Here is an 86,445-nt window from a genome sequence, read left to right on the forward strand (position 1 = left end):
CCTCCCCGCCCCCCCCCCACTCCCCCTCCCCCCCCCCCCCCTCCCCCCCCCCCCCCCCCCCCCCCCCCCCCCCCCCCCCCCCGCCGGGGGTTATTCGTTGGGGTAGACGAGGCCGATCTGGCGGCGGATCTCGTCCATGGTCCGCATGATCGAGAGCGTTTCGCTCAGCGGCAGCAGCGGCGACTCGGTGGCGCCGGCCGTCAGCAGCTCCGCGAAGTGCGCCGCCTGGTGCACCAGGCCCTCGTGGCCGGTGATGGTGGTGGGTGGCACGGACTCGCGGGTGGTGCCGGCGAGGTCGGTGAAGCGCACGGCCTGCGGCTGGTAGAACGGGCCGCCGAGCTCGATCCGCCCGGCGGTGCCGGAGATGCTGGCCGTGGTCGGTGACGCCGCCGTCTGGGTCGTGGAGATGATGCCGTGCGCGCTGCCGGTGCGCAGCACCGCGGAGACCTGGGCGTCGACGCCGGTCGTCGTCATGGTGCCGGTCGCCTGGATCGCGTCCGGCGCGCCGAGGACGAACGACGTGAACGAGATCGGGTAGATGCCGAGGTCCAGCAGGGCGCCGCCGGCCAGTGCCGGGTTGAGCAGCCGGTGGGTGGGCTCGATGTCGAAGTGCTGGCCGTGGTCGCTGATCACCGTCTGGACGGCACCGAGCGTGCCGTCGGCGATGAGCTGCCGCACGACGTCGTAGTGCGGCAGGAAGCGGCTCCACATGGCTTCCATCAGCAGCAGGCCCGAGCCGCGGGCGAGCTCGATGAGCTGGGCCGCCTGTGCGGCGTTCTGGGTGAAGGCCTTCTCGACGAGGACCGGCTTGCCGGCCTCCAGCGCCAGGCGGGTCTGCGCGAAGTGGTGGCTGTGCGGTGACGCCACGTAGACGGCGTCGATGCCGTCGTCGGCGACGAGCGCCTCGTAGGAGCCGTACGCGCGGGCGGCGCCGTGCTGCGCGGCGAACGCCTCGGCCCGCTCGACGGAGCTCGAGCCGACCGCGGTCACCGTGGACTTCGAGTGCCGGTGCAGCGCGCCGGCGAACTGGCCCGCGATCCAGCCGGGCGCGATGATGCCCCACCTGATCGGCGGTGCCGCCATGGGGTCGATGGTCCGGGCGCTGGGCAGTGAGGTGCTCACGTTCGTCCTTCGGTTCGGCTGTACAGAGTGCTCACCGCGAAGCTACACCGCCCCCGGGTGGCGTCGCCCGGTGTCCGCCATGCCTGCCCACCTGCCCGCTCTCCCCGGCCGGCGCCGCGATCATCAACCATCGTCTCCCATGAATATTTGATCGCCGCTTGACTGAAGGTCATGGATGTGTCTACCGTCACAGGAACCAATTAACAAAGTTTCCTAACTGTTAGGTGAGGTGAACGTGAAACGATCCCTTCGCCAGGTCCTCCTGGTCGGGGCCGTCGTCGCCGCCGTGGCCGGAGCGACCGCTGTCGTGCCACTGGTCCAGGCCAACGCCGCCGCTGCCTGTGCCCCGGCATGGAGCGCCTCGGCCGTCTACGTCAAGGACAATGTCGCCTCCTACCAGGGCCACAACTACACCGCCAAGTGGTGGACCACCAACGAGGTGCCGACCGCCAGCGGCCAGTGGGGCGTCTGGGCCGACAACGGCGTCTGCGGTGGCGGCACCAACCCCACCACCCCGCCGGTGACGAGCAACCCGCCCACGTCGCAGCCGCCGACCTCGCAGCCGCCGACCCAGCCGGGCGGCAAGGCCCTCGTCGGCTACTTCGCCGAGTGGGGCATCTACGGCCGCAACTACCACGTCAAGAACATCGTCACCAGCGGCTCCGCGTCGAAGCTGACGCACATCCTGTACGCGTTCGGCAACACCACCGGCGGCCAGTGCTCCATCGGTGACAGCTACGCCGACTACGACAAGGCGTACACCGCGGCCGACTCGGTCGACGGCGTCGCCGACACGTGGGACGCCGGCGCGCTGCGCGGCAACTTCAACCAGCTGCGCAAGCTCAAGCGGCTCTACCCGAACATCAAGGTGATCTGGTCGTTCGGCGGCTGGACCTGGTCCGGCGGCTTCACGCAGGCGGCGGCGAACCCGACGGGCTTCGCGAACTCCTGCTACAACCTGGTCAAGGACTCCCGCTGGGCCGACGTCTTCGACGGCATCGACATCGACTGGGAGTACCCGAACGCCTGTGGCCTCAGCTGCGACTCCAGCGGCCCGGCCAGCTACAACAACGTCATCTCGGCGCTGCGCAACAAGTTCGGCCAGAGCTTCCTGATCACGTCCGCGATCTCGGCCGACGGCTCCAACGGTGGCAAGCTCGACGCCGCCGACTACGCCTCCGGCATCTCCAAGCTCAACCTCGTGTTCCCGATGACCTACGACTACTTCGGCGCGTTCTCCCCGCAGGGCCCGACGGCCCCGCACTCGCCGCTCAACTCCTACACGGGCATCCCGCAGCAGGGCTTCTGGTCCGACGCGGCGATCCAGAAGTTGAAGAGCAAGGGCGTTCCCGCCAGCAAGATGCTGCTCGGCATCGGCTTCTACGGCCGCGGCTGGACCGGCGTCACGCAGACCGCGCCCGGCGGCACCGCCACCGGTGCGGCCCCCGGCACGTACGAGGCGGGCATCGAGGACTACAAGGTCCTCAAGAACAGCTGCCCGCCCACCGGCACCGTCGGCGGCACGTCGTACTCCAAGTGCGGCAGCAACTGGTGGAGCTACGACACCCCGTCCACCATCGCCGGCAAGATGACCTACGCCAAGAACCAGGGTCTCGGCGGAGCCTTCTTCTGGGAGTTCTCCGGCGACACCAGCAACGGCGAGCTCATCACCGCCATGCGCAACGGCCTCGGCTGATCATCGGCTGACCGGACCGCCGCAGTCCTTCGGGGCTGCGGCGGTTCTGCGTCTCAGCCGCCGGTCGGTTTCTCCAGGCGGCGGATCTCGATCCACAGCTCCCGCAGCCGCTCGACGTCCCGGTCGCTGCGCCCGAACACCTCGAGCATGTTGTCGATGTGATGCCACTTCGGCGACCGCTCCCCGACCCCGTTGAGCAGCCGGCCCACGGTGGCCTTGGAGACCCCGACCTGGTCCGCGATCACACTGTACGAGGGTTCCCCGGCCGCCCGGTGCGCCTCCATCAGCCGCTCGGTCAGCTGCCCGCGCAACGCACGCAGCCGCTCGGCTTCCGACCCCGGCACATCCCCCATCGACCCCGTCGCGATGACATTCGTCACCATTCAAGCATGCCTATGTACTGCGTCACAGTAAAGGCCACCGGGACCACGACTTGCCGCCGACAGCGCGGAGTCGACCCACGCCGATGATCGTCGACAACAGCCGGCCAACACGGCACTCACGCACCGTCGACTGGTCGGATGACGAGTTGAAGTTCGTCGAATGCGCTGCGCTGCATGTCGACTTGGCAAGCATGCCTTTGGGGGCTGCTCGGCAGCGCAGTCGCCGAAGCGCTCAACCTGTCGGCCTCAATGCGCCCGGTCGACCATCGTAGACGCTGGCGTTGGCCATGGGGACGATCCGCCGATCGGCCGATAGTCATCTTTGCCGTCACACTGCGGCTCTTTGTGGGCAGTGGATTGACCGCTGCACTCGGCGCTTCCAGCCAGCTGCCGACTCCTATCGTCGCCTTCCTCGCCGGATTCGCTGCTCCGCTGATGGTGGCCAGACTTTTCGCAACCATTCCGGTCGCCGCCGCGGCCGCTCCGGATGCAGGTGCGGTGCCGGCCGTCGAGCATTCCCTTCCCCCGCCGGTGCAGCCGCCGTCCACCAGCGGACAGTCCTGTTCCGAGCCACCCGCTGTCGAGTCGATTGCTGAGGTGCATGATGCTGCGAGCTGACTCGCGCCTCGGCCGGTTCGTACGCGCGATGGCGGCAGCCCCTGCGGAGCCGGCACGGCGGGACGGCGCGTCCTATGGACTCATCGCCGCGCTGGCGGCTGAACCACCGCCCGCGAGCAGCCGACAGGCAGACGACGGCGAGGCGGCACATGACGCGCCAGGCAGACGCCAAAGGCCGCCGGCCGGCGTATTTGGAGTGACCCGTGACCCGGTCTCGCGTGCCGATCCAGAGCAGTCTGCGCGCTCGGCAACCGCGAGGGCAACGCTGACCGACCCTGAATACCTGGCGGTGTTCACAGCGAGTTCGTTGTCGTGGTTCGGCGCCAGCGCGGCCAGGGCGGCGGTGATCGCACTGGTATACCTGCGCACCGAGTCTCCGATCGCGTCAGCGGCGGCGTTCGCGATCAGCTACCTGCCATGGCTCGGCATCGGCACGGTCCTGACGGCGGTCGCAGCGCGGCAACCCCATCAAAGGACCATGGTGCTGTCGGACCTGATCCGGACGGTCATCATGACCGCCCTCGCCATCTTCGTCAGCATGCCCGTCAGCACGCTGATGCTGCTGCTGTTCGTCATTGCCTTGCTCAGTCCGCCCGTCGACGCCGCCCGCTCCGGCCTGCTACCGCACATCGCGCAGGGCGAGCGGTACACGACCGCCTTGACACTGCAGCGCACCGCCGGCCAGTTCGCCCTCATCGCCGGCTATGCCGTGGGAGCCGCACTGACGATCGTCGACGCCAGGTATGCATTGGTGCTCAACGCCGGCTGCTTCGCCGTCTCGGCCATACTTGTCGCCTGGCGAGTCAAGGAACGCACGCCGACGCCGACTGCACTCCAGCGCTCCAACCCGATACGCGAGACCGTCGAAGGCTTCGCGGTGGTGTTCCATTCGCCGGTCATGCGCTCGATCGCACTCGTCGTATTCCCTGGCGTCTGCTTCGGCGTCGTCTCAGAAGGTCTCGCTGCTGCCTGGTCCGCCGATCTCGCCGGGAAGCTCGACGCGGTCTATCTCGGCGCGATCATGGTCTCGGCCGCGATCGGGTTTGTCGGCGGCAGCGCGGCGATGACCCGGCTGGTCGAACCCCGCCGCCGAGTCGCCCTGATCCGGCCGTTCGCCCTCCTTACGCCGCTGGCGCTCGTCCCCGCACTGTTCGACCTCAACATTTACGGCGTCGCAGCAATGACGCTGATCTCCGGCGCCACCCTGTCGGGAATCCTGCCTGCCACGAACGGGCTCTTCGTTCAGGTGTTGCCTGCCGAGTACCGGGCACGTGCTTTCGGGACGATGCAAGCTGGCGTACATCTCGTCCAGGGCGGTTCCATCATCTTCGTCGGCTGGCTTGCTGACCATTTTCGGCTGTCAGACGTGGTGGGATACTTCGCCATCGCCGGGGTGGCCGCCATGGCGCTGATCGTCGCCTGGTGGCCGCAGCCGACGGTAATTGCCAGTGCGATCGCCGCGAACAGCTTGCGCGCCGCCCGGGAACAGCACATCAGCTCGCCCACCGAAGCCGCCGGGGAAACGAACAGCCCTGATCTGGGACCGCGGCGGACGCATGGACAGGTCAGGTCGACGTCGTGGTGGTACCGCAACGAGGTGCCGTTCGATCTTCGTTCCGCCGCAACACAGTCGCACGATCAGGTACCACGCGAGTTCGCTTCGGCGCATGCCGCGCCGAGCGATGACGGAGGCCGATGGTGACCCGGGACGCCGGCAGGTTCCACCGCGTGATCCTTTCCTTGCCCGGTTGGCGATCTGGTCCTTCGGCTGCGGGATGACCGCGACAAGCCCACGAGCCCGCAGCGCCGCCCGGTTCGCCCTGGACGAGTACGCCTTGTCGGCGGTCACCGAGTCCGGGCGCTTCCGCGGCCGGCCCACTCCACCAGGCCGCGCCACCGAGATCTGCTCCAGCAACGCAATCAACTGTTTGTTGTCGGCAGCCTGACCGGGCGTGATCCGCGTGGCGAGTGACCGCCCGCGCCCGTCGGTCATAGTGTGGACCTTCGTGGTCAGTCCCCGCGGGAACGACCCAGGCCCTGCCGCGCCTGCGAATCAGCCGGATCGAGCCCCCTTTGCGAGCCCCAGCGGCGTGTTGATGAGCACGGACAAAGGTCGAGTCGGCCTGGGCGTCCCAGTCGATGTCGCCCTCCGCTTCGCCCAGAGCGATGACCTGCTGCTTGAGGCGGGCCCAGGTGCCGTCCTCGGCCCACCGCCGGAACCGCAGATGCGCCGTGCGCCACGGCCCGTACCGCTCCGGCATGTCCCGCCACGGCGAGCCCGTCCGTTTCACCCAGCAGATCCCGTTGATCACCTACCGGTGATCACGCCACCTGCCGCCACGTCCGCCCTGCTCAGGCAGCAAGGCCTCTAGAATCACCCACTCACGATCAGTCAGATCGAAACGCGCCACACCGGTACAACGACCCAACCCCAAGATCCGCTAGTCACGGCCTAGGCGGAGGCGTGGACGAGGAGTTCCTCGACATGGCGGAGCATGTCGCCGGCGGCGGGGGCCCAGGCGGTGTCGGTGTGGCAGGCGATCGTCATCAGCGCCGCCGCGGGGCGGTGCTGGACGGACAGGATGTAGCGGGAGCCGCCCGGGCGGTCCGGTTGCCCGGTGACGCGGTCCTGCACGGCGGGGTCGGTGAAGGGGATCGCCTCGGCGCCGAGGGAGCGGCTGTTCGCGGCGCTGCCGACGATGGACGCGTCGATGTAGTTGAAGCGGGCGACCGCCGCGCCGGTGCCGGCCAGCGGGCCCAGGAGCTCGGTGCTGACCGCGGCGGCGGTGGCCGGGTCGAGGTTGGCGAAGCGGTGGCCGTGCAGCTGGTTCGTGGCCGTGACCGCCAGGCGGGGTTCGAGGGCGCCGGTGCCGGGCACGAGGACGGGGACGGGCATGACGGCCTTGCGGACCGACGCCTGGGTGCCCGCCGACAGCCGGTTCGCGGCCAGGACCCGGACGCCGACGCAGGGTGCGTCCTCGACCCGGGCGATCGCCGTGCCGAAGGCGGTCAGGTAGACCGCTGAGACCGGCACGCCGTTGCGGTCGGCGACGGCCTGCGCGGCCCGGGCGGCGTGCGCCGAGGCGAGCCACCGGGACTGCAGCACCGGCTCGGCGGGCGCGGGTCCGCTGTCGGGGTGCCAGCCGGCCAGGCCGTCGCGCAGCGCGCCGAGCTGGCGCCGCCAGTACGCCTCGGCGCGCCCGGCGTGGGCCCGGCCCGGTCCGGACGCCTCCCACTCGGCCGTCTCCAGGGGCTGCTCCGGCGCCGGCTGTCCGTCGAACGCGCCGCGGCCGCTGATCCGGCTGCGCACGGCGTGCAAGAAGTCGGTGCGCAGCACCCGCACGCCCCAGCCGTCGATCGCGGCGTGGTCGACGACGATGCCGACCTGGCGCACGGCTCCGGCGTCGACCGCGAGCACGAACAGTGCCGGCTGCTGCTCCCCGAGCCGGAACGCCGTGGCCGCGGCCGCGGCGATCGCCCGGTCCGCCTCGGCGCCGGCCGGCGCGACCCGCACGACTTCACCCAGCCGCTCCTGTGCCGGGAGGACCTGCTGCTCGCGCTGGCCGGGGGCGGTCACGGGCATGAGTGTCCGCAGGCCTTCGTGCCGGTCGAGCAGGTCGCCGATCGCCGCCAGCACGGCACCCACCGGTGCGCCGGAGCCCTGGACCACGGTCGTGAAGTTGGCGGCGGAGGACCGTTCCGAGTCCGCGTCGACGCCGACGTCCATGAACCACTCACGTTGCGCGCAGGTAAGCGGGCCACGTCGAGTCGAGTTCATTCCCGTTCCTGTCCAGTTTCTAAAGTCGAGTTCGTGAAATATTGCAGGAGATCCATGGGTCATGCAACCCTGTTGCCGTGGTTTTGCAAGCGGCCCCGACAACGGTTCCCCGCCTCCTCGCCGACCGGTCCACATCGGAGCCGGACCGCGAGGCGCTGGTCGTTGACGGCGTCGGCGCGCTGACGTTCGGCGCCTGGCAGCGGCGGGCGGCCGGCCTCGCCGAGCGGCTGCGGCAGGACGTCGCGCCGGGCGACCGGGTCGGCCTGCGGTTCGGTGCCGCGGACTGGCTCGACTACGCCGTCGCGTATGTGGCGGTGCAACGCCTGGGCGCGGCCGCCGTGCCGATCGCCGGCGACGCGGCGCCCGCCGAGGTCGCGCACATGCTCGCCGACTGCGGCGCCGCCGGGCTGGTGCACGCGGGCGGCCCGCCCGGCTGGTCCGCCGGCTGGACCCATGCGATCGGCCCCGGCGACGCCTACGACGATGAGGGCGGCGACGACCTCTCCACCCCGCACGGGCTCGCGCAGATCCTGTACACGTCCGGCACGACGGCACGGCCCAAGGGCGTCGCCGCGAGCCACGCCAACGTCACGTACGGATCGGGCGCCCGGCACCGGCCGTTCCGGCACTCGCGCCACCTGCTGCACGCGTTCGCGATCGGCACGAACGCGGGCCAGGTCATGCTGATGAACGCGCTGCTCGCCCACCCCGCCGTGGTCACGCTGCCGCGGTTCACGCCGCTGCGGTTCGCGCGCGCCATCGCCCGCTGGTCCGCCGGCACGGTGTTTGTCGTGCCCGCCATGGCCATGGAGCTGCTCACCGTGGCCGACGGTCACGATCTCAGCAGCGTGCGGCTGCTCGGGTCGGCCGCCGCGCCGCTGCCGGGGCCGGTCGCCGCCCGCCTCGTGGCCGCGTTCCCGAACGCGACGATCGTCAACTACTACACCTCGACCGAGGCCGCCCCGGCGCAGACGGCGATGACGTACGACCCGGAGCGCCCGGACAGCGTCGGCCGGCCGATCGCCGGCGGTGGCGTCCGGGTCACCCGCGAAGACGGGCGGCCCTGCGCGCCCGGCGAGACCGGCGCCGTCTGGATGCGTTCGCCCGCCCCGGCCCGCGCGTACTTCGGTGACGTGGCGACCAGCGCCGCCGCGTTCCAGGACGGCTGGGTCCGGATGGGCGACGTCGGTCGCCTGGACGCCGACGGCTTCCTGTACCTCGTCGAGCGGGACAGCGACGTGGTCAAGACCGGCGCGCACCGGGTGTCGACGCTCGCGATCGAGGCGGCCATCCACGAGCATCCGGCGGTCGCCGACGCCGCCGTCGTCGCGCTCCCCCACGACGTGCTCGGCGTCGAGCTGGCCGCCGTGATCGTGGTCGGCGACACGGCACTGACCGCGCAGGCGCTGCGGGCGTTCCTCGCCGGCCGCCTCGCGCCGCACGAGGTCCCTTCCCTCGTCCACGTCGTGGACAAGCTTCCGCGCAACCGCGGCGGCAAGGTCGACAAACGATCCCTGCAGAGGAGCCTGTCATGATCCAGGCATCCGCGGTCCAGCACGGCATGTGGGTCGCCGGGTCCGGCGCCGCCCCCACCGCCTACCACATGCCGCTGGTCGTCACGTTCGCCCACGACCCGGACGCGGGGCTGCTGGCCAAGGCGTGCGCGGCGGTGGTCGAGCGGCACGCGCTGCTGTCCAGCGCGATCGCCGACCGCGACGGCATCGCCTACCTCACCCGGGCCGCCACGGTCCCCGTCCTGCGCGTCGCCGGGCCGGGCGAGCCGCTCGACGAGGAGGCCACGCGACCGTTCGACCTCGGCGAGGGGCCGCTGGTCCGGTTCACGCTGTCCGGCCGGACGCTGCTGATCACGGCCCACCACCTGGTCTTCGACGGGCAGTCCAAGGAGGTGCTGCTGCGCGACCTGGCCGCCTTCTACGCCGGTGAGATCCCCGTGCCGTTACCCCGCACCGCCGCGGACGAGCTCGCCGCCGAGGCGGCGCGGCTGGCCGTCGACCGGGCCGCGGCGGCCGAGTTCTGGTCCAGCCGGTGGGCCGAGCCGTTACCCGTCGTCGTCGTCGGCGACCACGTCCTCACCGGACGCGACCACGGCCCGGGGCAGGTCCACCCGTTCGCGCCGCCCGTGCCCGACCTGCCGGGGCTGACCCGCTTCGAGACGCTGCTGGCCGCGATCCACGCGACGCTCGGCGGGTACGGCAACCCCCGCGTCACGACCGGCGTCGATCTGTCCACCCGGGAACCCGGATCGCCCGTCGCCATCGGCTCCTACGCGACCGAGCTGCCCGCCGACTCCCGGCCCGACCCGGACGCCACCTTCGCGGAGTTCGCCGCCGGACTGCGCGCCGCGCTCCGCGACATGTACCCCCACCGGTCGGTGCCCCTCGCGCGGGCCGTACGCCGGCTGCGGCCGCACGCCGCTCTCGCGCCCGTCTCCGTCAGCTACCGCCGCATCGGCCCCGCACCCGTGTTCGACGGCGCCCCGGCCGGCGTCGACTGGCTCGCCTTCGCCGGAAGCGTCCGCGGCGACCTGCAACTGCAGGCGGTCGACGACGGCACGACGGTCACCGCGAACCTGCGCTCCTCGGCCGACGCCGCACCGGTCGCCGCACGGTTCGCCGAGGACCTGTGCGGGGTGCTCACCCGGATCGCCGCCGCCCCGCAGACGAGACTCCGCGACCTGTCCGCCCCGGCCGCGGCCGCACCGGCCGTCACCGCCGGGACGCCGGCCGCCGCGACGGTCCCGGCGCACGGCGGCGAGCTCGTCGAACCGGTCCTGGCCATCTGGCGCGACGTGCTCGGCGACCAGGGCATCGGCCCCGACGACGACCTGTTCGACCTCGGCGGCGACTCCCTGACCGCGACGCAGATCATCGCGCGGATGCGCAAGACGCTCGGCATCGACGTCGACATCGACACGTTCTTCGACCACCCGACGGTCAACGGAGTCGTGAATGCTGTCAGCGCCAACTGAAGCGGCGACCGAAGCGCCCACCGAAGCACCCACCGAAGCGACCGCCGACCTGGCGGCGATGCTGCTCATCCGGCACTTCGAGACGGCGCTGCTCGACCTGTTCGCGCGCGGCGAGCTGTCCGGGACCACACACACCTGCCTCGGCCAGGAATACGTGCCCGTCGCCGTCAGCGGCCTGCTCGGACCCGACGACCACGTGCTGAGCAACCACCGCGGTCACGGCCACTACCTCGCCCGGTTCGACGACCCCGAAGGGCTCCTCGCCGAGATCATGGGCCGGGAGGGCGCCGTGTGCCACGGCGTCGGCGGCAGCCAGCACATCCACCGGCACGGCTACCTGTCCACCGGCGTGCAGGGCGAGAGCCTGCCGGTCGCGGCCGGTCTCGCGCTGCACCTGCGCCGGCACCGGCCGGGCGCGCTCGCCTGCGCGTACATCGGCGACGGCACCTGGGGCGAGGGCGCGGTCTACGAGGCGCTCAACATCGCCGCGCTGTGGCGCCTGCCGCTGCTGGTCGTGGTCGAGCACAACGGCATCGCCCAGTCCACGCCCACCGAACACGCCATGGCCGGCACCATCGCCGGCCGCGCCGCCGCGTTCGGCCTGGCACACACCCTCATCACCGCGACCGGCCCGGGCACGATCCGGGCCGGGCTCGCGCCGCTCGTCGCCGCGGTCCGCGACGGCGCGCCGCTGATCGCCGAGTTCCGCGCGCCGAGGCTCGGCCCGCACAGCAAGGGCGACGACACCCGGCCCGCCGAGCAGGTCGCGGCACTGGCCGACTGGTACCCGGCAGCGGCCGCCACCGCACCGGACCTCGACCGCGCGCAACGGGACCGCGTCGCCCGCGTCGTCGCCGACGTGTCCGCCCGCCCACCGGCCGAGTGGACCGAGCGGTGAGAGTCGCGGAGAACATCAACGCCGCGCTGCACACCGTCCTGGCGAACGACGACCGGGCGTACCTCGTCGGCGAGGATCTCCTCGACCCGTACGGCGGCGCGTTCAAGGTCGCCCGCGGGCTCTCCACCCGCTTCCCGGAACAGGTGCTGTCCACCCCGATCAGCGAGTCGGCCATCACCGGCATCGCGGCCGGCCTCGCGCTGGCCGGCGACACCGCGATCGTCGAGTACATGTTCGCCGACTTCCTCGCCCTCGGCTTCGACCCGCTGGTGAACTTCGCCGCCAAGTCCGTCACCATGTACGGCGACCGGCTGCCGATGCGGATGATCGTGCGCTGCCCCAGCGGCGGCGGCCGCGGCTACGGGCCGACGCACAGCCAGAACCTGGCCAAGCACCTCATCGGCGTGCCCGGCCTCGCGGTGTTCGAGATGTCGCCGTTCCGCGACGCGGCCGACGTGTTCGCCGAGATGCTGGCCCTCGCGCAGCCGTGCGTGTTCGTCGAGGACAAGATCCTCTACACCCGCCGCATGCATCCCGTGACCGACCCGTTCACCGTCGAGGTGCGTGACGGCGTCGCCTACGCCGGGACCGGGGAACGGCCTGAGCTGGTCCTCGTCGCTCCCGGCGGGATGGCCGAGCGGGCCATGGCCGCGCTGCGCACGCTGCTGATCGAGGACGAGATCGCCGGCCTGCTGGTGGTGCCGTCCCGCCTGTACCCGGTCGACCTCGACCTGCCGCCCGTCGCGCACGTGGTGGTCGCCGAGGACGGCACCGCCGGCGGCACGTGGGGCGCCGAGGTCGCACACCACGTGCACGCCCGGCACTTCGCGGACCTGGCCGCGCCCGTCACGCTCGTCCACGCGGCCGACACCGTCATCCCCAGCGCGCCGCACCTGGAGCGGCGCGTGCTCGTGAGCGCCGAGACCATCTACGACGCGCTGGTGAGGACCGTCCGTGACTGAGATCGCGGTACCGAAGCTCAACACCAACGACGACAGCTACCTGCTGCTCGCCTGGCTCGCCCCCGACGGCGAGGCGGTGACGGCCGGCGCCCCCGTCGCCGAGGTCGAGACGTCGAAGGCGGTCGAGGAGCTGACCGCCGCGGCGAGCGGCGTGCTGCGCCACCGCGCCGCGCCCGGCGCCGACATCGCGCCCGGGCAGGTCATCGCGCTCCTCGACGACCCCGCCGCCGACCAGGCGCCGGTCCCGCAGCCCGCCCGCGCCGGCGGCCCGACGATCACCGCGCCGGCCCGCGCCCGCATGGCCGAGCTCGGCATCGCGGAGGCCCGCGTCGCGGCGCTCGGCCGCCCGATCATCCGCCGCGCCGACATCGACGCCCTGGCCGGCGCCCCGCCGTCCTGCACGACCGACCGGCCCGGCACCACCGACCGGCCCGGCGCGCCGCTGTCCGGCACTACTGACCGGCCCGGCGCGCCGCGGAACGGCACCACCGACCGGTCCGGCAGCCTGTCGCGCAACCAGCGGGCGGTCGCCCGGACGGTCGCGCGGTCCAGCGCCACCATCCCGGCCGCCTACACCGTGATGACGATCGACGTCGGCGCCGCGCTCGGCGAGGCGCCGCGGCTGACCCGCGCGGTACGCCGGCCGGTCGGCCTCGCCGAACTGTTCGTCGCCGCGATCGGGTCGGCGCACGCCGACCTGCCGGTGTGCTTCGCCCGGCTGGACGACGACGGCACCACCCTGCACCCGGCGGACGCCGCGCACGTCGGCGTCACCGTCGACCTCGGCGAGGGCCTCTTCGTCCCGGTCGTCCGCGACGCGGGCACCGCTCCGCTCGCCGACATCGCCCGCGCGCTGACCAGGTTCCGGGTGGCAGCGGCCGGCGGCACGTTCCGCCCGGCCGAGCTCGACGGCGCGAACATCACGCTGACGCTGCACCTGGACGCCCGCATCAGCCTCGCCGTCCCGATCGTGTACCCGGGCCAGACGTGCGCCGTGGCCGTCACCGCCCCGCGCCCTGAGCTGTACCTCGACGACGACGGCCGGCCGGCGACCCGGACCGTGTCACAGGTCGGCCTGGCCTACGACCACCGCGTCGTCAACGGCCGCGAGGCGGCGCTGTTCCTGACCGCGCTGCACCGCGCGCTCAACGAGAACCTCACCCGGACCTTGCAGGACCCACCGCAGGAGGACCCGCGATGACCGCGCTGCTGGCCGCCCAGGAACGGCTGTGGTTCCTGCACCAGCTGGACCCGGCCGACGCGTCGTACCATCTGCCGCTGGTCATGCACGTGCGCGGTCACCTGGACCGGACGGCGGTGGAGCACGCGCTGGCGGCGCTGACCGACCGGCACGAGACGCTGCGCACCCGGATCGACGTGGTCGACGGCCGGCCCGTGCTGGTGCCGGCGGCCGGTGGCGTCCGGCTGGAGACCGCCGTCGCGGACGGCCTCGAGGACGCCCGCGAGCAGGTCGCCGCGTTCGTCACGCGCCCGTTCGACCTCGTCGCCGGCCCGATGGTCCGCTGGCTGCTCATCGACGCCGGGCCCGGCGAGCACGTGCTCGCGATCGCCGCCCACCACGTCGCCGCCGACGGCTGGTCGCTGCAGGTGCTGCGCCGCGACCTCGACGCCCTGTACCGGGCGTACACCACCGGCGTCCCGGCCGACCTGCCGGACCTGCCGGAGCCGCCGCCGGCGCCGGCCGCCGACGGGACCGACCTCGGGTACTGGACCGAACGGCTGGCCGGCGCCCCGGTGCTGGACCTGGCGACCGACCGGCCCCGGCCGCCGGTGCGCCGCGGCCACGGCAGCTCGGTCGTCTTCGACATCCCCGTCGACCTGCTGCGCCGTCTGGAGACCGTCGCCCGGTCCGAGCGCACCACCGTCTACACCGCGCTGGTCGCGGCGTTCTCGCTGCTGCTCGGCGGGATGAGCGGCCAGAACGACGTCTGCCTCGGCACGCCGGTCCTCGGCCGCGACGACCCGGACCTCAACGACCGCGTCGGCTGCTACGCCGAGACCCTCGTCCTGCGCACGGACCTGTCCGGCGACCCGACGTTCCGCGCGCTGCTGCGGACCGCCCGCCGGACCGTGCTCGGCGCGCTGAGCCACCCCGCCCCGTTCGAACGCGTGGTGTCGGCGACCGGCGCGCCCCGCGACCGCAGCCGCACCCCACTGTTCCAGGCCATGATCATGTACCTGCGGCAGGAGCAGGACCGGCCGCGCCTCGGCGACCTCGACGTCGAACTGCTGGACCACCCCTTCGACGTCGCCCGCACGGACGTGTCCCTCGACGTCATCCAGGGCCCCGCGACGGCGGTCGGCGTCCTCACCGCCGACCGCGACCTGTTCGACCCCGGCACCGCGCAGCGGCTGGTCCGCCGCCTGCTCGTCCTGCTCGACGACGCGGCCGAGCGGCCCGACACCGCGATCGGCGACCTGCGCCGGCTCGACGACGAGGAACGGCGCGAGGCGCTGACCCGGTGGAACGACACCGGCGCCGGGCAGCGCACGCCGCTGGTCGCCGAGCTGTTCCGGGCGCAGGCCCGGGCCACGCCGGACGCGGTCGCGGTCACCGGCGACGGCGTCGAGCTCACCTACCGCGACCTCGACGCCGCCGTCGACCGGCTGGCCGCCCGCCTGCACGGGCGTGGGCCGCTGATCGGCGTCGGGCTGTCCCGGTCCCCCGCCATGGTGGTCGCGCTGCTCGCGGTGTGGCGGGCCGGCGCCGCGTACCTGCCGCTCGACCCGGCGTACCCGGCCGACCGGCTCGCGTTCGTCGTCGCCGACGCGGGCGTCGGCACGGTCCTCACCGAGTCCGCGTTCGCCGGCCGGTTCGGTGCGGCCGCGCTGCTGATCGACGCCGACGACCCCGTCGGCGAGCCGGCGCCGGCCGTCGCCACCGGCCCGGACGACCCGGCCTACGTGCTGTACACCTCCGGATCCACCGGACGGCCCAAGGGCGTGGTCGTGCCGCACGGCGCGCTCGCCGCGTTCGTCGCCGCGATGGCCGGCGTCACCGGCCCGCAGGACGGCCGCGCGTGGCTCGCGCTCACCTCGCTGTCGTTCGACATCTCCGGGCTCGAGCTGTTCCTGCCGCTCAGCCGCGGCGGCCGGGTCGTCGTCGCCGGCGACGCGCAGACCGGCGACGGCGCGGCGCTGCGGCGCCTCATCGCCGCGCACGGCGTCACCGACGTGCAGGCCACCCCGTCCGGCTGGCGGATGCTCCTCGCGGCCGGCTTCGACCGCGACGTGCCCGCCGCGCTGGTCGGCGGCGAGGCGCTGCCCGCGGCGCTCGCCGCCGAGCTGCGCGGCAAGGTCGACCGGCTGACCAACGTGTACGGCCCGACCGAGACGACGATCTGGTCGACGTACTGGCCGGTGCCCGAGCACCCGTCGGCGATCTCGATCGGCGGCCCGATCCCCGGCACCCGCGTCTACGTCGTCGACCACCGGATGCGCCCCGTCCCCACCGGCGTCCCCGGCGAGCTCGTCATCGCCGGTGCCGGCGTCGCCCTGGGCTACCTGCGCCGCCCCAGGCTGACCGCCGACCGGTTCGTGCCCGACCCGTGGGGTCCGGCGGGCGCCCGCATGTACCGCACCGGCGACCGCGTCCGCCGCCGGGCCGACGGCACGCTGGAGTTCCTCGGCCGGCTCGACACCCAGGTCAAGGTCCGTGGCCACCGCATCGAGCTCGGCGAGGTCGAGACGGCGCTGGCCGGCTGCCCGGGGGTCGCCGCCGCCGTCGCCGCGGTCCGCGACGACGCGCTCGCCGCCTACGTCACCGCCCGCCCCGGCGCGGGCATCGACCCCGCCGCGATCCGCGACGCGATCCGCGACGCGGTCCGCGCCACGCTGCCCGCCTACGCCGTGCCGGCCACCGTCACGGTGCTCGACGCGCTGCCGCTCACCCCGAACGGCAAGGTCGACCGGGCCGCCCTGCCCGACCCGCGACCGCTCACCGCCGCCGTGCACGTGCCGCCGAGGACCGCCGCCGAGGCCCGCGTCGCCGCCGCGTTCGCCGAGGTGTTCGGCACCGCCGAGGTGGGCGCCCACGACGACTTCTTCGCGCTCGGCGGCCACTCGCTGCTGGGCGTCAAGGTCGCGGCGCGGCTGCCCGGCCTGACCGTCCGCGACCTGTTCGACCACCCGACGGTCGAGGCCCTCGCCGAGCGGATCCCGGCCGCCCCGGAGACCGGCGTCCAGGCGGTGCCAGCCGGCGCGCCGCCGCTGACCGACGCCCAGCGCCGGCTGTGGTTTCTGCAACGGCTGGACCCGCACGACGCGTCGTACAACATGTTCATCGTGCTCCGCCTGCGCGGCCGGCTGGACCGCGAGGCACTGCGGCGGGCCCTGGACGCCCTCGCCGGACGGCACCTCGCGCTGCGGTGCGCCTACCCGGAGGTCGAGGGCGACCCGGCCGTCACGGTCGGACCCGCCACCGTGCCGTTCGACGACCTCGACCTCGGGGCAGAGCCGGACGCCGAGGCGGCGGCCAAGACCGCCGTCGCCGCCCGGACGAACGCGCCGTTCGACCTGCGCGCGGGCGCCCCGGTGCGGGCCTCACTGCTCCGGCTCGGCCCGGACGACCACGTCTTCTGCCTGATCATGCACCACATCGCCGGGGACGGCTGGTCGCTCAACGTCCTGCGGGAGGACCTCGCCGCGCTGTACGCCGGCCGGTCGTTGCCGCCGCTGCCACCGGTACCGGCGGCGACCGGCGACCCGGCGGCGGACCTCGCGTACTGGCGGGACCAGCTCGCCGACCCGCCCGTGCTGGAGCTGCCGGCCGACCGGCCCCGCCCGGCCGAGCCCACGCACCGCGGCGCGTTCCACGGCACCCGCCTGCCGGCCGGCGTCACCGCCCGCCTCGAGGGCCTCGCCGGCCAGGCACGGACCAGCCTCTTCGCCGTGCTGATCGCGGCCTACCAGGCGTTCCTCGCCCGGCACACCGGCCAGTGCGACGTCCTGGTCGGCTCGACCCTGGCGGCCCGGGACCGGGTCGAGGTCGAGCGGGCCGTCGGCTACTTCGCCCGGACCGTCGTGCTGCGCAACCAGGTCGACCCGGCCGAGCCGTTCACCGGCCTGCTCGGCCGGGCCCGCGAGAGCGTGCTGGACGCGCTGACCCACGCCGAGGCGCCGTTCGAGCAGCTCGTCGCGCGGACCAGCCGGGACGCGTCGGCACCGCCGGTGTTCCAGACCATGTGCATCCTGCACACCCAGGACGAGGGCACCGCCGCCGACCGGTTCGCCGACCTGGACGCGTCGTTCTTCGACTCCGGCTACGGCCAGTCCAAGTTCGACCTGATGCTGGAGGCGTGGCGGACCCCCGACGGGCTGACGCTCGTCTTCGGCTACGACACCGACCTGCTCGACGCGGCGACGGTCGAGCGCTGGACGCGCCGGTTCGAGGTGCTGTGCGCGGCGATCGCCGCCGACCCGGCGACCCCGGTGGGCGCGCTGCCGCTGCTGACCGCCGACGACGAGGCCCTGGTCGACGCCCTCGCGGCGCCGGCGACCGGCCCGCCGGCGCCGCCGGTGAGCGGGCTGCCCCGCCTGCCGGCAGCGGACACGGTCGCGGTCCGCTGCGGCTCCGGGTCGCTGACGTACGGCGAGCTCAACCGCCGGGCCGACACCATGGCCGCCGCGCTGCGCGCGTCGTCCGCCGCGGACGCGCCGGTCGTCGCCGTCGCCGCGCACCGGGACATCGACACCGTCGTCGCGCTGCTGGCGATCTGGCGCGCCGGCGGCGCGTACCTGCCGGTCGACCCGGACCAGCCCGCCGGACGGATCGCTGCGCTCGTCGCCGGCGCCGGGGCGGTCCTGGCCGTCGGGGACGCGCCGTGGCCCGACGGCCTGCCCACGTTCCAGGCACCGGCGCCGGCCCCGGACGGCGGCGCCGTCGACCACGCGGCACCGGACGGCGCCGCGTACGTGCTGCACACCTCCGGGTCGACCGGCACACCGAAGGCCGTCGTCGTCGAGCACCGGGCGCTCGCCGCCCGCGTCGACTGGATGCGCCGCGACTACCGGCTCGGCCCGGGCGACACGGTCGTGCAGCTGGCGCCGCTCGCGTTCGACACCCACGCCGAGGAGATCTGGCCCGCCCTCGCCGCCGGGGCCACGCTGCGGCTGCTCCCGGACGGCCCGCTCACCCTGCCCGACGTCCTCGCCGGTACGGCCGGGTCCGACGTCACCGTGCTGGACCTGCCCACCGCGTACTGGCACGACCTGGTCGCCCAGATCGACGCGATCGCCTGGCCGCCCGGGCTGCGGCTGGTCATCCTCGGCGGCGAGGCGGTGCACGCGGCGGCCGTGGCCCGCTGGCGGGCCCGGTTCGGCGACACCGTCCGGCTGGTGAACACGTACGGGCCCACCGAGGCCACGATCATCGCGACGTCGACCGATCTCGGCCCGCACGACACCGACGGCCCACCGGCGATCGGCGTGCCGCTGCCCGGCGTGCGCGTCGCGGTGGTCGACGCCGGCCTGCGCCCGGTGCCGCCCGGCGCGTACGGCGAACTGCTGCTCGGCGGCGACGGCCTCGCCCGCGGCTACCTCGGCCGGGACGACCTCACCCGGGAACGGTTCGTCGCCTGGCGCGGCGGGCGCGTCTACCGCACCGGCGACCGCGTGCGGCTGCGGGCCGACGGCCGCCTCGGCTTCGCCGGCCGGCTCGACGACCAGCTGAAGGTCCGTGGCTTCCGGATCGAACCGGCCGAGGTGGAGAGCCACCTGCTCGCGTGCCCGGGGGTGACCGCGGCGGCGGTCGCGGCCCACGACGGCGCCCTGGTCGCATACGTGGCCGGCCCGGCGCCGCTCGACGAGGTCCGTGCCCGGCTCACCGCCCGGCTCCCCGGCCACCTGGTGCCCAACCGCTGGATCGCCGTCGACGCGATCCCCCGCACCCGCACCGGAAAGATCGACCGGCGGGCGCTTCCGGCGCCCACCGGCGACGGGACCGGCACCTCGACGCCGCCGCGCACCGACGCCGAGCAGCTGATCGCCGACATCTGGGCCGAGGTCCTCGGCCTCGCCGGACCCGGCGTGGACGACGACTTCTTCGCCCTCGGCGGGCACTCCCTGCTCGCCGTCCGCGTCGCCGCGCGGCTGCGCGCGATGACCGACCTCGACCTGCCCATCCGCCTGCTCTTCACGCACCGCCGGCTGGCCGACCTGGCCGCCGCGGTCGAGCAGCGGCTGCTCGACGACCTTGCCGAACTCAGCGACGACGAGGTCGCCGGCCTGCTGGAAGCGGAGGTTCGATGACCGTCGACGAGGCACGCCAGGCGCTGCTGGCCCAACGGCTGCGGCGGCGCACGGCGACCCGGACCGTCCCCACCCGGCCGGCCGGCACGGTGCCGCCGCTGTCGTACGCGCAGGAGCGGCTCTGGTTCATGGAGCAGTACGCGCCCGGCAACCGCGCCTACCTCGTGCCGGTGGCGCGGCGGATCCGGCGCCCGGTCGACGCCGACCGGCTGGCCGCGGCGCTGCACCGGGTCGTCGCCCGCCACGAGGCGCTACGCACCCGGTTCCCGGCCCGCGACGACGGCGTACCGACGCTCGTCATCGACGAGGACCCGGCCGTCGACCTGGCGGTCGTCGACGCCGCCGACGAGGCCGCCGCCCGGGCCGCGGTCGAGGCGCTGCACGCCCGCGGCTTCGACCTCGCCGCCGAGCAGCCGCTGCGCGCCGCGCTGGTCCGGGTCGACGGCGAGGCGATCCTCGCCATGACCGTGCACCACATCGCCATCGACGGCTGGTCCGTGCCGCTGCTGCTGACCGAGCTGATGACCGCGTACGACGGCGGCGACCTGCCCGCCCTGCCCGTCCAGTACGGCGACTACGCGGCCTGGCAGCGGGACCGGCCGGCACCGGACGTCGCCCACTGGACGCGGCGCCTGGGCGGCGTCGAACCCCTCGGGCTGCCGACCGACCGGCCGCGCCCGCCCGAGCTGACCTACGACGGCGCCAGCGTCGAGTTCGAGCTCGACGCCGGCCTCGCCGCCGGGATCCGGGCCCTGGCCGACAACCACGGCGCCTCGCTGTACATGACGATGCTCGCCGCGTACGCGTACCTGCTCGGCCGGCACGCGCACCAGACCCACCTCACGGTCGGCTCGCCGGTCGCCGGCCGGGGCGTCCCCGAGCTCGAGAACGTCATCGGCTGCTTCGTCAACACCCTCGTCATGCCCGTCGACCTGAGCGGCGACCCGACGTTCACCGAGCTGCTGCTGCGGGTACGGGAGACCGCGCTCACCGCGTACGCCGACGCGGACACGCCGTTCGAACGGGTTGTCGCCGACCTCAACCTCCCGCGTGACGTGTCCCGGTCGCCGCTGTTCCAGGCGCTGCTCGCGGTGCAGAACTACGGCTCGGGCGGCGGCGACGGCCTGGACGGATACGAGATCAGGTCGTGGGCGACCCGGTTCGACCTCGAGCTGTACGTCAGCGACACCGCCGGCGGCGGGCTGTGGGGCCAGTTCATCTACAGCACCGCACTGTTCGACGCGGACACCGTGCGGCGGCTGGTCGGCCACCTGACCGCGCTGCTGCGCGGCGTCGTCGCCGACCCGCTGTCGCCGGTGGCCGCGCTCGACCTGCGCGACGACGAGGAACGCGCGGCGCAGGCCGCCTGGAACGCGACGGCCGCCCCGTTCGACGCCGGCGCGACCCTGCCCGGCCTGTTCGCCGCGCAGGTCGCCGCCACGCCGGACGCGCCGGCCGTGACGTTCGAGGGCGCCACGTGGAGCTACGCCGAGCTGGACCGCTACTGCGACCGGGTGGCCGCCGCGCTCCGGTCGGCGGGCGCGGGACCGGGGACCCGGATCGGCGTGTGCGCGCCAAGGTCGGCGCAGCTGCCGGGCGCGCTGCTCGGCGTGCTGCGCACCGGCGCCGCGTACGTGCCGCTCGACCCCGAGTACCCGGTCGAGCGGCTGGCGTTCATGGCCGCCGACGCGGACCTGCGCGCGGTGCTGGTGCTCGACCCGCCGGCCGGGCTCGACGACGCGTTCGCGACCTGCCCGGTGATCCGGCTCGACGCGCTGCCCGCCGCCGGACCGCGGGAGACCACCGCCACCGGCACGGCGACCGCCGGCGACACCGCCTACGTCATCTACACCTCCGGCTCGACCGGACGGCCCAAGGGCGTGCCCAACGGCCACCGCGGCGTGGTCAACCGGCTCACCTGGATGCAGGAACGCTTCCGGCTCACCGCCGGCGACGTGGTGCTGCAGAAGACCCCGGCCGGTTTCGACGTGTCGGTCTGGGAGTTCTTCTGGCCGCTGATCACCGGCGCGCGTCTGGTACTGGCGAAGCCGGGCGGTCACCGGGACGCGGCGTACCTGCGGGCGCTGATGGACCGCGAGGGCGTCACCATGGTCCATTTCGTGCCGTCGATGCTCGCCGCCTTCCTCGCCGACGAGGCGGCGTTCGGCGGCGCGGCGCTGCGGGCCGTCGTCTGCTCCGGGGAGGAGCTCCCGGCCGACCTCGCCCGCCGCTGCCTGGCCGCGCTGCCCGCCGCCGAGCTGCACAACCTGTACGGCCCGACCGAGGCCGCCGTCGACGTCAGCGCCTGGGCCGTCACCGCCGGGGCGCTCGGCGACGCGCACCGGGTGCCGATCGGCGCCCCGGTCGCCAACACCACGCTGCACGTGCTCGACGACCGCTTCCGGCCGCAGCCCACCGGCGTGCCCGGCGAGCTGCACATCGGCGGGGTCCAGGTCGCGGAGGGCTATCTGGGCCGCCCGGGGCTGACCGCCGGACGCTTCGTCCCCGACCCGTACGGCGCACCCGGTGCCCGGCTGTACCGCACCGGCGACCTGGCCCGCTGGCGGCCCGACGGCACGCTGGAGTTCCTCGGCCGCATCGACGGCCAGGTCAAGCTGCGCGGCCTGCGCATCGAGCTCGGCGAGATCGAGGCGGTGCTGCGCGAGCAGGCCGGGGTCCGCGACGCGGCCGTCGTCGTCCGCGAGGACCGCCCCGGCGACCAGCGGCTCGTCGCGTACGTGGTCGGCGCCGCACCGGACCGGGCCGCGCTGAAGCGGCTGCTGCCCGACTACATGATCCCGGCCGCGTTCGTCGAGCTGGACGTGCTGCCGCTGTCGGCGAACGGCAAGCTCGACCGGCGCGCGCTGCCGGCCCCGGTCCGCGCGGCGAGCGGCACCGGTCCGGGCTCCGCGCCGGTCACCGCGACTGAGCGGCTCGTCGCCGGCGTCTGGTCGGCCGTGCTCGACGTCGCATCGGTTGGCGCCGAGGACGACTTCTTCGACCTCGGCGGCCACTCGCTGCTGGCGACGCAGGTGGTGGCCCGGCTCCGCAAGGCCGGCGCGTCGGTCGGCGTCGTCGACCTCTTCCAGAACCCGACGGTCCGGGAGCTCGCCGCCCTCGTCGACCGGCCGGACGACGGTCCGCGGGCGCTGATCCGCCGGCTCACGCCGAACCGCCCGCAGGCCGGCATCTCGCTCGTGTGCGTGCCGTTCGGCGGCGGCAGCGCCGTGGTGTACCAGCCCCTCGCCGACGCGCTGCCGGAACGGTACGCGCTGTACTCCGTCGCCATCCCCGGCCACGACGTCGGCGTCATCGAGGACCGGCTCGACTTCGACGCGCTCATCGACCGCTGCGTCGCCGAGATCCTCGAGACGGTCACCGGACCGATCAGCCTGTACGGCCACTGCGCGGTCGGGTCGGCGCTCGCCATCGCCCTCGCGCGGCGCCTCGAGGCGGCCGGCCGCGACGTGCACACCGTCTACATCGGCGCGATGTTCCCGTTCGCCGAGCCGCGCGGCCGCCTGGCCCGGACGCTGTCGAAGATCGCCCGGATGGAGGGCCTGCGCGGTGACCGGGTCTACCACAACTGGCTGACGTCGATCGGCGCCGACCTCGGCGACCTCGACCCGGCGGAGGCCCGCCACATCGTGCGCAACCTGCGCCGCGACTCCGTCGACGCCGAGCGGTACTACACCGAGATGTACGAGACCGGCGCCGAGCGGCTGCGGGCCCGCTTCGTCACCGTCGTCGGCACCCGCGACCCCGCCACCGAGTTCTACGAGGAACGCTTCCGCGAGTGGCACTTCCTGTCCGACCACAGCGCCGTCGTGGTCCTGCGGGAGGCCGGCCACTTCTTCCTCAAGTACCGCTCCGCCGAGATCGCCGACATCATCGACACGCCCATGTTCGAGCCGGAGGCGCCGGCCGACGAGCCGGACCGCACCTGGTTCCGGCACGCCGTGTCGCACGGCCGTGAGGTCAGGACCGGCCCACAGCCGAGCCTCGGCCGGTTCGCGGCCGTCTCCGTCGGCCAGCTGGCGTCGATGTTCGGGTCCGCGCTCACCGAGTTCGCCATCCCGGTCTGGATCTACCTGACCACCGGGTCGGTCGCGCAGTTCGCGCTGTTCGCGGTGCTCGGCCTCGTCCCCGGCCTGATCACGCTGCCGATCGCCGGGGCGCTCGTCGACCGGTACGACCGGCGCCGCATCGTGCTCGCCGGCGACCTGGCCGCGGGCGGGGTCCAGGCGGTGCTCGCCGCGCTGCTCTGGGCCGGGCACCTGAGCGTCACCGCGCTCTACCCGGCCACGGTCGCCCTGTCGGTCGCGTTGGCGTTCCAACGCATCGCCTACACCTCGGCGATCCCCCAGCTGGTGCCGAAGCGGCTGCTCGGCCACGCCGCCGGCATCGGCCAGCTCGGCGCGGGCCTGGCCCAGCTGATCGCCCCGCTGCTGGGCGCCGGGCTGCTCGCCACGATCGGGCTGCGCGGCATCCTCACCCTCGACGTGGTGACCTACCTCGTCGCGGTCGTTGTCGTCCTGGCGGTGCGGTTCCCCGCCACCATGCCGTGGCGGCGCCACGAGACGCTGCGCGCGGAGATCGCCGGCGGTTTCCGGTACGTCTGGGGCAACCGAAACTTCCGGCGCATGCTGCTGTGGTTCGCCGTGCTGAACGTGCCGCTGTCCGCGCTCTTCCTGATGATCTCGCCGCTGGTCCTGTCGTTCGCCACGCTGCGGCAGGTCGGCCAGGTGTCGTTCGTGTCAGCGCTCGGCGTGTTCGCCGGCGGCGTCGTGATGGCCGCCTGGGGCGGGCCGCGGCACCGGCGGATGTTCGGTGTCCTCGTCGCGACGCTCGGCCTGGCCGCGTCCGCGTTCGTCACCGGCCTGCGGCAGGACCTCGTCCTGATCGGCGCCGGCGCGCTCGGCATGGCCCTGGCCCTGACCCTGCTCAACGGCGTGTACACCACCATCATCCAGGTCAAGGTGCCGCAGCGGCTGCACGGGCGGGTGTTCTCGCTGAACACGCTGATCGCGTGGTCGACGATGCCGATCGGCTTCGGGATCGTCGCACCGTTCGGCGCCGAACTGTTCCGCCCCCTGCTGCGCGACGGCGGCCCCCTCGCCGGCAGCGCCGGCCAGGTCTTCGGCACCGGCCCGGAACGCGGGCTCGGTCTCATGTTCGCCGTGTTCGCGGTCGCCATCGCCGTCATCGCCGCGGTCGGGCTGCGGGTGCTGCGCCGCTTCGACGACGACGTGCCCGACGGCCTCGCCGACGACCTGGTCGGCCTGGCCGTGCTGGACACCCGCGCCGCCGACATCCGGCACGCCCTGGACGCGGCGGCACACGCCGCCGACCGCCGCACCGACTGAGGAGGACCCCGTGGACCACCACGTCGTGATCAACGCCGACGAGCAGTACTCGGTCTGGGCCGTCGCCGACGGCCTGCCGGCCGGCTGGGTCGCCGAAGGCCACCGCGGCACCCGCGACGAGTGCCTCGAGCACATCGAGCGGGTCTGGACCGATCAGACGCCGGCCCGCACCCGGATCCGCGCCTGGCTGGCCGGCGCCGTCTCCCAGGCGACCGACGACCGGCTCACCCCGGACGACGTCGCCACGGCCGGCTGCTCGCTCGTCGCCATGGGCGTGTCGTCCCTCGCCATCGTCCGTCTCGTCGACGCCATCGACGTGGAGTACGACGTGGCCGTCGACTTCTCCGCGCACGCCCTGGAGGACCTGGACAGCCTGACCGACTTCATCGCCGCCGAACGGCTCCGCCGCCGCTGACGCCTTACCGAAGTCTTACATTCAAACATTGACGCACCTGCATAGAGGGCTTCTATCGTAAGGAACCTTTTCTACTCGGGTGCGGAGGTGGACCACCATGGCTGTCCGGCGGCGACGCTCAACCGGCGCCCTCGTGGCGGGCGCGGTCTGCGGTCTGCTGGCCGCCGGCATGTGGGCGCCGTCCGCGTCGGCCGCCGCGCCCGACGCGGTCGGGATCTGGGCCGCCGCGCCGCAGGAGGGGCCCGCCAACGACGACGCGAACTGTCCCGCGGCCGCCGGCTCTTCACCGGCGGCACGGTCCGCAACGTCGTGCATCCCGCGCGCAACGGCGACACGATCCGGGTCCGGATCAGCAACCAGTGGGGCACCGGCCCGCTGACCGTCGGCGCGGCCACCGTCGGCCTGCAGTCCACCGGCGCCGGGGTCGCCGCCGGCAGCCTGCGGCAGCTCACCTTCGGCGGGCGGCCCGGCATCACCGTCGCGGCCGGCGCCGAGGTCAGCAGCGACTGGACGGCGTTCCCGGTCTCGGCCCAGCGCAACCTCGCGATCAGCGTCCACGTCACCGCCGCCCACGGGCCCATGACCTACCACCGGGTCGCCAAACAGCAGAACTACTTCTCCCGCAACGCCGCGGACCAGACCTCGCAGCTGTCCGGGCTGACCGGGCAGCAGACGAACCAGTGCTGGATGTTCGTCAACGGCGTCGACGCGCAGGCACCCGCCGCCGTCGCGGGGACGGTCGTCGCGTTCGGCGACTCCATCACCGACGGGCAGAACTCGACCAACAACGCCAACGCCCGCTGGCCCGACATCCTCGCGGACCGGCTGGCGGCGCGGCAGGGCACCACGATGTCGGTGGTCAACGCGGGGATCGGCGGCAACCGGCTGCTGACGGCGGGCCCGACCAGCCCGCACGTGCTGTCCGGGCTGTCCCGCTTCAGGGCCGACGCGCTCGGCCAGACCGGGGTCAGGACGGTGATCCTGCTGGAAGGCGTCAACGACATCGGCGCCGCCGCCCTGGGCCGCACGCCACCGATCACCGCCCAGTCGCTCATCGACGGATACCGGCAGATCATCGCCGCCGCGCACGCCCGGCAGGTCCGGGTCATCGGCGGCACGATCACCCCGTTCCAGGGCGCCGCGTACTGGACGGCCGAGGGCGAGCAGATCCGCCAGCAGGTGAACCGCTGGATCCTGACCAGCGGCGCGTTCGACGGCACGGTCGACTTCGCGCAGGCGGTCGCCGACCCGCAGAACCTCCAGCGCCTGGCCGCCCGCTTCGATGTCGGCGGCGGTCATCTGCACCCGAACGACGCCGGCTACGCGGCGATGGCCGCCGCCGTCAACCTCGCGCAACTGCTGCCTCCCGCCACCGTATGACCACGGCCGCTGCCGCCCGCCACCGCGCGACCGCGGCCGCTGCCGCCCGCCACGACATGACCGTGGCTCGGCCGCCCGCCACCGCATGACCGAAGGAGCCGCACGGATGAACCGACGGGATCTGCTCAAGGCCGGCGCGCTCGCCGCGGCGTCCGGCACCGTCCTGGGCGCCACCGCCACCAGGGCCGCCGCGGCGCCGGCCACCGTCTGGCGCCGGCCGCTGCACACGGTGTACGCCGGCAGCGGCGGCAAGTCCCTCGCCCCCGCCGACAGCGCGCTGCTGCGCGCCTGGGAGCAGGTCGCCGGCGGCATCACCGCCATGACGCCGTTCCTGCTCAACGTGAAGAACCCGGCGGCGCACGCGACGATGATCAGAGCGGTGCAGGCCAACGGCACCGTCATCGTGCCCGGCGTCGGCCGGGCCCCCAGCGACGAGGCGATCGACTCCAAGCTGTTCAAGGACATGGCGCGGGCCTACCGGGAGTACACCAGCTACATCCGGCTCGAGAACATGCAGGGGTTCATGGAGCTGCGGGACGGCCAGCAGCACATCCAGGCCATGATCGACTTCCTGACCGGCACGCTCGGCTACGAGCACGTCATGCTCAACCCGTGGCCCACGAACAGCAGCGGGGCCCTCGTCCCCTTCAGGAACCCGGAGCTGGACGCGTCCTTCAACAACGTACGGCTCAACTTCGACCGGACCCCGCCCTGGACCGTCCATCCCGACCCGATGAACTGGCTGGCCAACACGGTCCAGATCGACCGGATCCTGGCATACCGCCCGTCGGTCAAGATCGTGGTCAACTACGAGAGCGCGCCGCAGCACGAGGCGCTGCGGCAGATGGAGCTGAAGAACCCGGGCAGCACGCGGGCCGCCATGAACATCACCGCGAACCAGTGCCAGAACGACACCGCCAACCTGTTCTGGTCCCCGCCGTTCACGCAGATCTACGACCCGATCGAGCTCAACACCTGGACCTGGATCGCCAACCGGCTCGGACAGATGCCGTAGGCGAGCGACCTCGATCACCTGCGCCGGTATGCCGACACAACGGGTGGCGCCGGTCCGGTACCGTGCGATCCTCTATGGTCTGGCCGCGGCGCGAACGGTGCACGCGGAGTGAGGAGCGCCGGTCATGGGTATCGTCGACAAGCTGCGCGGCGAGTTCATCGACATCATCGAGTGGCTCGACGACAGCCGCGACACCATCGTCTGGCGCTTCCCGAGGTACCAGAACGAGATCAAGATGGGCGCCAAGCTGGTCGTGCGCGAGTCGCAGACCGCCGTGTTCGTCAACGAGGGCCAGGTCGCCGACGTCTTCACCCCGGGCACGTACACGCTGCAGACGCAGAACCTGCCGATCCTGACCACGATCAAGGGCTGGAAGTACGGGTTCGACTCGCCGTGGAAGGCCGAGGTCTACTACGTCAACACCCGGCAGTTCACCGACTTCAAGTGGGGCACGCAGAACCCGGTGATGATGCGGGACGCCGAGTTCGGGATGGTCCGGCTGCGGGCGTTCGGCGCGTACTCGCTGCGGGTCGTCGACGCGGCGAAGCTGCTGCGGGAGCTGGTCGGCACCGACCCGCAGTTCCGCACGGAGGAGGTCCAGGAGTTCCTGCGCCAGCTCATCGTCGGCCACCTCGGCAGCGCCCTCGCCACGGCGCAGGTCCCGGCCCTCGACCTGGCCGCGCAGCAGCTGGTCATCGGCCAGAAGCTCGCCGGGGTGCTGACCGAGGAGCTGACCGGCTACGGCGTGCAGATCCCGAAGTTCATCATCGAGAACATCTCCCTGCCCCCGGAGGTCGAGGAGGCCCTCGACAAGCGCACCTCCATGGGCGTGATCGGCAACCTGAACGCCTACACGACGTTCCAGGCCGCGAACGCCATGGAGGACGCCGCCAACAACCCGGGCGGCGGCGCCGGCGAGGGCTTCGGCCTGGGCCTGGGCATGGCCGCCGGGCAGCGGATGGCGAACGCGCTCAACCAGCCGGCGCCCCCCGCGGCACCACCGGCCGGTCCGCCGCCGCTGCCGCAGCAGGACCAGTGGTTCGCCGGCCTCAACGGCCAGCAGGCGGGCCCGTTCGACCTCGACGCCCTCGGCGCGCAGGTCCGGTCGGGTGCGGTGTCCCGCACCACCCTGGTCTGGAAGAACGGCATGGCGCAGTGGACCCAGGCCGGGCAGGTCCCCGAGCTCGGTGCGCTCTTCGCCGCCGTCCCGCCGCCCCTGCCGCCGCAGGGCTGAGCCGTGCTCACCCAGACCCAGTACCCGTGCGCCGGGTGCGGCGCCGCCGTCGAGTTCGCGCCCGGCACCACCGCGCTGCGGTGCCCGTACTGCGGCGCCGAGACCCAGATCCCCACGGCCACCCGCGAGATCACCGAGCACGACTGGGCCCGCTTCGCCGGCCTGCCCCGCAAACCGATCGCGCTGCTGGCCCAGCACGTCTTCACCTGCCAGAACTGCGGCGCGCAGACCGAGTCCGACGCGATCTCCGACCGCTGCCGCTTCTGCGGCGCGGCCGTCGTCGCCGAGGTCAACCCCGACGAGCAGGTCGCACCCGAGGCGGTCCTGCCGTTCGCGCTCACCAGGCAGCAGCTGCGCGAGTCGCTGCGCGCCTGGGCCTCATCGCGCTGGTTCGCGCCCAACGGCCTGAAGAAGGTCGCCGAGGCCGAGTCCGCGAAGAGCACCTACCTGCCGCACTGGACGTACGACTCCCGGACCGTCTCGCACTACCAGGGCCAGCGCGGTGAGCACTACTGGGTGACGGAGACCTACACCGAGAACGGCGAGACGAAGACCCGCCAGGTGCGCAGGACCCGGTGGCACCACGCGAGCGGCACCGTCGAGCGTTCGTTCGACGACGTCCTGGTCACCGGCACCACCAAGGTCACCCCGGCGCACCTGGACGCCCTGGACCCGTGGCCGCTGGGCGACGCCGAGCCGTTCCACGCGCAGTACCTCGCAGGCCACCAGACACTGCGCTACGACGTCGAACCGGAAACCGGCCTGGACCAGGCGAAACGCAAGATCGCCCCGGTCATCGAGCAGGACTGCCGGCACGACATCGGCGGCGACGAGCAGCGCGTGGAGCAGGTCGACACCGAGTACCACGACCTGACCTTCAAGCTGATGCTGCTGCCGGTGTGGATCGCCTGCTACATCTACGCCGGCAAGACCTACAACATCCAGGTCAACGGCCGCACCGGCGAGGTCGCCGGCGAACGCCCGTACAGCGCCGCGAAGATCGCCGCCGCCGTCACCGCCGCGGTGCTGCTGATCGCCGCGATCGTGGCCTTCTTCGTCCTGCGCCGCGACTGAGGGGCGGTGCCGCCGGCCGGGGTCGGCCGGCGGCACCCGCGTCCGCTACGGCACGTGTGGCACGGTGCGGCGCCACTGCAGGCCGTCGGTGGACACGTACACCGCGTCCTCGGTGCTGGCGAGGTAGCCGCCGCCGAGGAACGGGCGGGGCCAGCCGGCCACGACGCTGTTGTCCGGCAGCCCGACGAGGGTCGCCCGCTCGTAGCGGCCTCCCCCGTCGCGGCTGATCCAGAACGACTGGTTGCCGTCGCGGGCCTGGTCGATGATCACGTGCGAGCCGTCGGCGGTGATGAACGACTGGCCGCCGCCGTAGGACCAGGGTGCGGTGCCGCCGGGGTCGACCAGCTGCCAGGTCTGCCCGCCGTCGGTGGTGCGGTGCACCCACACCTTGCCGCCGCCGTCGATCCCGTGGCCGGTCATCGAGACCAGGTACCCGGTGCGGCCGTCGCGGGTCGCCGTCCCCATGCTGTAGGTCGAGCTCGTGGCGACCGGGATGTCGGTGAAGACCCGGGTCGACCAGGTCCGTCCGGCGTCGGTGCTGATGGCGAGCGCCGGCCGGCCGCTCGACGGGTCGGTGCCGGAGATCCAGAGGCTGCCGGTCGCGGTCCGCACCGACGTGCCGGGGAACCTCAGCGCCGGCGGGTCGGCCAGCGGCGCGATCCGGGCGAGCCGCGGGTCGACCGCCCAGAGTCCGTCGGGCTGGTACATCGGCTCGACCCACCCTTCGCTGGTCACCGTCTGCACCGGGGTGTCCTGCTCCTCGGCCGGCTTCCAGGTCCGCCCCCCGTCGACGCTGACGTGGGTGCCGGACTCGGCCAGGGCACCCGAGTTGATCAGCTTCTCGGCCCGCGCCGTCACGACGTCCTTGCCGGCCGCGGTCAGCGTGATCGAGTCGTAGGCGCCGAGGTCGTCGTTGCGCAGCTGCCAGGTCTGGCCCGCGTCGTCGGACCCGAGCAGGTCCGTGCCGCAGGAGTACCAGTCCGCCGGCTCCCCGGTCGAGCAGTCCAGCACGACCGCGTACAGGTGGGTGGCGTCACCGGCCGTGGCGGCGGTGACCACCCCGTCGTACGACCGCGCCGGCTGGCTGGTCTGACCGGTCTGACCGGTCTGGCTGGGCATCGGCGCGGGCCGCGCCGGTTCGCCGCCGGCACGCGTGGTGACCAGAGTGGCACCGGCCGCGAGCGTGATCACGGCCGCGCTCACGGCGGCCACCGCCACGGCGACCGACCGGCTGTGCCGCCGCCGGCCCTTCGCGTACAGGTCCGCGGGCCGCAACCGGGCGGGCGGGGCCGGGGTGCGGGCCAGGTCCTCGAACAGGTCCGACAGGTCCGTCACGGCGTTCCCTCCAGCGCGATCAGCGGCCGCAGCCCGAACTCGGCGAGCGGGTCGTCCAGCAACGTCCGCAGCCGGGCCAGCGCCCGCGCGGTCTGACTCTTGACCGTCCCCGCCGAGCAGCCGAGCGCGTCGGCCGTCTCGGCGACGTCGAGGCCCTGGTAGAAGCGGCAGACGAGGACGGCCCGCTGGCGCGGGGCGAGCTGCCGCAACGCCTCGGCGAACACGACCCGGCGGGTGGTGGTCTCCGCGCTGTCGTCCGCCGCGTCCAGGTCGGGCAGCTCGGCCTGGACGCGTTCGCGGCGCCGCCACACGCGCCGCGTCTCGTCCAGGTAGGCGCGCACGAGGCAGGTCCGGACGAACGCGTCCAGCGCCGCCCGGTCCCGTACCCGATGCCAACCGGACGCCAGCCGCACGAACGCGATCTGGGTGAGGTCGTCCGCCCAGTGCCAGTCGCCGCACAGCAGATACGCGGCGCGGCGGACAGCGTCGTGACGGGCGGCGAAGTACTCCTCGAACTCCCCTGCGCCGGGGACCTCAACACTCGGCATGGCGCCTCCTTCCCCTATAGGTCGGCGCCACCCGAGCGATCGGTTGCGTGCGGCACAGCACAAAAAACGCGGGCGGCCGTTCAGTTACCGACGGACAGCCAGAACGACGAGGGCTGCAGGCGCTCGCCCAGGTCCAGGTCCGCCCACAGGTCGTCGAACACGCCGGCGAGGTCCGGGTCGCCGGCGATGTACGCGTTGGGCAGCTCCACCGTGTACCGCCCCCGGTCGGCGAGCAGGAACGCCGCGAGGAGGTACTGCTCGGAGTAGGCCCGCCACCGCCAGTGCGGCGGGTAGTCGCTCGGCAGCAGGATGTCGTGGATGTGCACCAGCACGCCGGGCCGCAGCCGGGGCAGCACCTCGAAGAAGAACACGGTCACGTCGGAGCCCATGAACGCCCGGTGCGAGCCGTCGAAGAAGACGATGTCGCCGGCCTCCAGCTCGTCGAAGCGGCTGAGGTCGGTGGCTTCAAGGGGCTCGCGGATCACGGTGTCGCACAACGCGTCGACCTCGGCCCGCGGCGACGGGTCGATCGAGGTGATCGTGGTGCGCAGGCCGTGGTCGGTGACGGCCCGGCGGGCGAACTTCGTCGAGTTGCCGGAGCCGATCTCCAGGTACCGGCGCGGGTTCGTCCCGGCCAGGAACCCGGTGAGGGCGAGGGCGTCCAGCGGCGGCAGCCAGCCGTTGCGCCAGTACGGCGTTGGGTCGGTCAGCTCGGCCCGCGACGGGATCGCCCGCAACGCGTCCAGGTGGGCGCGGAAGCCGGTCAGGTGCGCGCGGTAGCGGTCCTCGCCCTCGGCGAACCGGGCGGCGAGCTGCGGGTGGACCGGCCGGCCGTACCCGTACCGGGGCTGCGGGTCGCCGAGGTGGTCGACGAACAGGGGGCGGCGCAGCCCGAACGCGGACAGCACCGCGCCGTGCAGGACCGGGTGGCGGTCCAGGTAGCGCACCGGTGCCCGCAGGACCGGCAGCGCGTTGAGCAGTTCGAGGCCCGACGAGGTGCTGACGGCGGCCCGGATGCGCCGCCCCCAGCGGCGGGCACCGGAGCCGGCGGAAGGACGGGCGGAGGGCATGGGGACGACAGCGGTCATGACAGCTTCCTTTCCAGGGTGAAGGGGGCCCGGACGCGGCCGGGGCGGAGCACGCCGATCCAGGCCAGGACGACCAGCGTGCTGAGGGCGTCGACGACGGTGATGAGAATGCGGCTCAACGCCACCACGATGACCAGCGCCGGGCCGGTGAGCAGGGTGGCCAGGGTGAGCCCGAGCACCAGCTCGCGCACGCCGAGGCCGGACGGGAGCACCAGGGCGACGACCCCGGCGACCACGGAGAGCGCAAAGCCGCCGACGCCGACGGTGAGGGTGTCGATCGGGTCCGCGCCGAGCGCGGCGGCCAGGACCGCGACGTGGGTGCCGCTGATCAGCCAGCCCAGCGCCATCAACGCGGTGGCCTTGCTCAGCGCGACCCGGCCCGGCAGCTGCGGCACGGTGTCGCGGCGCAGCAGCCGGGCGCCGAGGGTCAGCGGCACGCGCAGCGTGCCGGGCGCCACGACGGGGATCACGGCGGCGGCGAGCACCGGCAGCAGCAGCCACCACAGCGGGCTCACCGCGACCAGCGCGGGCAGGGCGAGCAGCCCGACGAGCAGCCCCGCCACCACCGCGAGCCCCTGGCTGGCGAGGAACGCCGCGGCCAGCCGGGCGGGCGGCTCACCGAGCGCGGCGCCCATGCTGGCGTGCGCCACGGCCGGCCAGACCCCGCCGGGGATGTAGCGGGCCAGCCCGGCCAGGAAGTACACCCGCAGCGCGTCCCGGGTCGGCAGCCGGGTGCCCAGGCCGCTGAGCAGCACCCGCCAGCCGAACATGCCGGGCAGGCCACCGACGCCGGCGAGGACCGCCGCGAGCACGGCGTTGCCGAGCCCGACCGTCCGGACGCCGTCGGCCAGCCCGTGCCGGGCCAGCCACAGCTGGCTGCCGAGGAACAGCACGACCAGCACGTACGCGGCGATGCGCAGGCCCGCGAGGATCCGCCGCCTCATCGCGCGCCCCGCACGGTCAGTTCGATGCGCTGCAGGTGGTGGTCGGACATGCCGTGCGGGTCGACGAACTCGTTGCGCCGCACCGTCACCTGGTCCGACGTGAACGCCCAGTCGAGGCGCCACAGCGCGACCGGCCAGTAGGAGCGCCACGACGCCGGGTACAGGGAACGGTTGGCGCCCGCCGCGTCGTTCAGCCGGTCGGTGAGCGGCCGGATGTCGCCCATCGCCGGGCTGGTGTTGAAGTCCCCGGCGACGAGGATCGGGTTGCGGTTGCCGGCGACGTCGTGCTCCAGCGCGGTGAACTGCCGGTCCCGGGCCTGCGCGCGCAGCCGCAGCTGCTCGTGGAAGCGCGCCGACAGCGGGTTGACCAGATCCAGCGGGATCGGCATGTGCACGTTGTAGAGCGACAGCGTCCCGCCCCCCGCCGCCACGTCCACGCGGAGCGACTTGACCTGCTCGTACACCTGCCGCCAGCCGCTGCCGGGGGGCGGCTCGGCCGGCAGTGCCGTCACCCGCCGGACCGGCAGGCGGGTCAGTGTCAGCAGCTCGCCGCGCTCGATCGCGGTGTAGCCGGGGAAGTCGCCGGGCCGCAGGCCGTGCTCCTCGTACTCCTGCAGGAGGTACACGTCGGCGTCCTCGGCGCGCAGGAAGGCGGTGAACCGCGCCGGGTCGTCCCAGGCGTCCCACACCTCCGTGTTCCACGAGACGACCGTGACCGGCGTCCCGGCGACCGGGCCGGGCGCCGGCAGCAGCGCCGCCGGGTTGAGGCCCGCCTGCGCGCCGCCGACCACGAGACCCGCCAGCGCGACCAGCGTCCAACCGCGACCCGGCCGCAGCGCGGCGGCGCAGCCGGTGAGCACGACCGGCACCAGCGCGAACACCAGCGGTGGCAGCAGGTCCGGCACCATCCACGGCCACCAGCGGCCGCTCAGCACCACGTTGAGCGCGGCGAAGACCAGCCAGGCGACGCTCGACGCCGCGACGAGGCGCCGCCGCCTTCCGGCCGGCCGTCCGGCCACGGTGGACGGTTCGGCGAGGGTCGCGGTCACGTCGCGAGCCCGGTGTACAGGCGGCGGAAGCGCGCCGAGCCGGCCCACTGCGCGAGCCCGGCGGCGATCCCGGCGGCGGTGGTCAGGTTCACCAGGTAGTGCAGCGCGACGACGGCGGCGGCGAAGCCGGGACCCCGGTGGCGCAGGGCCGCGCCGAAGAACCTGCGCTCGCCGAGGTACCAGGCGGCGAAGCACACCAGCGGTAGCAGCGCGCCGACCGGACCGAGCAGCGCCGGTGCGGGCGCGGCGGCCAGGGCGAGCGCGGCGGCGAGGCAGCCGCCGGACTGCTGGCTCGTCGCCACCTGGGCGACCCGGCTGCGGTCGAGGAAGAACGGGATGTGCAGCCGGGTGCGGTGGAACACCTTGCGCAGCACCACCCGCAGCGTCGGGTCGTTGTCGTGCTTGCCGCGCACCGCCGGGCTGAGCAGCATCCGGTGCCGGGCGCCGAGCCGCCGGCCGAAGTCGGCGCCCTCGGTCTCCCGCAGGTGCGGCAGGAACCCACCGAGCTCGGCGTACACGACCGCGGGGATGGCCATGATGGCGGTCGGGACGAAGTCGTGCAGCTCACCGGCCGCGGCCTCCAGCCAGTAGAACTGGTGGAAGTTGCGGTACCGCTCGACGACCCCGTTGACGATGAGCGGCTCCGGCTCGTACATGCCGGCGACCACGCCGAGGGTGGGGTCGGCCCGCAGTGCGGCGACCGCGTTGGCCACCGCGTCCGGGTGCATGGCCACGTCCGAGTCGACGAAGACCAGGATCTCGCCGGACGCCTCGGCCGCGCCGAGGTTGCGGGCGACCGCGACGCCGCCGTTGACGCCGGTGGAGACGACCTTCGCGCCCGCCGCCCGGGCGAGGGCGGCCGAGTCGTCGGTGCTGCAGTCGTCGACGACCAGGATCTCGACCGACCGGTAGGTCTGCCGTTGCGCGGCCCGCACGCAGAGTCCGATCGTGGCGGCGTAGTTGTAGTTCGGGATGATCACGGAGACGAGTGGAGTGTTCAAGACGTCGCACCAATCGTGAAGCGGCGGCTCGGGCCGAAGCTCGGGTCGGTGAGGATGCGCAGCATGCCCCGGGCACAGCCGGCCAGCAGCGCGAGGTGCAGGAGCAGGTTGACGGCCGTGAAATACGCCAGGTAGGGCAGGCCCTTGCGACGGGCCACGAACCTGGCGAGGGGCGGGTCGGCCACCGCGAACGCGGCCAGCAGCGCCCCGGGCACGGCCAGCAGCGCCGGGTCGAGCAGGCCCAGCGGCAACGCCGCCACCATGAGCGCGGCAGCGGCCACACCTGTGGCGCGGTTGATGGCCAGGCCGCCGCGGCGCATCCGGTTGCGGGCCGAGAACGGCAGCAGCTGCGCCCGCCGGTACTGCTCGCCGAGCGCGTCCGTGAGCCGGTCCACCTCGTCGTGGTGGCCGACGACCGTGTCGGTGAGCCTGATCTGGTACCGCTCGCGGAGCCGTTCGCTGATCTCGTCGTCCTCCGCGCTGCGCAGCCGCTCGTCGAACCCGCCGATCTCGTCGAGGACCCGGCGCGGCACGGCGGCGAGTGCGAACACCGCCGTCTCGGTCCGCCCGACCTGCCGGGTCAACGCGAAGTGCAGGTGCAGCACCCGGTGGCGCTCGACCGGGCCGTCGTCGATGAGCGGCTCCGGCCCGTACACGCCGAAGACGCAGCCGCAGTCCGGCTCCTCGGCCAGGACCCGCAGCGCCTGCTCGATCGCGTCCGGGGCGAGCGCGACGTCGGAGTCCAGGAAGAACACCACGTCGCCGGTGCTGGCGGCCACGCCGGTGTTGCGGGCGGCCGACACGCCCCGGTTGACCGTGTGCCGCACGACCGTCGCCCCGGCGGCCTCGGCGATCCGGACCGAGTCGTCGGTGCTGCGGTCGTCGACCACGATCACCTCGACCGGCCGCACGGTCTGCCGCTGGACCGAGCGCAGCACCCGGCCGAGGGTCTTGGCGTAGTTGTGGTTGGGGATGACCACCGAGACGTTCATGCCTCTCCTTTCACGACGATCCGGACCTGTTGCGCCCGGTGGTCCGACAGCCCGTCCGAGCCGACGAGCCGGTAGTCGCCGACGGCGAGCCCGGCGGTGGTGAAGGTCCAGTCGATCCGCCACAGCGGCAGGCCGGCCGGCCACGACCCCGGGTACAGCGCCGTGCCGGCGGCGTCGAGGGTCTCGCGCAGCGCCGCCAGGTCGCCCATCGCCGGGCTGGTGTTGAAGTCACCGGCGACGATCGCGGGCTGGTGGTTCGTGGCGAGGTCGGCGCGCAGCCCGGCGAGCTGGCGGCGCCGTCCCTCGTCGCGTTCGCGGATCAGGGCGAAGAACCGCCGGCTCACGGCCAGGTCGACGTGGACCGGCAGGTGCACGTTGTAGGCGGAGATGGTGCGCCCGCCGGCGTCGAGGTCGGTGCGCAGGACCTTGGCCGCGGCGAACACCTCGGCGAATCCGGCCGCACGGCCGGCCAGCTCGCGGTCCGGACCGACCGGTGGCGTGGCCACGATCGGCAGCCGGCTCAGCGTCAGCAGCTCACCGCGGGCGGCGATGGCGTAGCCGGGGAACGCCGCCCGCAGCGCCGGCTCGTCGTCGACCTGCCGGGCGCCGTCCAGCCCGGCCGCCTCGTCCCAGTGCAGGTACTCCTGCAGCAGGTACACGTCGGCGTGCTGGGACCGCAGGAACGTGTAGAACCGGTCCCGCGGGACGTCCTGCCCCCAGTAGGCGGTGTTCCACGCGAACACCCGCAGCCCCGGTCCGGTCCCGGCCGGTCCACTGTGGACGTCGACGCCGTTGTACGGCCAGCCGAGCGCGCCGGCGGCGACGGTGCCCGCCAGGACCAGCCGGGTGGCGGTGGCCGGCACCCGGCGGCCGGACAGCAGCGCGGCCGGCAGCGCGGCGGCGAGCAGCACCGGCACGAGCAGGAACGCCAGCGGCGGCAGCAGGTCGGGCAGCAGCCAGAGCCACCAGCGTCCGGTGAGCAGCCGCTGCAGGCACACGAACGTCAGCCAGCCGCCGGTCGCGGCGACCAGGACCCTGGTGGCCGGGCACCAGTTCCTCATGCCACGTCCAACGGGACCGGCCGGGGCCGCGGCACGGGTGCGTGGTCGTACAGGGTGCGGAACTCCCGCGACGCCAGCCACTGCAGTGCGCCGAAGCCCGCGCCGGCCACGATGGCCACGCTCTGCAGCACCTGGACGCCGGTGAAGAACAGGCCGAAGCCGACGCCCCGGCGGCGGAACACGAACCGGTACATGTCGGCGTCGCAGCCGATCGACACGGCCAGCAGCACCGCCGGGATCACCGCGAGGACCGCACCGGCCAGGACCGCCGGGAGGCTCAGCACCGCGGCGGTGGCGGCGACGCTGCCGAAGATGCGGGCCGAGGTCTCGAAGCCTTCGGCGAACCTGCGCCGCTTCGTGTACAGCGGCACCCGCAGCCGGGTGCGGTGGAACACCTTGCGCAGCAACGGCCAGAGCCGCGGCTCGTCGCGGTGCCGGCCGGACAGCGCGGAGGTGAGCAGCACCTGGTAGCGGGTGGACAGCCGCTGGCCGTATTCGACCTCCTCGGTCTCGCGCAGCCGCTCGTCGAACGGGCCGATCTCGGCGAAGACGCCGGCCCGCATCGCGCAGATCGCGCTGAACAGGAACGACACGACGCCCTCGGAGCTGATCCGCCAGTAGTGCGCCTGCAGGCACCGGCATTCCTGCAGGAGGCTGTCGCGCTGGAGCGGGACGTCGTCGAGCATGCCGCAGACCGCGCCGGCCTCGGGGCAGGCGTCCAGCAGTGCCGTGGCCCGCTCGATCACCGTCGGCGCGAGCTCGACGTCGGAGTCGAGGAAGAGCAGGACGTCGCCGGCCGCGAGCCGGGCGCCGAGGTTGCGCGCGGCCGCCGGTCCGCTGTTGACGGGGGTGCTGACGACCCGGACGCCGGCCGCCGACGCGACCGCCACGGAGTCGTCGGTGCTGCGGTCGTCGACCAGCAGGATCTCGTGCGGCGGCAGGGTCTGCGCACGGACGGCCGCGATGCTGCGGCGCAACGAGTCCGCGTGGTTGTAGTTGGGCATGATGACCGAGACCCGGGGTGCGGACACGGTGTCTCCTTTCCGTTTCAGCCGTTGTGGGAGAGCACGAGCGCGGTGGTGAACAGCAGCCCCCACACCGCGGCGGTGCCGACGATCGCGCGGTCGCGCAGCAGGACCCGGACCGGGTCGCCGGCGCCGTGGAGCAGGATCACCTGGATGTACCGGGCGAGCGCGAAGAGGACCAGCGGCACCGACGCGAGGGTCGCCGGCTCCGCGAACGCGCCGAGCTGCGCCTCGCCCCGCAGGTGCATCAGGAACGCCACGGCGGTCAGGACCGCGGTCAGCTGGATCAGGTGGTCGGTGAGCTCGACCGTGTAGCCGCGCAGGGCCGGCCGGTGCTCGGCGCCGCCGACGGTCAGCTCCTGCCGCCGTTTGCCGAGGACCAGCAGCAGGCACACCGAGAAGACGGCCACGAGCAGCCAGGTGGCGGTGCGGGCGCCGACGGTGAGGTAGCCCTCCAGCACCCGCAGGACGAACCCGGCGGCGACGCAGCCGGCGTCCACCAGCGGCACGTGTTTGAGCACCCGGCTGTACAGGATGTTGAGCGCCAGGTACGCGAGGATCGGGCCGGGTGGCACGGCCGGTACGGCGACGAGCAGCAGGGCGAGCAGGCCCAGGACGCCGGCGGCGACGGTCACGGCGAGGGTGCCGGAGATTCGGCCGGAGGCGATGGGTCGCAGCCGTTTCACCGGGTGCAGCCGGTCGCGGGCACGGTCGGCGAGGTCGTTGCCGAAGTACACGGCGACGGAGGCGAGCGTGAACGCGGCGGTGGCCAGCAGGACGTGACCGGCGGTGGCCGCCGCGACCGAGGGCACGGCGAGCAGGGCCGCCGGGACGACGAGGACGTTCTTGGCCCAGTGGACGGGCCGGGCGACCCGGAGCAGGTCGACCAGGACCGGGGCGGGGGTGGGCAGGGTGGTGGGTGCGGTCGTTTCCAGGGTTGTCATCGCGGTTCCCGTCTCAGAAGAGCACCTTGGCGGCGGCGAGTGCCCCCTGCTTCCATGGCTCGCGGCTGGTGATCCCGTTGCCGTTCCCTGCGCCGGCCGGCGCGCCGAGCTGCTCGCGCCACCAGGCGAAGGTGGCCAGGATCGTGTCCCGGTTGGAGTGGGCGGGCGCGAAGCCCAGCCGGTCCTGGGCCTTGGCGATGCTCACGTAGGAGTCGGCGAGCAGTTTGTGCAGCAGCCGCCCGTACACCGGGGACAGCCGGACGCGTTGCAGCAGCTCCAGGAACGCCACGGCCGGGCGGGCCGGCACCCCGACGACGCGTTTGCCGTGCCCGGCGGCGTCGAGCACCGCCTGGAAGTCCTCGCGGATCGTGCCGAAGTCGGCGGCGGCGATGTTGTAGGTGTCGATCGCGACGTCCGGCGGCGCGGCGAGGGCGGCCCCGATCGCCGCGACGAGGTCCTGGACGGCGAGCATCTGCACCCGCACGTCGCCGCGGCCGAGGACCGGGAAGTTGCGGCCCTCCTCGGCCCACTCGAACAGCATCGCGAACAGCCCCATCCGGCCGGGGCCGAGGAACGTCTTGGGGCGCAGGGTGGTGAGGCACATCCCGTCGGCGCGGGCCTTGTCGGCGACCACCTCGGCGTCGGCCTTCGCCTCGCTGTACGTGTCGACCGGCTCGCGCGGGTGGTCCTCGGTGGTGGGCACGACCTTCGGCAGGCCGTACACCGCGGTCGAGCTGATCTGCACCACGCGCGGCACCTCCGCCGCGCCGGCCGCGTCCAGCACGCTGCGGGTGCCCTCGACGATGACCGACCGGATCACGTCGGCCGGGTAGCTGGGCAGCGCCGAGGCGCAGTGCACGACCGCGGCCGCGCCGGTGAACGCCCGGCCCATCGCGGCGGTGTCGCGGATGTCGGCCTCGACGTGCTCCAGCCGCGGGTGCGGCGGCACGGCGCTGCCGCGCCGGTCGACCCCGCGGACCCGTTCGCCCGTCGAGAGCAGGTGCTCCACCAGGTGCGTGCCGAGCATGCCGGCCGCGCCCGTCACGACGACGGTCATCGCCCGGTCACCTTCTCCCGCACGAACGAGGTGAGCAGGCGGGGCAGTCCCCGGCTGAGCGTGGCGTCGAGGCTGTCCAGGAAGTACTCCACGTCGTCGTCGGAGACGACCAGGCTGGGCGCGACCATGAGCGGGTTCTCGACGTTCGGGCTGTAGTAGGTGATGATCCCGTGCTCGCGGAACAGGTGGGAGATCACCGACAGCGTGATGAGCTTGGTCTTGAACCGCGGGTCGTGCGTGAAGCCGGGCACCAGCTTGCCGGCCAGGTCCAGGATCCGCGGCCCGCCGTCGAGGAAGACGCCCCACAGCGCCCCGACGCCCTTGACCTCGCGGACGATGTCCGGGTGCTGCTTGGCGACGCGCTGCAGCCCGGGGCCGAGCGCCGCTTCCAGTTGCCGGGCGCGGGCCGGGTAGTCGTCCTCGACCACGACGTTGACCGCCTCGATCGCGGTGGCGGTCTCCTCGCCGAAGCCGTAGTACGTGGTGCTGTGCAGGATGACGTCGGACAGCCGGTCGTACGCCTTGCGGAACACCGGCTCCCGCGCCGTGTAGCCGGAGATCGACGCCTTGCCGCCGCCGAGCGACTTCGAGTAGGTGAGGATGTCCGGGACCAGGCCGGCGTGCCGCATGAACGCGAACAGGCTGCCGGTCTTGCCCCAGCCGGTGTAGATCTCGTCGAAGATCAGGATGATGTCGTGCCGGTCGCAGAGCGCGCGGACGGCCCGCAGGTCGGCCTCGGACCACTGCCGGAGGCTGGAGGCGCTGAACGGCTCCAGCATGAGCGCGTAGACGTCGCAGCCGCCGTCGGGGCGGCGGGCCGCCTCGACCGCCGCGGTGAGCCCGGCCAGGTCGCCGTACGGGTACACGCCGATGTTCGGCAGGCCCGGGAAGGCGAACGCGTTCTCCGTCGACCCGGTCAGGCTGCCCGCGCCGAGGGTCTTGCCGTGGAAGCTGATGTCGGCCCGCAGGATCGTCCGGCGGCTGCCGCCGTGGTACTTGTACGCCATCTTGATGGCGCCCTCGTTGGCCTCGGCGCCGGAGTTGGGGAAGTAGGAGATGTTCAGGTCACCGGGCAGCAGCGCGGCCACGTTGCGGCTCAGCACCGCCAGGTACGGCGAGAAGAACGCCTTGTGGACCTCCATGCGGCGCTGCTCGCCGTACCGCTGCCGGGCCCGCAGGATGCGGGGATGGTTGTGGCCGTGGTTGAGCACACCCACGCCGCCGGTGAAGTCGAGGACGCACCGGCCGTCGCGCAGCCAGATGGAGGTGCCCTCGGCCCGCTCGACCAGTTCCCGGCCGAAGCCGAACGTGGTCATCAACGAGACCTGACTGCGGCTGACGTAGCGGCGGTAGAGGTCGTGCACCTCCTCCGTGGACAGCTGCTCCACCTGGTCCAGACTGATCAGTTCCTGCATCGTGTACCGCCTCTTTCGAAGTACCGGTCGGGAAGCTGGCGGCAGCTCAACGCCCCCGCCTATCCGGTGGGCATCCGGCGGCTATCGCTGCCGCTCCCACCGGCCCGCGGGCAGGTCGACGACGATCAGGCGGGTCCGGTCCAGGCGGCTGGCGACGGCGGCGAGCAGCACGGCCCGCGGTTCGGCGGCGGTGAGGAGCACGTCGGCGGCCGTCAGCAGCGGGGTGGGCAGGCGCCGCTCGCCGAGGTGCAGCACGACCGCGCCGGCGGCGAGCCAGTCGGCCCGCAGCCGCTCCGCGTGCACCGCGTCGGCCAGGAGCACGAGATCGGTGCCGCGGACGACGTCCCGGGCGTGCCGCCCGACGCACAGCTGGACGCCGCGGCGGCGCAGCGGCCCGGCCAGCCGGTCCCACAGGTCGTCGGCGGCGCGGTCGTCGGGGTCGAAGAGCGCGACCTGGCTGACCGTGGGCAGCAGATCCGGCAGCAGCGCGAGATATTCACCGGCGAGCGCGCCGGCGCCGAGCAGGCCGGCGGTGAGCACCCCGCGGTTGACGAGCGCGCCGGCGACCGTCAGCCCGAGGCGCGCGGCACGCTGCCGCGGGACGTCGCCGTGAACCACAACCGGGGACTGTGCCGCGCCCGGCTATCGATCCGCTATCCATGACACATCAGTGGTCCCCGGTGGCCGACGGATAGAGCATCGAAAGCCGTCGCTGGTCCCGTGGTTGCCAGCCACCCCGGCAACCTGAAGGGACACCGAGATGACCACGCAGAAGCTCGACACCAACTGGGGCAGCCCGCTCACGCCGGCGGGGTCAGCTCGCTGATCCGCCGCCGGAGCCCGCGCGCCTCCGCGGTGTCGTCGTCACGATCGGCATCGCCCAGCAGGCTTCCGGCACTGACCGCGGCACGCATGGCGCCGTGCGTGTCGCCGCACCGCAACCGCAGCTCCCCCAGCACGACCAGCGCGTTGGCCTGCTGTACCAGCGCGCCGACCGCACCGAACGTCCGCGCCGCGGCGGCGAGCCGCTCTCCGGCCCGGGCCGGCTCTTCCCGCTCGATGTCGAGCATGCCGAGCGCCAGCAGGACCCGCGCCTGCACCAGCTGGTCGCCGAGCTCCCCGGCCAGCTGCAACGCCTGCGCCAGGGCGGTCTCCGCGGCCCCGTGCCGTTGCTCGCGGTGCCGGACCCGGCCGAGGCCCAGCAGCGCGTACGCCTCACCGAGCCGGTCGCCCAGGTCCCGCGTCAGCCGCAGGACCTCGTGGAAGGCCTCCGCGCCCCGATCCAGCTCGTCGCGCAGCAGGTGGACCTCGCCGAGCCGGAACAGGACCTGCCCCTGCACCCGGCGGCTCCCGGCGATCTGCGTGATCACCAGCGCGTCGTCCAGGATCTTCTGCGCCTGGTTGGCGTCGCCCGCCTCCAGCCGGAGCGCGGCCAGGCTGCACAGCACGTGCGCGACGGCGACCTGGTCGCCGGCGTCGCGCAGGATCGGCAGCGCCTCCTCGTAGCCGAGGCGGGCCAGGTCCGGCCGGCCGGTGATCCGGTTGAGGAAGGCCAGGTTGCGCAGCACGAGCCCGCGCCCGTGGTGATCGCCGCAGGCGGTGAAGCCGTCCAGCGCCTGGCGCAGCCGGTCGGCGGCCCCGGCGTAGCGCTGCTCGACGATGTCCAGCGCGCCCAGCGTGTACTGCATCGCGGCCATGCCCCGCCGGTTGTCCACCTGCCGGACCAGCGCGAGCGCCAGCTCCGCCGACTCCCGCCAGTCCACCAGGTAGCTGCGCGCCTCGAACAGCGTGACCAGCGTCAGCGCGAGGTCCCAGGCCAGCTCGTGCCAGCGGTTGCGGACCGCCTGGCGGACCGCGGCGGTGAGCGCCTGCCGCTCGGCCTCCAGCCAGCGGATCGGCTGCTCCAGCAGGGTCCCGACCACACCGCTGCGCAGCGTCCAGCGGGGCTCGGTGCCGTGCAGGATGGTGTACTGCCCGCCGTACTCGCGGCGGTGCGCCTCCTCGGCCAGGTGCAGCCAGCCGGCGAGGGCCCGCCGGACCGCGGCGGTCCGCTGACCGTCCGGCTCCTCGGACTGGGCCCGCTCCCGGGCGAACACCCGCACCAGGTCGTGCAGCCGGAAGCGGCCCTGCCCGTCGGGCGTCTCGGCGAGCACCGCCAGCAGGTGCGCCCCGACCAGGTCGTCGACCAGGTCCTCGGCGTCGTCCAGGGGCACGTCCAGCAGCGCGGCGGCGATCCACGCGCCGAACTCGGGCGTGTCGAGGCAGGCCAGCAGCCGCAGCAACCGCTGGGCGCCGGGCCCGAGACCGGAGTAGCTCACCGCGATGCTCGCCCGGACGCCGAGCGCGCCGTGCTCCAGCTCGTCGAGCCGGCGGGTCTCGTCGCGCATCCGGCCGATCAGCCGGCTGGGCTTCCAGTGCGGCCGGGACGCGAGCCGGGCCCCGGCGATCCGCAGCGCCAGCGGCAGCCCGCCGCAGAGCGCCGCCAGCTCGGACAGGGCCTCGTCGTCGCCGGCACGGACGGACCCGACCACGGCCGCGAGCAGGTCGACCGACGGCTCGGGCGGCAGCACGTCGAGCGACACGTGCGCGGCGCCGGGCAGGGCGGTCAGCCGCTGCCTGCTGGTCACGATGACGGCCGCCGGTTCGTTGCCGGGCAGCAGCGGCAGCACCTGGGTCTCGTCGACGGCGCTGTCGAGCAGGATCAGCATCCGCCGGTCGGAGATCAGGTCGCGGTAGATCTCACCGAGCGAGTCGACGCCGCCGGGGATCGCCAGCCCGTTGACGCCGAGCGCGCGCAGGAACCTGCCCAGGATCTCCGCCGGATGGACCGGCTGGGTGCCGTCGGACAGGTTCGCGTACAGCGTGCCGTCGGGGAACGCGTGGCGCAGGTCGTGCGCGACGTGCAACGCGAGGGCGGACTTGCCGACCCCGCCGGGGCCCGCGATCGCCACGATCGCCGGCTGCCGGGTGGCGCTGCGGCCGGTGACCGCCGAAGCGATCCGGGCCACCTCGGCGGCACGCCCGGTGAAGTCCGCCGTGTCCAGCGGCAACTGGTTCGGCGGCACCGGACGGGGGCGGGTCACCTTCGGCGGCTCCTCGACCGCCGCCTGGGTCCGCTGCCTCTCCGCAGGCTCCTGGGCGGGCACCTGGACGACGTCCACGCCCGGCTCCGGCGCGCCGGCCAGCACCAGCCGTTCGATGCGCCGCAGCTCCGCGCCGGGTTCGATGCCGAGCTCGTCGACCAGGACGGCGCGGGCCTGCCGGTACACCTCCAGGGCCCTGGCCCGCCGGCCGCACCGGTGCAGCGCGGTCATCAACGCGCCGTAGAACCACTCGTGCAGCGGGTGCTGCACGATCAGCTCACCCAGCTCCCCCACCAGGGCGGCGTGCCGGCCGAGCCGCAGGTCGACGTCGATGCGCCGCTCCAGCACGGCGAGCCGCCGCTCGTCCAGGTGACGCGCGCTGGCCTCCAGGATCTCGCCGCGCAGCCCGGCGAGCGGCGGGCCGCGCCACAGCTCCAGCGCGGTGCGGAACAGCCCGGCGGCCTCGTGCAGCGCCCCGTCGGCGGCCAGCTTGCCGGCCCGCGCCGCACGCTCCTCGAACAGCCGCACGTCCAGCCGCGCGCCGGTCAGCGCCAGCGCGTAGCCGGGTGGGCGGGTCTCGATGACCGCCGGCGGGCCGGTCGACGCCGCGGCCGCGAAGACCCGCCGCAGCGTGGACACGCAGATGTGGACCTGGGAACGCGCGGTCGCCGGCGGGTGCTCACCCCAGAGCACCTCGATCAGCCGGCCGGTGGGCACCATCCGCCCCGCCTCGAGGCACAGCGCCGCGAGCACCGCATGGGTCCGGGGCCCGCCGAGCTGGACCGTCCGGCCGTCGACCGAAACTTCGACCGGCCCGAGAATGCCGATGTCCATGCCGCTCCGCTCTCCAGCCGCCTTCTCCGGCAGCAACATTGAGAGCGGAGATCCACGATGGTAAATGGAGCGTAGCAGTGCGGTTACCCCTTGACCATGTGGACCAATCGACCACTGCCGCCCCACTCGGGCCGAACCGGTCACCCCACTGACGCGGTCGGGTCGAGTACACATCCTCTGCGGCGAATTGCTTCCCGGGAAGTGTTGTGCGGCGATGCCGTATCAAGTCGCGCAGCGCCCGGCAAACCCGCCGCGTGAATCCCGATCCGTGTCGCAACAAGCACCCCCGCATCTTCGAAAGTTTCAGGGATGCTGTCGAAACAAAAGTGGCGAATTCACCATCTAACTGTCCAAAAGTTGAGCGGATCGTCGCGCGAACGACGGACCCGACCCCTCCGAGCCGGCCCGAGGCCGTCCAAATCCTCCGAAAGAGTTTCGGAAAGTATTGTCCCCTCGAAATTGCCGTGTGAGCATGTCGATGCATTGAAGCCCACCGTTCAACGGGCCGGGTCGTGCGACCTCACAGACACCCCTTTACGCGCCGCGGCTGCACCTGCCGTGCGTGCGATGGCCGGCGTCCCGGACAGAACCGACAAGGAGACCGCAGTGACAGCAAGGCCTCTGCATGCCGCCGGCACCCCGCGGAAACGATCGCTACGGGTCCGGGTGGCGATCGGCGCCGTCGTCGCAACGGTCGCGGCGACAGGTGCGGTGATGATGATCCCGACCGCCAACGCGGCCGCGAGCACCCTGGGTGCGGCGGCGGCGCAGTCGGGCCGGTACTTCGGCACGGCGATCGCCGCCAACCGGCTCGGTGACTCGACGTACTCCACGATCGCCGGCCGCGAGTTCAACATGATCACGGCCGAGAACGAGATGAAGCCCGACGCGACGGAGCCGCAGCGGGGACAGTTCAACTTCAGTGCGGGCGACCAGATCTACAACTGGGCGACCCAGCGCGGGATGAAGGTCCGCGGGCACACCCTCGCCTGGCATTCGCAGCAGCCGAGCTGGTGGGGCGGAATCAGCGGCGGCACCCTGCGGCAGGCGATGATCGATCACATCAACGGCGTGATGGGCCACTACAAAGGCAAGTTCGCGGCCTGGGACGTGGTCAACGAGGCGTTCAACGAGGACGGCGGCCGGCGTCAGTCCAACCTGCAGGCCACCGGCAACGACTGGATCGAGGCGGCGTTCCGCGCCGCCCGCAACGCCGACCCGTCGGTGAAGCTGTGCTACAACGACTACAACATCGAGAACTGGTCCTACGGTAAGACGCAGGGTGTCTACCGGATGGTCCAGGACTTCAAGTCCCGCGGCGTGCCGATCGACTGCGTCGGCCTGCAGACCCACTTCACCGGCGGCAGCTCGTTGCCCGGCAACTTCCAGACCACCCTGTCCAGCTTCGCCGCACTCGGCGTGGACGTGGCGCTGACCGAGGTCGACGTCACCAACGCCTCGACGTCGCAGTACGCGGGGTTGACCCAGGCGTGCATGAACGTGCCCCGCTGCATCGGGATCACGGTGTGGGGTGTGCGCGACAGCGACTCGTGGCGCTCCGGGGAGAGCCCGCTGCTGTTCGACGGCGGCGGGAACAAGAAGGCCGCCTACACCTCGGTCCTCAACGCCCTCAACGCCGCCGGACCCACCACCTCACCGACCGCGAGCAGCTCGACCCCGCCGGGCGGCGCGAAGCGGATCGTCGGCGCGCAGTCGGGCCGGTGCGTCGACGTACCGAACGCGTCGCGCACCAACGGCACGCGGGTGCAGCTGTACGACTGCCACGGCCAGAGCAACCAGCAGTGGACCGCAACGTCGAGCCGGCAGCTGACGGTCTACGGCAACGTGTGCCTGGACGCCGCCGGCTCCGGCAACGGCGCCGCGGTGCAGATCTACAGCTGCAACGGCCAGGCCAACCAGCAGTGGAACGTCAACAGCAACGGCACCATCACCGGCGTGCAGTCCGGACGCTGCCTGGACGTCTGGGGCACCGGCAACGGCCAGCAGATCCAGCTCTACGACTGCAACGGCCAGGCCAACCAGCGCTTCACCCTGAGCTGACCCCGACCGCGGTGTGACGGCGCCACCTCCCGCCGCCACACCGCGGGCGGCGCCGTTGCACGGGCGGCTCCGCCCTGCAACGGCCGGCATCTCCGGCTTCTGCACCGCCTAGCGTGAGCAGCGGCACCTCCAACCGCGTTGACCGGTCCCGTCGCATCGGCGTCCGGGACCGTCCGCGGGCAGGGTGGGCTGTTGCCGGCTGGAGGGGGCGGCAACAGCCCACCTGACGCGCGGGCGGGTGCCGCCCATCGGACGGGTCAGATCAGGCAGACGTCGGTGCGCATGAGCCATGACGCGGTGGTGCGGGCCGACGGCGGCAGCGCGGGATCGCTCTGCACGGCGGCGAGCAGCGGGCGCTGACCGTCGGTGCCGATGCCGTGCACAATGCCCAGCACGATGCCTTCGGCCAGCTCCGACGGTTGCTGCCGCCAGGCGGCGACCTGGACGTCCAGGACCTTCCGCCAGGCCGCCGGCGACTGCCGACCGGCGCAGAACGGCGTGGCCCATGCCGCGGCGTGCCGTGCCACCGCAGGGAGGCCCGGCCAGATCAGGAGTTCCTGGATCAGCGGCCGGTGGATGTCGACGTTGAGCTGGGTGATGGTGCGCAGCGACGCGGCCAGCGGATAGGTCTGCCCGCGACCGGCGATGTCCGCGGTGATCTCCTCGAGGAGCGTCTGCGCCACGACCCGCTGATACGGGGAGGCCGCCAGCAGCATGCTCGCGACCATCCGCCGGTCCGGATTCGATCCGAACAGCGCCTCGCCGATGAGCTCCGCCAGGACCGCGTCGGCACCGTCGGAACCGGTCTCCAGGCGGCTCTGCGCCCGCGCGGCGATGCGGCGGCCGGCGGTCTGCGCCGGGTGCGGCTCGCCGCCCCCGGCCGGCCAGGTGTGGTGCGTGTCGGCGACCGCGGACAGGCTGCGATGCAGACTCTTGACGTTCGGCAGGCGACGGGCCAGCAGGCGGCCGACGTCGACCGCGAGCGGCGCCAGCGCGGGGTGCAGCGCGGGATCGCTGATCGTCGAGCTGAGACACGCGGCGAGCTGGAGCCACTCGTCGCCGCGGAAGTGGGCGAAGCTGACCTTCCGGATCGCGGCCAGGAGCGCCCCGTGCATGGCCCGGTCGCTGTCCGGGCGGGCTATCTGCCGCAGGACGTAGCGGTTCGCGGCCGCGTCCGCGGTGACGTCGAGCAGCGACAGCGGTTCGATGACCGCCGTCGTCGACGGATCCTCGGCGAACGCGATGCACGCGGCCACGGCGTGCGCGCGGGCGGCCGGGTGCTCCAGCAACCGGCTCATCGCCTCCAAGCGCTGCAGCCAGGCGCTGCTGACCGCGACCACGAGCTCACCGAGCAGGCGGTCCGCGAGATCGCGCCACAGGTGCCGCGGATAGAACTCGAGCTCCTGGCGGGCGGCGATCAACCCGGTCAGCCGTCCCCAGTCCGCGCCGGTCATGGTGCCGCCGCCGAACACCCGGTCGAGCAGCGCGGAGAGCCGCTGCCGATCGTCCTCGGTGGCGGCCCGCCGGCCGGTCTCCGCCAGCATCGACGCGCCTTCGACCCTGCCCACCGCGTCGACGAGCGTCATGAGCGAGTTGTCGGCCAGACCCAGCAGCCGCTCGTAACGCCGGACCGTCGCGCGGGTCACGGCGAGGTCGCCGGTCTCCCAGCGGGTCACCTGTGACGGGGAGAGCGGTCTGGTCGCGTCGGTGCGGAAAGCCCGGGCGAACCGGCGTCCGGAACGCAGCGTCTCGTCGTCGCCGAGCCTGCGGTTGACCCGCAGCAACCAGCCGACACGACGCGCCGCTCCAGCCGCCGCCACCGGTCAAACATGCCGAACGCCACCACCGCCGGTCAACAGCCGAGGTCTGCTGTCAGGCGTGGTCTTCCTCCCGCGCGTCCGCCGCGGCCCCGGCCTCGGCGACATCCGCCGATGTCAATGGCAGCCGGGTCGCGGCGACGGCGCCGGCGACCGCCACGACGGCCAGGACCGCGAACACGACGCCGAAGGCCAGGGTCGGCGACGACGCCAGCCCGGCCAGGACCGCGCCCGTCACCGCGACACCCGTCACCGCCGCCACCTGCCGGACGGCGCTGAACATTCCCGACGCCGCACCGGCCGCCGCCGCGTCCACAGCCGCCATCGCGGCGACCGACAGCGGCGACCAGGCCACGGCATTCGCGACCCCGAGCACCAAGGCCCCGAGCGCCATCCACCACGGGTGGACCTCCGCAACGACGACGAGTCCGATCAGCACCAGACTCGCCGCGAGCAACACCATCCCCACGATCGCCGGACGGCGCGGTCCCGCACGGTCCACCCACCGGCCGGCCGCGGGGGACAACACGGCCGCCACGACCGCGTCCGGGGCCATCACCAGGGCCGCCTCCATCGGCCCGAGGCCCCTGACGTCCTGCAGATACAGCATCGCCGGCAGCGCCATCGCGATGAAGGCCGTGCCAAGCGCCGCCATCGCGACGCTCGCCGCCCGGTACCCGGCCGAGCGGAACAGCCCCAACGGCGCCAGGGCGGCGGGGCCCATCCGCCGCTCGTGGAACGCGAAGACGGTCAGCAGCGCCGCGGCGCCGACGACAGCGGCGGCGATCGCGGGTGCCGGGACGTCCCGCCAGGAGAGCAGCGCCCAGACGAGCACACCGAGCCCGGCCGTGCTCGTGACCGCCCCCAGCGGGTCGAGCCGCGCGGCCCGCCCGGGGCTGCCGGGAATCCAGCGCAGCCCCATGAGCAGCGCGACACCGCACAGCGGGACATTGACCCAGAAGATCCACCGCCAGTCGAGGGTCGCCGTCAGCAGACCACCGAGGACCGGACCGAGGAGGGTGCCGGCCGCCGCGACGGAGCCCCACGCACCGAGCGCCCGCCCGCGCTCGTCGGCGGCGACGAGGCGGCGGATCAGCGTGAGCGGCTGCGGAGCCATCGCGGCCGCCGCGAGACCCTGCACGACCCGGAACAGCACGAGCCAGCCGACCGACGGCGCCAGCCCGCACAACGCCGAGGCCACCGCGAAGCCCGCCATCCCGGCCAGGAACACGCGCTTGGGGTCGTACCGGTCGCCGAGCCGCCCGGCGACGAGCAACGGGACCGAGAACGCCAGCAGATACCCGGCCGTCACCCAGAACAGCCCGGAGACGTCCGGCTGGAGATCGTCCTGGATGCGCGGGCTCGCGACCGCCACGATCGTCGTGTCGAGCAGGATGACGAAGAACCCCGCGAGCAGCGCCGCAAGTCCCGCCCACCTGTTCGCCACAACGATCCACCCGTTTCTGCGCAGCGGCTCCCCGCTTCCACCCCACTCTCAGCCGGGGCAGGCAGGTCCGGGCGACAAAATATCGACAATCCCGCCCGCAAGGCCAGCCGGGACGGCGGCGCGGGCCGGCGCCCGCGCCGCCGCGCCCATGGCGGTCAGGGGGTGAGCTGCAACGCCCGGCGATGGCTCGGCGGCATGGGCGGCGACCACTCGAGCTCCTCGCGCGGCCAGTGCTGCAGCTGCGCCCCGGCCTCGTACGTGCTCTGGGCGAAGTCCAGAATCGCCTGGCGCGGGTCGGCCGAGGCGCGGACGTCGTCGTAGCTGAGAATGAACTCGCCGAGGCCGGTGTCGAAACGCGCCGCCGCCGGCGCGATCGGCTGATCCTGGATCCCCGGCGGCGCCGGGTAGTTGTAGGCGAAGAAGACCGGCTGCTCGACGCGTTCGCCGTTGAGCCAGGTCCCGCCGGGCCAGAAGCCCACCGAGCTCTGCTCGGCGGTGTAGCTGAACCGGGTGATCGTGTCGGCGCCGGGCGGCGGGTCCGCGGGCCGGCCCGAGTACCGCGTGGTCGCCAGATCGAAGGAACCCCAGTAGAACTGGACCGGGCTGGCCTTGCCGGTGAAACGGGCCCGAAACTCGGCGAAGATCGCCTCGACCTGGCACAGCACGTGCCAGTAGCGCGTGGCCTGGGCGCCGTCGTAGGTGGCGTGCCGGTCGTCCTGGTCGAACGGGATCGGGTCCGGCACCTCCACCGGGCGTGGCCAGATCGGGACGTGCAGCTCGAGGTCGTCGAGCGCCGCCATGGTTTCGGCGTAGACGTCGCGGACCGGCCCGCCGAGCGGGACGGCACGCCGCCCCCCGTCGCTGGTCTCGACGCGGAACTGGTGCTCGAGCAGGTCGAGTTCCATCTGGAAGGTACGGGCACCGTACGGGATCGCCGCCGTCCGCAGCCCCCGGGCGGACAGTTCCAGGGCGACCTGCCACCAGTGGTTCGCCATCGGTCGCAACGCCAGCGAGACCTTTCCGGCGATCTGGGCGTACATGTGCAGCGTGTCGTACGTGGGCTCCCATGCATCGACCGGCAGCGCCGGCCAGCGCTGTTCCTGGTTGGTCATCTTCCGCCTCCAAGGTCACCGCCCGGGCAGGACGGTGCGCTCAGCACGTGTCATGTCCGGGGTGTGCTGCCCGGCTCGAATCCGATCATGCCGATCCGGCCGGGACGGCATACCTGCTAGCGGGTATCAACAGGTCCCGCTGGCGCCGAGGTCGTCCCCCAGCCGTACGAGAGACCGTGGTTACAGGAACGCACCACCCCCCTCGAAACCCCCCGCTTGAACAGGTGATCCCGATGACGACTTGCCGAGTTGAGCCGGTGCTGAGCATGGCACTGTTCGTCTCCGACGTCTCCGCGTCCACCGACCTGGACGACGCCACCGTCCGCGAGACCGTGCACCGCACGCTCGACCAGCTCGGACCGGACGAGTGCTACGCCCGGGCCGCGACGGTGTTCGGCGACCACCCCGAGATCGCCGCGAGCCGGATCCAGTGGGCGCGTGAGCTGTGCGCCCGCGCCATGACCCCCGCGCTCGCCGCCGCCTGACGAGCCGGCACCCGGCCCGGCGTTGCGAGGTGTAACGCGAACGGGAGCCGGAACGCCCTTAACAACCGGAGCTCGGAACCGTTCGGGCGTGGTTGGGGTGGATGTGTCAACGCTGTCATCCGGGGTGGCAGGTTTCGGGCGGCCGCGGCCGCGCGCCGGCACCACGGACGGGCCCGGCCGCACCGACGCGGTGGAGGAAGCGACGGCGGCACGTCCGCGATCGGTGTCAGGTGAGCTGGCCGCATCGGTGATCGCGGCGCAGCAGGGTGACGAGACGGCGTTCGCGGCGCTGTACCTGGCGGTCCAGCCCGGTCTGCTGCGGTACCTGCGGGCGCTGGTCGGCGACGACGCCGAGGACGTCGCCTCGGAGGCGTGGCTGCAGATCGCCCGCGACCTGCCCGGCATGCGTGACACCACCGGATTTCGCAGCTGGGCGGCGACCATCGCCCGGCACCGCGCCCTCGACCATCTGCGCCATCACCGCCGCCGGCCGGCCACGGCCACGCCGATCGAGGAGCTGGCCGAACTACCCGCCCGCCAGACCGACCCCGGCGACCAGGCCGTCGAGGCGATCTCCACCGACCAGGCGGTGTGGCGCTGATCGCCACCTTGCCCCGCGACCAGGCCGAAGCCGTCCTGCTCCGGGTGGTCATGGGCCTCGACGCCGAAGGCGCGGCCCGGGTCCTGGGCAAACGCGCCGGCGCGGTCCGGGTCGCGGCCCATCGGGGCCTGCGCCGCCTCGCCGCACTGCTCGACCAATGTCCCGATCATTCTGGCCGGCGGGGTGCGACACCCGGTCCGGCCCCGGCGCCGGAACCGGAACCGATGACATGAGCGTCCACCGCATCACCGCCGCCACCGCCGAGCGCCTGCTCGCCAGCGCCGGCGCCGACCGCGTCGATGACCGGCACCACCCGCTGGCCACCGTCCTCGCCGTCTCGGCCGGCCCGGCCCGGCCGGCCGAGCTCACCGGCCTGCGGCAGGCCGTGGCCGGGTTCCAGGCCGCGCAGCTGCGTCCTGCCGCACCGCCACCGAGTCAGCCGGTGACCAGAACGGCACTGGTCAAGCTGCTCACCGTCAAGGCCGCCGCGGTCGCCGTGCTCGCGGCCGGCGCCGGTGGGGTGGCCCTGGCCGCCGCCACCGGCGCCCTGCCCGACGCGCTGGACACCCACGCCGACCCCGCCGCATCACCCGGCGGCTCCCCCGCGCCGGCCCGCCCATCGGCGGCGGCAGGCCAGACCCCCTCGACAGCCGCCGACCCGTCACCGTCGCTGGCCGGGCTCTGCAACGCCTACACCGCCGGCGCCGATCACGGCAAGGCCCTCGACAATCCCGCCTTCCGCGCCCTGATCACCACCGCCGGCGGCAGGGACAAGGTCGACGCGTACTGCGCCAAGCTCCTCGCGGCCCCGGCCGACGGGACCGCCCGCCCCGGTGGCAGGCCCAGCGAACTCCCGACCGGCCCTTCCACCAGACGCCCGACCGGCGCACCCGGCAACCAGTCGACCGGCGGTCCCGCGAACCGTTCGACCGGCGGTCCCACCAACCGTCCCACCGGCGGTCCCGCCGACCATGCGACCGGCGGCCGCGCCGACCGTCCGACCGGGCGGCCCAGCCACTGAGTCAGAGTTGATCCAGGGGCAGTTGCGCGCACAGGCACGTGCCTTGACCGGGTGGGCTCTCGACGGTCATCTTCCCGCCGAGTGCCTCGACCCGGTCGGTGAGGCCGATGAGACCGGAACCGCGCTCCGGGTCGGCGCCGCCGACGCCGTCGTCGGTCACCGTCACCTGCAGGCACCCGTCGGCGACCGTCGCGCCGACCTGGATGGACGTGGCGTGGGCGTACTTGGCGGCGTTCGTGAGCGCCTCCGCGGCCACGTAGTACGCGGCCACCTCGACCGGCTCGGGAAGGCGGTCCGCCAGGCAGACCTCGAGGTGGACCGCGACCGGGGAGCGTCGGGCCAGGGCGGCGAGCGCCGGTCGCAGCCCGCCCTCGGTGAGGATCGCCGGGTGGACCCCGCGGGACAGCTCGCGCAGGTCGTTCACCGTGCCGGTGAGCCCGTCCACCACTCCGGACAGCTGGGACCGCAGGTCGGGCAGCTCCGCCGGTACGTCCGCCTCGGCCCGGCGGATGTCCAGCGCGAGCGAGATGAGGCGCTGCTGGACGCCGTCGTGCAGGTCCCGCTCGATCCGCCGGCGGGCCTGATCGGTGGCCAGCACGAAGCGGGCCCTCGACGCGACCAGGTCGGCGCGCGTCTGGGTGTTGGCGATGGCCGTGCCGATCAGGTCGGTGTAGTCCGTGAGGCGCGCCTCGGCGTCGGGCGGCGGCGGCGCGCTGCTGATCGTGGTGGCGATCACGACGCCCCAGAGGCGGCCCTCGACGTGGATCGGCGCGCCGACCGCCGCACGCACGCCCTGGTTGCGCAGGTGGACGGCGAGCGGCCCGGGTGCGTTGCCGTAGTCGTCGATCCGGGCGGCCCGGCCGGTGCTGAGCACCAGCGCGGCGACGTTGTGACCCTCCAGCGGGACCCGCCTGCCGACGGGCAGATCCATGTCGGGCCTGCCCCAGGCCGCGATGATGGTCGCGTCGCCCTCGGGCTCGTACCGCACGATGCGGCACGTCTCGGTGCCGGTGAGCCGCGCGATCTCCTCGACCACCGCGCCCAGCACCTCGTCCGGCGTCCTCCCCCGCGCGACGAGGGTGGCGATCCGCCGCAGGGCGGTCTGCGTGTCGACGAACTGCGCCACCTCGCGGTGACTGCGCTCCAGCGACTCGGCCATGATGTTGAACGACCGCTCGAGCTGGCCGATCTCGGCCTTGCCGGTCGCCGGCATCCGTGCGCTGAGGTCGCCGCCGGCGAGCCGGTCGGCCATGACGGCCCCCCGGCGGATGGGCTGGATCATGAGCCGGGACTGGTAGCCGGCCACCAGGGCGACGACGAGCACCGACCCGACCATGCCGGCGACGACCGCCATGATCTCCCGGTCGGCCATCGTGTCCGCCTGCCGGCCGCGTGCCCCGATGACGCCGAGCTCGCTCGTCCTGAGGTCGTCCAGCTCGACCCGGATCTCGTCGAGGCGGCGGTTGCCCTCCTGCAGCGTGGGCGTGTTCACCGCGGACCGGTCACCCCGCCTGGCCGCGTCCACTGCCGGGGCGGAGTAGTCCTGGACGAATGATCCGGTGAGCCGCGTGATCAGCTCCGCCTGGTCGCGCTGCTGCGGGGTCCGGGCGAGCTGCTCCAGACGGACGGTCGTGCCGGGCAGCGCGGCCTGGGATGCCTGCCATCGACCGAGAAAGGCCGGGTCGCCGCTGACCGCGAACTGCGTCTGCGCGGTCAGCGTGTCGGAGGAGAGCCGCTGGACCTGATCGGCGGTGTGGAAGACCTCCTCGGCGTGCCGGGACAGCCGGGCGGTCTCGCGCTGCTCGCTGATCGAGATGAGCAGAATCCCGAAGGCGCCGCCCACGAGGAGCAGCAGCGCGCCGGTAGCGAGGACCATCCGGCGGGTCAGCCCGCCCATCGCGCTGCTCATCGCGCTCCTCAGCGGGTAGCGACTCGGGTGACGACGCAGTGAAAAGCCGGCCACCACTCGACCGGAGATGCCCGGCGAACCCAGGCCCAACGGTACTCCCGGCGCGATGCCCCGACGGCAGCGTCAGCGCAGGCCCGGAGGCCGCCGGATCCCTTGCCGCGGCGGTGGTACGGCGGACGCCGGCGACACCGCCGATGGGGACGTGGCCGTCGCGGACGGCGCCCCTTCAGTCGCCGGCGAGCGCGTCGGCGAAGGCCGCGGCGAAGACGGGCCACGTCACGCGCGGCAGGCCCTGGCCGATGCCGGGCAGGGTGAGCAGGGTGGCGCCCGGGATCTCGCCGGCCAGGGCCACGCCGTTGCCGTGGGGGAAGAACGGGTCCTCGTCGCCGTGCACCACCAGGGTCGGTGCGGTGATCCCGCCGAGCCGCTCCCGCCAGCGCGGTGCGCAGTCGATCGCCGCGAACATGGTGCCGAGGTGGCTGGCCCGCTGCGCCTTCGCGGTGCGCGCCGCCCGGTCGAACACCGTTCCCGCGGCGGCCCGGACGTCCCGCTCGTCGTAGCCTCGCGAGCCCAGCAGCAGCCGCGCGGACCCGGCCATGTAGTCGACGACGCTGTCGCGGTCGGTCCAGTCCGGCGCCGGTCGGCCGAACAGCCGCGCCATCACCTCACCGTCGTGGTCGGGCAGGTCAGGATCGACCGGGCCGGGCGCGACCGGGCGGGTGGAGACCAGCGTCAGCGTCGCGACCCGGCCGGGGTGGTCGAGGGCGAGCAACTGCGCGACGAACCCGCCGGCCCCCGTCCCCACCACGTGCGCCGGGCCCAGGTCCAGGGCCGCCAGCAGCTGCGACGCGTCGGTGACGAGGTCACGCAACGTGTATCCGGGCGCGTCCGGGTCCACGAACGTCGACCGGCCGGTGTCGCGCAGGTCGTACCGCACCACGTGACGCCGCTCGGCCAGCGCCGCGCACAGCTCGTCCGGCCAGGTCAGCATCGAAATGCCGATCAGCAGCACCGGCGGGTCGCCCGCGTCGCCGAACGTCTCCACGCACAGCTCCACCCCGTTTGCCTCGACCATCATGTCCGCTTCCTTTCGTCGTCTCACCGTTGGTACGACGAAGCGCCCCGAAACTCATCGGCGGCGGCGCGCACCGGCACTGAATAGCTGACAGTCAATGAACGGACACACCATGTTCATCTTCGGCTACCCCTAGGCAATCCGGCGCTGTAAGTGTGGGCGCCGAAGTGCTCAATGAGCGACGACCCGGGCGCTTCGCACGAAATGCACGCGAAAGGCTGCGCCCAACGTGACCTCCGGCGATGCCGCCCGCGACCTCGGCGAACAGCGCGCCGCCCTGCACCGCTACGTCACCCGGCTCGTCGCCCCCGACCTGCACCAGGCCGAGGACATCGTCCAGGAGACCCTGCTGCGCGCATGGCAGCACGCCGACCGGCTCGACTGGGCCGAGCGGCCGATCCGGCAGTGGCTGTTCAGGATCGCGCGCAACCTCGTCGTCGACGCCTGGCGCAAGGACCGCAGCGTGCCGATCGGGATCGCGGCCGACCTGTTCCCCGAGCGGGCCGACCGCGGCGACCTGGCCGAGACCGTCGCCGACCGGCACCTGCTGATGCACGGGCTGCGGCAGCTGCCGGCCCAGCACCGCGAGGTCCTGGTGCACGTCCACCTGCTCGGCCGCGGCGGCGACGACACCGCGGCGGCCCTCGGCATCCCCGGCGGCACCGTGAAGTCCCGCACCCACCACGCGCTGCGGGCCATGCGCGTCGCCCTGAGGGAGGCGGCATGATCGCGTTCCTGTCGGCGCACCGCGGGCCGATCAGCGCCCTGCTCGGCGGCCTCGGCCTGCTCGTGCTCGCCCTCGTCCTGCTCCAGCGCGCCGTGCGGCGGGCCGGCGGCTGGCGGGTGGTGCGGCGCCGGTTCGCCCGCGAGGCGCGGCGGACGGCGGCGGCGTTCGGGCGGCCCGTCCGGCGCTGGTGGCGGTACCGGCGACGGCTCAAACTCCTCCGCGGACTGCTCGCCGACCCGCGGACCTGGACGACCGCCGAGGCGGCGCTGCGCGGCATCCCGCTGCCCGGCCGGCGGCAGCCCTACGCCGTGATCCTCGCCGGCGACGCCGTCGGCGTGTACTTCGCCGGGGCGCCCGGCGAGGTCCCCGACGGCTCGCCGTGGACCGCCGACGAGGACGACCCGCTGCTGTGGTGGACCCCTCCGAACGTCGACGCACCCGGCGACGCGACCGCTGTGCTGGTGGCGGCCGGCGTGGAGGACGCCCGCGGCGGCGTGGTGTTCCTCGACCTGGCCGCCGGCCCCGCCACCGTCGCCACGACCGGCGACGAGCGCACCGGCCGCGCGCTCGTGCAGTCGATCGCCGCCCAGCTCGAGGCCCGCCTGCCCGTCGGCGCGGTCACCATCGGCCCCGGCGTGCATCCCAGGTTCGAGGGCGAGCCGATCACGCCGGCCAGCGAGTTCCTCATCTGCGCGGGCGCACCCGCCGGCACGCGCCACGATCTGCGCACCGTCCGCATCGGCGGCGCCCAGGGCCACGCCAGGCTCCTCGCCGCCGACCGAACGGGACTCGTGCGACCGGCCGGCACCCCGCTCGTCCTCGACGTCACCGCGCTGCCGAGATCGGTCGTCCGCACGCTCGCGACGATCCCGCCCGCGCCCCGGCGCCCCGACACGGGCCCGCTCCTCGACGAGGACGCCTTCGTGGCCTCCCTCGACAACCCGTCGCCCCGGCCGCCGGCCCGGGCGACGACGCCGGCAGCGGTGCCGCCGCCAAGGGACGCGGCCGGCGCCGGGGAGCCGCCGGGGGACGCGGCCGGCGCCGGGGAGCCACCGGGGGACTCGGCCGGCGCCGGGGAGCCGCCGCCCATCCGGCCGGTCAGCGCCACCACGCCCGACGAGGACGAGTTCGACGAGCCGGAACGCCCCGCCGCCGGCGTGTCCGCGACAAGGGGGACACCGGCGTGAACCTCACGCTCACCACCGTCGACGGCATCGACGGGACGCGCCGCGACCACCTCGTCGACCTGCCCGGCGCCTGCACCGTGGCCGAGCTCAGCGCCGCCCTCGACCGGCCCGCCGGCGACGGCGGCCCGGCCAGGTTCCTGGCCGGCGCCGGTCCGGCCAGGAAGGTGTACCTCGACGGCGTCGAGGTGCCCCTCTCCGCGCCGGTGCACGGCTCCGGCATCCGGTCGGGAGCGGTGCTGGGTCTGGGCCGGCCCGTCCGGCGGCACCCGGTCCGGCCCGACCCGGCCGACGCCGGGCCGGTGCTCGTCGAGCTGCACGCGGTCTCCGGCCCGGCCGCCGGCCGGACGTGGCGGCTCACCCCGGGCAGCTGGGAGATCGGCACCGCCGGGCACTGCGCGATCAGCGTCGACGGCCCCGACGCGCCCACCGGCGGGCTCTGGGTGACGGTCTGCACCCAGGGGACCGTGACGTGGCACCGCGAGCCGGGCGACGACGGCGAGGTCAGACCGGCGGTCGTGGAGCCGCCGTACGCGTTCGACCCGGACACCGGCATCACCGTCGAGACCGCCGGGCGGCCATCCGTACCGGACGCGCAGAGCGACGACGAGCCCAGCCGGCGCTGGGCGCCCGGCACCGACCTTGCCGTCGGCCCGGTCCTGCTGAGGCTCGTCGCCCCGGTGGCGGCCGACGCCGCGGTCACCGACGCCGCCGACGGGATCAGCCTGGACTACAACCGGCCGCCGCGGATCGCGCCGCATCTGGACGCCGAGCGGGTGCGGCTGCCGAACCCGCCGACCAAGCCGCCGCGCCAACCCTTCCCGATGCTGATGCTCGTCGCCCCGATCGTGCTCGGCCTGGTCCTCGTCGGGGTGTTCCGCTCGTACTTCTACCTGGTCTTCATCCTGTTCACCCCGGTCATGGCGGTCACCAACTGGATGGTCGGCCGGCGCGGCAACCGCAAACAGCACGAGGACCAGTGGCGACGGTACCGGCTGCGGATGGACTCCCTGCAACGCGAGATCCACGGGGCGGTCCGGCAGGAGCGGCACGTGCGCTGCGTGACCGGACCCGATCCGGCGACGCTCGGCCTCGTCGCGACCGGCCCCGGGGTGCGGCTGTGGGAGCGGCGCCGGCGGGACCCCGACCACCTGCTGGTCCGGCTCGGCACCGCCGACCTGCCGTCCGTGAAGGAGATCGACGACCCGGGCCGCGACGAGAACCACCGCACGGTGCGCTGGAACATCCAGGACGTGCCGGTCGGCCTGGAGCTCGCCGAATACGGCGTCGTCGGCGTCGCCGGCCCGACCGCGCCGGTGCAGGCGCTGGCGCGGTGGTTCGTCGCGCAGAGCGCCGTCCTGCACAGCCCCCGGGACCTGCGGGTGGTGGTGCTCACCGAGCCGCAGCGCAGCGACGGCTGGGGCTGGGTCCGGTGGCTGCCGCACCTGCGGCCCGCCGGTGGGGGCGGCCCGATGGTCAGCGTCGGCAACGACCCGGAGAGCGTGGCCAACCGCGTCGCCGAGCTGGTCGCCCAGCTGCAGGCGCGGCAACGGGCACTCGGCTCGTCGCTGGGCAAGGCCATGTTCACCGACCCCGACGTGCTCGTCATCCTCGACGGCGCCCGCCAGCTGCGGGACGTCCCGGGCGTCGTGCAGCTGCTCACCGACGGTCCGCGGGTCCGCCTCTTCAGCATCTGCCTCGACGAGCAGGAGCGGCTCCTGCCGGAGGAGTGCACCGCCGTCGTCGTGGCCGCCGCGACGACCGTCACGCTGCGCCGCACCGGCAACGCCGACCTCACCGGCATCCGCGCCGACCTGGTCGACGCCGGCTGGTGCGAGTGGCTCGCCCGCGGCCTCACCCCGCTGCGCGACGTCAGCCCCGAGCACGACGCCGGGCTGCCCCGCGAGGTGCGGCTGCTGGAGCTGCTGGACCTCGAGCCGCCCGACCCCGCCGAGCTGCTGCGCCGGTGGGAGAAGCGGCCGGCCAGCACCACGTTCGTGCTCGGCCGCGGCTACGACGGGCCGCTCGCGCTGGACCTGGTCCGCGACGGGCCGCACGGGCTCGTCGCCGGCACCACCGGGTCCGGGAAGTCGGAGCTGCTGCAGGCGTTCGTGGCGGCGCTCGCCGCGGCGAACCGCCCAGACGAGCTGACCTTCGTCCTCGTCGACTACAAGGGCGGCAGCGCGTTCCGGGAGTGCGCCGACCTGCCGCACACCCTCGGCATGGTCACCGACCTCGACGCGCACCTCGTGCAGCGGGCGATGGACTCCCTCGGCGCCGAGCTGCGCCGCCGGGAGCGGATCCTCGCCGACGCCGAGTGCAAGGACCTGCCCGCGTACCGGGCGAAACGCGCCGCCGACCCGGCGCTGCCACGGCTGCCGCGGCTGCTGCTGGTGATCGACGAGTTCGCCACCCTCGTGCGCGAGGTGCCGGACTTCGTGCCCGGCCTGATCGGCATCGCGCAGCGCGGCCGGTCCCTCGGCATCCACCTGGTCCTCGCCACGCAACGGCCGGCCGGGGCGGTCACCCCCGACATCAAGGCCAACACCAACCTGCGGATCGCGCTGCGGGTCACCGACACGGTGGAGAGCCAGGACATCATCGACACCGGCGAGGCCGTCACCATCTCGCCCGGCAACCCGGGCCGGGCGCTGGTCCGCGCCGGGCACCGCACGACCGTGCCGTTCCAGGCCGCGTGGGTCGGCGCCGGCCGGCACCCCGAGGACGCCGCGCCGGCCGCCGCGGCGCCGCTGCGCACCGCGGAGCTGTCGTGGCAGCGGCTCGGCCGCCCCGTCGACCTGCCCGTCGCCGACGTCGACCCGCACGCCCCCGCCGCCCTCGTGCCGACGGACCTGCAGGTCTTCGTCGCCGCCGTGAACGAGGCCGCAGCCGGTCTCGCCGACCTGGTGCCGCAGCCGAGCCCATGGCTGCCGGCGCTGCACGAGCGGGCGCTGCTGGCGGAGCTGACCGTCCAGCGGGAGACAGCCGTGCACGAGAGCGTGCCGCCGCTGATCCCGTACGCGCTCGAAGACGTCCCGCAGCTCCAGCAGCGCCGGGTCGCGACCGTCGACCTCGGCACGTTCGGCCATCTCTACGTGATCGGCGCGCCGCGCTCCGGCCGGACCCAGGTGCTGCGGACCATCGCCGGCGCCGCCGCACAACGGACCAAGGTCCGCGACGTGCACCTCTACGGCATCGACGCCGCGGGCGGCGGCCTCACCGCCCTCGAGGCGCTGCCGCACTGCGGCGCGGTGGTGTCGCGGCACGACATGGAACGCCTCGAACGCCTCCTGCGCCGCCTGGCCCGCGAGCTCACCGAGCGGCAGGAGCGCTGCGCCGCGCTCAGCTGCGCCGGGCTCGTCGAGCTGCGCCGGCGGCTGCCCGCCGCGGAACGGCCGCCGCACATCCTGCTCCTCATCGACGGCTGGGACGCCCTCGCACCGGTCCTCGACGAGCACGACCAGGGCCGGCTCCTCGGCGACGTCACCCGGATCGTGCGGGAGGGCGCCGCCGCCGGCATCCACGTCGTCGCCACCTCCGAGCGGGCCCTGCTCGGCGGCCGGCTCGCCGCGCACAACGACCACAAGCTGCTGCTGCGCCAGGCCGACCGCAACGACTACCAGCTCGTCGGCATCCTGCCGAGCAAGGTCCCGGCGACGATCGTGCCCGGCCGCGGCTGGCACGTGCTGTCCCGCACCGAGACGCAGGTCGCGCTCCTGGACCCGGACCACAGCGGCCAGGCCCAGGCCGCCGCGCTGCGCAGGATCGGGGCCGCGGCCGGCACCCCCGGGCAGGACAGGCCGTTCACCGTCGCCGGCCTGCCCACGACCATCGCCTTCACCGACGCCTACGAGCAGGTCCCGGCGCCCCTGCGCCGCCCGATGTGGGGGCTGCTCGGCGTCGGCGGCGACGACGGCACCGCGGTCGGCGTCGACCTCGCCACCACGTCGGCCTTCTACGTCGGCGGCCCGCCCGGCACCGGCCGCAGCAACACCCTGGCCACCCTCGCCGTGTCGCTGCTGGCCGGCGGCACCGGCCTGATCGTGTTCACCCCGCGGGAGTCACCACTGCGCGCCCTCGCCCGGCACGCCCAGGTCCGCCTCTTCACCGACCCCGACCCGGGCAATGACGCCGTGCAGGCGGCGCTGACCGAGCTGCGCGGTCCGGCGGTGGTACTGGTCGACGACGCCGACCTGCTCACCACCCCCGCCGCCGACAAGGTACTCCGGGCCGTCGCCACCTCGGGCCGCGACCACGGCCAGTCCATCGTCTACGCCGGCGCCGCCGACGCCCTCTCGATCGGCCTGGGCGCCTGGCTCACCGCCGCCCGCCGGGCCCGCCGCGGCCTGCTCCTCGCCCCCAGGTCAGTCACCGAGGGCGACGCCATCGGCGCCCGCCTGACCTCCAGCCAGGTCCGCGGCGCCGCCCCGGTCGGCCGCGCGTACACCTCAGGCCCCGCCGGCACGGCGATCGCCGTCCAGGTCCCCCTGACCGTCCTCCGCGACTGAGGAGGTGTCTCGCCGCCGCGAGCCCGCGTCCCGCACCGTAGCAACGGGTCGCTACGGTCGACGACCGGTACTTCCCACGGAGAGGCGCAGACCGCATGAGCGATGGGCATCGAGAGCTGGCCGAACAGCTGAGCCGGGCCGCGCAGACCCGGTCGTGACGTTGCGCGACGTCGGGCTGGAGCCCGACTCGTACGATCTGCTGCGCACCGACACCCGGTTCGCCGACGTGGAGCGGCTCGCGCTGCACCACAACCAGCTCGGCGACAGCGGGACCGCGGCACTGGCGGCCAACCCCGCGTTGACCGCCGTGACGCACCTGGAGCTGGTCGGCAACGCGGTCGGCCACGACGGCATCCGCGCACTCACCAACAGCCCGCTGCGCACCACCGTGACCCGGCTCGACCTCAGCGGCAACCCGGTGACGCCGGAAGGCTTCGATGCACTGGCTGACGCGTCGCTGCCCGCCCTGCGGGAACTGGTACTGCGCAACGTACGCTGCGGCGGGCTGGGCGCACTGTTGCGCGCGGCGGCCCTCGACAGGCTCACCCTGCTCGACCTGTCCGAGAACGACATCGCCGACCACGACCGGGAGTACGCCGACTGGGGCGGCCCGGCGGTCTACACGATCCCGGCCGACGAGGTGTGCGTGGAACTGCGCCTGCGGCTGGGGTACCGCCTGGATCTGTGACGCCGGCGCCTACTCGGCGCAACCGGACGCCTCGGCGAGAACACGCAGCGCGTTGCGGCGCCCCAGGTCGGTGGGTTCGGCGGCGGCCCGCTCCCGCAGGAGGTCCACTGTGGATGGATCGGCGGGCCACCGGCGGACCAGTGCCTCCCACACGCCGACACGCACGGAACAGTCCGGGTCGGCGACGGCCCGCTCGCGCAGCATCGAGCGCACTCGCGGGTCGGCCGTCCAACCGGCGGCGAGGGTCTCCAGGCACGCGCGGCGCACCAGCGGCGACGGATCGTCGAGCGCGCGCTCGCGAACCAGCGCCACCACGCCGGGGCGGTCACGCCACAGGCCGGGACGGTACTCGTACAGCGGCGAATGCGTGGCCGACCCGGCGAGCACGTCGATCGCGCACCGGCGGACCTCCTCGGCCGGGTCCGCGACGGCGCACCGGCGCAGCACCGCTTCGGTGCCGGGCGCGTCGGGCCAGCCGTGGGCCAGCCAGTACGCCGCCTCGTGCCGCACCGCGCCGTGTCCGTCCTCGCGCACCCGCTCGCGCACGTGCGCGCCCGCCCGCGGCTGGCCCGGCCACAGCCGGGCCAGCGAGTTGACCACCTGCCGGCGCACGTTGTGGTCGGGGTCGGCCACGCCGCGCTCCAGCAGCCACGCAACGGTGCCCGGTTCGTCGCGCCAGCCGCTCGCGTACGCGGCGACGGCCTGGCGGCGAACGAAACCATCCGGGTCGTCGACCGCCCGGACCCGCACCAGGGGCCGGACCCGCGGATCAGCGGGACGCAACTGCGCGAGCTGGACGAGCGCGGTTCGCCGTAGCCGCCGCTCATCGGCACCGGTCGCCAGCGCGAACAGCCACTCGACCGTCTCCGGCTCCGCACGACCGCGGTGGGCGATGGTTTCGAGCATCGCGTCCCGGACGTCCCCGTCCGGATCGCCAAGGGCGCACTCGCGCAGCAACTCGCGGACGTCGGGGTCGGCGAGCCAGTCGCGAGCCAGGATGCTCAGCGCCCGGCGGCGATCCCACGGCTCCTCGGCCAGGAACGCCTCCTCGAGCAGGGCATCCCGCCGCGCGTGCGCGGCCTCGTCCGCATCGTCCACGTACATGAGGCTAATGGCCGCGCCACAGCCGCTCCCGGAACAACAACGGTCAGCGCCAGAACCACTTCTGGTTGTCCTGGCCGTTGCACCAGTACAGCTTGACGGGGCTGCCGGTGGTGGTGCGGCGCTCGATGACGTCGGCGCACTTGTCCGCGTTGACGTTGACGAGGTCGTTGGAGGCGTTGAGGCGCCATTGCTGGGCACGGTTGCCGCTGCAGTAGGCGACCTGGACGACGGTGTAGACGTCGGTGCCGGCCCAGGCGGCGTCCATGCAGAGGCTCACGGAGCGGATGGTGCCGTCGGGGAGGGTCTCCCAGTGCTGGGCGGCGGAGCCGTTGCAGGTGGCGATCACCAGGGCGGTGCCGTCCTTGCCCGCGGCGGCGCTGAGGCAGAGCCGGGACTGGACGCCGACGATCGCGCGACCGGGGATCGAGGGCGGCGGGGCGGCGGCCTTGGCGGTGGTCTTCGCCGGGGCAGCCGCGGTCGTGGTGACGCCCGCCTGGGCGCCGGTCGCCGTGCCGCCGGAGCCCGGACCGCCCGCACCCGACCCGCCGGCACCTGACCCGGCGGCACCCGCGCCGGAGCCCGAACCGCCTGAGCCGGCCCCCGGCCCGGCTGAGCCGTTGCCGCCCGAGCCGCCGGGGGGCGTGGGAGAGCTGGAGGCGGCAGGCCCGGCCGTGGGAGCGGGCGGCGTCGCAGAGGTCGAGGTCGCCGCCGCGGGGCGGGGAACAAAGCCCGGGGCGGCGGTGCGGCCGGCGTCAGCCGCGGGACCCGAGGGCAGGATGAACGGCAGGGCCGCCACGGCCAGTACCACACCCGACACCACGAACACGCGGGGCGCCGGGACGAAGCCGCGGCGGGGCACGGTGGGGCGGCGGGTGAAGGCGTCGGCGAACGGGGACATGGCTGCTCCAGTCGGGCTATCGGGCGGGCAGGTCTTCGGGGGCGAGCAGGACGAGGTCGTCGCCGGTGGCGTCGGGGAGCTCGGCGACGCGTTGCGCCTGGCGTTCGGTCATCTCCTGGAAGACCTGGCGGGCCAGGCGGCCGTTGCCGAAGCCCTCACCGCGGGGCAGGGCGGTGAAGTAGTCGCCGAGGCCACCGCGGGCGGCGTCGGTGAGTTCGTACTGGTGGCCGGCGGCCTGGTGTTCGACGATGGCGACCAGCTCGGGGGTGTCGTAGTCGTCGAAGTGCAGGGTGCGGGTGAAGCGTGAGGCCAGGCCCGGGTTCGCGCCGATGAAGCGGTCCATCTCGCCCGGGTAGCCGGCGACAATGACGATGACGTCGTCGCGGTGGTCCTCCATCATCTTGACGAGGGTGGCGATGGCCTCCTGGCCGAAGTCGTTGCCGCCGTAGCGGGGCACGAGCGAGTAGGCCTCGTCGATGAAGAGGACGCCGCCGAGGGCGCTGGTGACGGCGGCGGCGGTCTTCGGGCCGGTGTGACCGACGTATTCGCCGACGAGGGCGCTGCGGTCGACCTCGACGAGGTGGCCGCGGCGCAGCAGGCCGAGGGCCTTGAGCAGCCGGCCGTAGAGGCGGGCGACGGTCGTCTTGCCGGTGCCGGGGTTGCCGGCGAAGACCAGGTGCCGGCTCAGCGGCGGGGCGGGCAGGCCGGCCTCCTCGCGGCGGCGGACGGTCTGCATGAGCTTGACGAGCGTGCCGACGTCGCGTTTGACCCGGTCGAGGCCGACCAGCTCGGCCAGCTCGCCGAGCAGGTCGTCGAGCGACAGCTCGTCCGGGGCGGGGACGGCGGTGACCGCCGGGGACGTGGCCGGCGACGCGACCGCGGTGACGGCGTCGTGGATGCGGCAGTCCTCGAACACCGGGTCGGTGGCGGTGTCGACGTGCAGGCCGGCGAAGCCGGTCGCGGTCACGTCGCACCGGGTGAACTGCCCGCCGGCGCCCTGGGCGACGTAGATGCCGTTCTTCGCGACGCCGTCGACGCGCAGCCCTTCCACCCGCGGGCGGGAGCCGGTCCACGCGACCAGTCCGGAGCCTCCCCCGCCGGTGACGTCGGCGGCGGTGATCAGGACCGGGGCGGCCGTGTCGATCACGATGCCCGCGGCACCCGCGTCGGTGACCCGGCCACCGGTCAGGGTGAGCGCGCCGCCGGCGACGACCTCGAAGCCGACCTCTTTGGGCCGCAGGACGGCGCACTGGCGCAGGTCGGCGGGGGACGAGGAGGCGATCCGCACGCCGGTGGCGACGTCGGAGATCGTGCAGCCGGCCGCGGTGAGGGAGGCGCGGTCGCCGGCGTGCAGGCCGGTCAGGGTGAGGTCGCGCAGGTCGCAGTCGGTGAGCGTGACCCGGGACTGCTCCACGGCGTGCACGCCGTGCTCGGCGCCGTGCCGCACCCGGCAGGCGGTGAGCTGCACGTCGGCGGTGCCGCCGGTGTGCACGGCGCTGAACCCGGCGCTGGTGAGGTGGCAGCCGTCGAGGACGGCGCGGGCGGCGCCGACGGCGAGGAGCGCGTTGGCGGAGGCGTCGCGGACGGTGCAGCCGGCCGCGGTGAGCTCGGCATCGTCGGTGACGACGAGACCGCTGGCGCCCGGCCCGGTGATGCGGCAGTCGGTGAGCCTGACCCGGGCGGCGCCGGACACCTGGACGGCGGCGGCGCCGGGCAGGTCGATGCGGGACTCGTCGGCGACGACGGCCGCGGCGTCCTCGACGAGGAGCCCGTCGCGGCCGGCCCGGTCGATCCGGCAGTCGGTGAGACTGAGCCGGGCGGTGCCGCGGACGCGGATCCCGGATCCGTCGGTGGCGCGGACGAGGAGCCGGACCGCGGCGAACTGGGCGGCGCCGGACAGCACGATCCCGACCCCGGCGACGGTCTCCAGGCGCACGTCGAAGCCCTCGGCCTTGACGTCGCCGGCGAGGTGCAGCGCCGTGCCGGCGGCGCCGTGCACGGCGACGTCGCGCAGGACGACGGCGGCGACGGCGTCGGCCGCGCGGGCCTCGATCCGGCCGCCGTGCACCTCGACGTGGTCCAGGATGACGCCGGCGCCGTCCTGGACCGACACGGCGGGGCGGGACGGGTCGGTCCCGCGCACGACCAGCCCGGTGACGGTGGCGGCCGCGGCGGTGAGGGTCAGGGTGCCGATCTCGACGCTGCCGGTGCCGTGCTCCGGGCGCAGGTGCACGTCGCGGTCGAGGTGGACCGGCTCGGGATAGCGGCCCGGCGCGACCACGACGGTGTCGCCGGGCGCGGCGGCGCGCACGGCCTCGGCGATCGTCCGGTGGGTGCCGCGGCCGCCACGGGCGCCGGAGACGGTCAGGACCCTGGTCATCCGGCGTAGTACCAGGGGTTGTCGTGCATGCGGAACTCCTTGAGGAGCTGCGACGTGACCGTCTTCTCGATGATCTTCCAGGGCAGCTGGAACGCGAACTCGGCGACGCCCTGGCGGTGGAACGCCCGGCCGCCGAGGCCGGAGTTGAAGAGCGTCTTGGCGATGCTGGTGGTGACGGCGCCGGTGACTCCGGCGGCGGCGGACAACAGCCCGTCGTAGACGGCGGCGCCGCCGGTCAGGTAGACGGTGTTGCCGTTGGCGTCGGTGATGCCGAAGACGGCCGCGTTCATGCTGCCGTTGACGAAGCCGGTGAGCCCGGCGACCGGCACGTTGAACGCGAAGTCGTAGGTGCCGCCGCGCCAGCGGGTCGCGGTCTCGTTGCCGGCCCACTCGTTGGACCAGTGCTTGTCGTGGTTGAGCGGCTTGCGGTGCCAGCCCTTGCCGCCGTCGATGTTGGCGAGGCCGGCCTTCCAGTCGCCGGAGCGTTGCATGGCGCCGAACTTGTTGTCGTGCACGAGCGAGCCGACGGCCTGCTTCACGGCCGCGCCGACGGCGGCGTTGGCGAACGCCTTCAGCACGTCCTTGCCGTTGAACTGGGTGCCGGCGATCGCGTCGACGATGCCGTTGACGGCGAGGTTCGCGGCGAACTCGAGCAGGAACTCCTGGGAGAACTCCAGGGCCGCCTTCTGCAGGGCGAGCTTCCAGTACGGCTCGTACAGGGCCTCGGTGTGCGTGCCGAGCCGCAGCTCGCCGCCCCACTCCATGCGGTTGGCCTCGCGGATGCGCCGATTCCAGCCGCGCACCTCGGTGACGCCGCCGCGGTAGTCGAGCTCGCGGCCGACGCGCTCCCAGCCCCCGCCGGCGCCGCGTTCGAAGACGTAGCCGTCGTCGGTGCGGCGGGCGATGGTGAGCCCGGTGTTGTCGTACTCGCGCCACTGCCCGCGCCAGGCGTCGCGCTCCAGGAACCCGGTGCCGAACTGCGCGCGCTCCCGGACGGTGGCGCCCATGTCGAACTCGCGCCACACGCCGGGGGTGCCGACGGTGTACTCGCGGATCCGGCCGATCTCCGCGCCCGCCGGGATCTCCCGGACCACGACCACGGCACCGGCGCCGTCGGTGACCTCGTCGCGGAAGCGGGTCGCGCCGCCGAACCAGTCGGCGACCCAGCCGCCGGCGCCGTTGCCGGCGTTGGTGTCCCACCAGCGGCGCAACGGGTTGGCGCCGGGTGCCGCCGCCACGTTGCCGTACTTGTCGATCTTCCGCCACTGCCATTCGTGCCCGCCGCCGGGCAGGTCGACCCGCCACGAGTCGACGTGGCCGCCACCGTCGAGCATCCGGCGCTCACGGATGAGGACCTGGTGGCCGTCGGCGCCGCGGACCGTGTCGCGGAACGAGTCGTCGTAGGTGGTGTGCGGGCCGTTGAAGCCGCGCCCGTACTCGCGCGTGCCGGTCTGCCCGGCGCCGTCGCGCCACTGCCAGGTGCGGCTGTCGCTGCGCGCGTCGTAGCCGGACCAGCTCCACGCGCCGGCGCGCTCCGGGGCGGCGGCCTCGACCCGGCGGACGCCGCCGGCCGGGTCCGGCCAGTCGTCGCCACGGCCGATGACCACGCCGTGCGGGTCCTTGCGCACCCAGACGCCGGTGCCTTCGTGCGCGGCGCCGCGGCTGGCGAACCCGCCGTCGGCGGCACCGGCGGCGGGCGGGCGGTGGAACTCCTTGACCGAGCCGTCGGCGTACCCGGCGCGGGCGACGAGGTGCTGCTGGCCGCCGAACTCGTACCAGTTGCCCTGCTGCCGCCCCGGGACGAACCGGTCCTCCCAGATCCGGCCGTCGGGGTGCGGGCCGACGTTGACCCGGTGCCCCGACAGGTTGCCGTTGCCCTCGGTCCACGGGATGCGGTTGGCGTCGTGGGCCGCGCCGCCCGGGAGCGGGACGGTGTCGTGGCCGACCTTCAGGGTGTTGCCGTGGTCGAGCTTGGCGGTGGAGCGCACGAACCGGCCGGCGTTGGTGAAGTCGTAGGAGGCGTCGTTCATGCCGACGAACCGGAAGCCCTGCGCCCGCACGTTGCCGTGGACGTCGAGGCGGCGCCACTCGTAGAGCTGGAAGCGGGTGTCGGTGCGCAGGTGCGGGTTGGCGCGGAACACGTCCTCGTCGACGCCGGCGAGGAACCTGCGGGCCCACTGCGGCGGCCGCTGCTCCGACCACCGGCGGGTCTCCAGGCGGTCGCCGCCCGGCAGCGCCTCGAGCTTCCCGGCGTCCTTGCCGTGCGGGGAGTGCGCCTGCCACGTGTCCCGGCGCACGCCACCGGCGCCGAGGTCGAACTGCTGATACACGCCGGCGTTCGCGGGGCCGTGCGCGGTGCCCCACTGGCGCTGCACGACCGGCCCGGGGTTGCCGCCGGCCGGGGGCAGCCGGTCGGTCCAGCCGCCGTCGCGGTCCAGGGTGCGGGGGCCGTGACCGAGCCGGTTGCCGGCGTCGTCGAAGCGGTGCCAGGTCCAGTCGCCGAGGGCGCCGCGCAGCCCCACGACGTCGCCGCCGCCGAGGCCCTGCCGGAACTCGTGCACGAGCCGGCCGCGGTGGTCGACGTCCCGCCAGCCGGCGGCGTTGGTGTCGAACCTGCGCACACCGTGGTCGACGACCCGGCCGTCCGGGGTGAGCTCCACCCACTGCGGGCGCTGCGCGGTGCGGCCGAAGTCGCCGTCGATGCGGCGGAACACGTCGAGGCTGGTGCCGCCCGGGATCGGGCGCCGGTCGAAGACCTCGACGCCGGACCGGTTGAGCAGCCGGACCCGCCCCGAGCCGGCGGCGGCCGCGTCGACGGTCCCGGCGTGGAACGCGCCGGCGGGCAGCTGGACGCCGTTGTCGGCGAGGTGCCAGGTCCGGCCGGTGGCGTTGACGACGAACTGCCGGGTGGTGGGTGCCGCGTCGCGCAGCACGTTGAAGGACTGCTCCAGGAGGTTGCCGGCGGCGTCGTACCGGCGGAACTCCCCGGCGTGCAGGCCCAGCTGGTCGGTGACCCGGTGGCCGGCACCGTCGGCGGCGACCTGGAGGCCCTGGATCCGCACGCCGGCGAGATCCTCGACGTGCCCGGCACCGCCGGCGGCCGGGGTGACCACGACCCGGTCGGCCCGGCCGGCGAGGTTGTGCACCGGCGTGCCGGTCACGAGGTGGGTACCGGCGCCGTCGAAGCGCTGGAACGCGTTGCCGCCGAGCGTGTCCGTGATCTGGGTGCCGCCGCCGTGCGCCGTGACCGTGAACCGGGGGTCGGTGACCTCGACGCGAGCGGCCGCGCCGCCGGTCGGCTGGACGTGGAACCGGTCGCCGAGCACGTTGCCGCCCGCGTCCCGCAGCGGCCGGCCGGTCTCGGTGAGCGCGCCGGTGCCGTCGAAGCGCTGGAAGCCGTGGTGCGCGGCGGTGTCCGTCACCTGGAACCCGCCGCCGTGCGCCGCGACCGTGTACCTGGGATCGGTGACCTCGATCCGGCCGCCGGCGCCGTGCGCGTCCGTCACCCAGAACCGGTGGTCGAGGACCCCGCCGCCCGTGTCGGTGAGCGGGCGGCCCGTCGCGGTCAGGGTGCCGGCCTGGTCGAACCGCTGGAACGCGTGGTGCGCCGCGGTGTCGGTGACCTGGAACCCCGGCCCGTGCCCCGCGACCGTGAACCTGGCGTCGGTGACCTCGATGCGGGCCGGCGCACCGCCGACCGGCTGGACGTGGAAGCGGTCGCCGAGCACGCCGCCGCCCGCGTCCCGCAGCGGCCGGCCGGTCTCGGTGAGCGCGCCGGTGTGGTCGAAGCGCTGGAAACCATTGTGTGCGGCCGTGTCCGTCACCTGGAACCCGCCGCCGTGCACGGCCGTGGTGAACCTGGGGTCGGCGACCTCGACGGTGTGCCCGCCGGGGCCGTGGGTCACGACGAACTGGCCGCCGACGGGGGCGCCGGTCGCGTCCCGCAGCGGGCGGCCGGTGGCCGTCGCGGTGCCCGTGGCGTCGAAGCGGTGGAAGCCGGCGCCGTCGGCGACCTGGAAGCCGTCGCCGTGCTGCGTGATCGCGTGGCCGCCGGTGCTCTCGATCCGCACGCCGCCCATGGCGTACCCGCCGACCGGCTCCACCACGAACCGGCCCTGCAGGTCGTGCCCGTCGAGCCCGCGCAGGACCGTGCCGACCTCGGTGAGGTCGCCGTCGGCGTCGAAGCGGCGGAACCCGGTGCCGCCGCCGATCTGGTACCCGCCGTCGAACTCCGTCACGGTCAGGTGCGGCACCACGGCGCCGTCGTCGTCGATCAGCCGCAGCTGCACCGCACCGGCCGCGTCGACGTGCTCGTCGACCCGCAGCCCGAGCCCGCCACCGTCGGCGCCGCGGAGCACGACGTGCCCGTCGATCGGCGCGCCGGCCCACAGGTCGTCGACGATCCGCGAGAGGTTGCCGCCGCCACCGAGCAGCCGCGGCCGGTCCCGCAGCGAGCTGGCGGTGAGCTCGGAGATCCGGGCGTCCATCGCGGCCGGGTTGACGCCGAGGCCGCGCAGCTCGGTCTCCAGGCGTTCGACGCGCATGAGGGCGGCCTGGTGGGCGTTGCCGGCGTGCACGTGGGCGATGCCCGGGCCGCTGGACGACTGCCCGGGCCGGGCCTGGATGTCGTTCCAGAGTGCCTCGACGCGACCGAGTTCGTTGCGGGCTCCCGTGTACTGGCCCCAGGTCTCCAGGCGTTGCCGGCGCAGCGGATCGTCCATGGCGCCGAACAGCCCGGCGATGCGGTTGCTGTCCCGCTGCCAGGCGGCGTCCAGCTGCGCGCCGGTCGGGCGGGCGTTCGACACCGGCGGGGCCGGGGTGGCGCCGGCGTCCCGGACCGCGGCGCCGCCGGTGTGCGGCGCGCCCCGGCCGATCTGCGTCTGCAGCAGGCCGAGCGCGAGGGTGACGGTGACCGGGTCGACGCCGGCGTCCGCCGCGCCGCCGCCGGGTGGGGTGGCCGGCCCGGGGTCGATGTCGCTGCCGGCCCGTCCGCCCGGACCCAGGTCGACGCCGGTGCCGGCCCGTCCACCCGGACCTGGGTCGATGCCGGTGCCGGCCCGTCCGCCCGGGCCCGGGTCGACGCCGGTGCCGGTGCGGACCGTGTTGTCCACGCCGTTCAGGGCTCGGACGTCGACGGCGAGCTGGGCGACCGGGGGCGGGGGCTGCACACCGGCGAGGTGGGCGGGGCTGCCCGACGCGCCGGTGGGCACGTGGACCGCGGGAGTGCCGGCGGTGTGCGGGCCGTGGACCGCCGGGGCACCGGGGTCGCGCGGGGGCGGGCCGTGCAGGGCGGACGGATCGGCCCTGTGCGGCACCGGGGTGTGCGGGACGACCAGCTCACCGTTGTGCGGCGCCGCGTGCAGCGCGCCGTTCACGTCCGCCGGGGCGCCGGCGACATGGGTCGGGGCGCCGTTCGACCCGGGCGGGCCGCCGGCGAAGTGCGCCGGGGCGCCGATCGAGCCGGGCGGAGCGCCTTCGAGATGGGCCGGAGTCGCGGACAGGCCCGGGACACCGTTCGAACTGGGCGGGCCGCCGGCGAGGTGGGTCGGGACCGTGGCGCCGTTCGGGCCGGGCGGGGCGCCGGCGAGGTGGGCCGGGGTCGTGGCCGGGGCGCCGGGATGGGCGGAGACGCCGTCGAGGCGGGTGACGACGAACTGCGACACCGGCGGGGTGTCGAGGCCCCGGCTCACGGCGCCGAGGTCCTGCGACACGTGCTGGGCGCCGATCGCGAGGCCCGTGTGGTCGCCGATGCGGGCGCCGGCCCCGTTGACCGCGCCACCCGGGGTGCCGATCAGCGTGTGCGCGGTGGGCGCCGCACCCGGGTGCTGGGCGAGCAGGTCCATCGCCCCCGCGTGCGCCGAGGGCGGCGGGCCGAGGTGCAGGCCGTTGTGCACCGACGGGACCGGGGTGGCGTGCGTGAGGGTGCCCGGCGTGATCGCGTCCCCGAGCGCGACCGGCGCGGGACCGCTGTGCGTGAACCCGCCCGGCGCCGGTACGCCGTTCGCGATGACCGCCGGTGGGGGCGCGGCATTTGCCGGTACCGGAGAAACACCGGCATGCGTGAGACCCGCCGGTGGCGGCACGGCCGTCGCGAGGACCGGCGCGGCGCCCGCGTGGGTGAGCCCGGACGGCGGCGGGACGGCGTTGGCGAGGACGCTCGACGGCGGGACGGCGTTGGCGAGGACGGCGCCCGGCGGGGTCAGGTGGACGGCGCCCGCCATGGAGCCGGTCTCACCGAGGTGGACGCCGCCGAGCAGTGCGCTCGGCGGCGGGGCGGTGACCGCGGAGATAGCCGGCAGGTGCAGGTTGCCGCCGACGCCCGCGTGCTGCGCCGGCGACACCGGCTGCAGGTGCACGCCGGCGCTGACGCCCGTGCCGGGGTCGATCGTGTGCAGGGGCGGCATGCCGATGGTCATGCCCTCCAGCCGCACCCGGCTCAGCGTGTCCATCGGCGACAGCATGATGGCGTCGATGCTGCGGACCGCGTCGCCGCTGAAGTGGAAGCCGTCGCCGATCGTGCTGTGCAGCTGCATCGCCGGCGGGGTCGGGGTGATCCTGCCGATGCCCTCGAACGACCCGACGTTGACGGTCTCGATGCGGGGCGGGACGGTGAGGTTGCCGGTGCGCACGTCGTTGAGATCCAGGTGTACGCCGCCGCCCCCGCTCTCCGGGAGGAAGACGTGCGGTCGGGGCAGGCCGTACAGGTGATGCCCCATGACGCCGCGGTCGAAGACGGCGAGCTTCGTCGCCTTCCACACGCCGAGGTGCAGCTCGTCGGCCTCGGCGGGCAGGAAGAGCCGCAGCCAGCGGTTGCCGCCGAACTCGGTCTTCAGGAACGTCCAGGTGCTGGCGCCGAACTTGGCGACCATCGAGGGCACGCCCGTGGCGAAGGCCTGGATCCCGCGGACGCCGTTGACGATGAAGAGCCCCGTCTTCGACAGCGCGATGCCGGTGAGGGCGGGCAGGTCGGTGATGCCGGTCCGCAGCCACAGGGCGCCGTTGCGGATCCAGGTGCCGGCGACGGTCGCGATGTCGTGCAGTCCTGGGAAGATCACGAAGGGGTGGCTGATGATGCCGCGGAACGCGTTGCCGAAGAACTTGAACACCGCGAACGCGCCGGCCTTCAGCCCGTTCCAGGCGAACTTCGCGCCGGCGGCGATGATCTGGAAGATCGGCACGGCCCGGGTGGTCGGGGCGAGAATGCCCAGGGCGGAGAGGAAGAACTCCAGCGCGGTGGCGTTGCCGTGGGCGAAGTCGACCGCGGTCTTGATGAACAGGGCCAGGTTGACGCCGATGGCCACGAGCGCGATCGGGCCGCCGAAGACCAGCGCCGGCAGGATCAGGGCGATCGCGATCCACTTGAAGATCTCCCAGAACTCCTCGCAGCCGGAGACGGGCTGCTTGATGTTCTGGTACGCCTCGACGATCCGGTTCGACGCGGTGTCGGCCGCGGCGCTCTGCTGCTCCCCCGCGGTGCGGGCGGTGTCGGTGAGCGCCGGCCGGCCGGGGTCGTCCTCGGTCATCCCGCGGGCCTGGTTGAGGGCCTGGTCGGCGCGCCACTGCTCGTCGCGCATCACCGCCACGTAGGTGGTGAGCGCCGCCGCCGACCACTCGAACGCCTCGGCGAGGCTCTGCACGAAGCCGCGCAGCCGGCCACTGATCTTCTCCCGCAGCGCCTCGGCGGTCTTGCCGGCGAACGCCTCCGGGCCGGCGGTGTCCAGGACGGCGGCGAGCGCGGTGTCGACCTCGCGGGCGACGGTGCCGAGGCTGCGCAGCGAGGCGATGACCTCGTCGATCCGGGCGGGGTCGCCGGGGGTCGGGTCGCCGCCGAGGCCGACCTTGTCCCAGTCGGTCGGTCGTGGCACGCGGACACCCCCTCGCTCCGGATCTGCATGACCACGTGTGAACCCGCCGGACGGTTCACACGTGGTCGAGGCGGGACCACGAGAGGAGGCCGCGTTGCCCGACTTCGCCATCGACTACGGGCTGTTGCACGAGGCCAAGAAGGACCTGCACGATCTCGCCGACCGGATCGGGCCGAAACTCGGCGACACGGTGTTCTCGCAGGTCGGCAGTATCGAGTACGAGGACTCGGACGCGGTGTTCGGCAACGACGGACTGGCTGGGTCGTTTCGCAGCCTGTACCGGATGGCCCAGCACCCGATGAGCAAGGCCGAGGACGACCTGCGGGAGCTCGGTGACATCTTCGGCGCGGTCGCCGACGGGTACTTCGACGTCGACGCCCAGATCGCCAACGGGATGGGCATGATGGGCGCCAGCCTGGACCTGGACCGCTGGAAGGACTCCAAGGACGCCTGGGACTACCTGCAGGCGCACCGCGGTGACTGCGTGCCCGGCCCGGACGGGTCGATGCCGGGCTTCTGCTCCGCGACCGACCCGGGTCCGCCGCCGACCGACTCGACGATCACGACCGAGACGGGATCGGTGCACACCCACCTGACGCTCGACGAGAACTACAACGTGATCAAGGAGGAGACCACGGTCGTCAACGGCGACCAGCGGTACACCTCGACCACCACGTATTCGGCGGATCGCACGTCGTACACGACGGACACCACCTACAGCGACGGCAGCACGACCCACTCGGTGACGACGACGGGCGAGCACGGCTCCTCGGTGACCGACACCACGGCGGGCGACGGCTCGACCACGCACACCGTCATCGCCCTGAACGAGGGCGGCGGCGGCACGATGACCGTGACCGAGAGCAACGGCACGGTGACCAAGTACACGCGCGGCGATCAGTACGCGCGATGGGACGAGGTCGAGAAGACCACGCCCGAGGACGAGACCGACTACTCCAGCTACCCGATCGGCGTCTGACCGAAGGAGCCCGCCATGCCCAACATCTCACTCGACTACGACAAGATCGAGGCCACCTCGACCCGCCTCGACGGCGCCGTCCGCGACATCCTCCCGATGCTCGAGTCCCTGCGCAGCGACGTGTCCAACCTGCTCGAGGACGGCCTCGTCTTCCAGCAGTCCAGCCCCGCGATGAAGGAGTCCTACGACAAGTTCAACACCAGCCTTCTCGCCGCGATGAAGGGCATCAACGACTTCGCGAAGCAGTTCCGCGACATCCGCACCTCGATGGAGGAGATGGACGTCGACATGGCCGGCAAGATCCGCTCCGCCGGCTCCTGACCCACCCGGCCGCTGCTGGTCCGTTCCCGGGACGGACCAGCAGGGGCAGAGATCAGCCACGCAGGACCCGCCGGGCGACGTCAGCTCCATCGTCGGGTCGCCCGCCTGAGCGGCGGACGAGTCACGCCCGACTAATCCAGGTCGGCCGGGTTGTCCAGCGCCGCCAGGAAGTCGTCCACCAGGTCGGCGGTGTCCTCGATGCCGGTGGAGACGCGGACCAGCCCGTCCCCGATCCCGGTGGCGTCCAGCTGTCCGGCGTCCACGATCCCCGCCCACATCGACCGGGGGTGCACCACCAGGGTGCTGACGCTGCCTAGGCTGGCCGCGCGCTTGGCCAGCCGCAGCCCGGCCAGCAGCGCGGCGACCCCCGCCCGACCCGCCTTCAGGTCGACGCTGAGCACCCCGCCGAAGCCGGTCATCTGCCGTCGGGCCAGCGCCTGCTGGGGATGCGACGGCAGCCCCGGGTAGCGGACCCTGCTCACCGCCGGGTGCCCCTCCAGGGCCCGGGCCAGGGCGAGGGCGTTGGCGTTGTGCCGCTCCACCCGCAGCGGCAGCGTACGGATGCCGCGCAGCAGCAGCCAGGCGTCCACCGGGCCGAGGGTGCTGCCCGTGACGATCGCCGTCTGCCACACCCGGTCGACCAGCTCGGCGGAGCCGACGACCACTCCCGCCGACACGTCGGAGTGGCCGCCGAGGAACTTGGTGCCGCTGTGCCAGACCAGGTCCGCCCCGGCGCTCATCGGACGCTGGTTCACCGGCGTGGCGAAGGTGTTGTCGACCACCATCAGCGCGCCCGCCGCATGGGCCAGCTCGGCCACGGCCGTCAGGTCGGTCAGCTCCAGCAGCGGGTTGCTCGGCGTCTCCACCAGCACCAGGCGGGTCCGCGGACGCAACGCCCGTTCGAACGCCCCGGTGTCGGTCTGGTCGACCTGGGTGCACGAGACCCCGAAGCGTGCCAGCAGGCCGGTGGCGAGCGAGGTGGTGCCGCCGTACGTGCTGCGCTGCACCACCACGTGGTCCCCGGCGGAGAGCAGGGCCAGCGCGACGGTGCTGATCGCGCCCATCCCGGAGGCGGTGACCAGCCCCGTCTCCGCGCCCTCCAGCTCGGCGACCACGGCGGCCACCTGGGCGTGGTTGGGGTTGCCGTACCGGGTGTAGAAGCTGCTGCCCCTGGTCTCGGTGGCGATCGCGGTGAACCGCTCGTCGGACTCGGCGCTGAAGGTCACGCTCTGCACGATCGGTGGCGCCACCGCCCCGCCCGGGATCAGGTCGTCGTCGCCGTGCACGGCGGTGGTGCCGAAGCCGTCAGGCATCGCGGGCGACCCTGTCCAGCAGCGCGGCGTAGCTTCCCAGCGTCACGAACTCGGGCAGCGTGAGGTCGCTGCCGTGGCGCTGCCGCAGCACGGTGACCAGCCGCAGCGCGCGCAGCGAGTCGCCGCCGGCGGTCACGAAGTCGGTGGCCGGGTCGCGCGGCGCGGCCCCGAGCACCTCCTGCCAGGCCGCCGCCACCCGGGGCGCCCACCGGGCCCGCGCGTCGTCGGCGGCCGCCGGTCCGCGGGTGGCCACGGCCGGCAGCGGCGCGGCCGGGTCGGCCGCCAGCAGCCGGCGGAAGCCGTCGGCGAAGGTCTCCACCCGGTCCGCGGTGACGTGCCGGTGGTCGTACTGGACGGTGAGGGCGAGGCGGCCGGTCTCGGCGTCCAGTTCGGCGTCGGCGGCGAGGCTGAACGCCACGTCCACGGTGATGCCCCGGCTGTCGACGATGCGGCTGCCGCCGCCGGCCGGCCCGTTCGGGAAGTGGGTCCAGTTGAAGAAGTGGTCGAAGCGGGGGCCGGCCCCACCGGCGCGGACGATCTCGGCGAGCGGGAAGCGGTGGTGTCCCATCAGCTCCCGCTCGACCCGCCACACCTCGGCGGCCAGCTCGGCCAGGGACCGGGTGCCCAGCTGCACGCTCACCGGCAGGGTGTTGAGGAACAGTCCGAGGGTGGCGTCGCTGCCGTCCCCCTCCGGCCGGCCGCCGACCACCAGGCCGCTGACCACGTCGTCCCGGCCGGAGAGCTCGCCGATCAGCCGCAGGTGGACGGCGAGCAGCCAGGACTTGATCGGCACCCCGGCGGTCCGGGCCGCGTCGGTGACCGTGCCGGTCGTGTGCTCCTGGAGCGGCACCCGCCGGGTGGTGGTGGTCCGTGGGTCGGGCCCGCCGAGCAGCAGCGGCGGCACCGCGCCGGGGCCGTCCAGCCAGAACCGGCGGGTGACCGGGTCGGCGAGGGCGCGCCGCTCGGCCGCCACGTACTCCCGGAACGGCAGGCCGGGGCGGGCCGGGCGGGCCGTGCCGCCCCGCTCCCGGTCGTACGCGGCGAGCAGGTCGGCGAGGAACAGGTGCAGGCTCCAGCCGTCGAGGATGGCGTGGTGCTCGGCGACGATCAGGGTGAACGCGTCGGCGTCCTCGCGGACGGCGTGCAGCCGCAGCAGCGGCGGGCCGGTCCAGTCGAACGGGCGTACCCGCTCCTGCGCCACCAGCTCGTCGACCCGCGCCCGGCGGGCCTGCGGATCGGCGCCGGCCAGGTCCGTCACCGGCACCTCGACCGGCACGTCCGCGTGCACGAGCTGCAACGGCTCGGAGTACGCGCCCAGCGCGAACCCGGTCCGCAGCACCGGGGCGGCGGCCACCAGACCGGCCAGCGCGCGACGCAGCGCCGCGGCGTCCAGCGGCGCGGTGATCCGGTGCGCGGTGACGTTGTGGTACATCGCCGGGTCGCCGGTCAGCTCGCAGTGGTAGAGCATGCCCTGCTGCAGTGCGGTCATCGGGTACGCGTCGGCGAGCCCGGCCGGGAGCAGTGCCCGGTCGGCGGCGGTGACCAGCGCGAAGCGCGCGGCCTGCCCCACCTCGGCGGCCGGGGTGCCATCGACACCCGTGAGGGTGATCTGCCCGTGCGTGACGAGCTCCCGGATCGACTGGTACGTGAAGATGTCGTTGAGCGGGAAGGACAGCCCCCGCTTGTTCGCCGCGACCTGCATCTGGATGCTGCGGATGGAGTCGCCGCCGAGGGTGAAGAAGCTGTCGGTCACGCCGACGGTCGCCGCCCCGAGGACCTCGCGCCACGCCTCGACCAGGATCTCCTCGGCCCGGTTCTCGGGCGTCACCGCCGCGCTGTCGCGGGGCCGGTCGATGCGGGGCGCGGGCAGCGCCGCCCGGTCGAGCTTGCCGTTGCGGGTCAGGGGCAGCTCGTCGAGGAGCACCACCGCGGCCGGGACCAGGTGGGCCGGGAGCCGGTCGGCCAGCCAGCCGGTCAGGCGCTCCTGCAGCGGGCGGGCCGGCGGCTCGGGCGGGACGACCACCGCCGGGCGCGGATCGGCGGCGTACTGCGGGCGCACCGCGTGCAGGGTGTGCCGGTCGGTGCCGGCGAGCAGGTCGTCCTGCCGGGTGACGACGTCGAAGCCGCGCTTCTCGAAGAACGCGATCAGCTCGTCCAGCCGGCCCTCGGTGCCGGTGCCGGCCGCGTCGTGCACCTCCATGGCGACCTGGGCGACCAGCGGCCAGTGCCGGTCCTCCAGCCCGGCGAGCACGTCCGCCTCGGCGCGCTGCACGTCGATCTTCAGCAGGTCGATCCGCTCCAGGGCGAGCTCGTCGAGGACGGCCGACAGCGGCCTGACCGGCACGGTGAGCTCCCGGCCGGCGAAGCGTTCCGCGAGCAGTTCGTCGACCCGGTCGAGCAGGACGTCCCGCTCGTCCGCACCGGCGTCCCGTTCGTTGGCGAGGTACCGCTTGATCACCGCCACCTCGGCGTCCGGGTCGGCGTACACTGCGTGGCCGGACATCATCGAGTAGCCCGGGTAGTAGGTGAAGGACACCTCGCCCGGCGTCCGGGACAGCCCGTACCCGTGCACCGTGGCCGGTGCGCCGAACTCGGCGACGTTGCGTCGCAGCACGTCGACCACCGACGGCACCGGCTCGAACGCGTGGATGGTCGCGTCCGGGCAGACGCTGTGGACGAAGAGCGAGAACATGCCGATGTTCGCGCCCACGTCGAGCACGGTCGCCCCGGGCAGCAGCACGATGCCGTCGCGCAGGTAGACCTGCTGGACGAAGATCTCGTCGTAGAGGTAGCGGGTCTCGTGCGGGTTGATCCCGGCGATCCGTTCCAGGTCGACGGCCGCAGCCCGGCTCCCCGGCCGGACGTAGGCGACGAGCCGGTCGGCGTGCCCGTCGTCGTCGCGGGCCACCACGGCGGCGTCGGCGACCTCCGGGTGCTCGCGCAGGACCGCGGCGACCTCGCCGGGCTCCACCCGGAAGCCGTGGATCTTCACCTGGTCGTCCAGGCGGCCCAGGTACCGCAGCCGGAGGTCGGCGTCGAAGCGGACCCGGTCGCCGGTGCGGTACACCAGTTCGGTGCGGCCGGACGGCAGGGCCACCGGCACGAACCGCCGCGCGGTGGTCTCCGGGTCGCCCAGGTACCCGTCGGCGAGCTGCGGCCCGCTGACGCAGAGTTCCCCGGCCACGCCCGGCGGCACCGGCAGCAGCCGCTCGTCGAGCACCCAGACCGCGACGCCGGGCAGCGGCCGGCCGATGGTCGGGGCGTCCCCGGTGCGCACCCGCGCCGCGCTGGTGTCCACCGTGCATTCGGTCGGGCCGTACAGGTTGACCGCGCGGACGCCGGGCAGCGCCGCCACCGTCTCCCAGAGGTCCGGCGGGATGGCCTCCCCGCCGAGCAGCAGCAGGCCGGGCAGCCGGGTGTCGCCCGCGCCGGCGAGCAGGATGCGCAGGTGGGACGGAGTCAGGTCGAGCACGTCGACGTCGTGGTCGGCCAGCGCGGCGGCCAGCGCCGCCCCGTCCCGGCGGATCTGTTCGGGCACGAGGTAGAGGCTGCGGCCGTGGCCGAGCTGCACGAGCTGCTTCACCGAGGCGTCGAAGGTGAGGGGCGCGTTCACCGCCACCCGCAGCCCCGGGCGGCTGTCCGCGTACACGGTCCGCTCCAGGGCGTCGGCCAGGTGCGCGGCGGCGCGGTGCGACACCTGCACCGGGCGGGGCGTGCCGGTGGAGCCGGAGGTGAAGATCACGTATGCCGGGTCGGCCGGGGCCGGCACCGCGGCGGACGGCCGGTCACCGGCCGCGACCAGCTCGTCGACCGTCACGACGGTCACTGTTGAGGGCCCGCCGGCGCCGACGACGACCTCCGCGCCGACCGCGCGGATCTGGGCGGCGAGGCGTTGCGCCGGGGCGTCCGGGTCCAGCGGGACGAACACCGCCCCGGCCCGCAGCACGCCGAGGAACGCCACGACGGTGTCCCGGGACCGGGTGGCCAGCACCCCGACCGGTACGCCGGCCAGTCCCCGCGCGGCCAGCGCGCCGGCCAAGCGCCCGGCCCGTTCGCGCAGCTCACCGACGGTGTGTTCGCCGTCCGCGGCGACCACCGCCACGGCGTCCTGGTCGGTGCCGGCGAGGCCCGCGTCGAGCAGGTCGACGAGGGTCCGCACCGGCGCGTCGGACGTGGTCCCGGCCGCGCCGGCCAGCCAGCGGGCCTCCCCGTCGCCGAGCACGACCGGCGGGACGCCCTCGGTGAGCGCGGCGGGCAGGGTCCGCAGGATCGTCAGCAGCGTGTCGAGCAGCCACTGCCCGCCGAGCACCCGCAGGGTGACCTGCTCGCCGTCGGTCAGCGCGGTGAGCTGCGGGCCGGCGGCCGGCGGCGGGGCGGCGACCTCCACCGCGACGCCGTCGAGGCCGGCCACGGTGGCCGGGTCCACGGCGGGCAGCACCGCGAAGCCGGCGACGGCCCCGGATTGCTCGCTCACCGGTTCGACCAGGTGGAACGTGTCGTCGGCGGCGACCTCGGCGGCGCGGACGAGGGTCAGCAGGTCGGCGGGGGCGGCGGGCAGCGGCAGGGCCAGCCGGAGCGGGCCGTAGCCGCCCAGCGGGCCGACCACCTCGGCGGTGCCGGCGGCCTGGCGGCCGTCGCTCCACCGGGCCAGCACCAGGTCCGCCTCGTCGGCCCCGTCCGGTGCCTCGGCCCGGCGGGAGACCGCGAGGGCCCAGGCGGCCAGGAGCACGGTGGCCGGCTCGACACCCGCGGGCCGGGCGGCGGCGGCCAGGGCGGCGGCGGGCACGGACGCGGTGACCACCGCGCTCGGGTCGTCCCCGTGCGGGGTGACCAGCCGCGCGGCCGGGGCGGTGGGCGCGGGGGCCGGGGCCTTCTCCCGCTCCTCGAGCTGCCACTCGGCGACGTCGAGGAACTGCAGCGCCTCGGGGTCGTCCGGCAGCGCCTCGCCGGCGTAGGCCCGGGCCAGGTCCGCGAGGACCAGGCGCAGGCCGGCCGGGTCGGCGATCAACGGGATGGCGGCCAGTTCCAGGGCGTCGTCGGTGAGGGTGACGGACAGGTCGCCCTGCGCGCCGACCACCACGGCGCGGCTGTCGTCCACGTCCTGCAACGGCACCCGCAGGCCGGGGTGGTGCACCAGGGTCAGCCGCAGTGCCTCGTGCCGGGCCACCACCGTGTCGACGGCGGCCTGCAACCGCGCCCGGTCCAGCGGCCGGCGCAGCCGGATCCGGGCCCGGACCAGGTCCTGCTTCCCCGACCAGGCCAGCCGCTGGATCGGCGACAGACGGTACCCGTTCACAGCACACTCCGGTTGACGTAGAGGTCGGACATGGCGACGAGGATCTGCCGGTCGCCGCTGAAGGGTTCCCGCCCGTGTGTGGCCAGGAAGTTGTCCACGACCAGCACGTCGCCGCGCTGCCAGGGCACCGAGACGGCGTGCTGCCGGTACAGCTCGCGGATGCCGGTGACCACCTCGTCGGGGATCGGCTCGCCGTCGCCGTAGTACGCGTTGCGGGGCAGCCCTTCCGGGCCGTACTCGCGCAGCAGTGCGCCGGACACCTCCGCCGGCATGTTGGACACGTGGAACAGGTGGGCGTGGTTGAACCAGACCGTCTCCCCGGTCCGCGGGTGGGTGGCGACCGCCTGCCGCCGGGCCCGGGTGCGCAGCCCGTCCCCGTCCAGCCAGGTGAACTCGGTCGCCGAGGCGGCGCAGTACGCCTCCACCTCCGCCCGGCCGGTGGTCTGGAACGCTTCCTGCCAGGGCAGGTCCAGGTGCGGACCGTAGTTGCGCACGTAGCTGACGCCGGAGCGCAGGAACCGCTCCCGCACGTCGGCGGGGATCAGCGGCGTGATGACCCGCTCGCTGGCCAGCGGGGTGGCCCCGCCGCTGCCGGTGGCCGGCTGCGCGCACCAGAAGTAGAGGTAGGTGGGCCAGTTGTGCGAGTAGGACATCTCGTGGTGCAGCGGGATCCAGTGCTCGGCGTTGAACTCGGTGGAGGTGAACACCCGGTCGGCGACCTCGTGGCGGGGCGCGGCCCGCTCCAGGTAGCCGAGCAGGTCCGGGCTGACCGCCCGGGCGGCCTTGCTGAAGTCGTCGGCGGTGCCCACCTCGAAGCCGCGGAAGAGCACCGCGCCGTAGCGGTCCAGCTCCTGCCGCAGTTCCTCGCCCCGGTCGGCGAGCCATCCGGCCAGGTCGAGGTCGGCGACGGTGGCCTCCATGAGCAGCACGAACACGTCGTCCACGAGCACCCGCCGGGACACCGGCGGGGTGACCGTGCCGGTTGCGGGGGGGGGGGGGGGGGGGGGGGGGGGGGAGGGGGAGGGGAGGGGGGGGGGGGGGGGGGGGGGGGGGGGGGGGGGGGGGGGGGGGGGGGGGTA

At 74.0% G+C, this 86,445-nt stretch carries 55 protein-coding genes and 2 pseudogenes (1 of these 57 cut by a window edge); 26 read left to right on the forward strand and 31 right to left on the reverse strand.

Annotated features, from left to right (window positions below; all coding sequences use genetic code 11):
• Positions 1-90: 90 nt before the first annotated feature.
• On the reverse strand, positions 91-1,122 hold the full coding sequence (locus tag ACZ6TV_RS30445) for a Gfo/Idh/MocA family protein (protein WP_465300724.1): 1,032 nt from the start codon (positions 1,120-1,122) through the stop codon (positions 91-93).
• Positions 1,123-1,357: 235 nt separating this feature from the next.
• On the opposite strand from ACZ6TV_RS30445, the gene ACZ6TV_RS30450 reads away from it, so the two are divergent.
• Positions 1,358-2,818, forward strand: a complete 1,461-nt coding sequence (locus tag ACZ6TV_RS30450) for a glycosyl hydrolase family 18 protein (protein WP_465300725.1) — start codon at positions 1,358-1,360, stop codon at positions 2,816-2,818.
• Positions 2,819-2,871: 53 nt separating this feature from the next.
• On the opposite strand, the gene ACZ6TV_RS30455 is transcribed toward ACZ6TV_RS30450, so the two are convergent.
• The gene (locus ACZ6TV_RS30455; protein WP_465300726.1) at positions 2,872-3,198 is read right to left on the reverse strand and encodes a helix-turn-helix domain-containing protein; all 327 of its coding nucleotides are present in this window, start codon (positions 3,196-3,198) and stop codon (positions 2,872-2,874) included.
• A gap of 177 nt (positions 3,199-3,375) precedes the next feature.
• On the opposite strand from ACZ6TV_RS30455, the gene ACZ6TV_RS30460 reads away from it, so the two are divergent.
• Both ACZ6TV_RS30460 and ACZ6TV_RS30465 read left to right on the forward strand, forming a co-directional pair.
• Positions 3,376-3,819, forward strand: a complete 444-nt coding sequence (locus ACZ6TV_RS30460) for a hypothetical protein (protein WP_465300727.1) — start codon at positions 3,376-3,378, stop codon at positions 3,817-3,819.
• Between the two features lie 196 nt (positions 3,820-4,015).
• Positions 4,016-5,521, forward strand: a complete 1,506-nt coding sequence (locus ACZ6TV_RS30465; protein ID WP_465300728.1) for an MFS transporter — start codon at positions 4,016-4,018, stop codon at positions 5,519-5,521.
• 21 nt (positions 5,522-5,542) lie between these two features.
• On the opposite strand, the pseudogene ACZ6TV_RS30470 reads toward ACZ6TV_RS30465, so the two are convergent.
• From ACZ6TV_RS30470 to ACZ6TV_RS30480, 3 genes and pseudogenes are all read right to left on the reverse strand, one after another.
• Positions 5,543-5,833 (reverse strand): annotated as a pseudogene (locus ACZ6TV_RS30470) (transposase); the annotation flags it as partial.
• 178 nt (positions 5,834-6,011) lie between these two features.
• A pseudogene (locus tag ACZ6TV_RS30475) lies at positions 6,012-6,131 on the reverse strand (transposase); the annotation flags it as partial.
• Between the two features lie 140 nt (positions 6,132-6,271).
• Positions 6,272-7,732 carry a condensation domain-containing protein gene (locus tag ACZ6TV_RS30480; protein ID WP_465300729.1) on the reverse strand — a complete coding sequence of 487 codons (1,461 nt, stop codon included), beginning with the start codon at positions 7,730-7,732 and terminating at the stop codon, positions 6,272-6,274.
• Here ACZ6TV_RS30480 and ACZ6TV_RS30485 point away from each other — a divergent pair.
• The 12 genes from ACZ6TV_RS30485 to ACZ6TV_RS30540 all read left to right on the forward strand — a co-directional run bounded on the left by ACZ6TV_RS30485 (position 7,675) and on the right by ACZ6TV_RS30540 (position 30,199).
• Positions 7,675-9,132: a class I adenylate-forming enzyme family protein gene (locus ACZ6TV_RS30485; protein WP_465300730.1), complete on the forward strand. Its 1,458-nt coding sequence runs from the start codon at positions 7,675-7,677 to the stop codon at positions 9,130-9,132. The two genes, ACZ6TV_RS30480 and ACZ6TV_RS30485, sit on opposite strands and share 58 nt — an antisense overlap.
• Complete coding sequence (locus tag ACZ6TV_RS30490) at positions 9,129-10,586, forward strand: condensation domain-containing protein (protein WP_465300731.1); 1,458 nt, start codon at positions 9,129-9,131, stop codon at positions 10,584-10,586. Before ACZ6TV_RS30485 ends, ACZ6TV_RS30490 begins: the two co-directional genes overlap by 4 nt.
• Complete coding sequence (locus tag ACZ6TV_RS30495) at positions 10,567-11,484, forward strand: thiamine pyrophosphate-dependent dehydrogenase E1 component subunit alpha (RefSeq protein ID WP_465300732.1); 918 nt, start codon at positions 10,567-10,569, stop codon at positions 11,482-11,484. The genes ACZ6TV_RS30490 and ACZ6TV_RS30495 overlap by 20 nt, the downstream gene beginning before the upstream one ends.
• Positions 11,481-12,446, forward strand: a complete 966-nt coding sequence (locus tag ACZ6TV_RS30500; protein ID WP_465300733.1) for an alpha-ketoacid dehydrogenase subunit beta — start codon at positions 11,481-11,483, stop codon at positions 12,444-12,446. The genes ACZ6TV_RS30495 and ACZ6TV_RS30500 overlap by 4 nt, the downstream gene beginning before the upstream one ends.
• Positions 12,439-13,647, forward strand: a complete 1,209-nt coding sequence (locus tag ACZ6TV_RS30505; protein ID WP_465300734.1) for a 2-oxo acid dehydrogenase subunit E2 — start codon at positions 12,439-12,441, stop codon at positions 13,645-13,647. The genes ACZ6TV_RS30500 and ACZ6TV_RS30505 overlap by 8 nt, the downstream gene beginning before the upstream one ends.
• Positions 13,644-19,715 (forward strand): amino acid adenylation domain-containing protein, encoded by a 6,072-nt coding sequence (locus ACZ6TV_RS30510; RefSeq protein WP_465300735.1) that lies wholly within the window; start codon positions 13,644-13,646, stop codon positions 19,713-19,715. Before ACZ6TV_RS30505 ends, ACZ6TV_RS30510 begins: the two co-directional genes overlap by 4 nt.
• Positions 19,712-25,081 carry a non-ribosomal peptide synthetase/MFS transporter gene (locus ACZ6TV_RS30515; RefSeq protein ID WP_465300736.1) on the forward strand — a complete coding sequence of 1,790 codons (5,370 nt, stop codon included), beginning with the start codon at positions 19,712-19,714 and terminating at the stop codon, positions 25,079-25,081. Before ACZ6TV_RS30510 ends, ACZ6TV_RS30515 begins: the two co-directional genes overlap by 4 nt.
• A gap of 10 nt (positions 25,082-25,091) precedes the next feature.
• Positions 25,092-25,496 carry an MbtH family NRPS accessory protein gene (locus ACZ6TV_RS30520; protein ID WP_465300737.1) on the forward strand — a complete coding sequence of 135 codons (405 nt, stop codon included), beginning with the start codon at positions 25,092-25,094 and terminating at the stop codon, positions 25,494-25,496.
• Between the two features lie 309 nt (positions 25,497-25,805).
• A complete protein-coding gene (locus ACZ6TV_RS30525; protein WP_465300738.1) occupies positions 25,806-26,876 on the forward strand; it encodes an SGNH/GDSL hydrolase family protein in 1,071 nt (356 codons plus the stop codon).
• Between the two features lie 106 nt (positions 26,877-26,982).
• Positions 26,983-27,891 carry a hypothetical protein gene (locus ACZ6TV_RS30530; RefSeq protein WP_465300739.1) on the forward strand — a complete coding sequence of 303 codons (909 nt, stop codon included), beginning with the start codon at positions 26,983-26,985 and terminating at the stop codon, positions 27,889-27,891.
• A gap of 124 nt (positions 27,892-28,015) precedes the next feature.
• Complete coding sequence (locus ACZ6TV_RS30535) at positions 28,016-29,125, forward strand: SPFH domain-containing protein (protein ID WP_465300740.1); 1,110 nt, start codon at positions 28,016-28,018, stop codon at positions 29,123-29,125.
• Between the two features lie 3 nt (positions 29,126-29,128).
• A complete protein-coding gene (locus ACZ6TV_RS30540; RefSeq protein WP_465300741.1) occupies positions 29,129-30,199 on the forward strand; it encodes a TFIIB-type zinc ribbon-containing protein in 1,071 nt (356 codons plus the stop codon).
• 45 nt (positions 30,200-30,244) lie between these two features.
• Here the strand turns inward: ACZ6TV_RS30540 and ACZ6TV_RS30545 are convergent, their stop codons facing one another.
• The 14 genes from ACZ6TV_RS30545 to ACZ6TV_RS30610 form a co-directional block, all read right to left on the reverse strand.
• Positions 30,245-31,534, reverse strand: a complete 1,290-nt coding sequence (locus ACZ6TV_RS30545; RefSeq protein WP_465300742.1) for a sialidase family protein — start codon at positions 31,532-31,534, stop codon at positions 30,245-30,247.
• Positions 31,531-32,082, reverse strand: a complete 552-nt coding sequence (locus ACZ6TV_RS30550; protein WP_465300743.1) for a SigE family RNA polymerase sigma factor — start codon at positions 32,080-32,082, stop codon at positions 31,531-31,533. Before ACZ6TV_RS30550 ends, ACZ6TV_RS30545 begins: the two co-directional genes overlap by 4 nt.
• A gap of 80 nt (positions 32,083-32,162) precedes the next feature.
• A complete protein-coding gene (locus tag ACZ6TV_RS30555; protein ID WP_465300744.1) occupies positions 32,163-33,170 on the reverse strand; it encodes a class I SAM-dependent methyltransferase in 1,008 nt (335 codons plus the stop codon).
• Positions 33,167-34,114 (reverse strand): hypothetical protein, encoded by a 948-nt coding sequence (locus ACZ6TV_RS30560; RefSeq protein ID WP_465300745.1) that lies wholly within the window; start codon positions 34,112-34,114, stop codon positions 33,167-33,169. Before ACZ6TV_RS30560 ends, ACZ6TV_RS30555 begins: the two co-directional genes overlap by 4 nt.
• Positions 34,111-35,163 (reverse strand): endonuclease/exonuclease/phosphatase family protein, encoded by a 1,053-nt coding sequence (locus ACZ6TV_RS30565; protein WP_465300746.1) that lies wholly within the window; start codon positions 35,161-35,163, stop codon positions 34,111-34,113. Before ACZ6TV_RS30565 ends, ACZ6TV_RS30560 begins: the two co-directional genes overlap by 4 nt.
• Entirely contained in the window at positions 35,160-36,164 is a 1,005-nt protein-coding gene (locus tag ACZ6TV_RS30570; RefSeq protein WP_465300747.1) for a glycosyltransferase, read from the reverse strand. The genes ACZ6TV_RS30565 and ACZ6TV_RS30570 overlap by 4 nt, the downstream gene beginning before the upstream one ends.
• Complete coding sequence (locus ACZ6TV_RS30575; RefSeq protein ID WP_465300748.1) at positions 36,161-37,156, reverse strand: glycosyltransferase family 2 protein; 996 nt, start codon at positions 37,154-37,156, stop codon at positions 36,161-36,163. Before ACZ6TV_RS30575 ends, ACZ6TV_RS30570 begins: the two co-directional genes overlap by 4 nt.
• Complete coding sequence (locus tag ACZ6TV_RS30580) at positions 37,153-38,217, reverse strand: endonuclease/exonuclease/phosphatase family protein (protein ID WP_465300749.1); 1,065 nt, start codon at positions 38,215-38,217, stop codon at positions 37,153-37,155. Before ACZ6TV_RS30580 ends, ACZ6TV_RS30575 begins: the two co-directional genes overlap by 4 nt.
• The gene (locus ACZ6TV_RS30585; protein WP_465300750.1) at positions 38,214-39,248 is read right to left on the reverse strand and encodes a glycosyltransferase family 2 protein; all 1,035 of its coding nucleotides are present in this window, start codon (positions 39,246-39,248) and stop codon (positions 38,214-38,216) included. The genes ACZ6TV_RS30580 and ACZ6TV_RS30585 overlap by 4 nt, the downstream gene beginning before the upstream one ends.
• Before the next feature lie 17 nt (positions 39,249-39,265).
• On the reverse strand, positions 39,266-40,186 hold the full coding sequence (locus ACZ6TV_RS30590) for a UbiA prenyltransferase family protein (RefSeq protein ID WP_465300751.1): 921 nt from the start codon (positions 40,184-40,186) through the stop codon (positions 39,266-39,268).
• Positions 40,187-40,199: 13 nt separating this feature from the next.
• Positions 40,200-41,243 (reverse strand): NAD-dependent epimerase/dehydratase family protein, encoded by a 1,044-nt coding sequence (locus ACZ6TV_RS30595; protein WP_465300752.1) that lies wholly within the window; start codon positions 41,241-41,243, stop codon positions 40,200-40,202.
• The gene (locus ACZ6TV_RS30600) at positions 41,240-42,658 is read right to left on the reverse strand and encodes an aspartate aminotransferase family protein (protein ID WP_465300753.1); all 1,419 of its coding nucleotides are present in this window, start codon (positions 42,656-42,658) and stop codon (positions 41,240-41,242) included. The genes ACZ6TV_RS30595 and ACZ6TV_RS30600 overlap by 4 nt, the downstream gene beginning before the upstream one ends.
• A gap of 81 nt (positions 42,659-42,739) precedes the next feature.
• A complete protein-coding gene (locus ACZ6TV_RS30605) occupies positions 42,740-43,276 on the reverse strand; it encodes a hypothetical protein (RefSeq protein ID WP_465300754.1) in 537 nt (178 codons plus the stop codon).
• 182 nt (positions 43,277-43,458) lie between these two features.
• Positions 43,459-46,575 carry an AfsR/SARP family transcriptional regulator gene (locus tag ACZ6TV_RS30610; RefSeq protein WP_465300755.1) on the reverse strand — a complete coding sequence of 1,039 codons (3,117 nt, stop codon included), beginning with the start codon at positions 46,573-46,575 and terminating at the stop codon, positions 43,459-43,461.
• A 606-nt stretch (positions 46,576-47,181) separates the two neighbouring features.
• Between ACZ6TV_RS30610 and ACZ6TV_RS30615 the strand changes: the two genes are divergently transcribed.
• Entirely contained in the window at positions 47,182-48,636 is a 1,455-nt protein-coding gene (locus tag ACZ6TV_RS30615; protein WP_465300756.1) for an endo-1,4-beta-xylanase, read from the forward strand.
• 257 nt (positions 48,637-48,893) lie between these two features.
• On the opposite strand, the gene ACZ6TV_RS30620 is transcribed toward ACZ6TV_RS30615, so the two are convergent.
• The 3 genes from ACZ6TV_RS30620 to ACZ6TV_RS30630 all read right to left on the reverse strand — a co-directional run bounded on the left by ACZ6TV_RS30620 (position 48,894) and on the right by ACZ6TV_RS30630 (position 53,012).
• On the reverse strand, positions 48,894-50,456 hold the full coding sequence (locus ACZ6TV_RS30620) for a hypothetical protein (RefSeq protein ID WP_465300757.1): 1,563 nt from the start codon (positions 50,454-50,456) through the stop codon (positions 48,894-48,896).
• A 52-nt stretch (positions 50,457-50,508) separates the two neighbouring features.
• Positions 50,509-51,900, reverse strand: coding sequence for an MFS transporter (locus tag ACZ6TV_RS30625; protein ID WP_465300758.1), 1,392 nt, complete (start codon positions 51,898-51,900; stop codon positions 50,509-50,511).
• Between the two features lie 155 nt (positions 51,901-52,055).
• On the reverse strand, positions 52,056-53,012 hold the full coding sequence (locus tag ACZ6TV_RS30630) for a DUF5996 family protein (protein ID WP_465300759.1): 957 nt from the start codon (positions 53,010-53,012) through the stop codon (positions 52,056-52,058).
• A gap of 266 nt (positions 53,013-53,278) precedes the next feature.
• Here ACZ6TV_RS30630 and ACZ6TV_RS30635 point away from each other — a divergent pair, with 266 nt between their 5' ends.
• The 4 genes from ACZ6TV_RS30635 (at position 53,279) to ACZ6TV_RS30650 (ending at position 55,119) form a co-directional block, all read left to right on the forward strand.
• Positions 53,279-53,497 carry a hypothetical protein gene (locus ACZ6TV_RS30635; protein ID WP_465300760.1) on the forward strand — a complete coding sequence of 73 codons (219 nt, stop codon included), beginning with the start codon at positions 53,279-53,281 and terminating at the stop codon, positions 53,495-53,497.
• 223 nt (positions 53,498-53,720) lie between these two features.
• Positions 53,721-54,098, forward strand: a complete 378-nt coding sequence (locus ACZ6TV_RS30640) for an RNA polymerase sigma factor (RefSeq protein WP_465300761.1) — start codon at positions 53,721-53,723, stop codon at positions 54,096-54,098.
• The gene (locus ACZ6TV_RS30645; protein WP_465300762.1) at positions 54,089-54,331 is read left to right on the forward strand and encodes a sigma factor-like helix-turn-helix DNA-binding protein; all 243 of its coding nucleotides are present in this window, start codon (positions 54,089-54,091) and stop codon (positions 54,329-54,331) included. The genes ACZ6TV_RS30640 and ACZ6TV_RS30645 overlap by 10 nt, the downstream gene beginning before the upstream one ends.
• Positions 54,328-55,119, forward strand: coding sequence for a hypothetical protein (locus ACZ6TV_RS30650; RefSeq protein ID WP_465300763.1), 792 nt, complete (start codon positions 54,328-54,330; stop codon positions 55,117-55,119). The genes ACZ6TV_RS30645 and ACZ6TV_RS30650 overlap by 4 nt, the downstream gene beginning before the upstream one ends.
• A gap of 1 nt (position 55,120) precedes the next feature.
• Here ACZ6TV_RS30650 and ACZ6TV_RS30655 read toward each other — a convergent pair whose 3' ends face one another.
• Both ACZ6TV_RS30655 and ACZ6TV_RS30660 read right to left on the reverse strand, forming a co-directional pair.
• Entirely contained in the window at positions 55,121-57,028 is a 1,908-nt protein-coding gene (locus tag ACZ6TV_RS30655) for a GAF domain-containing protein (protein WP_465300764.1), read from the reverse strand.
• Between the two features lie 226 nt (positions 57,029-57,254).
• A complete protein-coding gene (locus tag ACZ6TV_RS30660; RefSeq protein WP_465300765.1) occupies positions 57,255-58,106 on the reverse strand; it encodes an alpha/beta fold hydrolase in 852 nt (283 codons plus the stop codon).
• Positions 58,107-58,332: 226 nt separating this feature from the next.
• Between ACZ6TV_RS30660 and ACZ6TV_RS30665 the strand changes: the two genes are divergently transcribed.
• The 4 genes from ACZ6TV_RS30665 to ACZ6TV_RS30680 all read left to right on the forward strand — a co-directional run bounded on the left by ACZ6TV_RS30665 (position 58,333) and on the right by ACZ6TV_RS30680 (position 65,210).
• Complete coding sequence (locus ACZ6TV_RS30665; protein ID WP_465300766.1) at positions 58,333-58,830, forward strand: sigma-70 family RNA polymerase sigma factor; 498 nt, start codon at positions 58,333-58,335, stop codon at positions 58,828-58,830.
• Positions 58,827-60,017 (forward strand): hypothetical protein, encoded by a 1,191-nt coding sequence (locus tag ACZ6TV_RS30670; protein WP_465300767.1) that lies wholly within the window; start codon positions 58,827-58,829, stop codon positions 60,015-60,017. The genes ACZ6TV_RS30665 and ACZ6TV_RS30670 overlap by 4 nt, the downstream gene beginning before the upstream one ends.
• The gene (locus ACZ6TV_RS30675) at positions 60,014-64,522 is read left to right on the forward strand and encodes an FtsK/SpoIIIE domain-containing protein (protein WP_465300768.1); all 4,509 of its coding nucleotides are present in this window, start codon (positions 60,014-60,016) and stop codon (positions 64,520-64,522) included. Before ACZ6TV_RS30670 ends, ACZ6TV_RS30675 begins: the two co-directional genes overlap by 4 nt.
• A 154-nt stretch (positions 64,523-64,676) precedes the next feature.
• Positions 64,677-65,210, forward strand: a complete 534-nt coding sequence (locus ACZ6TV_RS30680; protein ID WP_465300769.1) for a hypothetical protein — start codon at positions 64,677-64,679, stop codon at positions 65,208-65,210.
• A 9-nt stretch (positions 65,211-65,219) separates the two neighbouring features.
• Here ACZ6TV_RS30680 and ACZ6TV_RS30685 read toward each other — a convergent pair whose 3' ends face one another.
• Genes ACZ6TV_RS30685 through ACZ6TV_RS30700 form a run of 4 tightly spaced genes read right to left on the reverse strand, consistent with a single transcriptional unit; the run spans position 65,220 to position 77,457 of the window.
• Complete coding sequence (locus ACZ6TV_RS30685) at positions 65,220-66,308, reverse strand: HEAT repeat domain-containing protein (protein WP_465300770.1); 1,089 nt, start codon at positions 66,306-66,308, stop codon at positions 65,220-65,222.
• Between the two features lie 49 nt (positions 66,309-66,357).
• A complete protein-coding gene (locus tag ACZ6TV_RS30690) occupies positions 66,358-67,212 on the reverse strand; it encodes a ricin-type beta-trefoil lectin domain protein (RefSeq protein ID WP_465300771.1) in 855 nt (284 codons plus the stop codon).
• Positions 67,213-67,228: 16 nt separating this feature from the next.
• Entirely contained in the window at positions 67,229-69,592 is a 2,364-nt protein-coding gene (locus ACZ6TV_RS30695) for a right-handed parallel beta-helix repeat-containing protein (RefSeq protein ID WP_465300772.1), read from the reverse strand.
• The gene (locus ACZ6TV_RS30700; protein WP_465300773.1) at positions 69,589-77,457 is read right to left on the reverse strand and encodes a hypothetical protein; all 7,869 of its coding nucleotides are present in this window, start codon (positions 77,455-77,457) and stop codon (positions 69,589-69,591) included. The genes ACZ6TV_RS30695 and ACZ6TV_RS30700 overlap by 4 nt, the downstream gene beginning before the upstream one ends.
• Before the next feature lie 94 nt (positions 77,458-77,551).
• Between ACZ6TV_RS30700 and ACZ6TV_RS30705 the strand changes: the two genes are divergently transcribed.
• Positions 77,552-78,436 carry a hypothetical protein gene (locus tag ACZ6TV_RS30705; protein WP_465300774.1) on the forward strand — a complete coding sequence of 295 codons (885 nt, stop codon included), beginning with the start codon at positions 77,552-77,554 and terminating at the stop codon, positions 78,434-78,436.
• A gap of 15 nt (positions 78,437-78,451) precedes the next feature.
• Entirely contained in the window at positions 78,452-78,757 is a 306-nt protein-coding gene (locus ACZ6TV_RS30710; protein WP_203844309.1) for a WXG100 family type VII secretion target, read from the forward strand.
• A 131-nt stretch (positions 78,758-78,888) separates the two neighbouring features.
• Here the strand turns inward: ACZ6TV_RS30710 and ACZ6TV_RS30715 are convergent, their stop codons facing one another.
• The 3 genes in view from ACZ6TV_RS30715 to ACZ6TV_RS30725 are tightly spaced (each overlapping or abutting the next) and all read right to left on the reverse strand, a layout consistent with a single transcriptional unit that may run on beyond the window.
• The gene (locus tag ACZ6TV_RS30715; RefSeq protein WP_465300775.1) at positions 78,889-80,070 is read right to left on the reverse strand and encodes a trans-sulfuration enzyme family protein; all 1,182 of its coding nucleotides are present in this window, start codon (positions 80,068-80,070) and stop codon (positions 78,889-78,891) included.
• Complete coding sequence (locus tag ACZ6TV_RS30720) at positions 80,063-85,366, reverse strand: amino acid adenylation domain-containing protein (RefSeq protein ID WP_465300776.1); 5,304 nt, start codon at positions 85,364-85,366, stop codon at positions 80,063-80,065. The genes ACZ6TV_RS30715 and ACZ6TV_RS30720 overlap by 8 nt, the downstream gene beginning before the upstream one ends.
• On the reverse strand, positions 85,363-86,445 hold the end of the coding sequence (locus tag ACZ6TV_RS30725; RefSeq protein ID WP_465300777.1) for a TauD/TfdA family dioxygenase. It continues 1,104 nt past the right edge of the window; the window shows 1,083 of its 2,187 coding nt (coding positions 1,105-2,187); its start codon lies off the right edge, out of view — the gene reads right to left on this strand; the stop codon is at positions 85,363-85,365. The genes ACZ6TV_RS30720 and ACZ6TV_RS30725 overlap by 4 nt, the downstream gene beginning before the upstream one ends.

The sequence above is a fragment of the Dactylosporangium sp. NPDC051087 genome (assembly GCF_055586325.1).

Coding starts and splice junctions, on each gene's coding strand:
- ACZ6TV_RS30460 (WP_465300727.1), top strand. CDS start 3,376: ATGTCGACTTGGCAAGCATGCCTTTGGGGGCTGCTCGGCAGCGCAGTC.
- ACZ6TV_RS30480 (WP_465300729.1), bottom strand. CDS start 7,732: ATGTGGACCGGTCGGCGAGGAGGCGGGGAACCGTTGTCGGGGCCGCTT.
- ACZ6TV_RS30490 (WP_465300731.1), top strand. CDS start 9,129: ATGATCCAGGCATCCGCGGTCCAGCACGGCATGTGGGTCGCCGGGTCC.
- ACZ6TV_RS30495 (WP_465300732.1), top strand. CDS start 10,567: ATGCTGTCAGCGCCAACTGAAGCGGCGACCGAAGCGCCCACCGAAGCA.
- ACZ6TV_RS30510 (WP_465300735.1), top strand. CDS start 13,644: ATGACCGCGCTGCTGGCCGCCCAGGAACGGCTGTGGTTCCTGCACCAG.
- ACZ6TV_RS30515 (WP_465300736.1), top strand. CDS start 19,712: ATGACCGTCGACGAGGCACGCCAGGCGCTGCTGGCCCAACGGCTGCGG.
- ACZ6TV_RS30530 (WP_465300739.1), top strand. CDS start 26,983: ATGAACCGACGGGATCTGCTCAAGGCCGGCGCGCTCGCCGCGGCGTCC.
- ACZ6TV_RS30535 (WP_465300740.1), top strand. CDS start 28,016: ATGGGTATCGTCGACAAGCTGCGCGGCGAGTTCATCGACATCATCGAG.
- ACZ6TV_RS30550 (WP_465300743.1), bottom strand. CDS start 32,082: ATGCCGAGTGTTGAGGTCCCCGGCGCAGGGGAGTTCGAGGAGTACTTC.
- ACZ6TV_RS30555 (WP_465300744.1), bottom strand. CDS start 33,170: ATGACCGCTGTCGTCCCCATGCCCTCCGCCCGTCCTTCCGCCGGCTCC.
- ACZ6TV_RS30560 (WP_465300745.1), bottom strand. CDS start 34,114: ATGAGGCGGCGGATCCTCGCGGGCCTGCGCATCGCCGCGTACGTGCTG.
- ACZ6TV_RS30575 (WP_465300748.1), bottom strand. CDS start 37,156: ATGAACGTCTCGGTGGTCATCCCCAACCACAACTACGCCAAGACCCTC.
- ACZ6TV_RS30580 (WP_465300749.1), bottom strand. CDS start 38,217: ATGAGGAACTGGTGCCCGGCCACCAGGGTCCTGGTCGCCGCGACCGGC.
- ACZ6TV_RS30590 (WP_465300751.1), bottom strand. CDS start 40,186: ATGACAACCCTGGAAACGACCGCACCCACCACCCTGCCCACCCCCGCC.
- ACZ6TV_RS30595 (WP_465300752.1), bottom strand. CDS start 41,243: ATGACCGTCGTCGTGACGGGCGCGGCCGGCATGCTCGGCACGCACCTG.
- ACZ6TV_RS30600 (WP_465300753.1), bottom strand. CDS start 42,658: ATGCAGGAACTGATCAGTCTGGACCAGGTGGAGCAGCTGTCCACGGAG.
- ACZ6TV_RS30610 (WP_465300755.1), bottom strand. CDS start 46,575: ATGGACATCGGCATTCTCGGGCCGGTCGAAGTTTCGGTCGACGGCCGG.
- ACZ6TV_RS30630 (WP_465300759.1), bottom strand. CDS start 53,012: ATGACCAACCAGGAACAGCGCTGGCCGGCGCTGCCGGTCGATGCATGG.
- ACZ6TV_RS30635 (WP_465300760.1), top strand. CDS start 53,279: ATGGCACTGTTCGTCTCCGACGTCTCCGCGTCCACCGACCTGGACGAC.
- ACZ6TV_RS30650 (WP_465300763.1), top strand. CDS start 54,328: ATGAGCGTCCACCGCATCACCGCCGCCACCGCCGAGCGCCTGCTCGCC.
- ACZ6TV_RS30655 (WP_465300764.1), bottom strand. CDS start 57,028: ATGAGCAGCGCGATGGGCGGGCTGACCCGCCGGATGGTCCTCGCTACC.
- ACZ6TV_RS30660 (WP_465300765.1), bottom strand. CDS start 58,106: ATGATGGTCGAGGCAAACGGGGTGGAGCTGTGCGTGGAGACGTTCGGC.
- ACZ6TV_RS30670 (WP_465300767.1), top strand. CDS start 58,827: ATGATCGCGTTCCTGTCGGCGCACCGCGGGCCGATCAGCGCCCTGCTC.
- ACZ6TV_RS30690 (WP_465300771.1), bottom strand. CDS start 67,212: ATGTCCCCGTTCGCCGACGCCTTCACCCGCCGCCCCACCGTGCCCCGC.
- ACZ6TV_RS30695 (WP_465300772.1), bottom strand. CDS start 69,592: ATGACCAGGGTCCTGACCGTCTCCGGCGCCCGTGGCGGCCGCGGCACC.
- ACZ6TV_RS30710 (WP_203844309.1), top strand. CDS start 78,452: ATGCCCAACATCTCACTCGACTACGACAAGATCGAGGCCACCTCGACC.
- ACZ6TV_RS30715 (WP_465300775.1), bottom strand. CDS start 80,070: ATGCCTGACGGCTTCGGCACCACCGCCGTGCACGGCGACGACGACCTG.